Source organism: Halorubrum sp. Hd13, from assembly GCF_002252755.1.
GTDB lineage: Archaea > Halobacteriota > Halobacteria > Halobacteriales > Haloferacaceae > Halorubrum.
In genome coordinates this window covers 1-82964 of sequence record NZ_NHOY01000025.1, presented here as the reverse complement: position 1 = coordinate 82964, position 82964 = coordinate 1, and the positions used below count along the sequence as shown (strand labels likewise).

Here is an 82964-nt window from a genome sequence, read left to right as displayed (position 1 = left end):
GCCTCCAGCAGCTCCCACGGTCGACCGACGTCCATCCACTCCGCTAACACCGCGTAGCCGAGCTCCTCGCGGGCCATCACCCGAGCCAGCACGTCGGTGAGCTCGCGTTCACCCCGTTCGCTCTCCGGCACGTCGAGCATGTCGACCGTCTCGGCCGGGAACGAGTACGCGCCCGCGTTGACGAGGTCCGTCGCCGGGTCGCTCGGCTTCTCCCGGNNGGGTGGGGTCGTCGACGCGGAACGCGCCGATCCGCGGCGGCGACTCGAACAGCCGGCGCAGGTCCGCGCCGCGGTACAGCGAGTCCCCGTTCAGCACGGCGAACTCGTCGTCCAAGTGGTCGGCGGCCGCCGCCAGCGCGTCCGCGGTGCCGCGCTGCGACTCCTGAACCGCGTACCGGACCGGGACCCCTCGATGGCTCTCACCGAAGTGCCGTCGGATCCGGTCGGCGCCGTAGCCGACGGTCACCACGAGCTCGTCGGCGCCGGCCTCGACGGCGGCGTCGGCGACGTGTTCGACGAGCGGCGCGTCGGCCACCGGCAGCATCGGCTTCGGCGTCGACTCCGTCAGCGGACCCATCCGCGTCCCCCGTCCCGCGGCGAGGATGACTGCGTGCATGGGTCGTCGATACCGCGGACGGAGAGTTTAGTATGCGGCTGCTACCTCGAGGCGATCGCCGCGTGGAGCGTCGGTACGGCCCTCGTCCCGCGAGAAACCGCCGGCCGGAGGTCTCCGCTCGTCGACGGGCGTGCGCCGACAGAGCCGCTATTATAAAGAAACCGGGGCGGGGGCCGTACCGCAACTGACGCGGGTGTCCGGGGTCATGGGACAGTCGACTTCAGCCGCGGTACGTACGGTACGTGTTCAGTGCGGCTATTTACTATACATGCCATATTCGGAGTACGCTCTAATTACCGAAGACGACCGTGACATACAACTGGAGTGCGCCGGCTTTTAGAACGATCCAAACGCCACCCGTGTCCGGTCGCGACATCGGACTCGCGCCTCGGCTCCGACGGCGGACTCGGAGACGAGCGGCACCGCCGGTAGCTGATCGGTCCCGCGGATTCGCCGCGCTCAGGGCCATCGACGCGGAATCGATACTGTTTATAGACACGACGGCATCCTGTAACTAAGGGCCCAATGCACACGATGTCCCACGCCAATAACGACCGTGCGTCCGCCGGAAATGACACGACGATCGTCGAGCGTGTCGCGACCGCGGCCGACACGTCGACGACGGTGACGATCGTCCGGGCGGTAGCCGAGGCTGAGTCGGTTACTCCGGGTGAGCTACCGGTACTGGCCGACGTAATCGACCCCGAGTCGCTCGAAGGTCTCTTCGACTCGGACCCCGCCGTCGGACGCTCCGGCGTACGGCTCTCCTTCGAATACTGCGGCTACGTAGTGGAAGTCACCGACGAACTCGTCACGCTCCGGAAGTAGCGTTAGGGAAGACGCTTCCGAGGCCGAGAGAGGCTTCGCCTCGGAAGCCGGTGCCGGCGTCCGCGACGCGCCTCGGTTCGGTGTCACCGCGCCCTTGTCTTTACGTTCCGGCGAGCCGGGACGCCCTGATCGGCGGTACCGACCGCCGGTTCCGAGACGGAGCGAACCGTTCCCGTTCGGACCGCGTTCGGCCGGGATTCCCGGCGGCACGCGTCCGATCGGAACGGGCGTCGTCGGTAGGTTGCCCATTACTTACCACGTTTCGCGTGAATGGCCGGCAGTGAGTCACACTGCCACGGCCGCCGTCGAGACGTCCGACGGCCCTCGACCGGCCATCCAGCTCCACACGGTCAGATCGATCGATGCGCCGCTGCCCGAACTGATCCGATACGTGGCGGACGCCGGCTACCAGGGCGTCGAGTTCGCGGGAGCGTTCCTCGATGCGGACCCCCGGGCCGTCGAGCGCGCTCTCACCGAGACCGACGTGGTCCCGGTCGCCGCCCACGTGGACCTGTCCCGCCTCGAAGACGACCTCGAACCGATCGTGGACCGGTGTCGGATCGTCGGCTGTGACCGCGTGATCGTTCCGCATCTGGGGTCGCACCTGTTTCGGACGACGGCCACCGTCGACGCCCTCGCGTCGAGGCTCGACGGCTTCGCCGAGCGGCTCGACTCTCACGGCATCGAGCTCGGCTACCACACCTCGCGGGAGCCGTTCCTCCCGCCGCTGGACCGGTTCGGGCTCGGAACGGTCTCGTCGATACCCCTCCCCGCGTTCGTCTGGAAGTCCGTCGCCGACGCCGCCGATCGGTGGCTCTTGAGGGGGAATCGGCAGCTCGATCGGACCGCGTTCAGCCAGCTCGCCTATCAGACCGATACGGTGACGTTCGAGATCGACGTCGGCTGGGTCGCCGCGGGGGGGTACGACCCCGTCGAAGCGATCGAGAGCCTCGGCGACCGGCTGTCGCTGGTGCACCTCGCCGACGTTCGACGGACTCGGGGATTTCCGTCCGCGTTCCGGTCGGTCCCGCCGGGAGAGGGGCTCATCGACCCCGACGAGATATTGGCCGCGGTCGACCGTTCGAACGCCGACTGGGTTATCTTCGAAGACGACGACCCCGACGACCCCGAGGCGGCGATCTGGAAGGGGATCGCGACGCTGTGCGGTCGGCCGGTTTGAACGCGACGGCGCCGCCCTCCGCGGGCTTTCTCACCGGTGAACCGCCGTCCGCCCGCCGATCCGTACCCATCTGATGAGGAGCCGGGGACCGGGGAAGCCGTCGTGCGTCCACAGGACCAGCCCGAAGATCAGCGACCCGATCTGGATGGCGATAACCGGCGTCAGCTCGAGCGTCGCGAGCACGCTGACGTACTCAGTGAGGAGGGTGTACACCCCGTCGAAGAAAGAGATCGTCATCCGATCGGCCGGTCGGGGGTTCCCCGCGAGCGGCCACAGCGCCGGCGTGGGATCGAACGCGCCGTGTGCGAGCGACACGGGAAGCACGTCGCCGGCGATATGGAACAAGTGGCCGACGCCGTACGCGGCGCCGACGGAACCGTGACCGCGGCGGTCCGCGAACAGGTAGATGGCCGCCGCCAGGGGAACCGCGACGAACGCGGAGTGCGCCAGCGCGTACCCGCTATCGAAGACCCCGAACTGCCACGCCAGCGGCTTGTCGATGAGGTCAGGGATCACGGAACCGACCGCGAGCGCGACCGTCGGCCCGTCGAGCGGCCCCTTCTGCCAGCGGAGGTGGACGTAGATCGAATAGAAGACGTACGCGAACAGCACGTGTTCCCAAGGCCACATACTCAGCGTACGTTCTCCGTCGGGAGTAACTGTCGGATCGGTCGGCGGCCGAACGCCGGTCCCGTCGCGGCCTGTGCCGGGATCATTCGGCGAGTCCACCGAGCTGGCCCGCTTCGTACATCGCTTCGAGCGGGTTGTCGTCGATCTCCAAGGGGAGGTGCGCCCGCCCGCGCCGGCGCGCGGACTCCCAGCTCGCGAATGTCAGTTCGGTCCCGCGGAGGACCCGCCGACCCGAGATGATCGGCTCCTCGCCGCTGTCGAGGCTGGTGACGAGGTGTTCGATCGCGCGCTCGTAGTGCGTCTGGGGGGCCGGCGGCCAGTCGGGGCCCGGGAGGTATCCGGTCGCTTTCCGCAGCGCCGCGCGCGGGAGACTCGGACTCGGCCCGTAGACGGTTTCGTCCGTGTCGATCGCCGTCCATCCGCCGTCGGTCCGAACCCGGAGGGGCGTCCCGTCCTCGCTTTGGATCTCGATGACGCCGTCCGCACCGACGATCCGAAGGTACGGCCCGACGACGGTGTCGCCGTCCTCGGCGGTCGAGGCGAATCCGATCGTCCCGTCCGCGTATCGCCAGCGGGCGATCGCGCGCGTCTCGTTGAGCGCTCCGAACCACCGGTTCTCGTGGGAGCAGTCGACGGCGGCGAGGACCCATTCCGCACGGGCGCCGTCGACGAAGTGGTCGCAGAGATCGAAGAGGTGCGTCCCCGCGTCGAAGAGGTTCACCTCCGACCATTCGAGTCGTTTCAGCTCCCCGATCCGTCCCGAGTCGAGCATCGACTTCGCTCTGCGGACGGGCTCGGAGAGCCGTCGCTGGTGGTCGATCGTGAGCTGAACCCCCTCGCGTTCACACACCGACGCCATGCGCTTGCAGTCGCCCCACGTCGTCGCCATCGGTTTCTCGCAGTGGACCGCCTGCACCGACGGCGCCTCCGCGCTGTCGACGACCAAGTCGGCGTGGATCGCGGGCGGGACGCAGACGCTGACGATGTCGGGCTCCGCCTCCTCGAGCATCGCCTCGTGGTCCTCGTACACGCCGTCGACGTCGTTGTGAGCGGCGAACGCCTCGGCGTTCTCCCGAACGATGTCGGCACAGGCGACGATCGTGCAGTCGTCGAGTCCCCGGTAGCCCGAGGCGTGACGGTACGCCATCGCGTATCCCTCCCGATCGCGCGTCTCCGGATCCGCCCCGGTTCCGATTACTGCAACTTGGTAGCTCACTGTCGAGAGTACCGATTGACCGCTCAAGAGTATACGTCTGCTAACTGGCGGAGAAGGGCGTATGAAGCGCGTCTCCGTCTACGCGGCCGGCGGTCCCCCGGCGACGAGACCGGCAGCGGCGTCCGCAAAGGAACGCGGCTTCGACCGTGAAACGAACGCGAGCGCCGGTGAGGGAGTGCATAACAAAAGCTCTGTCAGACTCCTCTCACGGCATGTTCCACTGGCGAGTCCGCGGGCGGATCCGGACCGGGAAACGCGACACGGAGGGACAAGTATGAGACGCGGTAGATCCCGAACGGACCGATGTCGACGTTCTCACTGCGATCGAACTGAGCCCGGTCCGGACGGCGGAAGGGGGAAGTGATGGCGTTCGCGGCCCTCGGAGATCTCCTCCTACCGGTCGGCGCGCGGTTCGACGCCTCGGACGACGAGCCGCCGATCGACGACAGCCGCGATTTCGGTTCCGAGACGGACGCTTCCGACCGGACCGGCACCGTAGACCGAGAGGTCGGTACGGTCCGGAGCGACGTGATCGCAGCCGACCGCGCGGCGGTGGTCCGCCGATGACAGAAGTCGCGTTCGTTCTCGGAACCAGACCCGAGATCATCAAGCTCTCACCGGTGATTCGCAGTTGCGACCGGCACGGCGTGGACCACGCCGTGATCCACACGGGACAGCACTACTCGGAGCGGCTCGACAGCGTGTTTTTCGACCGTCTCGGCCTGGCGGAGCCCGAGGTCAACCTCGGTGTCGGTTCGGGCCCGCACGGCGAGCAGACCGGAGAGATGCTGCGCGGCGTCGAGCGAGTCGTCACGGACGTCGACCCCGACATCGTCGTCGTGCAGGGCGACACGAACAGCGCGCTCGCGGGCGCCCTCGCCGCCAGCAAAATGGATCCCGAGATCGCCCACGTCGAGGCCGGACTCAGGAGCTTCGACCGATCGATGCCGGAGGAGACGAACCGAGTGATAGTCGATCACGTCGCCGATCACCTGTTCGCACCGACGGAGAAGAGCGAGAAGTACCTCGTTCGCGAGGGCGTCCCGGAACACCGGATCACCGTGACCGGAAACACGGTCGTCGACGCCCTCGAACGGATCCGCGACGTCGCGCGACGGGAGGCCACGGTGCTCGACGACCTCGGGCTCGCGACGGGGGGGTACCTCCTCATGACCGCACACAGACAGGAGAACGTCGACGACCCCGACCGGTTCCGGTCGCTCCTCGACGGCGCCGCCGGCGCCGGGCGAGAGCACGGACTGGAGGTCGTGTACCCGATCCATCCCCGGGCTCGCGGCAAGATAGAGGAGTTCGGGATCGACGTTCCGGCCCCCGTTCGGACGGTCGACCCGCAGGATTACCTGGATTTCGTCCGACTGCTCTCCGCGTCGGCGGCCGTGCTCACCGACTCGGGGGGCGTCCAGGAGGAGGCGTGCGTCCTCGGGGTTCCGTGCGTGACGATGCGGGACAACACGGAGCGACCGGAGACGATACACGCCGGAGCGAACCGACTCAGTTCGTGCGATCCGGACCGCATCCGGCGCGCGGTGACCGAGGCGCTCGACACGGACGGCGCGTGGGAGAACCCGTACGGCGACGGAGGGGCTGCGGCGCGGATACTCCGCGCGCTTCCGGTGAGCACGGAGATCGACGAGGTGGTTCGATGAGCCGGGTCTGCGTTCACGGCTTGGGATACATCGGGCTGCCGACGGCCGCGGTGCTCGCGAACAGCGGCCACGAGGTGGCCGGCTACGACACCGATCGGGCGGTGCGTGACAGCGTCCGGAACGCGGACGTACAGATCGACGAACCGGGCCTCGACGAGCTCCTCAGACAGGCGGTCGAGTCGGGACGGTTGACCGCCGCGGACGAGATCACGGAGGCCCAGTACCACCTCATCTGCGTCCCGACGCCGTTCGACGAGGAGACGCGCCGCCCGGGACTCGAGTACGTCCACGCGGCCACGGACGCGGTCGCTGAGGTGCTCCGCGAGGGCGACACCGTGATCCTGGAGTCGACGGTTCCGCCGGGGACGACCGAGGAGCGAGTGCGGCCCGTCCTCGAGGAGTCGGGACTCGAGGCCGGGACCGATTTCGGACTCGCGCACTGTCCCGAGACGGTTCTCCCGGGGAACATCCTCGCGGAGCTCCGCGAGAACAACCGTATCGTCGGCGGTATCGGTCCGGAGTCGACCGAGCCCGCCGTCGAGCTGTACGACTCCTTCGTCGACGGAGCGATTCGGACGGCTGAGGACCCGACGACGGCGGAGTTCGTCAAGCTCATACAGAACACGTTCAGGGACGTGAACATCGCCTTCGCGAACGAGACGGCACGTATCGCGCACGACTACGACGTCGACACCCGAGAGGCGATCGACCTCGCGAACGGACATCCGCGGGTCGATCTGCTCAGTCCCGGCCCCGGCGTCGGTGGACACTGTCTCCCCATCGACCCGTGGTTCCTGGGAGTGGGATCCGACTCGCTGGATCTGGTCCCGACCGCCAGGAGAGTCAACGACGGTATGAGCGCCTTCGTCATCGAGCTTCTCCGAGAGCTCCTCGGCGACCTCGACGGGGCGAAGATCGCCGTGCTCGGGGCCGCGTACAAGGGGAACGTCGACGACACGCGAAAGAGCCCCGGACTGGCGCTCGCGAGAGAGTTACGCGAAGGCCCGAAGACCCCGCTAGCCGCGGCCGACGGCGAGCGCCCGGACGGTCCGCGCGTCGTCGTTCACGACCCGCACGTCGAGGACCCGTCGATCGAGCTGACGGACTTCGACACCGCCGTCTCGGGAGCGGACGCGCTCGTGATCACGGCCGATCACGACGAGTTCGAGACCCTCGATCCGCGTGCGCTCCGCGAGCGGATGTCGACGCCGAACGTGGTAGATACGAAACAGATACTGCGATTACGGCGGTGGCGCGACGCCGGGTTCTCCGCCCGTCGCATCTGAGCCACCGTCCGATCCCGGTCGCGAGTGTGTGTGGGCGCGTCTGCCGTACGGGTCGATCCCGGTCGCGAGCCGGTCCGACGCGCTCGCCCGTGCGGTCTGATCGCGGTGGCGATGCGTCCGTCCCCCCCGAGGGACAGAGCCCCTCACCGAGTCGGAACGGTGTGCCTGACCGACGAGGTGTGCCATCGACTCCGCATCGATCGCGTCGCGGAGCCGCTCGTCGATCCGTTCCTGTCGCCTACCCCGTCCGTCCGCGGCGGTCGTGACGGCGTGTCACAGCGGTCGTCGGCCGCGTCCGGTGACGTTTGCCCAAATAGAACAAACGGTCGAATGGGTATTGCGCTTCTGTCGACGTGTGTGGCATGTCAATCGAGTCGGTACTACTCACGTAGTACCACGCCGATGAGTACCACACCGGCGCCGCCTCGCGGCGGTCAGTCGTCGGAGTTCGTCGACGCCAGATACGGTGAACACACTCGTCGTGTCCCCGACTCGAAGCCGATCTGAGGTTCCCAGCCCGTGGCCTCGCGGATCTTCGAACAGTCCGCGCAGGTGTGGCTCACGTACACGTCCTCGGGAATCGGGTTTTCGACGTACACCGGCTCGACGTCCGTCCCCAACACGTCGTTTATCCGGTCGACGACCGTGTTGAAGGAGTACGCCTCCCCGGTCCCGAGGTTGTACACGCCGTCAAGCCCGTAGGTGCCGGCGTCGATCAGTCCGCGGACGATATCGTCGACGTGAGTGAAATCGCGCGTTTGCGTTCCGTCCCCGTACAGCTCCGGCGACCGACCGTGAGCGACGTCGTCGGCGAACTGGGCGATTACGTTGGCGTACTCCCCTTTGTGTTCCTCGGCACCGCGGTACCCCTGATAGACGGAGAAGAAGCGCATCCCGGCCATCGACATCCCGTAATGATTCGAGAAGTACTCCCCGTACCGCTCTCTGGACAGTTTCGAGGCCTCGTACGCGGTGTTGACGGTGACCGGCATATCCTCGGGACACGGCTCCGTCTGACTCCCGTAGATGGACGACGTCGACGCGTAGACCACCGTGTCACAGCCGCTCTGACGCGCCTGTTCGGCGACGTTCACGAAGCCGTCGACGTTGACCGCCGCCCCGCCCACTGCGTCGTCCTCGTGCATCGCGTACGAGGAGCGAGCGGCGAGGTGGAACACGACGTCGACGTCGGTCGGCAGGTCGTCGTCGAGTACGTCGCGTTCCTCGTAGCGGACGTCGCTGTCGAGATTCGCCGGCGTGCCGAGGTAGCCGTTGTCGAGGGCGATGACTTCGTTGTCCGTCGCCAGAGCGTTCGCCAGGTTCGATCCGATGAACCCGGCACCACCGGTGACAAGCACGCGCTCGTTTTGCATGGCAAATCGTACCCTCCCGTCTTCAAAATACTATATCGCGCATAACCGCGGGAGCGGTACGCAGATACGGATGCCGAGCGGGACGGTCCGGCATTCGGCCGTATTCGCCCCTCGGTCTCGTCGACGGAGCACCGCGGAACAGCCGCTGCGAGCGGTCGCCTTCGCACGGGTACCGGCTTCTCCGCACGGTCGTCGGACTCCCGTTAGATTGATAACCAGTGCGCGTTATCGATATAGTAGGGATACCGGTCGCGAGTGAATAACCAGTTTGTGTGCCAACAAATCAGTGTTATGCGCCCGGGTCCCTGTTTAAACGGTGAGACGCATCTCCGTCGCCCCGGCTCATACGTAAGCCAGCGGAGGCGCGAAGCTGACAGCTAGGCGACGGGAAGCGCGTTCGCGGGCGGCGCTCGCACGGAAGTCACGCCGACGTGAGCGGGAGAGCTCGACGCGCGCGCTCCGTCATCGACTCGTTCTCGTTGAGGTCGCGCAGGTCGGGGTGACCGTCGACCGACCCGTTCGGCTCGGGGTCCGTACCGTGGACGATAGCACGACGGGTCGCCATCCACTTCGCGTGTCGCACGAGGAACGTCACGGGGATCTCGTCGAGTTCTAGCGCGCGCGCAATGGAGTACCGGTGCTTCCCGCTTACGAGCAGGAGTTCACCGCCTCGCCCGATATCGACGACGATCTCGTTTTCCATAAAGCGGAGGAATCCCTCCTCACGCCGACTCGGCGGCATCAGTTCCCGGTAGCTGAGGCAGCCCCGACGCCGCATACTCCGGTAGATTTCCTCGACTCGACGGCATCGGGCGAAGACGTCTTCTCGTGAGGAACAGCCTTGCCAGACGTTCTCCCGACCGTATTCGAGGTATTCGATGACGCGCTGTACGAACCGCGTCTGCTCCCAGGGAACGTCGTCGACGAAGTGGGACTCGATCGCCCGATACAACAACCCCTCTTCGATTCGGTCCGCGTAGTACAGGTCCATCGGCGGGCCGCCGTGAGACGGCGTTTCGTCGTACGGCCGGCGGTCCCAGCATCCGCTCTCGACCCGTCCAAATGACGCCACGCGGTCGTGCCACGCGGGATACACTCGCGGTGTAAACCGACGAATTTGACGTGGGTCGACGCGTTCGATCTTGAACTGCTTGGGAGCGGCCGCCCGGTCGACGAAGTCCGTCGGCGAAAGGCGTTCGAAGATGGCCGGTGCGACGGCCCAGTAAAGCGGTCGAGTGAGACGCTCGCCTGCGGGCGGATCGAACACGGTCCGCTGCAGGAGGGTTTCGGCGGTGGTGCGAAGGAGGGCGGCCGAGTCGGAGAGTGAAGTCGGCGTCGAAGCCATTCGTCCCATGAGCGTTGAGAATCGGTTTGAATATGATTACATTAACTGATCAACAATTTTCAGTATAAATGATTATCCGACGAAGATATCGTCCCGACCGGACACGGGCGGGGGTATTCATCGGTCCCTACTCAAGTGGGTAGCCGGCGTGAGGGTCTCCGATGCGGCTGGCTCGTCGAGCGCTCAGGATCGTCCGCGAAGACGGCGTCGGGACGCTCCTCCGAAAGGGACGCGTCCACGGCCCGTCGATGATCGGGAGTACGCTGTCAGACGGGATACAGGCGCTGAATCGAGTCAAGTAAGAGGCGAAGGGCGGCGCGACCCGGATCACGGAGGCGGACTGGGACGACCTCATCATCCTCGACGCCTGTCGATACGACCAGTTCGAGCGGCTTCACTCGCTCCCCGGCGAACTCGAGCCGCGGATCTCCGTGGGGTCGGCGACGCCGGAGTTCCTCGAACGGACCTTCGCGGGCGAGCGCCGTTTCGACACGGTGTACGTCACTGCCAACCCGATGTATCGACACGTCGGTCTCGACGGGGTCTTCCACGCGGTGGTCGACGTCTGGGAGGACCGCTGGGACGAGGACCGACGCACCGTCTGGCCCGAAGCGGTGGTCGAGGCGACGCGTGCGGCGCGAGAGGCGTATCCGAACAAGCGCGTCCTCACCCACTTCATGCAGCCGCACTACCCGTTTCTCGGAGAGACCGGCGAAGCGATCGCCCACTCGGGGATCGAGTGGACGAAGCGGCTGGTCGAGGAGGGCGAGTCCTCCCGCGACGACCCGACGGTGTGGACTCTCGCCTCGGCGGGCGAACTCGACGAGGAGACCGTTCGAACCGCCTACGACGAGAACTTGGAGTTGGTCCTCCCCCACGTCGAGGAGCTCGTCGGCGGAACCGAGGGGCGGACCGTCGTCACCTCGGACCACGGGAACCTGATCGGCGAGCGGATCGCTCCCCTGGACGGGAAACGGTACGGCTATCCGTTACAGACGGACGTCGACGGCCTGCGGAGGGTGCCGTGGCTCGTCGTCGAGGGGAGCGCCCGCCGTCGGATCGAATCGGAGCCGCCCAGAGAGAACGAGGACATCGACGGGTCCGTCGTACGGAATCGGCTATCGGACCTCGGCTACGTGGACCTCTGAAGGGAGATCCGGGGACACTCCGGCGTAATCACGGCTGCGGACGCGACGTCGCTCGCGGCGGTCGTCTTATGCGCGGAGCGGGCGCCGAAGGAATCAGTCCCGCCGATACCAGACGTCGACGTGACAGTCGGGACTGTACGATTTCCCGACGATATCGAGCGAGCCGTCACCGGTGAGGTCGACCGCCTTCGCTTCGTGCGTCGCGACGCCGCGGTCGATCTCGACGCGCTCGAACCCCTCCGTCGTGTTCCGGTAGACGAACATCCGGGGGACTTCCCCGCCGTCCAGTCCCATCTCGGCGACGAGCAGGTCCGGTCGGCCGTCGCCGTCGAAGTCGGCGGCCTGGACCGTGTGCGGGTTGTACAGGTCGTCGTCGAGCGTCTGTACGGACCAATCCGGCGGATCGAACACCCCGAGTCGGCCCCGTCGGTCGCCCTGATACGGGAGGTCCCCCTCGGTCAAGGCGATCTCCAGCTCGTCGTCGTCGTCGAGGTCCGCGACGGCGACCCGGGTCCACTGCCAGTCGTCGCCGAGGCGGTCGCGGTCCCAGTCATCGACGGATCCGTTCCGCCGGAAGACGTTCGGTCCCGCGACGAGTTCGGTGACCCCGTCGCCGTCGAGATCGGTTACGGCGACGCCCTCGACGTGTAGGTTCTCGGCGATCACGTGTCGGTGGTCGTCGGGCCACGGGGAGACGCTCGGATCGTCCGGAACGTCGTAGTAACAGACCGTCTCGCTCTGCTGCGAGAGGACGACGACCTCGGGGTCGCCGTCGTCGTCGACGTCGGCGACGGCCGTGTCGTGGTACTTCCGGAAGTCGTCGGTGATCAGGTGACGGCGCCAGGTCCGACGCGGGTCCGACGGGATATCGAACCAGTAAAGATTGCTCCCGGCGTTCTCCCCGATCACCAGCTCCGGATCCCCGTCGCCGTCGATGTCGCCGATCGATCCGCCGATCGAGAGGTCGGGGACGCGAGCGATGTCGTGGCGCTCCCAGCCGGGATTCTCGTACCAGAACACGTTGGATTCCGAGCGTTTGATCGCCTCGCCGACGACCGGCAGGTACCGGGTTATGATCCGCTTGCCAAGCACGTTCACGGGCTTCTTGGCACCCATCCCACAGACGAGCACGTCGGGACGTCCGTTGCCCGTGAGATCGGGCGTGAGACAGCACCCGAGTCGGCCGCACGGAGGGGAATCATCGATTCGCTCGTGGCGGAACTCCATACGGAACGTTCGCCGGCGTTTGTTAAGAGTAGATACATGATAAACGAGGGGCGTCCCGCTCGACCCGTGTTCTCGGACACCGTCTGTCCCGCCGCCGACGCGTCGACGCTCCGCCTGACGCGAGTCGTAACGCCGAGTCGCGACCGGGATCGCGAACGCCGGCCGTTCAAAAGCCCATAACAATGTCAGTGGTCGGTCTCGTGGGGGTCATGACGTCACCGAAAACGACCGGGCGGTGTCGATGACCGCTCCCGACGACGCGATTACGGTGTTGATGTGTCCAGATTACAGGGAGTCGAACCCGTATCAGTCCGAACTGATCGCGGCGTTGGAGGACCGCGACGTCGACGTCGAGGCGACGAGCGTCGGCTGGCTGTTTCCGCTGCTCGCGGGCGTCCGTCGCCACGGGGTTCCGGACGTCGTTCACCTCCATTGGCTCCACCGATTCGTCATCACCAACCGTCGGTTCCCGTCCGTTCTCGTCGGGTTGCTCGGGTTACGGCTCGTTTTCGAACTCGTCGTACTGCGCGCGCTGGGAGTCCGACTCGTCTGGACTGTCCACAACCTCCTGGACCACGAACGGGCCGCTCCGCGCAGCGAACTCGCGGTCAGGCACGTAGTAGCGCGACTCGTCGACAGGATCGTCGTCCACTGCGGAGACGCGATCGAATCGGTCGCGGAGACCTACCGGCTCCCCGAACGGGTCTCGGATCGCGTCCGCGTCGTTCCCCACGGCAACTTCGCGGGCGTCTACGCGGACGAGGTCTCCGAGTCGGCGGCGCGCGAACGGCTCGACCTCCCCCCTGACGTTCCGGTTATCACTTTCTTCGGGCTGATACGGCCGTACAAGCGCGTGCCGGAGCTGATCGAGACGTTCAAACGGCTTTCCGGGGACGCGCGGCTCCTCGTCGTCGGAAACCCGTGGAACGAGGAGATCGAGGCCCGCGTGCGCGCGGCCGCCGGCGGCGACGAGCGGGTGCGCGTCGTGCTCGAATACGTGCCGGAAGACGAGATACAGGTGTACATGCGCGCCTCGGACGCGGTGACGCTCCCGTTCGACTCGGTGCTCACCTCCGGGAGTGCGGTCCTCGCGATGACGTTCGGTCGCGCCGTCGTGGTGCCGTCGATCGGGTGTCTCCCGGAGTTAGTCGGCCCCCAGGGCGGCCACCTCTACGACCCCGAGGACCCCGAGGGGCTCGAGGAGGCGCTTCGGAGCGCGATCGACGACCGCGAGCGGCTCCGGGAGATGGGGCGGCGGAACCGCGAGGTGTCTCGGCGGCTCGAATGGGACCGGATCGCCGAACGGACGCGGGAGATATACGCGCTCGGCCCGGAGCGAACGCCGTGACGCCGAGGAGGTCCCGACGGCGAACTCGTCCCGGGAGTCGCGGCCGAGCGAGTGAGCCGTCCCGAGAGAGTTCGGACGGAGAAACGGAGGAAGGGACCGCATAATGAAGTCCACGCTGCCTCACGTGGCGATCAGACGGAGTCGTGCGTCGACCGTACCCCACGCATCGAGGCCGGAGCCGGAACCGACGTCGCGTCGCGAACGGTCCGGTCGAGAAGCGGTCGTCGGTGCGGGGCGACGACGGAGACGGAGATAGCACATGAACGGAACACCATCCGGACGAGTCCTCTCGTGGGACGTCCTCGCGGTGCTCGGTTACGCCGCGGCGGTCGCCCCGCTCCAGTGGATCGGCCTGCCGCCGTCGGTCCGAATCGCGCTTCTGACACCGCTGTTGCTGTTTCTGCCCGGATACGCCCTGAGCACGGTGCTGTTTCCGAAGAGGCCGGCCGAAGGCGGTTCGAGGGTGAACAGCGGATTCGGTCGGCTCGGCGGACGGGGATCGACGGCGGACGACAGCGGTTCGCGGATCGATATGATCGAGCGGACCGCGCTCGGCGTCGGGTTGAGCCTCGGACTGCTCCCGCTGTTCGCGTTCGCGTTCGATCTGGTCCTCGGTCGGGTCGTCGGCCCGATTATCGTCGTCAGCGCCGTTTTTTCGGCATTGATGGCACTCATCGGGGGATTCCGTCGATCGCGGCTGCCCGAGAGCGACCGCTTCGAGGTCCCGATCTGGCGGTGGTACGACGACCTCACGGCGGCAGTGGTCGACGAGCAGCCGCGGGTCGCCGTGGTCAACGTCGCGCTCGCAGTGAGCGTCGTGCTCGCCCTCGGGGCCGTCGGCGTCGCCTTCGCCGTCCCACAGGAGGGAGCGACGTTCACCGAGTTCGCGGTCGGCAGCGAGGAGGGCGGCGAGTTCGTCACCGACGAGTACCCCGACGGACTCGCGGTCGGGGAGACCGCCGAGCCGGCCCTCCTCATTGAGAACCGCGAGCGGGAGGTGGTCGAGTACCACGTCGTCGCGCGCTTCGAGCGGGTCGAAGACGGCGCGGTGGTCGCCGCCGAGGAGGCGGGGGGATTCTCAGTGACGGTCGAGCCCGGTGAGACGGTAGTCGAGACGCACCGCGTGACCCCGCCGATGACGGGCGAGGACGTCCGACTCCGGTTCCTCTTGTACCGCGAGGAGCCGCAGACCAGCCTGGGGACCGAACCGGCGTACCGCTCGGTGCACGTCTGGATCGACGTCGAGTGACCGGCGTCGCGGTCCGGCTTTCGGGCCCTCACGGCTTCCGCGAGAGGGGCGGTCGGGCCCCCGACCGACGCCCGCGGCCCGCCGAGAAGGACCGACGAGACGACTCCGGCGGCACCGACCGGGAGTGAGGTCGTCCATAACGAAGTACGTCTCTCCGGTCGGGATACGCGTGGTCGCGGACTCGGGACGGCGGGACCGCGATCGAGACGAACAATGTATCGGAGCAACCCACGAGACGCGAGACGGCGACCCGAACCGGCATCCACTGGCGGCGAGGACACCGTCGTTGCGAGCGAACGAGACCGCGGCGCGCGGAGTCGACGATGACCGGAAGCACCGTGTGGCTCGACCTGATAAGTCCGTCACACCCGTTCCTCTTCGAGGGGCTCCTCGACGATCTGCCCGGCGTCGGCCTCCGGACGACCGTCCGGCGCAAGACGGAGACGGTCGACCTCGCCCGGGAGGCGGGGTTCGAGTTCGAGACGCTGGGAAGGGACTTCGAGAACGTCGCCCTGCGGACGGCGGCCGTCCCGCTCCGGACCCTCCAACTCGTCGCGCAAGCGCCGGCGGCGGACGTGTCGGTTTCGGCTCGAAACGCCATGTGCGTACTGGCGTCGCGAGCCCGAGGGATCCCGTCGATCCACTTCACCGACAACGACATGACGGCCTACATCGACGCGTCGCTCGCGGAGCGAGCGTTCTGTCGGTTCAGGTCGACCGCGACACATCACGTCGTGCCGTCGGCGTTCCGGACCTCGGAGCTGACGCGGTGGGGAGCCGATCCGCAGCGGATCCACTCGTACGACGGCTACAAGGAGGACATCTACGTCGCGGCCTTCGAGCCCGACGAGACGTTCACCGAGCGGCTGCCGTTCGAGACCTTCGTGGTGCTTCGGCCGGAGGCGCTGGGTGCGGCGTACGTCGACGAGGAGGAGTCGCTCGTGCCCCGGTTACTGGACGCGCTGGTGGGGGCGGGAACCGACGTCGTATACCTCCCGCGTCGGCCGGCAGACCGGCCGCACGCGGACCCGTATCCGGACGACCGCGTCTACGTCCCCGACGGCGCGCTCGACGGCCTCCAGCTCGCCTGGCACTCGGACGGGGTCCTGACCGGATCGGGAACGATGGCGCGGGAGGCGGCCTGCATGGGGAAACCCGCCGTCTCCTTCTTTCCGGGGCCGCTGCTCTCGGTCGACCGGTCGATGGTCGAGGAGGGACGTCTGCTTCACTCCCGGGACCCGGACGCGATCGTCTCGCAGCTGACCGCCGCCGGAACCGCCGACCGCGCACCCGATCGGGAACGGTGCTTCCGGGTCCGCGAGGAGGTGTCCTCGCTCGTGCGGACGCTCGTCGAGAACCCCGAGAACCCGACGTTCGATTCGCGGTCGGACCGGAACGAAACCCCCGGTTCGAGCCGATTCGGACAGTGATCCGATCCGGTCTAGCGCGGGAGATCCGCGGAAACGGCAGCATAACTTAGTGACGCCGATCCGAGACGAGCACAGGATGGGTCAGGACGCACGACGCACTGACGACGAAACCGGTGGGTCTCGAGCGCGGTCGGATCTGGAACCGGACGGAGCGCGTACGGCGCCGGAGTGGAGTCGATCGGCGTCGGCGGACGCGACCGGGCGAGGGCCCGATTTCCTCGCGGGGGACGCCGATCGAGGCGGAGCACCGGAGAGCGACGACGCCGGCGTTCCGAGCGCCCCGGTGGTCGCGGGCCACGACACCGGCGTCGTTTTCCGAGACGCCCTCGAATGGGCCCGGGATCGCGAATACGCCGGATACGACCCCTACGACGGGCTGAACAGCCCGATCCTCTCTGCGGTCTCTCGCCACTGGCTGCTCCGGCTGGTGGCGATTCACGGCGTTCAGCGGTCTCCGGTGAACCTCAGACCCTACCTCGGCGTCCCCGAAGAGCGGAATCCGAAGGGGATCGGGCTGTTCGCGAGCGCGTGCCTCAACGAGTACGAACGGACCGGAGCGGTCGGCGCTCTCACCGAGGCCGAACGGCTCCTCGACTGGCTCGCGGACAACAGGTCCCCGGCCTTCGACCGCTCGTCGTGGGGCTACAACTTCGACTGGCAGAACTCGACGAAGTTCTTCCTCCCGGCGGGACACCCGTGCGGAGTCGTGACCGTGTTCTGTTCGCGGCCGTTCCTCCGACACCACGAGCTGACCGGCGACGACCGTTCGCTCGAGGTGGCCCGCGACGCGGCGGAGTTCCTCTTGGAGGACATCGGCACGGAGCCCGCCAACGGATACGAGGCGCTCACGTACACGCCGTACGACTCGTACGTCGCGATCAACGCGAACGCGCTCGCGGCGGACCTCCTCTGGCGGGTGGGACGGGAGACCAGCGAGGAGCGACTCCTCGATCGCGCGCGGGATCTGTTCGCGTTCGTCGTCGACGCGCAGACCGACGTGGGGGGCTGGCACTACTCGGTCCCCGCGTCGGACTCGCACTTGGGGTACGATAACTTCCACACGGGATTCGTGCTCGAGAGCCTCAGTCGGTACGTCGGCGCACTCGACGCCGACCACCCGGCCCGTGAGGCGTACGATCGGGGGATGGAGTTTCATCGGGAGCACCACTTCGAGCCCGACGGCGCGCCGAAGTTCGAGGACGATCAGCCCAATCCGTACGACGCTCACGCCGCGGCACAGGCGCTCGTCACGTTCACTCGGCGCGACGACCCGGCGGACGCGGCGCTCGCTCGCCGTGTGCTCGAGTGGACGCTGAAGTGGCTGTACGATCCGGAGGGGTACTTCTACCGGCGCGTCGGTCGCGTGCTGACCGACAGGACCCCGTACATCCGCTGGAGCCAAGCGTGGATGTGTCTGGCGTTGAGCGAGTACCTCCAAATTTCCGAACGGAGTACGACCGAGGAAGACCCGTCGTGACTTCTTACTCCTCCTGAGAAGCGTTAAGAGGGCCGCCGCGATTGTAGCATGGTTCGTGAGAAGTTTCATTCTAGTCGCATCTGAGCTGCAACTGGTTCCCGACTCGGGCCCTATCACGCTCGGAGCATCAGGGGTTCGACCCCTGCCTTCACAAAAGTAGGGTGACAGACAAATGCGAAAAATACCTATCTTATATCAAGAGATTATCTGGAATATATATAATACGTGTCATGCCATTCGTTCTATTGATGATCGCTAATGTACTCCGTTAATCAACTACTAGAGGGCGTGAAACACCCACGAATGGGTTTGAATGAAATTCAGCGAATCTACTACGCACGACGCGATCGGAACGAAACAAATCTGGTCGACGTACCGAACGAGGACTGGGATTCAATGGCTATTCTCGACGCGTGCCGTTACGACGCCTTCGAACGACTCAGCGAACTTCCAGGTGCCCTCTCCAAGCGGCGATCGAAGGCGCCATCGACTGTCGAATACCTTCGGGCGAACTTCAGCAAAAAGGATATGACTGACACGGTGTACGTCACCGCTAATCCGCAGTTTTATCGGGTTGAAAACGGAATATATGACGTTGAATCGATCGGTTGTTGGTTCCATGAAGTTGTTAACGTCTGGAAAGATGGATGGGATGAGGACGCCCGCACGGTCCACCCCGAACGAGTCACCCAAGCGGCACTCAAGGCTGCTGAATCGTATCCGAATAAACGGCTTTTGATCCATTACATGCAGCCGCACGCACCGTATATCGGGCCTACAGGCCGGGCGGAGCTACCATCGGACCAGCTCAACTTCTGGGGGTCGTATAGACGAGGCCATCTTGATATCGAGCTTGATGTCGCTTGGAGAGCCTACGACGAGAATCTGGAGCTCGTGCTCGAGGAGGTTAGCAAACTATTCAAAAATTTAACAGGACGCATTGTAGTTACGTCTGACCACGGCGAGCTGCTAGGCGACAGGAGTGGTCCGCTTCCTTATAGGAAGTACGGCCATCCCAAAGGTATCCATGTGCCGGAGCTTGTGGAAATCCCGTGGCTGGTGTATTCGCATGGCTCACGCCCGCGGATCACAGCAGAGGGCACGTCGGAGTCGGTTAGAGATATCGACGAGGACATCGTCGTCGACCGACTGCGAAGTCTCGGATACGCCGAGTAAGAATTTCGACGCAGAACGGTGAACGAAACACAGGTATATTTCCGGGTGCGGTGACTGCGCCGCCAATTAAATGCATGCGTGACGCAGGTGGATCGCTGGCACGGGAACCGAGCGATATTACACTCCGATCGTCGGACGGTTCAGTTCGATATCCGCCGTTCGACCGTTTTTGCCCCGTTAGGACGCTGTTAACAATTCCGAGTCACTACCAACGACGGTCAATGAGCGTTAGTCGGGGGTCATTCGGCACGAGCGCGCCCGATGTGTGGCGCAAGCTGTTCCTCACGGTCGGCTTCGTCGCCGTCGCGGCCGGGACGGCCTTTGCGTGGCAGACGCCGGCGACGGCGTACGAGGTATCGATATACGCGGCTACGCCGCTTCCGTTTTGGATCGGCGTCTCGATCGGATTTCTCTCCGCGGCCGTCGTCACCCTGAGGTCGTGTCGCGACAGGGTCGCGGGGTTGGCCGTGGCGCTCGGCCTGGTGACGACCGTCGCGATCGGGGCGCTGCCGGTCGTCCGCAGCTACCGGTTCTACGGACGGGCCGACCCGATGACCCACCTCGGCTGGGCGACCGAGATGTTGGCGGGACGGATGGAGTTCGGAGAGGTGTTCTACCCCGGCGGACACAGCACGACGGCGTTGCTGACGGACGCGATGGGAGTCCCGATCGAACGGGGCATGCTCCTAGTCGCCGCGCTGTACTTCGCCATGTACGCCCTGTTTATTCCGCTGATCGCGAAGGCCCTCTCGGGGAACAGAGAGATGACCGTGATCGCCGCGTTCTCGGGGTTCATGATCCTGCCGATCAACCAGATCAGCAACGGGCTGTTCTTCCACACGTACTCGATGGCGATGTGGTTCTTTCCGGTGTTCCTGTACGCCCTGGTCAAACACATCAAAAGCGAACGAGAGGTCGACTCGATCACCGATCTGCTCTTGAGCGACCTGGCGGAGGGATCGGTCCTCGACACCGTCGGTGCGTGGAACGTCCTGCTCGCGGTGTTGGGAGTCACGCTCATCCTCATCCACCCGCAGGTGGCGTTGAACGTCATCATTCTCCTCGGGACCCTCGTGGTGTTGCACGCGGTGGTATGCAAGCGCCTCGACCTGTTCGTCTCGGACCTTCGACCCGTGTACGGAGCGTTCGTGTTTATACTGGTCTGCTGGCTCGTCTGGATCTTCCAGTTCGACCAGGTGTTTTCCGTCGGTGAACGGGTGATCATCTCGACGTACGAGGCGATTCTCGGGACCGCTGATGCCGGTGAGTCGGTAGAAGCTCGGTACCAATCGGCGCGATCGGTCGAGGCGACCCTGCCAGAACTGTTCGTGAAACTGTTCTTGGTGCCGACCGTGTACATCGCGCTGGGATTCTCGGTGGTCGCGTACACGCTCTGGCACTCGTTCGGGGACACCGATCGGCGGAACATCTCCACAGACGTGGACCCGCTCAGCCGGTCAGTCGTCACGTATTTCGGATACGCTGGGCTCGTCCTCGGTCCGTTTTTCATCGCACACTTCATGGGACCGATCTCGCACCTGTTCTTTAGACACTACGGGTTCGGGATGATGTTCGCCATCGTGCTCGGCGCGGTCGCGGTTCACCGCATCGGAGTGACGATACCGAGCGGGTGGTTGAAGATTGCCAAACCCCTCGCACTCGGGCTTCTCACCGTCGCGCTCGCGCTGTCGCTCCTGACCGTGTTCACCTCGCCGTATATCTACAACGCCACTCACCACGTGAGTGATCGGCATGTCAACGGCTACGAGACCGCGATCGAACACCGCGGCGAGGAGATTCAGTGGAGCGGAATCCGAAACGGTCCCGGAAGGGAGTTCGACGCGCTGTTGCCGGGAACGGGGCGGAACAGCCGACTGGAGGTGAGCGAAGGCAGTTCCACGTACAACGATGCGGAACTTCAGGCACTTCTCTCGGGGAGGAGAGACGCGGCCAGATATCTCCCGGTGTCGGAGATCGACGTGGAGCGCGAAGTGATCGCGTACCGCGAAGTCCGCTACTCACGGGAGTCGCTCAGACAGATCGGAACACGGCCCGGCGTCCACCACGTTCAGGACAACGGCGGCTTCGACCTCTACTACGTTACGCCGCGAGGCGGCGGGAGCGCGCCCGCGGAGACGGACGTCTGAATGTCGAATCTCAAACTCGGTGGCGTCGAGGACGGCGTCGTCCACGCGACCCGGGGGCTCTCGGTTGGAACGTGGAGTCGGGCCCACGGCTTCGAACCGAGCGGGTCTATTCCGGGATCCGGTACCGTCGCACGCCTCTCCGACAGCCCCGTCGTCGGCGGCTTGCTCGCGCGTCTTACGGGGTCCGTCACGACGACGAATCTGTGGCCGATCGGCGGCGATCGGCTGCTGGCGACCGTCGGAGACGAACTGTTCCTTTCGACCGATCGGGGGCGCTCGTGGCGTGTGGTCCGCCGACTACCGGAGTCGTCGGGGCCGATGGGCGTGCTGCCGTCCGCGGTCTGCCGACACGAGGGCCGCGTCTACCTCGCCGAGTATCCCCTCGGCGACGAGACGGCGAAAGTCGCCGTCAGCGAGGACGGAAGCCGGTGGTCGACGCACGTGAGCCGGTCTGACGTTCGTCACTTTCACGGCCTGTTTCACGACCCGTACACCGGTTCGCTGTGGGGGACGACCGGGGACACGGACGGCGAAAGCGCGATCGGTCGGTTCGTCGACGGCAAATTTCGTCCCGTCGGGAGAGGGAGTCAGACTTGGCGCGCCGTCGACTTGGCGTTCACTCCGGAGTCGGTGCTCTGGGGCATGGACTGTTCGTACGCCCCCCGAATCGAGATCCTCCGCCTCTCACGAGACGACATCCCGCCGCCGTCGACCGACCGGCACGTCGACCGACCCGCGCCGAAGGCGGTCGCGACCGTCGACGGCCCGGTGTTCTATGCGGAGACCGTTCGGTCGGACGAGACGACGTGGGTGGTGTTCTCGACCGCGTCGACGACCGGAACGGACAGCACCGGACCGAAGAACGGGGGCGCCGACTCGGGGGCGGTCAGAGTGATCGCCGCGTCCCGGCGGTCGGGATACGAACGGTGGCACCAGCTCGTCGTCCGTGAGCGAGCGCCCGCGCTGGGAGCGGCGGTGCCTCGGGTACCGACCGCGAACGCGTACGCGTTCCTCGCGTCGACCGCCAGCAGAGAGGTACTCATCAATCCGTTCAACACGAGTCGAAGCAACGGAGAGATACTCGTTCGTCGGCCCTCGTCGTTCGGGGACGCCCCGCGACTGCCGACGGAGGTCGACGCCTTGCGGTGACCGGTCGCCGGGCGCCGTGCCGCGGCGGGCCTTCCGCTGACTGCCACGTCCGTATGAGAGACCGGGATGCAGGCTCCCCTCGATGGACGGATGCCGTATCAGCGACCGCCCGACGATTCCGACCGCCCGACCCTCGAAATGATCGTGATCGGCGGATTCGGTCGCTGGACACATTATAAAACCCATAACAATATCTTGCTGCCCCGAACGCGAGCCCGTGCCGGGGTTATTCGGCGGAGATACGGAAGCACCGCCCCCGAAGGAGCTGCTGGAAGCGACGTACCGGCGATCGTTCCACGAAGAGAACGTGCTCTGTTCCGACCCGACGCTCGGCATCGTCCATCACGGTGAGCGAGACCCGGGTGGATACGACGCGGTTGACGGAGACGGCGTCGCGGGCGTGCTCTACGGAGCGCTGTTCGGTACTCCGGACGATTTCACGGAGAGCCTGGTCGAACGGATCCTCGACGACCCCGATGGCACCCTACCGACGCTGAACGGGTCGTTCGCGCTCGCGTGTCTGGATCGGGACGCGAATCGGTTCGTTCTCGCGACCGACAGGTTGGGAACCCGTTCGGCGTACTACACGCCCGACGGCCCGTTCGTGTTCGGGTCCGAGCTGAGCAGCGTCCTGACGGCGATTGAGGACCCGACCGTCGACGAGCAGTCCGTCTCGGACCTCCTGACGATGATACACATCTGGGGGGATCGGACGCTCGTCGAGGAGGTGAACGCCCTCAGACCGGCGAGCTATGTGCTGCGAGACGACGACGAGCAGAGCGTTCGTCGGTACTGGTCGTACTCGTTCGGTATCCGCTCCGAAGCCGGGCACGTCAGGGAGACCGCGGACGCCTACGCCGATTCCGTCGCCGCGTCGCTCGAAACCGTCTCGGGGACGCCGGGCGTCTGGTTGTCCGGCGGACTGGACAGCCGGATACTCGTTGCGGCGATGGAGCGAGGAGACACCGACTACCGGACGTACACGTACGACCGCGCGATGGACCCGAAGTTCGATCCGTTCCTCGACGACGTCGACATCGCGGGTTCGGTCGCCGACGAACTCGGCGTCGAACACGACGTCGTCGGCTTTTCGCCCGAGACCCTCGCCGAGCGGCTCCCGGAACTGATCGATATCACGGACGGCCAGCTCGCGTGGAACACGCTCATCCATCTCTCGCACGTCTTCGAGATCGACGCCGAAAACCCAACGGTGCTGTTCGAGGGCCCGACCCCGCTCATCACCGGTGAAAAGGTCGAATCGAATCATCTCGGACGCGCCGACCACCCGGCGGACGTCCTCAGCGAACTCCACACCAGAGTGGACGCGAAGTTAGTGAAATCGGCGTTGTCGGGCGACGTTGAACCGAAAGACACATTTATCGACGAAATCCGCGCCGTCGGTCACACCGACGGGGACGAGCAGATCAGGGCCGCGACCCATACGATGTACAACTCTCGAAAACACCTCAGCGGAACCAACAAGCTCGCTCGGGCTCGGGCCGGGACACGTGTTCCGATGAGCTCCGCGGCCCTCCTCGACCTCGTCGGCGTCTTTCCACGCTCGCTGCGTCGCGGACCGATCCCGCTCACGGGCGGGCGGATCCCGCACGTACCGTCCCGGATGAAGTTGGGACTGATCCGCGAATTAGACGGGACGCTGAACGAGATCCCGTACGGTGCGACGCAGCTCCCGCCGTCGTACCCGCACGCGGCTCACGGCGCGGGGTTCGTTGCGAAAAACGTCGTCCAACGGGCGTTATCGGGGAGCACCGTCGGAGACTGGTACCGCGAGAACGACCGCTTCCGCGAGGTCGTCGACGACCTCGTGTACGGGGCCGGCGACCGCGACCTCTTCAACGCCGAGCCGATCCTTGAGGCGAGGCGGGAACATCTCGAGGGAGAGGCCGATCACATCGTGTTCCTCTCGGCGGTGACGACCGTCGAACTGTTTCACAGACGGGTCCTCGACCGGTAGCTCCGTCGGAGTGCTCCGAGCGAGAGCTCGGGCCGACACCGACCTCACCGAAGCCCGCTGAGTCGTCGCTTCACCCACTGGGCGCTCCCGAAGGTCACCGGGCCGCCGCAGGCGAGTCCCAGGTAGAGATACGCCTCGGGGAGGAACGGGTCGTGCCGTAGCGCACGAAGCAGTAACCGGATCGCCGTGAGGTACCGGTCGGTGTCGAGGGCGGCAAAAGCGAGCGACTTCGAGAGGAGCGCGACGAACCGCCGTTCGGCACGCGGACCGCGCGCCGCTCGGATCCGTTCGCGGTGCCGATCCAGCAGGAACGGATACGCGATTTCCCGACGGTCGTCGAAGGAGTCCGTAATCTGCTCGTGGGTGCCGCGGGTCCGCACGACGACGGGGTCCGAGACCGCCTCGAAATCGCAGTGGAAGGCGAGTCGGAACTGCCACTCCCAGTCCTGCCAGCACGGGAGCCGCTCGTCGGGGGTGCCGGCGCTGTCGATAACCGTCGAGCGGACGGCGAACCGCGAGAACGATCCGACGCGCGTTCCGTCTAGGAGAGCGTCGAGCGCGCCGTCCCGGATCGTCGGTCGGGACTCTCCGATCTTCCGACCGTTTTCGTCGACCATTCGAACGCCGACCGTCACGACGCCTATCGACGGGCCGCCAGACTCGAAGGCGTCTACGTATGTCCGTACGACGGTCGGTTGCCAGCGATCGTCGTCGTCCAGGAACGCGATCACGTCGCCCCTCGCCGCCTCGATACCGGTGTTCCGCGCGGCGTTGGCCCCTCGGTTCCGCTGGTGGCGGATCACCTCGGTGCGTCGGATTCCCGTCGTGTCGCACTCGTCCACGACCGGTTCGATCGGATCGGGCGAACAGTCGTCGACGACGATCAGCTCTACCGGGGCGTACGTCTGGTTGGCGACGCTCCGGACGGCGTCGGGGAGGAAGTCCGGACGGCCGTATGTCGGGATGACGACGCTGACCAGCTCTACCATCTCCTCGACAACAGGACCGCGGTCGGTTTAGTTAATCATCGGTTTCCGGTCGGTGCGGTCCGTCCGCATCGACGGCGATCGCCTCGCTCTCCGGCACATGGGTCGTTCTCTGACGAGGCTCTGATTCGAGGGGTGTTGATCGGTGTCGTAGCGGTCCGCCCGGCGGCCGCGGCCGGCGACGAACGAACGACGGTCGGAAAGAGGATATTAACGATACGTCGGTTCAGAGAACGTGAGGGCATGGAGGTCGAAGGCTCGTACCGGATCGGGCGAGGCGCATGAGCGAATCCGACATCGATGTCCTCGTCGTAGGGACGTTTGGCGGCGGCGGGATCCACCACTACATCGATAATCTGATAGTTCATCTCCCGGACGAACTCTCGGCGGCGACGTACGATATGCGGTCCGACCCGAACGGCGACGGGGTCCGATGGCTGTTGACCTCGATAGTGGCCTCGATCGTCGCGGCCGTTCGGTTTCCGATTCGACGGCGGCCGGACCTCGTTCACGTCCATTCCTCGTACGCGTTTTCGTTTTACCGTGCGGCGTTCTACGTGTTCGTCGTCGATGCGCTCTGGCGTCGGCCGATCGTGTTTCACGTTCACGGGTCGTCCTTCGACACGTTCCTCGAGCGGGACTCGAGGCTCGTTCGATTTCTCCAGTCCGCGGTGTTCGAACGGTGTGACCGGATCGTCGTGCTCTCCGAGTACTGGCGGCGGGAACTCGAAACGCGGGCCCCGGATCGGAAGCTCGTCGTCGTTCCGAACGCGGTCGATCCGGACCGGTTCGATCCCGAATACGACCACGACCCCACTCGGCTGACGTTCGTTTCGTCGCTTATACCTCGGAAAGGCGTCCGAGAGTTGATCGACGCCGTGGACCGCCTGTCGTCCGAGGGACCGCCCGGTTTTGAGCTGGCGATCGCCGGGTCGGGACCGCTGAAAGATTCCGTCGAAGATCTCGCGGAGCGTCACGAGCACGTGACGTACCACGGGTTCGTCTCCGAGCGAGAGAAGTGCCGACTGCTCTCGACGGGTGACGTGTTCGTCCTCCCGTCCCACGCCGAGGGGTTGCCCATCGCGATGCTGGAGGCGATGGCCGGCGGCAACGCGATCGTCTCGACGACCGTCGGGAGCATCCCCGAGGTGATCGACGACGACGGAGGAGTGCTCGTCGAACCTGGCGACCCGACGGCGCTGGCAGACGCGATCGGTTCGCTCGCTCGTGACGACGCTCGGGTCGGACGGATGGCCCGAAAAAACCGGGATCTCGTTCGCGACCGGTACGCGTGGACGGCGATCGCCGGGCGGATCACGCGCGTCTATCGCGAAGTCACGCCTCGAACGGCGACGCGAACGGAGAGCGACCGGCCGTCAATCGATAGCGCACCGCGACGTCGACAGGAGTGACGCACGGGGAGAGACGTGCGAAACCCGAGTCGGTCCGCGACGCCGTCGTCTGCCACCGAGTCGGGGGACGGCTTGGACCGACGGTGATGCGGCTTCCGTGAACGGGATCGGCCCGTTTCAGAACGGGAGTTCCTCCGGTGCCTCCGAGGAGATCTGCTGTGTAACGATCTGCGACCCCGCGCCGGTGATCAGATACTGTGGGACGCTTATCCTCGTGTTTTCGATGGAGACGTTCTGGCAGTTGCGAACGCAGACGCCGTCGACGGAGCCTTCGGACGCGTATATCGTGCTTCCGCTGATGCGAGACCCGTCCCAGCCGTCTTCGATCGAAATGACCGCCCCCAGCGGTTGCGAGTCCCCGGACAGGTAGAATCCGACGTTGTCGAACGTGAACCCCTGCGGGGGTTCCGCCCCCGGCTTCCGGGGGTCAATCCGCACCGTCTGGAGATCGGTGTGATTGATCACCCGACAGTTCCTGAACGCGCCGCCACCGGGGTTGGACTGTCCGGTGTCGGTCCCTCGAATCAAACCCCACCCGCCATCGGAGAGAATTGACCGACAGATGATATCGCAGTTCTCGTAGGTCGGTTGCGAGTAACCTTGACCGGTGGAGTCGAGTAGGATTCCGTTGGCCCCGTGCTCCGACCAGTTTCCGGTGCCGATTGATTTGGCGTCCTCATGATCGATAACGACGGCCGCACCCGTTACGCTCGAGTCTTTCGAGGGATGATTCCCGTTGTGAATTCGGAGTGCAGAGAGACCGCAGTTCTTGAATAGGCCCCCTTTGACTGTCACAACACCGTCCGCCCGCGTATGGCGGACACCGTTAGAACCGATCTGGTGGATCTCGACATCCTCGAGAATGGTCTCTCCGACATGCGCTCCATAGAACCGAATTCCGGTCATAGAGCGGATACCGGTTGCACTGTAGTGTCCAGAGACGTGTGCGCCGTCGCGACCCATAATTACCCGTCTGACCGTGTTAGTGCCATCGACCGAGGGACAGCTCGGGTCGAGGAGCTGTCCCCGGTTAGTTACCTTCTCGGGGAGAAATCCGCGCCATTCGATGTCTTGTACTAACGATCCGTTGTTTGTACGACACCGAATTGTAACGTACTTCTCGTGGGTGTTAATCGTAAAGTTGTCTAGGAGGACATCTTCACCGCCATTCTGATGGACGAACCAATAGTCGTTCTCGGCGTTGGGGAACCGAAAGACGACGTCCGTGTGATCCTTGCTGGCGCCTTGAATCCCGAATCTCGATACGCTGCCCTCGATGACGCGCGACTTCGAGACCCGGTACTCACCTGGGGGGAACCGCACGAGCGTCCCCTCTCGATAGGCGCGAGCGAGCGCGTCGTCGACCGGATCTCCGCCGGTCGGGTCCATTCCGAGGTCGTCGACGGCGTTCACGATGCGGTCGAACTCGATTCCGTACGTGTTCACCTCGACCTCGTCAGGCGACGTTTCGTCGCCCTCTGGGTCAGAATCACGGTCGGGTGGCTCCTCGTCCGAATCGGAGCGGCCACCGCACCCGGCGAGCAGTCCGACACAGGCGGTCCCGGCCGCTGCGAGGTACTGTCGGCGGTCCATGCTACACTCTCCGGACGACTGCGGTGTTACTCAGTCGGAGCTCAGTCATTTGGCCGTGGGTTGACCGAATACACCTGAAGGGCACATTAATACTTGATAACTCGTACTCCTCTGTCATAATTATAGCTTGAGTAACGGGCAGTCGTTCGGGAGTTTTCACCGGGCGAGACGAACGACCTCCGACCCGGCGGCCCCGCAGTGCACTCGGCCCCCACCGACGTTCAAAAACGAGTGGGAGAGATGCCGTTCGGCGCTATCAGTTGCCGTTGAATCGGAGATCGGCGGATCCCTGAACGTTCATCGACAGGAGGCCACCGCTGAAGCGGTAGCCGTCGGTCTCGTCGTCGGTCACGCCCTCGACCGCCGTTCCGTCGATGACGTCATTCGCTTCGATCGGACCGAGGTCCGGGGACTTGCGCACGTGCCCGGAAGCGGTGAACGAGTACTCCGTCTCGTTCCCGTCGCCCTCCAGCAGGATCCAGTTCCGGAGCACTGGGTCTTCGTCGGTGTCGAGCAGCGTCGGTTCGACCTGCTGCCCGTTGAGATAGACGCCCGCTTCGCCTTCGAACTGGAAGTAGGCGATCTCGCCGTCGAATCGGAACCCCTTGACCCCGTCCGTCACGGTGCCCTCCACCGAGGATCCCGGGACGAGATCGCCGTCGTCCGAGACGTTCGGATCGCTCTTCAGCTCGCCGTCGACAGAGAACTCAAACGTCGACGACGTGCCCGTGCCGATTATCGTCAGGCGGTTCGGCAGTCCGTACTCGTCGGGGTCGACAGTCTCGCCGTCGACGAGAACGGTCCCCGGTCCTTCCAATCCGATAGAGACGATCGCGCCCGAGATCCGATAGGAGTCGCCGCCCCAGCGCTTGTCGTCGCCGGCGTACCCGGCGACGACGCCGGTGACGGTGTAGGTGCCGTCGCCGTTCTCGACGATGCTGTCGCCCGGAGAGACGTCGGGGTTCGAGGGGTAGTCCCCGTCGGTGGCGTGTCCGATCGGGCCGTCGACGGTGAAGTTGTACTCGAACGCGTCCGCGTCGTCGTCCGCAATGACCCGAAGCGTCCGGTCGGGTTCCACGGTGTACTCGTCGGGATCGATCGCGTCGCCGTTCAGGAGAACGTCGGCCGGTCCCTCCTTCGAAACCCCGAGTAGTTCTCCGGAGAACCGGTAGGAGTCGCCGCCCCAGCGCTTGTCGTCGCCGGCGTACCCGGCGACGACGCCGGTGACGGTGTAGGTGCCGTCGCCGTTCTCGACGATGCTGTCGCCCGGAGAGACGTCGGGGTTCGAGGGGTAGTCCCCGTCGGTGACGTGTTCGACCCGACCGTCGACGGTGAGGCTGTACTCGAACGCGTCCGCGTCGTCCGCCGCGATAACGCGGAGCATGTGTTCCGTGCCGTCGTCGCCGGTGCCGCTGTCACCGGTGCCGTCGTCGCCGGTACTGTCGTCTGTGGAAACGAGCTCGGCGGTGTCTACCGCTTGGCCGTCGATCGTTACAGCGGCCGGACCGTCGAGGCTGAAGGCGGCGAACTCCCTGGTGAACCGGTAGGAGTCGCCGCCCCAGCGCTTGTCGTCGCCGGCGTACCCGGCGACGACGCCGGTGACGGTGTAGGTGCCGTCGTCGTTCTCGACGATGCTGTCGCCAGAGGAGGCGTCGGGGTTCGAGGGATAGTCACCGTACGTGGCGTGTTCGACCCGGCCGTCGACGGTGAAGCTGTACTCGAACGCGTCCGCGTCGTCCGCCGCAACGATCTGTAATCGACTGGGGTCGTTCTCGAACCCGTCTCCGTCGTCGCCGACGGACCAATCGGTGTCTTCGGAGACGTCGTAACTGACGTTCGAGGTCGTGACGTCTGCGTTCTCGAGCACGGTGGCTCGGCCGGTCACGTCGATCGTGGTGTCCTCGATCGTGACGTCGCTGCAGTTCTCGATGAACACCCCGTCGAGATCTCCGTCGGGCGCGTGAATGATGCTGTTGCGGATCACCGACCCGTCCCAGTCGTCGCGGAGAACGAACGCCGCTTCCCTGTACTGGTCCGGGCTCGTCATCTCGATTTGGCAGCCATCAAATATCCAATAATGAGGTTCATCAGCATCTTCGCTGTCGAGTTCATCTATCCACACCGTCTGGAGGCCAGTGTCGTTATATATGTTACAATTTTGAAATTCACCGCCGGTCGGGTTAGATTGTCCGCTATTATTACAGCGAACTGCACCCCATCCGTCGCTATTTTTTACATTTCTAACATCTACCGTACAATTCTCGAAGATGGCAGAAGCGGACCCCGCCCCCGTCGAATCGAGCATTATACAGTTTGTACCTGCCTCGTGCCACTCTCCGTCACCAATCGGAAGCGCGTCATCGTGGTCGATGATCATCTCCGCGTTGGTGATCGTGGATTCTTTCGTGGGATGGTTACCCCGGTGCACACGAATGTGTGCAAGGTGACAGTTCTTCGTCCAACTGTTCTCGATTGTAACGACACCATTCCCCTTCGTGTGACGGATACCGTTAGCCCCGCACTGGTGAATCTCGATATCTCTTAAAATAGTCTCCCCGGAGTGATTCGGATAGAACCTGAACATACTCATCGGGACGCGACCGGTGGCCCACGGATGGCCGTGAACGAACGCGCCGTCACGTCCCATCACCGTTCTGACGACCCGGGTGACACCGTCCTGATCAAGCGTCCCGAAGTCGGCCATCTGTCCCGGATTCTCCTTCTGTTCGGGGTAAAATCCGGCCCACTCGACGTCCCGGATGAGCGAACCGTCGTTGGTCCGAACCCGGATGGCGACCAGCTTGTTGTCGCTGTCGACCGTGAAGTTGTCGAGGAGCACCTCTGAACCACCGTCCTGATGGACGAACCAGTACGCATTATCCGCGTTCGGGAAGTGGAACGTGACGTCTTCGTGGCTCTCACCAGTTCCCTGGATCCCCCATCGGCTCTTCGACCCGGAAAGCACGGACTCCGTCTCCACCCTGTAGTCGCCGGGTGGGAACTCGACGAGCGTCCCGGTTTCGTGAGCGGCGCTCAGCGCATCGTCGATCGGATCGCTACCGGTCGGATCCATCCCGAGGTCGTCGACCGCGTTCACCACTCGGTCGAACCGGATCCCGTCCCGTGTCACTGCGGCCGAACCCAGTCCCGAGGCGCCGAACACCGCACCCGCCGCCGCCGCACCGAGTTTTATGTAGTTGCGCCTACCCAGTCCGCCGACGCCTTCGGTTTCGCCGTCGTTTCCGCCCGATTCCTCGCGATCGATTGAGCTGTCGCTATCGACGTCCTCGCTTACCAGCTTGCGTGCCATTGCAAGCGTTAATATGATCCTATACGGGATAAATGTATTGTTAATTATATGTTTCGAGTTCCGTGATTTTCGAGTACATAAATCAGAAATTTCGTGATTTTCCGGATCAGCAATCTGTTTTTGGGGCGATCACGACAACATTACTGTGGCGTGTTTGTTACCAATTAACAGTTGTTATGTTAGTATTAACGTCGGTTAGAAGCCGTGATAGCCGGTTTCCCCGGTCTGTGGAAACCGTCGTAACCCGGAGTTAAGCACGCGGAAACCGGTTCCAGATCAGTCGGATTCGACGCGCGTTCGTCTCGGAGGCGTCGGCGAACCGCGAGCGCCGAGACGGTCGAGCGAACGAGTCGAGACCGCGAACGGCACACGCCTCCCCGCCACAGCGTGGAACCGGGACGCGGTCACGGAGCGGGCGGATCCGCGGATCGACTCTCGACTGGGGGCCAGCTCGCCGGCCGACGTCCGGGCGGAAGTGCGGTGCGTGTGGCCCACGTGCCGCGAGCGACTGCCCCGACTCGCGATCGAGTGGGCGGAGACCGCTGGATCGTTCCCTGGAACCCCGGCCGGCCGACGGGTCGCCGCGCGTCGAATTCAGTCTCCGGCAGTGCGGCGTCAACTACTCTATAACGAAGCCACTCCTCCGTTCAAAACGCGTATGAGCCAGCCCGACGTCTTGTTCGTCGTCCTCGATTCAGTCCGCCGGGACCGCGTCTCCGCGTACGGACACGACCGAGAGACGACTCCGAATCTGGACCGGTTCGCGGAGGAGGCGACGCTGTTCGAACACGCCTACACCCCGGCACCGTGGACGCTACCGTCGCACAGTTCGATGTTCACCGGACTGTCTCCGAGCGAACACGGCATCACCAACGGCTTCTCCGACCAGTCGCTGCGACTTCCCGACTCGATCGAGACGCTCACGGAGCGGCTCTCGGCGGACGGCTACCGGACCGCGGGGTTCTCGAACAACCCGTGGGTCGGCACGCTCTCGGGGATCGACAGGGGGTTCGACGAGTACGTTGAGTGGGACCTCGAGATCGGCGTCGACGGCGACGCCGACATCTCGACGACGCGGGACCGGCTGTACTCGGCGGCGCACAATCTGCTCGCACAGGGCGCTCGCCAGCCCGTCTTCCTGCTCAAACGACGGCTGTTCACGTCGAACCTCGTGGACCGCGCGAGTCGGTGGATGCGAGCGACCGCCGAGGACGAGTCTCCGACCTTCACGTTCCTGAACCTCATGGAGGCGCACAGCCCCTACTTCCCCCCGAGAGACGCCTTCGAGGCGCTCGACCTCTCGCCGCCGGGGCCGATCGAACCGCGCCTGTTGAACACGAAGCTCCTCGCGTACGTCCTCGGGCGAGCCGACCTCCCGCCGGAGCGACGGGAACGGGTCCTGGAGTTCTACGACGCTAGTCTCCGCTACCAGGACCGGAAGCTCGATCAGCTGCTGTCGACACTGAAAGAGACCGGACGGTACGACGACTCGCTCGTGATACTCGTCGCCGACCACGGGAAGAACCTCGGTGAGCACGACCGCGACGGCACGCCGCCGCACTCCACGCGGCCGGTCAACACGAAAGTCCCGCTCATCGTCAAACGGCCCGGTCAGGACGCGCCGAAACGCGTGTCACAGCCGGCGGAGCTGACCGGGATCTTCGACCTCGCTACCGAGCCCGAGCTGTCGCCGACGGCGACGCTGTGCGGGAACGAGGCCGCGCTCGTCGAGGACTACGTCCCCCACACCGGACGCACCAGCGAGCCGACCACCCGGTGGCGGGTTCTCGCCGACGGGACGCACCAGTACGTCAGGGCCGACGACGGCAGGGAGTACCTGTTCGGACCGGACGGGAATCAGGTGTCGGAGGACCGGGAAACGCTCCAGAATCGGTTCGCGACGGCGATGGAGAGTCGCGTGGCGCGGCTCTCGGAGTGGGGAGACGAAGAGAAGGCGGATTCGGAGGGGCTCTCCCGCGGCACGGAGTCGCAGCTCGAGGACCTCGGGTATCTGGAGTAAACGGGCAGCGGTCGCGTCCGGACGGTTCGCCGGTGACCCCACCGGATGAGCCGCCCTACAACGGGAGCGCGTCGCGAACGCGCTTCGGTACGTACTGGCCGACCTCGCTTCTGAATCGGGATATCGCGCCCCGATCCGTGTTCAGCCTGTACCACAGCGGCCCCTCGAGCTCGTGGACCCGTTCCATCTCGGCGTCCGTGAGTTCGAAGTCGAACACGTCGAGGTTCTCCCGGAGGCGGTCCGACCGAACCGTCTTCGGGATCGTGACCACGCCGTCCTGCTGGACGAGCCACCTGATGGCGACCTGTGCGGCCGACTTCCCGTACCGGTTCCCGATCGCTGAGAGAGCGTCGTCCTCGGCGACTCGCCCGGCAGCAAGCGGGCTGTACGCGGTCAACAACACGTCGTTGTCGCGACAGAACGAGAGCAGATCGTCTTGGTGATAGTACGGGTGGTACTGGACCTGATTGGTCGCTATCGGAGCGTCGGCGGCGTCCATCGCCCGCTCGAGCTGTTCGATCGAGAAGTTACTGACGCCGATGTGGTTGACCTTCCCGGCATCGACGAGCCGGGAGAGCGCACCGAACACGTCGTCCATGTCTCCGTCGGGGTGCCACCAATGGATCAAGACGAGGTCGATCCGGTCCATTCCGAGCCGCTGAAGCGACCCTTCGACCGCCTCGATCATCCGATCGCGGCTCAGAAACTCCGGGTATCCCTTTATTTTCGTCGTGACGAAGACGTCTTCTCGGTCGACCGACGAGACCTCGATCGCGCGGCCGACCGCGGCCTCGTTCTCGTACGCCATCGCCGTGTCCACGTGCCGGTAGCCGATCTCAAGCGCCTCGGAAACGGCGTTGAAACACTCGTATCCGCCGGTCCGGTAGGTCCCGACCCCGACGGGCGGTATCGCGGTCGCGAGGCGGTTCGATTCAACGTTCTGTTCTGGCTGCACCGGGGTCTTGGGATTCAGTTCCATCGTCGATCACTCCGACGCGGAGAGACCGCTCAGTTCAGAGGTGCCGCCGGAAGCGTTCGGTGCGGTTCCCGGCCTGTGTACAGACATTGTATACTACGGTATTCACCCTGCTAGCATTGTTATTCGACTAGTAAACCAGGAATCTGACTGGTTTACAAATCTTCGGGGAGTGAAACCTGCGAGGTCGGACGGCCCGGCGGGGTGAACGCGGCGATCGGTTCGGATCACTCGCGACGCCGAGAACGGTTGGTTCGATGCTCCCTCTAGCCGAAGCTCCCGGCGATCGAACGGATGTCGCCTTCGATCTGCCACGGAGAGTACCGCATCAGGAAGAGCGAGACGGCCGAGTAGACGACGATACCGGCGGGGATCAGAACCACGAGTTCGACGAGGAGGCTCGTCTCAACCATCCCGCGGGCCGTCCAGAGGCCGCCGAACATGACGCTCGCAGCGACCAGCGGGTAGAACCACTCCCGGAAGAACGCCGTCGCGTCCACCCCCGTGAGCCGCGAGACGAGGTATACGTCGAGCGGCAGCATCGGGAACGCGTACACGCCGACGACCGTGAGCGCGACGCCCTCGAGACCGAACCGCGTGGCCGCCGGCCAAATAACCACGGCGATGCAGGCGACCCGGATAGCGGATATCTTCGCCAGTATGTCCGGACGGTCGAGCGCTTTGAACACGGACCCGAAGTTCCGCGTGATCGAGTGGAACAGTCCGTACAGCGCCAACAGCTGCATCGGACGGATCATCCGGGTCCACTCGTCGCCGAGGACGATCGGGACGAAGCTCGGGGCGATGAGCGCGATGCCGAGTGCCATCGGAATCGTGACGAACCCCGTGACCCGCGTCGTCGCGAGTAGCGCTTGGCGGAGCTCCGCCGGGCTGTCCTGGAGCTTCGAGTACGCGGGGAAGCTGACGCTGGCGATGATCTCCGACACCTCCGAGGAGGGGGTGTCGGCGAGCCGATACGCGTACTGGTAAAACCCGAGCGCGGTCGCGGAGATGAACCACCCGACGAAGGCGTCGTCGCCCTGTTGATACAGGAAGTAGAGGATCGATGAGGCCGTGATCCACTTGCCGTAGTCGATCAGCTCCTTCGCGGCCGAGACGTCGAACGACGGCCACGGCCGGTAGTCGTGAACGAAATACGAGAGTCCGAACCGAAAGACGTCCGCCGAGATGTACGCGAACACGAGCGCCCAGACCGTCGGCGAGACCAGCGCGTACCCGACGCCGACGAGGAACTGGACGAACCCGCCGCTGACCTGATACACGAACTGCTTGTGGAACTCGAGGTCCTTCCGGAAGTAGATCACACCGGGGTTCCGGAGCCCGTACAGGAGCGGCCCGACCCCGATGACGCGGATCAGCGGCGTCGCGGACGGCTCGTCGAAGAGACCCGCGATGACGGGAGCGAGGAGGAAGAGCGCCCCGAATATCACAGCTCCGCGGGCCATTTCAAGACACCACGTCGTGTCGAGGTACGTGTCGACGTCCTCGGCCTCGTGCTGGATCAGCGCCGAGTTCAGGCCGATCTGCGAGAACCGTCGCGTCGCGCTCAGCGAGAGCAGCGCGATCCCGACCAGTCCGAACTGCCGAGGCGAGAGCAGGCGCGCGAGGACGATCAGCATCAGGATCTGCAGGAACCGGCTCGACACCTTGATCGCCCCCGACCACGCGCCGCTCCGGACGGTGCGTTGCAGGATCGATCCGCCCGGAACGACCGCCGCGAGAAGCTCGCGGAGGCGGCTCTTCACGGTCCGTTCCCCGTCTGACCGGACGGGGGTGCTGCGGGCGGTGTGGGTGGTGTTGGGATAGGACTCATAGTACCGTCTCACTCGGTTGACTCACCATTCGGCGAAACGGTCAAAGTTAACCTCTTAAAAACAGGGGTTAGGAGCTATCGAACTCCGGACGGAACCGTACGTGTCATCGATTTGCGGTCGCGGGCTGCCGGTGCGGAGAACCGCCGTCGTAACGGGACCGAGCGGTCGGAGATTCCTCCTCCGAGACCCCCGGAACCGGAGTTTCGACCGGCCGCGAGGGCGTGGTTCACTGGGCGGAGTAGAGTTCCGCGTACTGGCCCTCCTCCTCGATGAGCGACTCGTGTTCGCCCCGCTCGACGATCTTGCCGGCTTGGACCGTATAGATCCGGTCGGCGTCGCTGATCGTCGATAGCCGGTGGGCGATGGCGAGCGTCATGAAGTCGCGGTCCATCGACTCGATGCCCGCCTGCACCCTGGCCTCGATGTTCGTGTCGAGGTCGCTCGTCGCCTCGTCGAGAACCAGGACATCAGCGTCCTCCAGCAGCGCGCGGGCCAGCGCGACGCGCTGCCGCTGTCCGCCCGAGAGCCGAACCCCGTCGTCACCGAGTTCGGTCTCGTAGCCGTTCGGGAGGTCGTCGACGAACTCCGTGACCTGAGCGATCTCGCAGACGCGTTCCAGCTCCCGTCGGCTGGCGTGCGGGTTCGCGATACGGAGGTTCCCCTCAAGCGTCGTGTTGAAAATGAACGGGTTCTGCCGGACGTACGCCACTCGCGACCGCCACTCGTCGATGTCGTACGCGCTCACCGGTCGGCCGCCGGCCAGGATCTGTCCGGAGTCCGGCTCGTACAGCCTCACGAGCAGCGAGGCGATAGTGGACTTCCCCGCACCGGACTCGCCGACGAACGCGATGAACTCGCCGCTGTCTATCTGAAAGGAGACGTCCGAGAGAACGTCCTCGGTTCCCTCGTACGAGAAGGAGACGTCTCGGAATTCGACCGGGGAGGGATCGGCCGGCACGGGTTCGTCTCCGCCTTCGATCTCCGGATTCCGTCGCAGGTTCTGAATGAACTCCTCGGTGCGGACGAGGTGCGGAAGCATCCCTTCGAGCTGGTAGAACCGCTTGTTCGTGCCGCTCACCGCGGGCCCGAGTTTGAACATCACGAACAGGAACGCTCCGAGAACGCCGAACGACATGCTCGTGAACACGAACGCGGCGTAGATCAGCCCGAATATCAGCAGCGCTATCGAGAGGTTGTACGCGTTCCCGATCAGCGCTTCGTTCCGTTTCACTCGGATAGACGACCCGACGTACTGATTCATCGCCTCAGAGAAGTCACCTCGTAGCTCGGAGTCGTATCCGAGCGTCTTTACCTCTCGAATACCCTGCGTGCCGGCTTGGACGGCCTGCTGTATCTTCTCGTTGGCGTCGGCGACGCGGTCGCCGATGGTGTACGCCGACTCGATCGTGTTTCGCAGCCCGAACGTCAATAAACCGACAAACCCCGCCGAAAGGATCGTCAACAGCGGGGCGAGGTACAGCGCGATTGCGAGGTACATCAGGATAAGCATGCTTCGCTGGAACACTCGGACGAACGCCTCGATCGCCTCGCCGGCCTTCTGCGCCTGCGTGACGATCGCGTTGAGGATGTCGTCGGAGCCCTCGCGGTCGAAGTACGCGATCCGGGCGTCCAGCGTGTTCTCGAAGCCACGAGTCTGAAGGTCGGAGACGTAGTGGGTCCGCAGGTGCACGCGCGCCCACTCGGACAGGAACGTGAACAGGTACCGCACCGTGAGCACGATCCCGACACCGAGGACGATGGATCCGACCGTGAACGGAAGCCCGAGTAGCTGGTAGATGCGAGCGAACAGTCCCGCGATCCCGCCGTCGGGGGGAGCACCAGACGACTGGGCGACCTCGATCAGCGGGACGATCAGCGTCACGCCGACACCTTCGAGCAGGGCGGTCAACACGCCGAACCCGACGATAGCGGCGGTGAAACGCGGTCTGTATGACGCGATCAGATAGAGCCCGTGGAGTTTCTCGCGGAGAGGTATATCCGACATCGTGCTCACGTTTAGTCGATAGGGGTTGTTAGTAAGATGCCGCTAACTCACGGTGTGACGCCGCTCGTCGTGCGAGAAGGGAAGGCGAATGGACTCGGCGAGATGCCAACCCGGACGGCCGAACAGCGAGACCGCCGCCCCGGCGCCGTACTTGACCTTGTCCGCGGGCGCCTCCGAGCAGTAGGCGGCGCGAAGGAAGTGAGAGACCGGCTTGTGCGACCACGCCTTCTCTTCGAGCCAGTAGACGGCCTGCTTCTCATGCCAAGCGGCGAGGAGCTCTCTCCGGATCGACGGGTACCGATCGTACAGCTCTCGCTGGTGCTCCACGTTCTGTTTCACCTTTCTGAATCGGCGCGGACCGGTCCATCGGTCGTTCGTGTCCTGTCGGTAAAACGCCAGGATCTCGTCGACGTATTCGGTCTTCGTCCGTCGGGCCAGTTCGATCTTCAGGTCGGTATCGCCCAGTTCGATGTCGAGATCGTCGTCTTCGCCCATCCCCGCGAGCGGGAGGCAGTCGAGTAACACCTCGCGCTCTATCAGCATCGACCCCGTCCACATCGGGAACGTCTGGAAGGCCAGCGCCTCCTCTAGGAAGTCGCCGGACACGTTGGGCTTCGGGTAGCATCGCTCGTCGCCCCTGAGGACGCCACAGTACGAGACGCCGACCTCCGGGTTCTCCCGGAGCACCGCTGCCGTCTTCGTCAGTTTGCCCTCCAAGAGCCGGTCGTCGTCGTCGAGGAACTGAACGTACTCACCTGTCGACGACCTGATGCCGGTCGTCAACGCCGCCTTCCAGTTGCCGTTCTCCTCGCGGATCACCCCCCGAACTTCGTCGTACTGCTCTATGACCGGCTCTGCGGATCCTTCCCCCGAGTCGTCGACGACGATCACCTCGACCGGCTCGTACTCCTGGCTCAGTGCGCTTTCGATCGCTTCCGGAAGGGCATCGTTCCGGTAATAGGTGGGGATGATCACCGAAATTTTCGGAGCCATATTACGTATTCAGAAGTCGAGGTAATTTGTTAGCAACCGTAAACCTCAAATTAATATGTTCTTTTTCCGACTAACTCGAAGGTAACAGTGAGATAATTCGATTTCGTGAGCGAGCGGCCGTCCGCAACGGATTTCCGGCGGCTCTCGGATCGGCGGTGTACCGATCCGAACCCCGATTACGACGTTTACCGATCCGAACCCCGATTACGACGTTTACCGATCCGAACCCCGGATACTCAGTCCTGCGAACGCGCCTGACCGGTCGCGAACCGATCGCGCCGGATCGCACCGACCGACGGCCGGCGTTCGGTTCGCGGAGTTGCCGACGGCGGGCGGTCGATCGTCTCGACCGACGCCGACGACTTTCGCCTTCCGTGACGGTGACGCGGGGCCCGCCGACACTGCGGCCTCGTCGTACGAGGCGTACGCCGTCGACACCGCGTCGCCGTCGTCGCCGGGACCACGCGATGACGACCGTTCCGTCGCCGAGAGGGGTTCGAGACGGCGGCCGCGGTAGGACGGTCATAACGGTCAGTCGACGTTCCCGAGTCCCGTCGTCCCGCGCGTTCGGTCGCGAAAGGTTCCGCATTACAATGGTCGCCCGTGTGACAAGGGTGGGCATGGATAGAGACGTCCTCCACGGGGCGAAAGCGCAGTCAGACGTGTGCGTCAGCGGCGTTGTCCGTCGCGCCGGCGGCCCCGTTCGTCGGGCACCGGCACGCGCCGCAGGAGTGAAGCGATGAGTGCCCTCACCCAGGCGGTCGTCCTCGCGGCCGGGGAGGGGCGGCGCGTCAGGCCGCTCACTCGCTACCAGCCGAAGCCGATGCTCCGGGTCGCCGGGCGGCCGATACTGGAGTACCCGCTCGACGCCGTGGTCGACAGCGGCGTCGACCACGTCGTCATCGTGGTCGGCCACGGGCGGAACCGGATCCAGAACCGGTTCGAGAACTCCTACCGCGGGGTCGACCTCACCTACGTCACGCAGTCGACGCAGCTGGGGAGCGGGCACGCGCTGGAGGCCGCGGCCGACCGCGTCGACGGGGAGTTCCTCGTGGTGAACGGAGACAACGTCATCGACGAGACGATGGTGCGGGTCACCGCCGACCGGTACGCGGAGTCGGACGCCGCCGCCTGCCTCGCGGTCGTCACGTCCGACCGAACCGGCGAGTACGGCACGGTGGGCGTGAAAGACGGGGTCGTCGATCGGATCGACGAGCACGGCGACGGCGCGTCGGCGCGGATCAACGCCGGCGTGTACGCGTTCGACCAATCGGTGTTCGACGCGCTCGACCGGACGGAGTACGAGGACGGAGAACGTCCGCTGACCGGCGCGATCGCCGAGCTGGACGGTCCCGCGATCGCCGCGACCCCGAACGGCGTCTGGTTCGACCCCTCCTACCCGTGGGAGCTCCTCCGAACGAACGAGCGGATCCTCTACGCCCATCCGACGCTCGCCGGCGTCACCGAACAGGTGAAGGAGTCGGCGCGGGTCCACGAGTCGGCCGTCGTCGGCGAGAACGTGCTGATCGGACCGGACTGCAAGGTGTCGGCCGGCGCCGTCGTGAAGGGCGGCACCTGTCTCCTCTCCAGTACGATCGTCGGCGAGAACGCGGTGATCGAGGGGTCGATCGTCGGGCCCGACTCCCGCGTCGGCGCGAACGCGCTGCTCCGAGACACCATCGTCGGCGGCGGCGCGACTATCGGCGACGGGACGGTATCGCCGGGGCGCTCGGCCACGCTCGTCGTCGACGGGGTCGAGTACGTGGACCGTCGGCTCGGGGGCGTCGTCGCGGACCGCGCCACCGTCGGCGCCAACGTCACGATCACCCCGGGCTGTCGGATCGGGCCGCGCGGGACGGTCGCGCCGGGTATCGCGCTCCGTCGCGACGTCCCCGAGAACGCGGAGGTGGTGGCGTAATGTGCGGAATCACCGCCCGCGTCGGCGAGGGGCCCGCGATCGCGGAGCTCCTCACCGGGCTCCAGAACCTGGAGTACCGCGGCTACGACTCCGCGGGGGTCGCCACCGTGACGGCCGACGGGATCGACGTGGTGAAACACGAGGGCGAGATGGACGTCCTCTGCAACGCCGTCGACCGGTCGGCCGTCCGCGGAGCGACGGGGATCGGACACACCCGGTGGTCCACGCACGGGCCGCCGACCGACGCGAACGCGCACCCCCACACCGACTGCCTCGATCGGGTCGCGGTCGTCCACAACGGGATCATCGACAACTACGCCGAACTGAAGAAGGAGTTGTCCACCCACGAGTTCACGAGCGACACCGACACCGAGGTCGTCCCGCACCTCTTAGAGGAGTTCCGCTCGGCCGGCTACGGCCCGGAGGAGGCGTTCAGACGGACGATCGATCGCCTCTCGGGAAGCTACGCCATCGCCGCGGTGTTCGAGGGCTCGGACACCGTGTTCGGCACGCGAAGCGGGTCGCCGCTCGTGCTCGGCCGCGCGTCCGACGCGTACTACCTCGCGAGCGACGTGCCCGCGTTCCTCGAGTACACCAACGAGGTGGTCTACCTCCGCGACGGCGACGTGGTCGCGATACACCCGGACGGGCACGCGATCACCGACACGGACGGGGAGCCCGTGGAGCGCTCGTTCGAGACGGTCGACTGGGACCCCAACGACGCCGGGAAGGGCGGGTACGACCACTACATGCTGAAGGAGATCCACGAGCAGCCGGCCGCGCTGCGACAGACGATTCGGGGCCGCATGGACCCGCTCGAGGGGCACGTCGAGTTCGAAGAGCTCCCGGACGACGCGTTCGACGGGGTCGAGTCGGTGCACCTCGTCGCCATGGGCACCTCGTACCACGCGGCGGTGTACGCGACGACGCTGCTCGCGGACCGCGGGATGCCGGCGCAGGCGTTCCTGTCGGGGGAGTACGGCTCGAACCCGCCGCCGGTCGACGACAGCACGCTGGTCATCGCCGTCACGCAGAGCGGCGAGACCGCCGACACGCTCTCGGCGATACGGAGCATCCAGGGGACGGGCGCCCGCACGCTCGCCCTGACGAACGTGGTCGGGTCCACGATCACGCGCGAGTGCGAGCACACCGTGTACATCCGCGCGGGCCCGGAGATCGGCGTGGCCGCGACGAAGTCGTTCTCCTCGCAGGTGGCGACGCTGATCCTGCTCAGCGAGCGGCTGAGCTACGACACGAACGGCGCGAGCCCGCGCGAGTCGAGCGAGCTGCTCAGCTCGCTCGCGGCGCTGCCGGACGACGTCCAGCAGATCCTCGACGAGCCGGACGCGGAGTCCGTCGCCGCCGCGTACCGGGACGCCGAGTCGTACTTCTTCATCGGGAGGGGAGTCGCGCATCCGGTGGCGCTCGAGGGCGCGCTGAAGTTCAAGGAGATCACGTACGACCACGCGGAGGGGTTCTCGGCCGCCGAGCTCAAACACGGTCCCCTCGCGCTCGTCACCGAGAACACGCCGGTGTTCGCCGTCTTCACGGGACGGAACGACACCAAGACGCTGCACAACGCCAAGGAAGTGAGCGCGCGCGACGCGCCCATCATCGCCGTGAGCGCCGACAGCAACGCGAAGATCGACGACTACGCGGACCACGTGCTTCGGATCCCGGACACGCACCAGGACGTCGCCGGTATCCTCGCGAACGTCCAGCTCCAGTTGGTGTCGTACATGGCGGCCGAGGAGCTCTCGCGCGCCATCGACAAGCCGCGGAACCTCGCGAAGAGCGTCACGGTCGAGTGAGGCGGTGGCCGGGCGAGCGCGCGGTCCGTCCGCGAGGGCCGACGCGCGGTCCGTCCACGGGCCGAAACGCGCGGTCCGCACGCGGCGGACCCTCGGCCGGACCCGCGAGGGTCGGACGCGCGCTCACGAGCGACGGGGTTTGGTCCGCCAACCGGCGTATTAACGCGTTGTTAACGGGTTTAATCGGGGGAAACGTCAGTAGGACCCGGATTCGATCCGAGTCGCGGTCGACGTTCTCATATCGAGATAACGCCGACGAGTAAGGTCATCGAGAATTAATTTCCGTATATCTAAGATAGGTGTACGCGTAACGTTGGTCGATGTCAGCGGGAAAATCAGGGTCACTCGGCAGCCAACCGACGGGGGGAACAGAACGCGATTCGTCGGAGGCGGACGTCGCTAACCTCGACGACATCGGAAAGACGTCGCGCTCGGACGGCGCGGAGTTAACCAAGGGTGAAATATTCGACCTGTTGAAGAACCGGCGGCGACGGATGGTTATCCATTTCCTACGGGAGAACGACGGCGAGTCGGTGCTAAACGACCTCGCCGAGCACATCGCTGCGGAGGAGAACGACACCACCGTCCGGCAGCTCTCCTCGGACCAGCGGAAGCGCGTCTACATCGGGCTCTACCAGTGTCACCTCCCGAAGATGGACTCGCTCGGGGTGATCGACTACGACAAGAACCGCGGGACGATCGAGCTGCAGGCGTCCGTCGCGCAGCTGTTGGAGTACATGGACCTCGACGAGGACGACCGGGAGGACGCGGAGGAGACGGAGCGGACGTGGGCGGTCCCCGCCGTTGCGGGCTGCGTCACCGTCCTCGTCACGGCGGGCGCCGTCGGTCTCGGCCCGCTCGCCGCGGTGCCCGCCGCGACGTGGACGCTGCTCAGCGTCGTCGGCATCCTCGCGATCGTCGCCCTGCAGTACGCGGGCTGACCGCGAGCGCGGGCTCAGTCGCTGACGAGCTGCGCGAGGAAGTGGTACTCCCGCTGTTTGACTTCCGTTTCGTAGTACTGGAACGCCGCGAGCAACAGCAGCGCCGCGGCGAACGCGACGCTCGTCACCGGCGGGGCGATCCCTACCAACTGGACGACGGCGAGCGCGCTGCCGACGATCGCGAGCGCTCCGTAGTACACCGGCCATCGTCTGCCGGGCTCCGACTCGGTCTCCAGGATCGCTTCGACCTCTTCGATCCGGTCCGTCAGCGACACCGTCTTCGTGTCGCTGTCGTACCTGACCAGGCCGACCTCCTCGAGCTTCGGAACGTGCGTCTGGTACAGCGAGATGTAGAACCGCTTGACGATGTCGTCGTCGACCTCGTCCTCGCTCTCGGCCTCGGCCGTGTCGCTCGCGAGGTCCCGCAGCACCGCCTCGCCGCCGCGCCGGTGGAGATGGTACAGGATCAGCCGTCGCCGCGAACTACTCAACACCTCGAACACCTCGTCTTTCGTGATTTCCTCCATGGGTTCAAAACTCCGCTTCGCGCGCGGACGACGGACAGGGTTCCTGCGATTGGCTTGGCTGAATGGGTACCCGATCAACCCATACTTAGTTTGTTATCACCCCCATATCGGCGCTATTCTCTGCCTGATTGCCCGCTTCTATGCCGAGACGGCGACGAGCGAAGCGGGCCCCCGACTCCGAGCGGTCCCCCGGATCGACGCGAGCGGATGACTGAAGCGAGGCGATCAGAGCCGAGCGTCGGTCCCGAAACGATCGCGGATCGACACGTCACGCGCAGCGGGTGATCGTCCGGGAAACGGACGAAGACGACGGAAACGCGGCGAACGACGATCGGTCGACGGCGAGGGCCGCGGCGGGCGGCTCCGCACCGGAATCGTGGGAGAATTCGAGCGATACCGGTGGGTGAGGCAGTGTATAACAAAGCCCGTGTCAGCGTCTTGTCGTGGTATGCGCCGCCGGGAGGATCCGAGCGCGGACTCGACCCGGGGACCGATACGAAGCCTCCGATAATGACAACTAGCACGCTTCGAACGAAGCGGAACCGACGGACTCTGCCCCCCCGACACGGAGCGGACCGATACGCGGACCGCGTCGAGGGGCGAGAGTGACGATGTACGACGGCAACGCCGTCGGGGTCGTCGTCCCGGCGTACAACGAGGGCGGTCACGTCGGCGAGGTGATCGAGACGATCCCCCGCTACGTCGACCGGATCTACGCGATCGACGACGCGTCGACCGACGAGACGTGGGAGGAGATACGCGAACACGCAAGGCGCCGGAACGAACGGGCGGCGACTCAAAACGGGACGGGCGGAACCGGGGAGGAGACCCGGGTGGTGCCGATCAGACACGAGCGGAATCGCGGGGCCGGCGCGGCGGTGAAGACGGGCTACGCTCGCGCGCTCGACGACGGAATGGACGTGGTCGCCGTCATGGACGGCGACGGTCAGATGGACCCCGCACACCTCGAGCGGCTCATCGAGCCGGTCGCGGCCGGCGAGGTGACGTACGCGAAGGGGAACCGGCTCCGGTCCAGCCGCGATTTCGCCTCGATGTCGCGCTGGCGGCTGTTCGGGAACCTCCTGCTCACCATGCTGACGCGCGTTTCGAGCGGCTACTGGGAGCTGTCCGACCCGCAGAACGGGTTCACGGCGATCTCAAACGAGGGACTCCAGATCGTCCGCTTCGACCGACTGTACGACCGGTACGGCTTCCTCAACGACCTCCTGTTCGCGCTAAACGTGAACCGGCAGCCGATCGCCGACGTCTCTCACCCGGCGCGGTACGGCGACGAGCGGAGCACGATCCAATACTCGACGTTCGTCCCGCGCCTCTCGGCGCTGATCGCGCGGAACTTCCTCACCCGGATCGGCCGGTCGTACGTCCTCCGGCGGTTCCATCCGCTGGCGGCGTGCTACTCGCTGGGTGCGGTCGTGCTGCTCGCCGGCGTCACCGCCGGCGGCTACTCCGTGTGGAGCGCCGGCGTCGACACGTTCCTCGGCGGAATGGTGTCGTTCGTCGTCGCGACCCTCGGGCTCCTGTTGGTGTTATTCGGGACGTGGCTCGACGTCTCGGAAAACGAGGGACTGGTTCACGACATCGGCTCGGTCGGGATCGACGGGAGCGGTCGCTTCGGGGCCGCCAACGAGGACCGAGGACTGGACGTGGCTCACGACGGCGGAACGACCGGCGACGGCACGGAGGCCGACGGGCGATGACGGAGGTCGCGTTCGTGCTCGGCACCGAGTCCGAGGCGGTCAGGCTCGCGCCCGTGATCCGGGCGTGCGAACGACGCGGCGTTGACCACGCGGTGATACACACGGGAGAGCACGGAGCCGAGACGCTCGAACGGTCGGTGTTCGACGGGTTCGACGTCCCGAGCCCCGATATCGCGCTCGACGTCGGCTCGGGCCCGCACGGGAGACAGACCGGGACGATGCTGGCCGCGATCGAGCGGGCGCTCGCGGAGACCGACCCGGCGGTCGCGGTCGTGCACGGGGACACGAACAGCGCCCTGGCCGGCGCGGTCGCCGCGAGCAAGATGCGTCCGAAGGTCGCCCACGTCGAGGCCGGGCTCCGGAGCTTCGACCGGTCGGCGCCGGCGGAGACGAACAGAGTGATCGCGGATCACGTCGCCGATTACCTGTTCGCCACGACGGAGAAGGCCCGGTGGTATCTCGTCCGCGAGGGCGTCACGGAGCTGCGGATCACCGTCACCGGGAGCACGGCGGTCGACGCCCTCGAACGCGTCCGCGACCGCTCGCGCCCGGAGCGCGAGGTGCTCGACGAGTTCGGGCTCCGAGCGGGCGGGTTCCTTCTCGTCGACGTCCGCCGGCGGGGGAACGCCGACGATCCGGGGCGCTTCCGTGCGGTTCTCGACGGCGCCGCCCGTGCCGGGAGCGCCCACGGCTTGGAGGTCGTCCGTCCGGTTCGTCCGCGTGCTCGCGAGCGCTCAGGGGAGGTCGTCCCCGACGGACCCGCCCCGGTTCGGACCGTCGAGCCGCGGCGATACGCCGCGTTCGTGCGGCTCCTGTCGGCGTCCGCGGCCGTCGTCACGGACTCGAGTTGCGTGCAGGAGGAGGCGTGTATCCTCGGGACCCCGTGCGTGACCGTGCAGAACGCCACCGAGCGGTCGGAGACGACGGAGGTTGGCGCGAATCGGCTCGGTGCGCGCGATCCCGACGGCGTCTGCCGTTCGGTGACCGAGGCGCTCGAGTCGGACGGCGAGTGGGAGAACCCCTACGGGACCGGCGGGGCCGCGGAGCGCGTCCTCGGCGCGCTTCCCGTGGACGCGGAACGCGGGGAGATAGTCCGGTGAGAGCGGTCCGGCGTTCGGTTCCGGTCGCGGGTTAGCTCGGAGCGCTCGCCCGGACGGTTCGGTCCCCGGTCACGGTGACGAAGCAGCCGGCCATCCGGAAGGAGACGGAGAGGTCCATCGAGTCGCTGCGTTGGGCCTGCTCGACGAGGCGCGCGAGCGATTCGACGTCGAGGACGTCGTACAGTCGGTCGTCGATCCGTTCGGGTTCGATACCGCGTTCGTCCGCGACGGTCGTAACGATATTCCAGCAGAGGGTGTCGACGATGTCCGGTGTCATGTGCGTGGATGTATGCAACGGCTACGGGGGCATCTCCGTTGTGTCGACGTGTATGGCATGTCAATCGAGCGTGCACTACACACGTAGTATCACGTCAAGCAGTGGCGCAACGTCGGGACGGGCACGTCGGCCGCGTCGCCCCCGTCGCGGGCGCCGTCCATCTGGGGCGCCGCCCGTTCGGAGCGTCGCCCGTCCGGAGCACCGCTCTCGGTTCGCCCGACTAACCGTCTGCCCGCACTCCGTTCCGACCGCCCGGCCTACCGCCCGCCAGCCAGCCGGCTCGCGACGCCGTCCCGGTCCGAGCGTATCCGCTCCGCGAGCTCGGAGACCTGCGCCAACACGGGGTAGCGAGGCCCGTCCGTCGGCTCGTACAGGTACTCGTAGAAGGCGTGCTCCCCGTCGACATCGACCGCGGAGTCCGGCGTCATGGGCGGGTCCGTGAGCGCCTCCTGTCGCTCGGCGGCGATCCCGTCGCACTCGCGTTCGAGCTCTTCGAGCCGCCTCCAGACGTCGATCGCCGCGTCGGTGCCGGCCCCGGAGACCCCGTCGAGGTGTTCGAGGAGCCGGCGGCGGCGGCGGTCGACGCAGGAGAGGTCGTTCTCGAACGACCGCAACGCCTCGATCTCCTCGCCGATCGCCTCGGCGAGCGAGGAGCGCGCGTCGGCCGCGTGTCGGCTCCGACTGACGAGCGCCGACTGCGCCGCCTCGGACAGGGTGCCGTTCGACGCCAGCGCCGTCGCCGTGTCGGGACCCAGCTCCGCGGCGAGGCTCTCCGGGACCGTCTCGTCGTACTCTTCCCTGTAATGCGGCACCGACATCACCGTGTCGCGGTACGCCGCCAGCACGCGCCTGAGTTTGACGTCACCGTCGGCGCGGTCGACCGTGCGAACCGCCGCCATCTGTCCGTCGAATCCCGACGGCGTCGATCCGGTCGGCGCCGGATCGAGCGCGGAGACGCGGTCAGCGAACTCCTCGAACGCGTCGCGCTCCGCGAGGACGCGCCGCTGCTCGTGCTGGCCGGCGTCGGCCGCCTCGCGGACGTACGCGAACGCGAGGAACGCCGCGAGCCCGACGACGACCGCCCCGACGACGACGGTCGGCTCGGTCGCCGCCGCGCCGATTTCACACGAGAGGGTCGTGCACTCCCCCGTCGCCGCCGGGTCCGCGCTGGGGATCCGGAAGGCGTTGGCGGAGCCCGAATACACGCTCATTGGATCCGTTAACACGGTGCACACACAAAGCACTTACGTCCGATTCACGGCGGAAAGAAGACGATCCCTCGCGCCGCTGCTGATCGGGCTCACCTGACGAGGGGGAAGGCGCGTCGGAAGCGGTCCCGAGAAGCGGACGGTCCGGCTACTCGACGACGCCGTCGTCGGTGATCACGGTGTCGATCATCCCGATCGGGGTGGCGTCGTAGCTCGGGTTCTCGATCTCGACGTCCTCGACGGGTTCGCGCATCACCTCGACGGCGTCGCGGAACTCGTTCTCGAACCGGAACTCCTCGATCGTCTTCGCGCCCGAGCCGACCGCGGTCACCGGCACCTCGAGCTCGCGCGCGGTGACGACCACGGGGAACGTTCCGATCCGGTTGTAGTAGGTGCCGCCGGTGATGCAGGTGATCCCGAGGAGGACGCGGTCGCAGTCGCGCAGGGCGTACCCCATCGCGCTGTCGACGACCATGTGGACGTCGACGCGGGGCATCCCGGCGAGGACGCGCGCCGTCTTTCGGCCGAGCGTGCGCGGGCGCGCCTCCGTGACGTAGACGGTCAGGTGCGCGCCGTCGCGGGCGGCGTTCTCGATGGACTCCAGCACCGTCGTCGAGTAGTCGTGGACCAACAGCGTGTCGCCGTCCTCGATGCGTTCGGCCGCGTTGGCGGCGGCCTCCCCCTTCGCCGTCTCGATGTCGTCGGCGACGCGGTCGATGGTCTCCTGCAGCAGCTGTTTGGCGTCCTCGACGCTGGTCGGCTCGCCGATGATGGAGCGCTCGACGTCGCGCATCGCGTTGTGAAGCGCGGCGTGAGAGGGGTTCGACCGGCGAAGCACGCCCGCGTTGTGTTCGAGGTCGCGCTCGAACTCGTCGACCGTCACGTACTCGCGGTCGAGCAGTTCCGCGAGCGCGCGCGTCGCCTTCACGGCCACCGCCGACGTGCTGTGAGTCCGCATCGCCCGGATCTCGGCGACGGTCTCGTCGATCATACAGATACCGTCGTCGCGGCCGTTCAAAGGGGTTCCGGGGTTTCGTCGGTCGATCCGAGCGAGCGGATCCGACTGGCGACGAGATCGGCGTGTTCCATCACAGACAAGTGCGGTGGCGCGTGCCTGCGAGCGGGCCACCGGCCCGCGAGGAGCACGCGCGAGGGAGTCGGCCGGCGCTCGTAAGCGCCGGCCGACTAGGCTGGGGAGGTATGAGGCTGGGTGCGGTCGCGGTCGGGGAGGACTCAAAGGGGCAGTCGCCGGCGGCTCCGTCGCCGGCTGCCAGAGGCGCGAAGCGCCTCGCGGCTGGGACTTTGGAAGTGTTCACAGTTGGAACACAGACAACTGCTTATAAGCGAGCGGCTGGTGGTTTGAAGAAGTTCCGACGATCGAAGGGGGCCGAATCCGAAACGACGTGCTCCGCGCGTCTCAGGCGTACTTCGCGACGATGTTGAGCACGTCGTCGAGCTCGTCGCCGTCGAGCGAGTAGCGCTCCTGGGCGAACACCGAGCGCAGCTCGGTGCGGTCTTCGGGGAGGAGGTCGGCGATCTTCACGGCGGTGGGGACGTCGATCTGCTCCAGTTCCGTCAGCTCCTCGACGAGCTCGCGGGACTCCTCGGCGTCGAGCCGGGCGAACCGGTTGACGTGCTCGATCGCGCGAGCGAGCTCGTAGCGGAGGTCGCGTTCCTCGTCCTGGGCGCGCTCCGCCTCGATGTCCACGAGGACCTCCTTCGCCTCGGAGACGGTGACGTACTCCTCGTCGACCTTCTCTTTGAAGATCGTCATCTCAGTTCTGCTGGGCGCTCATGTGGGCGGCGCGGACGATGAGCGTCTTCGTCTTCCCGCCGTCCGAAATCTCGACTTTGAACGCGGCGCCCTGCTTGCCCACGACGGTGCCGGTCCGGCCGTCGAAGCGCGGGTGGAAGCGACCCTCCTGCACGCTGGGGTCGATCTTGAGGTGGACCTGCGAGCCCGACTCGAACTCCTGGATGGCTCGCTGCGGCGGCGACGTGCCGCGGTCGCGCGGTTTGTTCGAGAGCTTGTCGCGGGTCGCCTTCTGGGGCCCATTGGAACTCGGCATGGTCTTGGGCTACGTTCCGCTGCCGCAGGTATAAATGGTGCGTTACGGCCCTCGCCCGAGAGCGGCTACCACACTGCGAGCCGGGCCGCCCTCCGCGTCGGCGACGACCCCCCGAGAGGCTGACGGCGGCGCTCCGGGTCTCGTGAAATCGTTAGCCGCTGGGAGCTTGTTGAGGTGGTGCTGAATACAGCGCGCAGGCCGTTTAGACGCGGGGTAGAGGCGTTTCTCCCGGAAGGATGAGTGACTGAAGCGGGAAGAGTTTAGAAAGGTCGTTCTAAAGCCCACCTCAGAAACGTAGAACAAGCCGTCAGCCACTCACAGCCATGATCTCACACGTCTAAACAAGCCCGAGTTGGGGTTGTCGTCGGCGGGTTGTGATTCACAGATTCGCTCCCGGGAACACACACCGTCTGAACTGAGGAAGGCGTAGACCGTTTCGACCGAGTGAGTCGCCTGCTCACCGAGACATTGGATCTCGGTGAGCGGCTGACTACACCCTCTGAGTCGGTCACAGCGTTTCTGTCGGATCCAGCGAAGCTCTTGATGATATTGCTGCATACAGAGCGCATACGTTGCACGGGTCTGAGCGCGATTACGCGGTGGGCCGAATGCTCATTAAAGGGGACTCACGTACCCATTGCCTGTTGAATCACCTACGATTTATCAAGAATGCCGGCAAGATACAGCACTTGGCTGTTACAGGACGACGCAGGTTATTTTCGGGATTGATTTGGCTCTTGCCCCGAGTACGGTAGAGAACAAACGTCGGCGACGGTGGTTTAACTGATACACCTTTTCACCGGTCGCTAGTATCTTATTCATACAATTGAAGCAACGTTTACTGCGGCTGACGGTGAATATCCACTGGCAGCTGTTTTCTCAGAGATTCCCGTCGCCGAAATCGAGTTAAACTGGGTAGTTCTGACGGATGATTTCATTATCCCGTATTTCTGGGTTCGGGATATCGCAATCGAGAACATCTTGATGGAAAACATCACGCACCCAGGCACCCACTAATATGTCGGAGATGAATGGCATCGAGCAGGGTTTCATAAATGCGATCGTCGCTTACGGGTCCATCCCTGCCTAGATACCGACCGTGGGCGCATCACCATTGGTGGGTGATCCAACATTAATCAATCCTATACTACGCGAAATACATGTGGGACTCTGGTCGTCGGGATCAAAACTCTCCCTGAAATTCCTCGGTAGTCAGAATTTGTGGATGCGAAGGGTGCGCCCCGAGCATACCCGATTCGTTCACAACCTCTCGATATGCTGGATACACCCGATACTCGATTCCCTCGACAGTGACAGTCTCTACCCCGTGTTCGCCGCCGAAGATTGCCCAGTCTACATCAGGTTCGTCGTTATACCAGCATGCCATGCGAACGTTCTCCTCCAGAAAATACGCGTACACGTCGTAAATCCACTCTGCCTTTCGTTCGGGATCGAACCCGTCCTCAACCTGCGCTGAGGTGGAAAATTCGGTGAATGCGATGGGCCGATCCGTGATCGATCGGACAGTCTCGAGCACACCATCATAGTGCTCTGCCGGTGACATCCAACCCCCCCACCCGTCCCAATTGTAGCCATGAATGCCGACCCAATCGACGTAGTCACCTCCCGGGTAACATGCTGAGACGTCAACGCCGCGCGTAGACGTATCCATTGACCACACCCATTGGATGTGTTCGCTGTCAAGTTCGGTATCGCTGAATATATCGTGGATGCGCCGCCACATCTCCACAAAATCAGTCTCGTCAGTGTCGCCAACGGCTGGACTCCAGGGGCTCCAGTCGCCATTAAACTCAGGAGCTAAGTTGATGTATGCCCGCCTCGGGTACTCCTCAGCATAGATCCATGCCGCAAATTTGTCGGCCCAGCTTTCGAATAACTCGTCGTGTTCGCCATTAGCGATGTGACGGTTGATCTCCGAGGAGGTCTCGCCATCTTCCTCGATCGCGGGTTGGAACATCACCATCGGAACTCTCCGTCGCTCCCAGATCTGATCAAGCGTCTGCTCCAAGTAATAGGTAATTCCGCGGTGGGTCATCCCGACATCGACGAAGCTCACCTCAACGGCGTGATCCATGCCGAGCCATGTATCGAGAGCCTCGCGTCCGGGACGGTCGAGTACCCCTGGCGTGATGCCGGTCAATATGTCGCCCTCTCGTGATTCGTACGATTCCTCAGGTCCGAGGTCGTCGGTATCTGCTGATCCGTGATCTGACTGGTTTTGATCGGGCGACGTATTATCTGGTGATTCAGAGAGCGAAGCAACGGTTTGGTACCCGCCGATCGTTGCAGCTGCCGCTGCTCCAGTGAGGGCGATCACCCGACGGCGTTGCATAACTCACCGGTGGGACGAATCAGTATTCGTTACAATCTCTCTAATCGGACAGAATTAGTAGACTAACTTTCTGCGCTTCAAGATTTGTGAAATATGGAATATTAACAAGTCTTTTACTAATATCGATATGAATGAATTGCCACTATGACTCAACGGTTGGACAATATAGCGCGATACGATGATTCAGGAGGGATTGAGATATCGAGGCAGCTTTCTGGCCGATTGCTCTGGGTACTGCCTGACGGAAAAGTGTGGGAACTGACAGAATATATCAATCCAGGGATGCCGGGTACCTGTGAGGAGTGTGACGATTCCGTGGATGTGATGGCTGTCGTCCGTGAGCATCGGCCATGCGGGTACGTGACGGCCGACGGGTTCACCTCGACGATCGAACCGGGCGACCAATGCCCAAAATGTGACGAACAGACGACATCACTCAAGTCTATGCCACGAGTCGGATCGGTCCGCATTTGCGGTAGCTGTGGCAAACTGCCCGATCGGACGTGGACCGACTCAAATTAGACATGAGCGGTACACTGGACTTACGGACACTTGCTGCACTCACAACTCTCGTGGCTGGGTTCTGGGTTGGAACCCTACTACTACCTTGGCGTTTACTCGCACTCTGTACCTTGTTGAGTCTGATTGTGAGCGGTGTAATGTTGAGCATTCGTGCGTGGCCGCGTCGCCTGTTTCGTTTTCTCGCGTGGCGCGTGCCGGTGCCACGGTGGCTCGTGCTCGGGGGGATTCTGCTTCTGGGAAGTCTTGTACTCCTCGATCAGTCGGTCCTCTTTACGCGAGAGCTGATTCCGTGGATCGTTCTTTTTGCTTTGGGACTCGGTGGAGTGATCGGATACATTGAGAAAACAGGACGATTTCGGAAACATGACCGAATTCCGTGCTGGGGATTGATGATATTTGGGGTGGCTGTGGCCGGACCCATCGCAGCCCTCTTTGGCTGGGTGCCCGTTTTAACGGTCGTCTTCATCACTGCCTTGTTTCTGTTCGCGCTACAGACCTGGGTGATCATGCCGCTTGCCGTGTATCAGTATCACCAAGAGCCATCGGTCCCTCCGGCTTCTGAACCATTTCCCTATGTGAGCGTGCTCATCCCGGCCTACAACGAGGAGGATTCGATTGGGCAGTGCATTGATGCCGTACTGGCGTCGACGTATCCGGAGGATTGTCTTGAGGTGATCGTAATTGATGATGGGAGCGAGGACCGGACCTACGAGCGAGCTACCACCCACGGTAACGAGCGCGTGCATGTAATTCAGCGAGAGAATGGTGGGAAGCACGCCGCACTGAATATGGGACTTTGCTTTGCCACGGGCGAGATCATCGTCTCGATAGACGCCGATAGTCTGGTCACCCCCGACGCCATCGACACATTAGTCGGACAGTTTCAAACCGATCCCAACATCGGCGGTCTGGCCGGATCGGTGTACGTTGAGAATGACGATTCCCACCTGGCGAAAATGCAAGCACTCGAGTACGCATTCAGTATCCAGGCATTTCGCCGGGTGTACTCCCTCTTCGACGTGGTGCCGGTGTTGCCAGGGTGTCTTGCAGCGTTTCGCCGCGAGGCGATCGATGGGGTCTGGGGATTCGATCCGGACACCCAGACGGAGGATTTCGACATTACCGTGAAGATTCTTCGGGATGGCTGGAAGACCCGCCACAGTCCCGCTAAGGTGAGCACATACGTACCGACTGACTGGAGGTCCTTCTGGCGGCAGCGTCGTCGATGGTTCGGTGGCAACGTGGAGACGCTCCTCAAGCACCGTGATGTCTGTTCGAAGCCCGCGTATGGATTTCTCCACGGATTCGTGATCCCTGTGAGATTGCTCTCAACGGTCTTGATCCCGCTCGTGAGTATTATCGTTATCGCGGCGGTCTTTTGGATGCTCGTGTTTGGGCCCACCGGCTACGTGCTCGCGACCGCCCTATTCTTCCTGTTCTTGACGGTATTGCTGCTGTGGGTTCCGGTCGCGATGGATGATCTCGATATCAGGTTACTCGGGTACGCTCCACTGTTCTTCGTGGGCTATAAGAATGTGCTCGACACAAACCTCGCCATTTCGGTGTGGAAGGTCCTTCGCGGTCGGGAGGAAGAATGGTGATAACACGACGTGCACTCCTGGCTTCGGCGGTGGCTGCGAGTTCGTGTGGCTGCCTAGGATTATCGGATGGAAGCGACGAGGATACACCCTCCGCTGAACCGTATCGTCTCGAGCCGGGGACGTACGACCTAATCGTCATTATGCGCAACGACGATCCGGCTCCGGGATACGCGATGGACGCGCTCAAGGCTGTAAACGAGATTTTCATCGGTGAGCAGGTGCCAGTGACGCATGGTGTGATCCCGTCGAGGGGGACGCCATTAGACGAAGCCGATGCGTTTTGTGAGTACGTTCGCAATACGTCGACCGCGCATCCAGGCCTCTTCGATGTTAGCCTGCACGGCTATGCTCACGAGGCGGAAACTGACTTCCGCGGCCAAAGTGAGTTCGGCGGTCTACCAGCTGACGAGCAGGGCCAACGCATTCGGGATGGTATCGCAATACTCGAGGACTGTGTAGACGAGCCGATCGATACCTTCATTCCTCCGTTCAACACGTACGACCAGACCACGGTTGTTGAACTGGTTGATGCTGAGATCCCAATCGTATCGGGCGGGGATTGGTTTACCCGGGACTACTTTGACATAGCGGACATTCCATTTACCGCAGGGGGTGCCCTCCATATTCCCCAAACTCACGCGTTTGTATCGGATTGGGAGACGGCCGCGTTTTATTCGCTTGAGGATATGATTGCAGCATTCGACCGTGTGTACGCGGAAGGTGACTTGTACATCCAGATGATGCACTACCAGCACTTCACGACGAATGAACGATTAGATCAGTTGCGTTCGTTGCTCCGCCACATAAATAGGGATGGTGTCGGATTCATGACGCTAACTGCGTTCGGGAATGCCTATCTGGATGGAACAATCGAACGTGTCGAAGAAGGGTGGGAGTACGATCCATCGATAGCATAGTGGTGGTGGTACAATTGTATCTCGCATCCGAGCCGCCATATGAACACACAAATGAGCGCGTTTTTGCACGTCCTTGCATCCTCTCAGATATGGACGGGCTTGTCACCGATGGCGCCAGGTTCAATCCAGCGACGGATTGAGCGGAGCAGTACCGTTGTGTCGGAGGAGATAAAACGTGGATTTGGATCGACAATATTACCGTGTCGATGTACAAAGGTGCTGTGCACTTCGCATGTGTAGTGAGCGGATGGTTCACTCCTTTCGGTGAGAAACAAACAGAATCGTCATGCTGCACTCATCCTCTGTATTCAGCGACCGGCAACTGTCATTCTCTGCGGAGTTCAACGGAGCCCGGCGCTCAGCTTCCCGCCGGCCGATGGTCGAGAGACCCCTCGCGACGGGCGCGAAAAGTACCCTATGGAAGACCCCCTATCGAAAGTGCTAATCCCGGGAGTTCCCTAACGTGTTTATAATGAGTCACCAGTTGCCGGACGTGCAGGCGTCGGCACCCGACGTCACCGTCGGGCTCTCGCAGGTCGGCGTCACCGGCGTGGAGAAGCTCGTCAAGCTCGCCCGCGGGGACAAACGCCCCATCGTTCTCATGGCGGAGTTCGAAGTGTTCGTCGACCTCCCGAGCGGACGCAAGGGGATCGACATGTCTCGGAACCTCGCGACGGTCGACGAGATCCTCGAAGAGATCACCCGCGAGGAGGCGTACCGCGTCGAGGACGTCTGCGGGGACGCCGCCGAGCGACTCCTTGAGAAGCACGACTACACCAGCACGGCCGAGGTGTCGATGACCGCGGAGCTCGTCACCCGCGAGGACACGCCGGCGTCCGGGATCGAGACGCAGAGCACGTCGACGATCGTCGCCAGCGCGACGGCGACCGAGGCGGGCACCCGCGAGGAGATCGGCGCGGAGGTCACCGGGATGACCGTCTGCCCCTGCTCGCAGGGGATGAGCGAGTCGCGCGCCCGCGAGAAGCTCGCCGACCTCGGCGTCGACGAGGAGACGACCGAGGAGTTCCTCGACGCCGTCCCGCAGCCGGGCCACTCTCAGCGCGGCCACGCGACGCTCACCGTCACCACCGACGGCCACCCCGACCTCGACCTCCGCGACCTGATCGACGTCGCCCGCGACTCGATGAGCGCGCGGATCTACAACATGGCGAAGCGCCCCGACGAGGACCACATGACCTACGAGGCCCACGCCGACGCGAAGTTCGTCGAGGACTGCGTCCGCGCGCTCGCCGAGGGGACGGTCGAGGAGTTCGACCACCTCCCGGACGACGCCGTGATCCGCATGAAGCAGTCGAACGACGAGTCGATCCACCAGCACAACGCCCACGCCGAGCGCGAGGTCACGATGGGCAACCTGCGGGCCGAGCTAAACGCGCGGTAGGCGCAGACTGGCCCTCGCTCGCGGAACGGTCATGGGGTCCCGGCTCTGCTGCGCTCCCCTTCTTCGGACGCGTTTCGTCCGAAACAGTTGATCACTGAAAAGTACGAGGTAAATCGAGAGCCGTGGTACCGTGACGTTCGGAAGCGTTATGCCCCAAAGGACTGTACGTTTGATTGCAATGGCAAACGGAAAAGTTGATTTCTTCAACGATACTGGCGGCTACGGTTTCATTTCGACTGACGACGGCGATCTCGACGACGACGAGGACGTGTTCTTCCACATGGAGGATGTTGGCGGTCCGGACCTCGAAGAGGGTCAGGAGATCGAGTTCGACATCGAATCGTCTCCCAAGGGACCTCGCGCGACGAACCTCGTCCGCAACTAACGACTACTTCTGCCCTCGTTTGCAGCGATGGCCGGAAGTCTGTTTTTCCAGACGCTCACACGCCTAGTCAGCGGTCGCTGTCCGTGTTGTATTGACCGGAGCTAGATCAGAGTGCGTCGGTGAGTCGTGAGTAGAGCCGACTCACCCGAACGACAGCGGATCCGACTCCGCCCACCGCGGCTCGAACTCCTCGCTCACGCTCGTCGCGAACTCCGCGTCCTTCACGTCGATCATCGCGAACGGCTCGTCCCCCGAGAGCGGGTGCGGCACTTCGATGCACACCTCGATCCCGTCGAACACGTTGAACGTGCCGTCGACGCCCGCGGTCGTTCGGACCTCGAACCCCTCCATGTTGGAGAGCTCCGCGGTGTACCGCCGACCGACGCTCCGCGGCAGCGCATCGACCGTCTCCGGCGACAGCAACACCCGTATCTCGACGCCACGCTCCAGTGCCGACTCCAACTCGGCGGCCACCTGTTCGCCGATCGTGCCGAGGTCGAAGCCGGTCGCGGGCGCCCCGACGACGACGACCATCCGGCGCTCGGCGGCCGCGATCCGCTCTAAGAGGAGGTCCGTCGCCTCCTCCGCGCCGACGGCCGCGGTCCAGAACTGGCCGTCCACCGGCTCCCCCGCGTCGAGCTCCGTCGAGAGGTCCGCGACCACCTCCTCGTACTGCTCCACCTGCGTCTCCAGCTCGCGTTTCTTCTCGTCGAGCAGGCGGTCGAGCGCGGCGTCGGGCTCGACCGCCGCGTACTTCTTCGGCCGACTGGCGGCCTGGCTCCGGACGAGGTTGTGCTGCTCCAAGCTGTTGAGCACGTCGTACACGCGTCCCATGGGGACCTCGCTGGCCCGCGAGAGGTCCTTCGCGGTCGTCGGCCCGGTGCGCAGCAGCGCGCGGTAGGCGCGCGCCTCGTACTCGGAGAGCCCCAGATCCCGGAGAGATGCCATACCATCCGATCACGCGGCATTGACATAAACACGTCGCCCGTTTACACGCGGGTGCGGTGGTGAGCGGCGCTCCGCGGCTACCGGACGATCGATCGAATCGACGCAGACGACCGAAGGCGGACGACAACGACGGATACCGCGTCCTACTCCGCGGTCTCGGCGACTCGCCGCATCAACTCGTCCGGCGTTTCCGCCGGCTCGGAGACCGCGTCGCCGGCGACGACAAGCGCCGACCCCGCGGGGACCGACCGCGGCGCCGGCGACCCCTCCGCGTGGGCGTTCGGGGCGACGACCTTCTCGTGGTCCGCGACTCGCCAGGCCGCGCGGTGGAGGTCGCTCCCCGGCTCGTCGCCGACCGCCATAAGGGTGGTGCCGCGGAGCAGGCGCCCGACGAGGCTCCCATAACCGGCGACCTGCATGCCAAGCCGCTCCGTGGCCCCGGCGAACGACGCCGCGGTCTCGCGGGCGACCTCGCGGTAGCGGTCCTCGCCGGTCAGCGCGGCCAAGTCGAGTAGCGCGGTCGCCATCTCGACGTTGCCGTCGAGGGGACGGAAGGGGCGGTCGAGCAGGCCCGGCCCCGACCGCGGTCCGTCGACGAAGGAGCCGTCCACGTGAAGTCGATCGATCGCTCGGTCCGCGACCGCGCGGGCGACGTCGGCTCCATCACCGAGAACGCCGACCGCCCGCACGTACGCGCTCACGACGCGAGCGACGTCGTCGAGCAAGTCCGACTCGCCGACCTCGTCGCTGCCGCGGTAGCGGGTCACCTCGCCGGTGTCGGCGTCGATCAGGTCGCGTTCGAGACCGTCGAGGATCCGGTCGGCGTACTCGCGGGCACGCTCGTCGTCGGTGTACGCGGCGACCGCGAGCAACGCGTCGGCCGCGAGCGCGTTCCCGCCCGCGAAGACGGTGAGGTCGCGGCGGGGCGGGTCGAGATCCGCGCGGTCGTCGGCGGGCGCGGCGTAGTAGGCGCGACCGAGCCCGGGCCCGAGGCTCCCGCCGACGCCGTAGCCGGTCCAGAGGTCGTCGGTGAGGAAGTCGACCGCGTCGGTCGCGGGCCCCAGGTACGCCTCGTCGCCGGTGTAGAGGTAGGCGTTCGCGAACGCGCGCGTGACCGCCGCGTTCGTGTCGATCGGCTTTTCGTAGGCGACGTCGCCCCAGTCGCGGGTCCCGGCGAACCGGAAGAAGCCGCCGGCGACGTCGTCGGCGAGGTGGTCGCGAACCGCGTCGAGCGTCCGGAGGGCGCGATCGCGGTCGCGCTTCAGCGCGAACTCGACGGTGCGGGGAAGCGGGAACTTCGCGTCCGTCCCCCAGCCGGCGTGCTCCTCGTCGTACTTCACCTCCACCTGCCCGGCGAGGTGGCTCTCGATCGCGTCGGTCAGCTCCCCGCGGGGCGGGAGGTCGGCGTCGAGCGCGCGCGGCACTCTCCCCCCCGAGCGCCCCTTATCGGCCCACATCTGGCGGACGGACTCCAGCACCTGCCGCATCCCGTCGACGTCGAGGTAGCCCGCGCCGGTGAGCAGTTCGCCGTCGGGCGTGAGGAACGCCGTGGTCGGAAACCCGCCCATGTTGTACCGCTCTCGCACGCGCGGGAGACGGTCGACGTCGACGCGGACCGGGACGAACCCCTCGTTGACGTTGGCGGCGATCCGGGGCTCGGCGTACGTGACGGCGTCCATCTCGTGACAGCCCTCACACCAGGTGGCGGACAGCGAGAGGAGCACCGGACAGTCCCGCTCGTCGGCTTCGGCGAACGCCTCGGGCCCCCAGTCGCGCCACTCGACGTGCGTCTCGTCGGTCATACGGGAGGTCGGGTCGGCCCGTGGGTAAGCGCTTCGAGACCGGACGGGAGGCCGACGGCGGCGAACGCGATGACGGCAGTCAAATGACGGCGCGGGAGGGAGGGCGTGGTCGGACGGTTCGGTGCGTCTGGAGGGCGACGCCTCGGCGCTGCCGGTCCGCGGTCAGCGCTTGTAGTCGTGGCCGAGCGCGAGCGCCAGCGCGTTCGCGAACAGCAGGGCGACGAACAGCCGTCCGGTGCCGCCGTCGAGCCCCGAGTACAGCAGGGCGGGGTACGTGGCAGGGATGGCGATCGCGGCCCAGAAGGCGGCGGCTTTCAGGGTGCCGGTCATCAGCCCGGCGACCTGTCGGCCGGAGGCGAGGCGCGTGGGGGCGGGGATAGACATTGACAGTTTCGTGTATGTCTGGGGACCCCATATATCCAGCAGAGGGTTCGGGGAATTTCACCACGTTTCTCGACGGGTTACGAACGTTTTAACACGGGCACAAAATCATTTTAACCGTTTATACGTCTCTCTAATCCTTTTCTCTCGTGATCGCGAGAGCCGAGCGGACGACCGCCGGTCGCCCCCGATCGGCACCGGGTCCGGCGCGGCTGCCGCGGGACCAACCGCTTTGGTCCTCCGGGAGAACGGGGAGGTATGACGGACACGGAGCCGACGGCGGAACGCGGAGCGCGGAACGGGGGACGGACCGCGGCCGACGGCGGGGCGAAACCGCGAGTGGCCGTCGTCGCCTGCGGCGGCACCATCGCGTCCGAGCCGGACGACGGCGGCGCGGCGCCGGCGAAGACCGGCGACGACCTCGTCGCGGCGGTCCCGGGCGTCGAGCGGTACGCGACCGTGAGCGCCCGCGAGGTCTGCTCGCAGCCGGGGTTCGACGTGCGGTGGCGCGACGTGCTCGCGACCGCGGACGCGGCGCGCGAGGCGGTCGCGGGGGGCGCCGACGGCGTCGTCGTCACCCACGGCACCGACACGCTCGCGGACACCGCCTTCGCGCTCGACCTCCTCACCGACCTCGACGCGCCGGTGGTCGTCACGGGCGCCCAGCGCCGGCTCGACGAGGTCTCCAGCGACGCGCCCGCGAACCTGACGCTCGCGGTCCGGGCCGCCGCGGACGCGCGGTTCGCGCCGGGCGTCCACGTCGCGTTCGACGACGAGCTCCACGCCGCCCGCGACGTCGTCAAGGCCCACAGCAACGCGCTCTCGACGATGACCTCGCCGGGGGCCGGACCGGTCGCGACGTTCACCCGCGCCGGGTCGCGGCTCGTCCGCGAGCCGCGGCGCGGGGTCGGCGTCGACCCGCTCGCGGACGCGATCGAAAGCGCCGAGGACGTCCCCGAGGTCCCCGTGGTCCACTCCGGAACGGGAGTCGGCGCCGGCGCGGTCGAGCGCGCCGTCGACGCCGGCGTCGGGGGGCTCGTGATCGAGGGGACCGGCCTCGGCAACGCGACCGCCGCGATCGGCGACGCGGTGGCCGACGCCCTCCCGGAGACGCCCGTCGTCGTCGCCGGCCGCCCGCCGGCGGGACCGACCGACCCGGTGTACGGGACGCCCGGGGGCGCGGTCACGCTGGCGGAGCGCGGCGTGACGTTCGCCGGCCCGCTCCCGGCGTCGAAGGCGCGGGTCGCGCTCGGGCTCGGGCTCGCGGCCGGCCTCGACCGCGGCGAGCGGGACGCCGAGGGCGTCGCCCTCGGCGACCTGTTCCGAACGCCGGGGAGCGTCTGAGCGCCGGAGATAGCACAGAGAAGCGTTTGTGCCTACGGGAAGCCCTTATGCGCGTCCCGCGTAGCGACGGCCATGATCCGACGCACGCGGCGGACGGTCCTGTGCGGTCTCGGCGCCGGAGGCGTCGCCGCGCTCGCCGGCTGTACGAGCGGAGGCGATCCGGGGGCCGGCGACGGCGCAGACGGGAGCGACGGTACCGACGGAGGAGACGGGGGTGACGGCGGTGACGGCGACGACGACAGCGATCCGGACCCCGAGACCGAGGTGCATCAGGTCGGCGGCGCCCTCTCGGGCCCGGCGTGGAGCCGCGAGGAGCGCCGCGGCTTCGCCGCGCTGATCACCGATGAGAGCGACGCCGCGTGGGTGCTCCGGGAGGCGCCTGAAGAGACGGTCGCGTTCGTCGAGGCGACCGACTTCGACGAGTCGGCGCTCGCGTACGTCGAGTCGGTCGGGCCGACGACCTGTCACGCCAGGATCTCGTTCGCCGACGTCGCGGTCGAGGACGGGACGCTCGTCGCGAGCGCGAGCGTCGAGGGGCCCGAGAGTTACGAGATCGCCTGCGGGGAGGCGATCACCTTCTCCGGAGCCTTCCTCCGGGTCGCGACCGACGCCCGCCCCGACGCGATCCGGGTATCGGTCACGGACGGGTGGGGCGAGACGGGCGAGGTGAGCGGCGAGGACGGCGTGCTCGACCCGGAGCGACTCGACGGGTACGTCCGCCCGGACGGCGACCCCGAGACCGTGCCCGCCGGGCTCGACTGCGAGACGGACGACTTCCAGCGCCACCCCGCCGTATACGAGGACGGCGTGTCGTGGGGCACCGGCGGCGGCGCCGGGGGGGACGGCGACGGCCTCGAACTCCGCGTCGTTGACCCGAACGGCGACGGCGGGGCCGCGGCCGCCGCGTTCGAGCGCGGCGACGAGCTCCGGATCGAACTGACCAACGCCTCGGGACACGAGGCCTACGTCGGCAACCGAGGGAAGTACAACCTCGAACTGCGGACCGAGTCGGGATGGAGGGAGATCCGCGGCGCCGAGGCGGGGACGACGTTCGACTACACCGACGAGGCGATCGGCGTCCGGCCGGGCGAGACGCTCGCCTGGGAGTTCGAGCTGACCGAGGCGGGGCTGATCGAGGGCGGTCCGCACGCCGACGACCTCCGGGTCTGTCCCGACCTCGTCCCGGGCCGTTACCGGTTCGTCTTCTGGGGCGCCGACGACCTCGCGGTCGCGTTCGACTACGCGGGGTAGTTCGGCGGCTCCAGTCCCGTCGCCTACGCCCGAACTTCGATCAGGAGGTCCGACTCGGGCGACTCGCCCATCACCTCGCGGATCCGGTCCCACGAGAGGCTCGCGCGGGCGGTCACCGTCTCGGCCGCGGCCGCGCCGCAGGCGTTGCCGACGAGCAGGGGCACCTGGTAGTCGCGCGGGTCGTGCGAGAATCCGCCGTCGACGATGTCGGGCTCACGGAGGGCCGCGCCGAGGAATCCGGCCGCGAAGGCGTCGCCGGCGCCGGCCGTGTCGACCGGGTCGACGTCGAAGCCGGGATGCGAGACGTCGCCGTGCGGCGTCCGGACCGTCGCGCCCTCGTCCCCGAGCTTGATCGCGACCACGCGGTCCGTCGGCTCCCACGGGTCGATGTCGGTCGAGTCGGCCAGCGCGTCCGCCTCCCGAGCGTTCAGAAACAGGGCGTCGGCCGCGTGGAGCGCGGCCTCGAACTCCCGGTCCCCGACGCGCCGCCCGGGGTCGAAGCTGCGGGTCGCGCCCGCCTCGCCCGCCGCGGTCGCCAGCGCGGCCGCCGTCTCCGGCTGCTGTCCCGTCAGGTGGAGGTGGTCGGCCGCCGTCAGGGTGTCGCGGTCGAGCCCGGCCGCGGTGAACGACTCGTTGGCGCCGTCGTTCGCCAGCATCAGCAGCTCGCCGCCGCCGTCGACGATCACGTACTTCACCGAGGTGGGCTCGTCGGCGTCGACGAGCACCTGGCCGGGGTCGACGCCGGCGCTCGCGAGCTCGCGGAGCGCGAGCGCGCCCGACTCGTCGCCGCCGACGCTCCCGTAGACGACGGACTGCCCGCCGAGGTCGACGAGCCCGACCGCGACGTTCGCGGCGCTGCCGCCCCCGGACTGTTCGAGCCGCTCGATCCGGGTCTCGCCGTCCGGCTCCGGCAGTCGGTCGACGTGGACCGTCACGTCCCAGTTGATGTGACCCGCGGCGATCACCTTCGGCACGCGGCTCGACTCCTCCGGCGAGAGGTCGGGGTCCGTACCGACGGGTCCGGATCCGCCCGGCGCTCCCGCGCCGTCACCCGGTTCGGCGTCGTCTGACTCCCACTCGGAGACCTCCTCGTCCCACTCCGCGACCTCCTCCTCCCAGTCGTCGCGCCCGGTCTCGCTCCCGTCTCCGTTCCCGCTCCTCTCTCCGTTCCCGCTCCTCTCTCCGTTCCCGCTCATGGCTCCGCCCACGGCTCCGCGGCCCCCTCGCCGAACAGCTCCCGCATGAGCGTCACGATGCTCTCCGGCGGGAACTGCCCGTGCTCGGTGACGATCGCGTCCATGTACCGCGGCGGCGTCACGTCGAAGGCGGGGTTCTCGACCGCGATCTCGCCGATCGCCTCGCGGTCCTCGGTCCCGATCACCTCGCTCTCGTCGCGCATTTCGATCTCGACGGTGTGACCCGTCAGCGTCTCCGGGTGGAGCTTGATCGTCTGGGCCGCGGTCATGATCGGAACGCCGCGCTCGCGGGCGTTGACCGCGAGCCCCGAGGTGCCGATCTTGTTGATCACGCCCCCGTCGGCGGCGATCGAGTCGGCCCCCACGACGACGTGGTCGACCTCGTCGAGGTAGCGCCGGGCCGCGGAGTCGACGATGAGCGTGACCGGGACCCCGGCGTCGCGGAGCTGTTCCGCGGTGATGTGGCCCTGCTGTCGCGGACGCGTCTCCTTGACGACCGCCGAGATCGACTTCCCCTGCTCGACGGCCGCCTCGATGCACGCGAGCGCGTCGGTCGAGTGACAGTGCGTCATCACCGTGTCGCCGTCGGCGAGGCGGTTGGCGCCCACCCGCCCGAGGTCCTCCTGCGCGCGGTCGAGCTGGCGGACGAACGCCTCGCTCGCGTCGACCACGCTCCGGCGGAGCCGATCGACGTCGTCGCCCTCCATCCGCTGGAGGACGTACCGGAGGGCGTTCGGCAGCGAGACGGCCGTGGGGCGGGTCTCGCGGAGGTCGCGGGCCGCGGAGCGCATCGACGCGCGGAACGCCGTCGGGTCGCTCGCGGTCCGCCCGCTCTTCGCGGCCGCGCGCGCCTGCTCGGCGAGCGCCTCGGCGGCGGCGGAGGCGATGGTCGCCGCCCCGCGGATCTCCATCGTCGCGATCTCCTCGGCGGTCTCGCGCACCGCGGCCGCCGGCTCGTGCTCGGTCATATCGATCCGGTAACCGGCCGGGTATTTATATAACCGGGCGACTGGCCGAGAGTCCGGCCTCACTCCGCGTCCCGCCCTACTCCGAGTCCGGCTGCTGGCCGTAGCTCTCGAACCGCTCCTCGACGGTCGCCAGCTGGTCGTCGGTGAGGACGGTGGGCTCGCCGACCGCCGACGCCCGGAGGTAGAGTCGGCAGAGGTCCTCGACGTGGCGCGTGTTCTCGACCGCGGTCTCCAGGTCCGGCCCGGTCACCACCAGCCCGTGGTTCGCGAGGATCGCCGCGTCGGAGTCGGCCTCGGCCATCGCGGCGACGACGTTCGCGGCCAGTTCCTCGGTCCCGTACGGCGCGTAATCCGCGAGCGGCACCTCCCGGCCCACCGAGACGATCATGTAGTGGACCGGCGGGAGCCGCCGGCCGAGCGTCGCCATCGTCGTCGCCCACGGGGAGTGGGTGTGGACGATCGCGCCCGGCCGGTCGTGCTTGTAAATCCCCGTGTGCATCGGCACCTCGCTTGACGGTGCCATCCGGCCCGCCAGGCGCTCGCCGTCGAGGCCGACGACCGGCACGTCGTCGGCGTCGAAGGAGTCGTACGGCACGCCCGTCGGCGTCACCGCGACCGCGTCGCCGTCGCGGACGCTGAGGTTCCCGGTCCGGCCGGGCGTCAGGCCGGCGAGCGCCGGCGCGTACTCGACGACGGACTCGCGAGCGTCGCGGAGCAGGTCGGGGTCGGGATCCGTCGGGTCCCAGCTCACGGCGCCACCTCCGTCAGGTCGGCGAAGGCGTCCGGGCGGTAGTCCGGTCGCCGCCGCTCCGGGAGCTCGTCGTCGGCCGGCGCGTCGCCGCCGGCGTCGAACAGGGCGGTGTCCATCCCGACCGCGTTCGCGCCCGCGACGTCGGCGTCGACGTTGTCGCCGACCATCAGCGCCTCGCTCGGCCGGCAGTCGAACGCCGCGAGGGCGGTCGTGAATGGCAGCGCGCTCGGCTTCTCGCGGCCCACCTCCTCGGAGGTGACGAGCCGGTCGATCCGGTCGTCGATCTCCAGTCGAGCGAGCTTCTGCAGCTGGACTCGGGTCGTGAGGTTGGTCACGACCGCGACATCGACCCCCGCCGCCGCGAGCGCGTCGAAGACCGACTCCACGCCGTCACAGAGCCGCATCTCGGACGCGTACCCCTCCCAGTAGGCGTCGCCGAGCGCGAGCGCGGCCGCGGCGTCCCGCTCGCCCGCGTGGCGCCGGAGCGCGCGCTTGAAGTAGATGTGCCGGTCGTGAGAGGCTGCGGTGCCGGCCGTCTCGCGCTTCGCCTCCAGTCGCGCGGTCGCGTACAGCTCGTCGAACGCCTCGCGGTCCATCTCGTACCCGCGCTCGCGGAACGCCGCGAGCGCCGCCCGCTTGCCGGCCTCGTTGCAGGGCGGATACGGGTACAGGGTGTTGTCGAGGTCGAAACAGACGGCCTCGTAGCTCATGCCCCCACTCGGCCGGGCGGCGACTTAAGCGTGGTTCGACGCGGTCGCTCCGTCGATTTATAAGCGATACCGCGGCCAGCGCGCCCGTGAGCTGAGCCGTCGTCCGCGGCGGCCGAGGCGGGAGCCCGGCGCACCGCCGCGGAGAGGGACCGCGCCGGCTGTTCGCTCGGGTCCGTCAGCGATCGGTCCGACCGCTCACTGCTCGTTCATCGCCTCGCTGGCGATGTTCCGACCGCGGGAGTTGAGCGCCACCTCGCGGCGCACCCGCACCTCCTCGACCACGTCGAGCTCGACGAGCCGCTCGAACGTCTCCTCGACCGCGTCGACGTCCATCCCGAGGAACGACGGGATCTCGAACGGCGAGACGCCGGAGTACAGCGCCATCAACACCTCCCGGTCGCGGCTGGAGAGGTCGACGTTCGTCGAACTGCGCTCCTCGCCCTTCCGGAGCCACGCCTCGACGAACCGCATCCGGTTGGGATCGCCGGCGACGTGCGTCTCGATGCTGGTGCCCTCGTCGTCGGTGTGAGACACCTCGATGACGGGCTTCTTCTCGCCGTTGACGGTGCGTTTGGCCGCGTCGAGGCCGCTGATATCGTCGAGGTCGAACTTCACGAACGCGCCGCTCTCCAAGGCGGCGTTGAGCCCGTTCTCGTCGATCTTCACGCGGGCCTGCTCCCACTCGGTCTCCTGGACGACGCCGCCCTCGATCGCGGGGTGTTTGGCGGTCACCGTCCGCTGGTCGAGCAGCGCCCGGTAGACGTCGCGCTCGAACGCCTCGTGGTCCGACGCCGCGACCAACAGCACCTGGTTTCCGAGGTCGAAGCTCACGTAGTTCGAGACGCGCGCGACCGACTGGTTGGCGTCGTGGCGCCCGCCCAGCCCCCGGAGCTCCGAGAGTGGGATCGTTCGCTTCCCGTCGTTGCCGGCGAGGATGAGCCGCCGGTTCGAGAGGAGCACCCGCCCCGGCGTCCACGAGACGTCGCTCACCTTCCGACCCTCTCGGACGGCGACCGCGAAGCGACCCTGCGTGTCCGTCACCTTGTACTCGCCGCCGCCGTCGGACATCTACGGTCCCCCCGCCCGGAGCTTGGACACCGCAGAGAACACCCGCTGCCGGACCGCGGAGCTCTCGTCGTCGGTGAGGTCTTCGAGCCGGTTCAGCGTCTCCTGCCCGCCGATCTGCCCGAGGACGAACACCGCCTTCGCCCGCGCGTCCTCCGGGTGTTCGGTGCCGAGCCGGTCGAGCAGCCGGTCCTCGACGATCGGGCCTCCGAGGCTCTTGAGGCTCGTGGCCGCGAACTGAGCTGTCTGCGCGTCCTCGTCGGCGAGCGCGTCCGCGAGCGCCTCGACCGCGAGCGCCGACTCCGGCTCCGCGACGCGACCGAGGATCCACGCCGCGTTCCGCCGCTGGCGGCTCTGCTGGCCGTCCGTGAGGATCTCGACGAGCGGCTCGACGACCGTGGCGTCGTCCGCCGACTTCAGCTCGGAGACGACGCGGTCGCGGACCGCGTGGCTCTGCTCGGTCGGCACGTTCGACAGCAGCTCGATGACCGAGTACACCGCGGCGTTCCGGACGACCGCGCTCTCGTCGCCGAGCGCGCGCGCCAGCGGCTCAACCGGCTCGGGGTTGTTCGCCTTCCCGAGCGCGCCGGCGGCGATCCGCCGGAGCGACTCGTCGCCGTCGTCGAGGAGGTCGAGCAGCGGCGACAGCGCCTGGTCCGTCCCCACGTTCCCGAGGGCGTTCGCCGCGGCGCGCTTGACCCGCGGATCGCCGTCGTCGAGCCGCTCCGTCAGCGCCGGCACCGACCGCGGGTCCGCGAACGTCCCGCAGGCCTGACAGGCTCGCAGCCTGACCCGTGGGTCCTCGTCGTCGAGCGCCTCGACGAGGTGCTGGAGCCCGCTGGCGTCGTCGAGCCCGCCGAGCGCGTTCGCGGCGGCCATCCGGAGCTCCGGGCGGTCGGCCTTGAGCGCGCGGGCGAACTTGCGGGCGGTGACCCACTCCGCCTCGGAGCCGCTGGTGCCGGTGAGCTCCTCGAGCAGTTGTTCGAGCGCCGCCTGTCCGAGTTCGTCGAGCGCGTCGACCGCGGCGCCGCGGACCTCCGCGTCGTCGTCTCTCGTCGCCGCCCGGAGGAGCCCCTCGACCGTCGCCTGGTCGTCGACGTCGCCGACCTCCCCCAGAAACTCGGCCGCTCGGCGCCGGACCGCGGCGCTGTCGCTGCTCAGCGCGTCCCTGAGCCGTTCCGCGTTCCCGTCCCGGGCGTACTGGTACAGGGACATCAGACCCTCCCGAACACCCGTCGGCGCTTGTCGATCGGCTCGTACCTGTCGGACCGCTCCGGCGGGACGCTCTCCGTCATCCCGAGCACGAGCACGCCGTCGTCGGCGAGCGACGCCTCGAGCGTGTCGAACAGCGCGCCCTTGTGGTCGACGTCGATGTAGATCAGGAGGTTGCGACACAGCACGACGTCGAACGGGTCGCGCGCGCCGTCGCGGATCAGGTCGTGCGTCTCGAAGTCGACGAGCCGCTGGACCGCCCGCCGAACCCGAAACGTGTCGCCGTCGCGCTCGACGTAGCGGTCGGGGTCCGAGAGCGGCTCCAGCTCCTCCGCGATGTCCGTCGTCCGAGTCGTGTGATAGACGCCGTCGCGGGCGTTGTCGAGCGCCTCTTCGCTGATGTCGGAGCCGAGCACCTCGATCCGCGACTCGTCGATCTCGGGGTCGTCGCAGGCGAGCATCGCGACCGAGTACGGCTCTCGACCGTCCGCCGAGGGGGCCGACCAGACGCGGACCCGCCGCTGCTCGCTCGTCCGCTCGCGGAGCACGTCGCGGAGGACGTCCCACATCTCGGCGTTGCGGAAGAACTCCGTCACGTTGATCGTGAGCGCGTCCATCAGCGCACGCCGCTCCTCGTCGTCCTCCCGAAGCAGGCGCTCGTACTCCGCGTGCGACTCGGTGTCGCGGCGGCGCATCCGCGCCGTGATCCGGCGGTCGAGGTACGACTCGTTGTAGTAGCCGGGCTCGAACGGAACGGTGTCGTCGATCTGACGGAGGACGCCCTCGAAGGCGGTCTCGCCGCTCATAGGCTCACCACGTCGAGCACGGCCACGACGTCGCCGTCGCCGAGGACCGCCGTGCCGCTCAGTCCCGGCGTCCCGGACAACGGCCCGTCGAGGGGTTTCACCACCACTTCTTCCTGGTCGAGCACCGCGTCGCAGTGGAGCGCGACCTGCCGGGTCTCCTCGCGGATCCGCACCAGCATCCCCTCGTCGGTGACGCCGCCGTCGGTCGATGCGGCCTCGGCGTCGCTCACCGCGGCCTCGGCGTTCGCCGGCGGTCCGTCCTCCGCTCCGGCGTCGCTCTCTCCGGATCCGTCGCCGATTCCCGAGCCGACCGCCGCGGCGCCGCTCTCCGCGAGGCGCTCGTTCAGTCGGATCACGGGGTAGAGGTCGTCCTCGTGGCGGACGATCTCGTCGCCGTGGACCTCCTCCACGTCGTCGGCGCGGGCGACCTCGGCGATCGACTTGATCGGGATGCCGTACTCCGTGCCGCCGACGTCGACGAACATCACCTTCACGATGGCGACGGTGACCGGGAGGCGGAACCGGACCGTCGTTCCCTCGCCGGGCTCGCTCTCGACCGCGACGGAGCCGTCGAGGTCCCGGGCGGTCGTCCGGACGACGTCCATCCCGACCCCGCGCCCGGAGACGTCGGTGACCTCCTCCGCGGTGGAGAAGCCGGGGTGGAAGACGAGGTCGTACACCTCGTCGTCCTCCATCGCCTCGACCGCCTCGCGGCTCTTGACGTCCTCCTCGACCGCCTTCTCGCGGAGCTGGTCCGGGTCGAGTCCGCCGCCGTCGTCGGCGACCTCGATTATCACGTGGTCGCGCTCGCGCTCGGCCGTGAGCCTGACGTGTCCGGTCGGATCCTTGCCGGCGGCCTCGCGCTCCTCGGCGGACTCGATCCCGTGGTCCACCGCGTTCCGCAGGACGTGCACGAGCGGGTCGCGCATCTCCGTGAGGATCGTGCGGTCGAGCTCCACGTCGTCGCCCTCGATCTCGAAGTCGATCCGCTTGTCGAGGTCCCGCGAGATGTCGCGGACGAGCCGCGGGAACGAGTCCGACACCTGCGAGAACGGGATGAGCCGCATGTCCATCGCCGTGTCCTGGAGGCTGGACGCGAGCTTGTCGAGCTCGTCCAGCGTGTCCGACTCGGCGTCCGCCGCCTCCAGCTCGCGCCGGAGCTTGATCCGGCTCGTCACCAGCTGCTCGACGAGCCCGTACAGCTCGTCGACCTGGTCGACGTCGACTCGGATCGACTTGATCTCGTCGCGGTCGGTCGTCTCGGACTCCGCCGGCTCGCCGTCGGGCGCACCCTCGGCCGTCTCTCCCTCGCCGGGGCCGGTCTCTTCGGTCGGCGCCGGCGCCGCCTTTTCGGCCTGCGCGCTCGACTCGTCGCCGTCGGCGGCGGCGTCGCCGGTCTCCGCGTCGGCGGCGTCACCGGTCTCCGCGTCGGCGGCGTCACCGGTCTCCGCGGCGGCGAGCGCGGTCGCGACCGACTCGACCTGCGTGAGCGCGCCGAGCCCCTCCGCGACCACGTCGGGGTCGGCGCCGGCGACGAACGCGTCGAACCCCTCGTCGTACTCGCCCTCCTCCAGCGCGTCCGGGTCCGGATCCGTGACGTGGCCGTCGAACTGGCCGTCGAGCGCCTGCAGGACGAGCGCGGCGTCGACGCCCGCCATCGACGTCTCGCCGATCGTCACGTCGGCGTACACCACGGGGGCGTCGAGCCCCGCGGCGGCCGCCGGGAGATCGGGGACGGAGACGTCGTCGCCGTCGGCCGCGTCGTCGTCGCCATTTTCGGCAACCGTGTCGTCGCCGTCGGTCGCGTCGTCGCCGTCGGCGTCGGCGGTGTCAGCGGTGTCGTCGCCGTCGCCGTCGGCGGTGTCGTCGCCGTCGCCGTCGGTCGCGTCGTCGCCGACGGTCCCGTGTTCCTCCATCTCCCGGAGGCGGCCCTCCAGATCCGAGGGGTCGGTCGCGACCTCGCCGGCGTCGGCGATCTCAGCGACCATCGCCTCGACGGTGTCGACCCCCTCGAACAGGAGGTCCATCAGCTCGGGCGTCACCTCGCGGTCGCCCTGTCGGACCGCGTCGAGCAGGTCCTCGAGGGCGTGCCCGAAGTCGGAGACGTCGTCGTACCCCATCGCCGCGGCGTTCCCCTTCAGCGTGTGGGCGACGCGGAACACGTCGTCCATCGCCTCGGCGTCCTCGGGGTCGGCCTCCAGCGCGAGCAGGGCGTTGTTGAGGTCCGTGATGCCGTCCTCCGCCTCGGCGACGAACGCGGCGCGGTGGGAGTCCATCAGGCCTCACCCCCCACGATCGCGCCGGCGACGTCGTCGAGGTCGCGCACCTCGTCGACGCCGCCCGTCTCGACCGCGCGCTTCGGCATGCCGTAGATGACGCAGGTGTCCTCGCTCTGTGCTATCGTCCGGGCGCCGGCGTCGGCCATCGCCCGGATCCCCTCGGCGGCGTCCGAGCCCATCCCCGTCAGCACGACGCCGACCAGCGGGTCGTCGACGACCTCGGCGGCCGAGCGCATCGTCACGTCGGCGGCCGGCGTCACCGACTGCGAGTCGTCCTCGTCGAGCTTCACGCGGAGCCGCCCGGCGCGGTAGCTGTCGATTCGCGTGTGGCTCCCGCCGCGGGCGACGACGGCCTCGCCGGGGCCGATCCGCGCCCCGTCGCTCGCCTCGCGCACGTCGTACGCCGAGGCGGCGTCGAGCCGGTCGGCGAACCGAGCGGTGAACGCCTCCGGCATGTGCTGGACGATGACGATCCGACAGTCCGCCTTCGGCAGCGCCGACATCACGCGCTCGACCGCGTTCGGCCCGCCCGTCGACGAACCGATCACGACCGTCAGCGGGCCGTCGACGTCCACGGCCGCGGTCCCGGGCGAACCGCTCGCGCCGGCCGAGGCGGTCGCGCCCGGCGACGGATCGCTCGCGGCGCCGTCGGCGTCGCTCTCTCGTCGGTCCCGGGTCGCCGCGTCGAGGTCGGCGTCGGCGACCGACTTGACCGCCTCGACCAGCCGGTCGGACTCGCGCGAGACGCCGGTGGATACCTCGCCGCCCGGCTTCGAGAAGAAGTCCACCGCGCCGCGTTCGAGCGCCTCGAACGTCACTTCCGCGCCCTCGGCCGTGTGCGCTGACAGCATCAGGACGGGCGTCGGCGTCTCGTCCATCAGGCGCTCGACCGCCTCCAGCCCCCCCATACCCGGCATTTCGACGTCCATCGTCACCACGTCGGGACGCGTCTCGGCGACCACCGACAGCGCCTCCGCGCCGTCGCCGGCCTCGCCGACCACCGCCACTCCGGCATCCGTCAGGAGATCGGCGATCAGGCCCCGCATGAACGGCGAGTCGTCGACGACAACCACTCGTAAGGAGTCGTCGCGACCGCCCCGCCGATCCGTCGTCCTACTCATGTGCGATAGCGGGCCCAGAATCAGCATAAATCCACGGACCCAGTAATCACCCCTGATAATTCAGGGGACACGGTTATTGGCCCCTTCGCCGCAGGTCAGGCCATGGCAGCCACCGAGACGGAGGCCGAGCCCACGAAGGTGTTGGAGTTCGGACTAGGCGACGGGACGTACTGTCTGGACATCGGCGTCATCGACGAGATCGTCGACGCCGGCGAGCTGACGCGCATCCCCAACTCGCCGGACCACGTCGAGGGCGTGATGGACCTGCGCGGGCGGACGACGACGATCGTCGACCCGAAGACGCTGTTCGACATCGCGGCGGAGGGCCCGCGCGAGCGCATCGTCGTGTTCGACGACGCCGAGATCGACGAGGGCGGTACCGTCGGCTGGATGGTCGACGAGGTGTTCCAGGTCCGCGACGTCGCCCCCGAGGACGTCGATCGGGGCACGACCGTCGACGACGAGGGGATCCGCGGGATCGTCAAGTCCGACGACCGCTTCGTCGTCTGGGTCTCCCCCGACGTCGAGGACGTCGGCGACATCGACGCCGCCGACGTGGTCCCCGAGGACGCCGAGGCGTAGCTCGCGGGGCCGGGACGAGCGTCGCGACGACGGCGGCGGCGCGACAGTTCTCACCAGTGAGAAACGCGAGCCAACCCTTATGCGCCGACCGGCGAGTGGCTTCGTATGCGCGTCACAAGCGGCGTTCCCGGGTTCGACGGTCTCGTGGACGGCGGCTTCCCGGAGAGTCGTTTATACGTTGTAAGCGGCCCTCCCGGCAGCGGGAAAACGACGTTCTGCTCGCAGTTCGCCGCGCAGGGCGCCCGTAACGGCGAGGACGTCCTGTATATCAGCATGCACGAGACCAAGGAGGGGATCCGGCGCGACATGAGCGGGTACGACTTCGGGTTCGACCGCGCGCTCGACACGGACCGAGTCACGTTCCTCGACTCCTTCTCCTCCGACGGCCGCCGGTTCTTCGGCCTCCCGGGCGAGCGTCGGGACCATTCCGGGGTGACGAACCGGCTCACCGGCTTCATCAACTCCCGCGACATCGACCGCGTCGTCTTCGACTCCACCATGCTGTTGCGGTTCCTCCTCGACGACGACGAGGACACGATGATCCAGCTGCTCTCCTCGCTGAAGCGGACCGACGCGACGACGCTCCTCATCTCCGAGATGACCGACCCGAGCGCGTACTCGGAGGAGCACTACCTCGCGCACGGCGTCGTCTTCATGCACAACTACCTCGAGGACGACGGAATGCAGCGCGGGGTCCAGGTGCTGAAGATGCGCGGGACCGACGTTGACACCGACATACAGGACGTTCAGTTCACGGACGGCGGGCTCCGCGTCGGCGCCGCCACGACGGTGACCCACTGATGTACGACCGGACCTTCGGCACGGAGTGGAACGAGCTCACTCGCGAAGAGGCGGTTCGACGGGCGTTCGCCCTCGGCGTCGCCGCGGGCGTCGGGAACGGGCGCTCGGCCGAGCTCGACCGCGTGATGGAGGCGTTCCCGAGCGCGTACGACAGGAGCCTCGTCGAACTGGCGTACGACGAGGGGCGGACCAAGGCGCTCGACGCCGCCGACGACGCGGACGACCCGGAGGAGGTCTGGGAGACGCTCGTCGACGCCGCGGGGACGCCCCGCGAGTCGCCCGTCGGAGCCGCGCTGCCCGGAGCGATAACGGATCTGACACTAACGCGACCGCCACGAGAGGGTCCCCCATCGTCACTCGACCTCCCGTCGATGCTGCGGAAGTGATCCCTCGGAAGGGTTTTACGCGATACCCCCTCAACCCAGACACATGACCGTGCTTCCCGACGCTGTCCGCGACGCCGACAGCGTGCTCGTCAGCGGCCCCCCGATGAGCGGGAAGTACGACCTGTTCAACCGGATGCTCGCCGAGTGGACGGACGAACCGGTCGTCATCTCGACCGGCCGCACCGCGGAGAAGGTCCGCGGCGACTACGAGTCGATCACGGGACGGGACGGCGACGACGTGACCGTCATCGACTGCGTCACCCACGAGCAGGGCGACAAGCGCGACGACACGCCGACGACCAAGTACGTCGGCAGCGCCGGGAACCTCACCGACATCGGGATCAAGTTCACCGACGTCGTCGAGTCCTCGACCGGCCGCGACCGCGCGGTCGGCCTCTACTCGCTCTCCCAGCTGTTGATGTACTGGGACCCCGAGCGCATCTACCGATTCACCCGCGTCATGACCTCGCAGACGTCGGGGGAGGGGTGGCCCTTCGTCGGCGTCGTCGGGTCGACGGCGCACGACGAGCAGGTGGTCCACACCCTTCACGAGCCGTTCGAGGTCGTGGTCGAGACGCGCGTGGAGGGCGACGACCGCGAGTTCCGCGTCCGCGGGCGGGTGGGCGGCCCCTCCGACTGGACGCAGTTCTGATCGGAAGCGGCGACCGCGCCGGTCGAACCGGAACCGGAACCGGATCCGGCGGCCGCGACGCTCACCCGATCAGCTCGAACTGCGCCCCCAGCGGCGGCGCGTCGACGATACCCCAGTAGACGAACCGGTACGTCCCGGGACCGAGCGGCGGACAGACGGTCAGGTCGAGGTCGGGGACGGCCGAGGCGATCGCTTCTTCGTCGAGGTCGATCGACCAGCTGTACGCCCCGGTCGGGCCGAACGCCTCCTCGGTACGGGGGAGCTCGACGGCCTCTCCGGTCGTCGAGCCGCGGACGTCGAGCCAGCCCGCCGCGGTCTCCCGCTGGACCGAGTAGGCGTGTCGCCCGAGGGCGGTCGCGGGCTCGTCGCCGGTGTTCCGCAACACCAACCGGAGCGACTGGCCGTACGTCTCCGAGTTGCCCTCGGCGGACAGTTCGACGGTCGTCTCGGCCGTCTCGACGAGCGTCCCCGCAACCTCCTTCTCGAACGGCTGCGAGAGCCGGACGAACTCGTCGTCCCCGCAGGACAGCGTCTCCGGGGTCCCCTCGGGCCCCTGCGGACCGTCGCCGGCGGCGAAGTCGAGGCAGCCGGCGGCGCCGACCGCTCCCGTCGCGGCCAGCGTCGCCCCGGTCCGCGCCAACAGGTCGCGTCGCGTGCGCTCCATGCGAACCGTAGGGGCGGGACCGGTTTCAAGGGCACGCGTTCGGGCGACCGACGCCCCCTCGGACGGGCCGCACCGCCTCGGCGCGCTCGGGGTTCGGAACCGCTTTCCCGTCGGCCGGCCCATGACCGGCCATGGAGCTGTTCGGATCCAGCGGCATTCGCGGGGTCGCGCTACGGTACCTCACGCCGGAGCTCGTCCTCGACATCGCGAAGGCGGCCGGATCGGTGTGGGACGCCGACCGGGTCGCCGTCGCCCGCGACACCCGCACCACCGGCGAGCTGTTCGTCAACGCCGCCGCGAGCGGGCTCGCCGCCGTGGGTTGCGACGTCGACCGACTCGGCGTCGTGCCGACGCCCGCAGTCGGGAACTACTGCGAGTCGACGGGGGTCCCGGCCGTGCTCGTCACCGCCTCGCACAACCCGCCGGAGTTCAACGGGATCAAGCTCGTCGGCGACGACGGCGTCGAGCTCTCGGTCGACGTGCTCGAACGCGTCGAGCGCCGCGTCCTCGACGACGAGTACGACCTCGCCGACTGGCGGACCGCCGGCGCGACGACGGCCGTCGAAGGTGCCGTCGACGACTACGTCGACCAGCTGCTCGACGCGGTCGACCGCGAGGCGATCGCCGACGCCGGGCTGACGGTCGCGGTCGACCCCGGTCACGGCGCGGCGTCGGTGGCGTCGCCGCGGATCTACCGCGAGCTCGGCTGTGACGTGCTGACGGTGAACGCGACGCCGGACGGCCACTTCCCCGGTCGCGACTCCGAGCCGATCGCGGAGAACCTCGAAGCGCTCTCCCGGCTCGTCGCGACCTCCGAGGCCGACGTGGGGATCGCCCACGACGGCGACGCGGACCGCGCCGTCTTCGTCGACGAGGACGGCGGGTTCGTCGACGGCGACACCTCGTTCGCGGCGATGGCCGACGCCTGCGTGGAGCCCGGCGACAGCGTCGTCAGCGCCGTCAACGTCTCCCAGCGGCTCGTCGACGTCTGCGACGCGAACGACGCCGACCTTGAGCTGACCCCCATCGGCGCGACGAACATCATCACCCGGACGCGCGAGCTCCACGAGGCGGGAGTCAACGTACCCGTCGCCGGCGAGGGGAACGGCGGGCTGTTCTTCCCGCCGTACCGGCTCTCGCGGGACGGCGCGTACATCGGCGCTCGCTTCCTCGAACTGCTCGCGGACGCCGGCGAGCCGGTCAGCGACGTGGTCGCGCCCTACGCCGACTACCACTTCGTGCGCCGGAACGTGGAGTACGCCGACGCCGCCGAGCGCGACGAGATGCTCTCCGCGGCGCGGGCGTACGTCGAGACCGCCGACGCGAAGCCGAACACCACCGACGGCTACCGCCTCGACTACGGCGACGCGTGGGTGCTCGTGCGTCCCTCCGGCACGGAGCCGAAGGTCCGGATCTACGCCGAGTCCGCCGACCCGGACCGCGCCGAGCAGCTCGCGACGGACATGCTGGTGGCCGTCGAGAGCGGGCGGTAGTCGGCGACCGAAGCTTGAGACGGAGACGCCGGGAGCGACGCGTCTCGCTCGAGGCGGCGCCGTTCGCCGGCCCGCGAGCTCCGTGCGGACGCGCCGCGTCGTCGGTCGAACGCGGGGGGCGAGACCGCGTCGACGACACGTGACAGAACCCCGTCAGTTACCGGTAGTAATATATTAACTCATGTTGTAGTAAGAATAGACATGGCCGCGAAGAAGCCCGGCGTCGCATCGCGCATCGACCGAGACGGTTCGACCGCACCGATCGATCTGGTGCGGACGATGGAGAGCAAAACGGAGACGATCACCGGCGCCGTCGCGTCGGGAGCGGTAACGCTGGAGGAGCTGGACCGCTTCGTCCGGCGCGTCGAGCGCGGCGAGGTGGACTGCTGCGACGGGACCGACGCCGTCGTCCGGATCGTCCGGTCGCTGTTGAGCGACCGCCGTCCCAGCTGGGAGGAGATGGAGCCGGCCGGGCGGGCGACGGGCGCCTGACGGCGCGCGTTCGAAAGGATCGGGTATCCGCGGCTTCGGACCGCTCGTTCGCGTTCTCTCTCTGTTCTGAGGCGCCGCGTCCGCTCGCGTCGCTCCCTACCGGTCGAGCGCCGAGAGCGCCTCGGCCGCCTCGCGGGCCGCCCGTAGGTGGTCGCGCGCCCGCCGCGGGTCGTCCGTCTCCTCGGCCGCGACGGCGAACCGATGGAGCGTCCGCGTCAGCGACGCCCGGGCGTCGGCGACACTCTCGGAGCCGGCAGTCGTCGTCGGGGGGCTCTCGGACGCGCCCGCGGTCGGGTCGGGGACCCCGGTCGACGGCTCCGGGGTCGTCCCAGTCGACGGCTCCGAGGGCGTCCCAGTCGACGGCTCCGAGGGCGTCCCAGTTGACTCCCGGTCGGGGCGCCGCGGCTCGGCCGAACCGTTCGCGCCGGTCGCCGGGGACGGCGCTCCGTCAGTCGGGGGCGTCGGCGAGCGGTCGACCGCGTCCGCGCCGACGTCTCCGGACGCGGCCGAAGTCGAGGTGCCCGCGGTCGGGTCGGCGCTCCCCTCGTCCGCGGCGTCGACCGTGTGGCAGGTCGGGCAGAACTCCTGCCCGTCCTTCCGGAAGATGGGGTCGCCGCAGTCGTCGCAGTGGCGGTTCGTCATCGTCGCCCCCTGCAAGAGGAGCTCCGACATCCGCTGCGTGTGCTCGCGCTTCTCCTCGTCGTCCGCGAGCTTCTCGCGGAGCTTCTCGCGCTCGGCCTCCTTGTCGAACCCGTCGCTCATGGGCGGACGAACGTGGTTGACGAGCAAAAGTCCGGTGGGCTCGGGACGACCGGGGCGCGGCGGCGACCGCCGCTCCGCCGTCGGCTACTCCTCGGTGATCGTGCGGTCGTCCGGGTCGAGCTCGCCGCGGTGGATCTTCGAGCCGTCCTGCGCGACCTGCCGGCCGAGGACCGCGCACTTCACCCGCATCGGTGAGATGTCGACGCCGAGCATCTCCGTGACGTCGTCGGTGTCCATCCCGTGGAGCTCCTCGACCGCCATCCCGTGGAGCCGCTCCGAGAGCATGCTCGCGGAGGCCATCGAGATGGCGCAGCCGTCGCCCGTAAACCGGACCGCTTCGATCGTCTCGCCCGCCTCGTCGAGGTCGACGTCCATCCGGATCGTGTCGCCGCAGGAAGGGTTTTCGCCGACGTGCGTGAAGTCCGGCTCCTCGAGCTCACCGTAGTTGCGCGGGTTCTTGTAGTGGTCGAGGATCTGCTGCCGGTACATGTCCGAGCCCAGTCCCATATCGGGTTCAAGTAGGCCAGTGCGGGACAAAAGGGTTCCGTCGATTGTGACGACCGGGCGCGGGGACCGCGAGCCGACGAGCGGCGGACACCGACTACTCCTCGGATCCGGCGGTCTCTGCGCCCGGCCTCGGCCCGGACGGAGGCGCCGCCGTCTCGGCGGTTCGGGGGCCGTTGCCGGCGACGAGCTCGCGGAGCCGTTCGAGGAGGCGCTCGTACTGCCCGCGTTCCGAGCGCTTCGTGAAGTACCCGTCAGCGCCGGCTTCGAGCGCCAACGCCTCGGTCTCGCCCTCGCGACAGGTGGTGTGGAACAGCACCGGCACGTCGCTCCCGTCGCGGCGGAGTCGACGGACCAACTCGACGCCGGAGCCCTCCGGCAGCCGCTGTTCGGTCACGACACAGTCGACCGCGTCGGCCGCGTCGAACGCCGCGGCGACCCCGTCGACCGACCGGACCGTGACCCCGTCGACCGACCGGTCCGTGAACGCCGCGAACAGCTCCGCCGCGCGCGAGTCGGGTTCGACGTGAAGCACCGCGACGGAGTCGGGTTCCGGCGTCGAGTCGCGGTCGGCGGCGTGCATCTCTGTCTGGGCATCGGGCGCGGCGGCGGACGGTGAAGTGTCGGTCATGAACGGGTGATATCTTCGCAACGCCGCTACGGCCGATTGCAACGGACGTCGCTCTCGTTTTACTATTTTTACTCGGATAGTAATAATAATTGTGCGACCACCGTTGTCACGCCTCTCGGGTTGCCAGCGGCCCGATCGCTTGTGATGACGATCGACGGGCAGACGGTGGAAACGATGCGAGCCGGGAGCGTCGAACAGCGGAACCGAACGACGGTTCGGGGGCGGCCGGAGAAGCGATTACTTAGTGGTCTTCGACTTGCCGCTCCGGTCCGGCGGTTTCGGCACACTCAGGCCTCGCGTATCGCGGCGGATCCGAGCGAACGGCCGCCCGCGTCGACGCGCGGGGGCCTCAGGCGAACAGGTCGCGCGCCTCGCCGACGGCCTCGACGAGAGCGTCGACCTCCTCGACGGTGTTGTAGAGGTAGAAGGAGGCGCGCGCGGAGGCGGAGACGCCCATCTCGTCGTGGAGGGGTTGGGTGCAGTGGTCGCCCGCGCGGATCGCGATCCCGTAGTCGTTGAGGATGCTGGAGAGGTCGTGCGCGTGGACGCCCTCGACGTTGAACGCGACGAGGCCGCCGCGGTCGTCGCCGGGCGGCCCGTAGATCTCCACGCCGCCGAGCGCCGACAGCTCGTCGTAGGCGTACTCGGCGAGGAGGTCCTCGTGGGCCTCGACGCGGTCCATCCCGATCTCCTCTAAGTACTCGATCGCCGCAGCGAAGCCGATCCCCTGCGCGATCGAGGGCGTCCCGGCCTCGAACTTCCACGGGAGGTCCTCCCACGTGGAGTCCTCGAAGGAGACCCGCCGGATCATGTCGCCGCCGTAGAGGTACGGCTGCATCGACTCCAACAGCTCCTCGCGGCCGTACAGCGCGCCGATCCCGGTCGGGCCGCACATCTTGTGCGCGGAGAACGCGAAGAAGTCGACCCCGAGCTCATCGACGTCGACCGCGCGGTTCGGCACCGACTGCGCGCCGTCGGCGAAGATGTACGCGCCGTGGTCGTGCGCGAGGTCGGCCAGCTCGGCGATCGGGTTGATCGTGCCGAGCGTGTTCGAGATGTGGACGACCGACACCATCTGCGTGTCGTCGTCGATGAGGTCCGCCGCGTCGTCCATGTCGAGCCGCCCCTCGTCGGTCACGTCGATAAAGCGCACGTCGGCGCCGGTCCGCTTGCCGATCTGTTGCCAGGTGACGAGCGAGGCGTGGTGCTCCATCTCGGTGAGGACGACGTTGTCACCGGGACCGAGCTCCTCGAGGCCCCACGCGTAGGCGACGAGGTTCATCGCCTCGGTCGTGTTCTTCGTGAAGACGATCTCCTCGCGGCCCGCGGCGCCGACGAAGTCGGCGACCGCGTCGTGGGCCTCCTCGTAGGCGACGGAGGCCTCCTGGCTCAGCTGGTGGATGCCGCGGTGAACGTTGGCGTTGTAGCTCCGGTAGTAGTCCGAGATCTCGTCCACGACCGGGTCGGGGGTGTGCGAGGTCGCCGCGTTGTCGAGGTAGACGAGCGGCGTGTCGTCGCCCGGTCCCTGTCCCGGCGACTCCGGATCCCCGCCGACCTTCCGGTCGAGGACGGGGAAGTCTGCCCGGAGCGCTTCCACGTTGAACGGGTACTGCTCCTGAACTCCCATTACGCTGATTTGGGCCCCGAGCACTAACACATCTTCGGTCCGGCAGGTGTTGCTCGCGACTCGGACGCGGATCGTTCTTAAAAGAAAGGGACGATCTCAGTCACCGCCAACGCTCCGGCCGCTCGATTATAAATGGCTGCTCGGAAGTCAGCCCTGAAGACCTCCGAAACCCCAGCCGCGACGGCTCGCGC

General features: G+C 66.6%; 68 protein-coding genes and 2 pseudogenes. 33 read left to right on the top strand and 37 right to left on the bottom strand.

The features are described 5' to 3' along the window. Positions 1-615: pseudogene (locus DJ81_RS03715) on the bottom strand (sugar phosphate nucleotidyltransferase); the annotation flags it as partial. A gap of 582 nt (positions 616-1197) precedes the next feature. Between DJ81_RS03715 and DJ81_RS03710 the strand changes: the two are divergent. Together DJ81_RS03710 and DJ81_RS03705 are read left to right on the top strand one after the other, a co-directional pair. Then, the gene (locus DJ81_RS03710) at positions 1198-1443 is read left to right on the top strand and encodes a HalOD1 output domain-containing protein (protein ID WP_094524657.1); all 246 of its coding nucleotides are present in this window, start codon (positions 1198-1200) and stop codon (positions 1441-1443) included. A gap of 280 nt (positions 1444-1723) precedes the next feature. Beyond that, entirely contained in the window at positions 1724-2623 is a 900-nt protein-coding gene (locus DJ81_RS03705; RefSeq protein WP_094588528.1) for a sugar phosphate isomerase/epimerase, read from the top strand. A 30-nt stretch (positions 2624-2653) separates the two neighbouring features. Here DJ81_RS03705 and DJ81_RS03700 read toward each other — a convergent pair whose 3' ends face one another. Together DJ81_RS03700 and DJ81_RS03695 are read right to left on the bottom strand one after the other, a co-directional pair. Next, on the bottom strand, positions 2654-3253 hold the full coding sequence (locus DJ81_RS03700) for a metal-dependent hydrolase (RefSeq protein ID WP_094588526.1): 600 nt from the start codon (positions 3251-3253) through the stop codon (positions 2654-2656). Positions 3254-3335: 82 nt separating this feature from the next. Next, positions 3336-4469, bottom strand: coding sequence for a Gfo/Idh/MocA family protein (locus tag DJ81_RS03695; protein ID WP_094588524.1), 1134 nt, complete (start codon positions 4467-4469; stop codon positions 3336-3338). Between the two features lie 363 nt (positions 4470-4832). On the opposite strand from DJ81_RS03695, the gene DJ81_RS03690 reads away from it, so the two are divergent. The 3 genes from DJ81_RS03690 to DJ81_RS03680 are packed head-to-tail and all read left to right on the top strand — an operon-like array spanning position 4833 to position 7422. Then, entirely contained in the window at positions 4833-5036 is a 204-nt protein-coding gene (locus DJ81_RS03690) for a hypothetical protein (RefSeq protein ID WP_141212524.1), read from the top strand. Then, positions 5033-6136, top strand: a complete 1104-nt coding sequence (wecB, locus tag DJ81_RS03685; RefSeq protein ID WP_094588520.1) for a non-hydrolyzing UDP-N-acetylglucosamine 2-epimerase — start codon at positions 5033-5035, stop codon at positions 6134-6136. The genes DJ81_RS03690 and wecB (DJ81_RS03685) overlap by 4 nt, the downstream gene beginning before the upstream one ends. Then, positions 6133-7422, top strand: coding sequence for a nucleotide sugar dehydrogenase (locus DJ81_RS03680; protein ID WP_094588518.1), 1290 nt, complete (start codon positions 6133-6135; stop codon positions 7420-7422). The genes wecB (DJ81_RS03685) and DJ81_RS03680 overlap by 4 nt, the downstream gene beginning before the upstream one ends. 434 nt (positions 7423-7856) lie before the next feature. Here the strand turns inward: DJ81_RS03680 and DJ81_RS03675 are convergent, their stop codons facing one another. Beyond that, positions 7857-8795, bottom strand: a complete 939-nt coding sequence (locus DJ81_RS03675) for an NAD-dependent epimerase/dehydratase family protein (protein WP_094588516.1) — start codon at positions 8793-8795, stop codon at positions 7857-7859. Positions 8796-9216: 421 nt separating this feature from the next. Then, positions 9217-9786 carry a hypothetical protein gene (locus DJ81_RS19570; protein ID WP_249269062.1) on the bottom strand — a complete coding sequence of 190 codons (570 nt, stop codon included), beginning with the start codon at positions 9784-9786 and terminating at the stop codon, positions 9217-9219. A 785-nt stretch (positions 9787-10571) separates the two neighbouring features. Between DJ81_RS19570 and DJ81_RS03665 the strand changes: the two genes are divergently transcribed. After that, on the top strand, positions 10572-11288 hold the full coding sequence (locus tag DJ81_RS03665) for a hypothetical protein (RefSeq protein ID WP_094588512.1): 717 nt from the start codon (positions 10572-10574) through the stop codon (positions 11286-11288). A 93-nt stretch (positions 11289-11381) separates the two neighbouring features. Here the strand turns inward: DJ81_RS03665 and DJ81_RS03660 are convergent, their stop codons facing one another. Next, entirely contained in the window at positions 11382-12515 is a 1134-nt protein-coding gene (locus DJ81_RS03660) for a VCBS repeat-containing protein (RefSeq protein WP_094588510.1), read from the bottom strand. Positions 12516-12756: 241 nt separating this feature from the next. Between DJ81_RS03660 and DJ81_RS03655 the strand changes: the two genes are divergently transcribed. The 8 genes from DJ81_RS03655 to DJ81_RS03625 all read left to right on the top strand — a co-directional run bounded on the left by DJ81_RS03655 (position 12757) and on the right by DJ81_RS03625 (position 24466). After that, positions 12757-13863 carry a glycosyltransferase gene (locus DJ81_RS03655; RefSeq protein ID WP_094588536.1) on the top strand — a complete coding sequence of 369 codons (1107 nt, stop codon included), beginning with the start codon at positions 12757-12759 and terminating at the stop codon, positions 13861-13863. 259 nt (positions 13864-14122) lie between these two features. After that, on the top strand, positions 14123-15112 hold the full coding sequence (locus DJ81_RS03650; protein WP_094588508.1) for a DUF1616 domain-containing protein: 990 nt from the start codon (positions 14123-14125) through the stop codon (positions 15110-15112). Positions 15113-15435: 323 nt separating this feature from the next. Next, positions 15436-16542, top strand: coding sequence for a DUF354 domain-containing protein (locus DJ81_RS03645; RefSeq protein WP_094588506.1), 1107 nt, complete (start codon positions 15436-15438; stop codon positions 16540-16542). Positions 16543-16618: 76 nt separating this feature from the next. Further along, positions 16619-18019 carry a hypothetical protein gene (locus DJ81_RS03640; protein WP_212589823.1) on the top strand — a complete coding sequence of 467 codons (1401 nt, stop codon included), beginning with the start codon at positions 16619-16621 and terminating at the stop codon, positions 18017-18019. Between the two features lie 396 nt (positions 18020-18415). Then, a complete protein-coding gene (locus DJ81_RS18655) occupies positions 18416-19195 on the top strand; it encodes a hypothetical protein (RefSeq protein ID WP_141212521.1) in 780 nt (259 codons plus the stop codon). 221 nt (positions 19196-19416) lie between these two features. Next, positions 19417-21342, top strand: coding sequence for a hypothetical protein (locus DJ81_RS03635; RefSeq protein WP_141212520.1), 1926 nt, complete (start codon positions 19417-19419; stop codon positions 21340-21342). Then, the gene (locus DJ81_RS03630) at positions 21343-22491 is read left to right on the top strand and encodes a glycosyl hydrolase (protein WP_094588501.1); all 1149 of its coding nucleotides are present in this window, start codon (positions 21343-21345) and stop codon (positions 22489-22491) included. A gap of 217 nt (positions 22492-22708) precedes the next feature. Next, the gene (locus tag DJ81_RS03625; protein WP_094588499.1) at positions 22709-24466 is read left to right on the top strand and encodes an asparagine synthase-related protein; all 1758 of its coding nucleotides are present in this window, start codon (positions 22709-22711) and stop codon (positions 24464-24466) included. Between the two features lie 44 nt (positions 24467-24510). Here the strand turns inward: DJ81_RS03625 and DJ81_RS03620 are convergent, their stop codons facing one another. Continuing rightward, positions 24511-25455, bottom strand: a complete 945-nt coding sequence (locus tag DJ81_RS03620; RefSeq protein WP_094588497.1) for a glycosyltransferase family 2 protein — start codon at positions 25453-25455, stop codon at positions 24511-24513. A 275-nt stretch (positions 25456-25730) separates the two neighbouring features. Between DJ81_RS03620 and DJ81_RS03615 the strand changes: the two are divergent. After that, positions 25731-26864: pseudogene (locus DJ81_RS03615) on the top strand (glycosyltransferase family 4 protein); the annotation flags it as partial. Between the two features lie 117 nt (positions 26865-26981). On the opposite strand, the gene DJ81_RS03610 reads toward DJ81_RS03615, so the two are convergent. Next, a complete protein-coding gene (locus tag DJ81_RS03610) occupies positions 26982-28457 on the bottom strand; it encodes a hypothetical protein (protein WP_094588493.1) in 1476 nt (491 codons plus the stop codon). A gap of 256 nt (positions 28458-28713) precedes the next feature. Beyond that, on the bottom strand, positions 28714-31767 hold the full coding sequence (locus DJ81_RS18650) for a hypothetical protein (protein ID WP_141212519.1): 3054 nt from the start codon (positions 31765-31767) through the stop codon (positions 28714-28716). Positions 31768-32425: 658 nt separating this feature from the next. Here DJ81_RS18650 and DJ81_RS03595 point away from each other — a divergent pair. Further along, the gene (locus DJ81_RS03595; protein ID WP_094588489.1) at positions 32426-33787 is read left to right on the top strand and encodes a sulfatase; all 1362 of its coding nucleotides are present in this window, start codon (positions 32426-32428) and stop codon (positions 33785-33787) included. A 55-nt stretch (positions 33788-33842) separates the two neighbouring features. On the opposite strand, the gene DJ81_RS03590 is transcribed toward DJ81_RS03595, so the two are convergent. The 4 genes from DJ81_RS03590 to DJ81_RS03575 all read right to left on the bottom strand — a co-directional run bounded on the left by DJ81_RS03590 (position 33843) and on the right by DJ81_RS03575 (position 39596). Then, complete coding sequence (locus DJ81_RS03590; RefSeq protein ID WP_094588487.1) at positions 33843-34766, bottom strand: aldo/keto reductase; 924 nt, start codon at positions 34764-34766, stop codon at positions 33843-33845. A 263-nt stretch (positions 34767-35029) separates the two neighbouring features. After that, a complete protein-coding gene (locus DJ81_RS03585; RefSeq protein WP_170938234.1) occupies positions 35030-36529 on the bottom strand; it encodes a lipopolysaccharide biosynthesis protein in 1500 nt (499 codons plus the stop codon). Between the two features lie 295 nt (positions 36530-36824). Next, positions 36825-38603 (bottom strand): ABC transporter ATP-binding protein, encoded by a 1779-nt coding sequence (locus tag DJ81_RS03580; RefSeq protein WP_094588485.1) that lies wholly within the window; start codon positions 38601-38603, stop codon positions 36825-36827. 42 nt (positions 38604-38645) lie between these two features. Beyond that, the gene (locus DJ81_RS03575; RefSeq protein ID WP_094588483.1) at positions 38646-39596 is read right to left on the bottom strand and encodes a glycosyltransferase family 2 protein; all 951 of its coding nucleotides are present in this window, start codon (positions 39594-39596) and stop codon (positions 38646-38648) included. A 739-nt stretch (positions 39597-40335) separates the two neighbouring features. On the opposite strand from DJ81_RS03575, the gene DJ81_RS03565 reads away from it, so the two are divergent. From DJ81_RS03565 to DJ81_RS03555, 3 genes are all read left to right on the top strand, one after another. Next, positions 40336-41514: a sugar phosphate nucleotidyltransferase gene (locus DJ81_RS03565; RefSeq protein WP_094588479.1), complete on the top strand. Its 1179-nt coding sequence runs from the start codon at positions 40336-40338 to the stop codon at positions 41512-41514. Then, entirely contained in the window at positions 41514-43325 is a 1812-nt protein-coding gene (gene glmS, locus DJ81_RS03560; protein ID WP_094588477.1) for a glutamine--fructose-6-phosphate transaminase (isomerizing), read from the top strand. Before DJ81_RS03565 ends, glmS begins: the two co-directional genes overlap by 1 nt. Before the next feature lie 494 nt (positions 43326-43819). Continuing rightward, on the top strand, positions 43820-44266 hold the full coding sequence (locus tag DJ81_RS03555; protein WP_249269061.1) for a hypothetical protein: 447 nt from the start codon (positions 43820-43822) through the stop codon (positions 44264-44266). 14 nt (positions 44267-44280) lie between these two features. Here the strand turns inward: DJ81_RS03555 and DJ81_RS03550 are convergent, their stop codons facing one another. Next, positions 44281-44793, bottom strand: a complete 513-nt coding sequence (locus DJ81_RS03550) for a hypothetical protein (RefSeq protein ID WP_094558392.1) — start codon at positions 44791-44793, stop codon at positions 44281-44283. A 611-nt stretch (positions 44794-45404) separates the two neighbouring features. Between DJ81_RS03550 and DJ81_RS03545 the strand changes: the two genes are divergently transcribed. Then, positions 45405-46511 (top strand): glycosyltransferase family 2 protein, encoded by a 1107-nt coding sequence (locus DJ81_RS03545; protein WP_094522232.1) that lies wholly within the window; start codon positions 45405-45407, stop codon positions 46509-46511. Further along, positions 46508-47611 (top strand): non-hydrolyzing UDP-N-acetylglucosamine 2-epimerase, encoded by a 1104-nt coding sequence (gene wecB, locus DJ81_RS03540; protein WP_094558393.1) that lies wholly within the window; start codon positions 46508-46510, stop codon positions 47609-47611. Before DJ81_RS03545 ends, wecB (DJ81_RS03540) begins: the two co-directional genes overlap by 4 nt. A 31-nt stretch (positions 47612-47642) precedes the next feature. Here wecB (DJ81_RS03540) and DJ81_RS03535 read toward each other — a convergent pair whose 3' ends face one another. The 6 genes from DJ81_RS03535 to DJ81_RS03510 all read right to left on the bottom strand — a co-directional run bounded on the left by DJ81_RS03535 (position 47643) and on the right by DJ81_RS03510 (position 53503). Beyond that, entirely contained in the window at positions 47643-47888 is a 246-nt protein-coding gene (locus DJ81_RS03535) for a HalOD1 output domain-containing protein (protein WP_094522201.1), read from the bottom strand. Between the two features lie 257 nt (positions 47889-48145). Continuing rightward, positions 48146-49099 (bottom strand): hypothetical protein, encoded by a 954-nt coding sequence (locus tag DJ81_RS03530; protein ID WP_094588475.1) that lies wholly within the window; start codon positions 49097-49099, stop codon positions 48146-48148. Positions 49100-49244: 145 nt separating this feature from the next. Next, entirely contained in the window at positions 49245-50087 is an 843-nt protein-coding gene (locus DJ81_RS03525; RefSeq protein ID WP_094527228.1) for a translation initiation factor eIF-2B, read from the bottom strand. A gap of 426 nt (positions 50088-50513) precedes the next feature. After that, a complete protein-coding gene (locus tag DJ81_RS03520; protein ID WP_094522204.1) occupies positions 50514-50870 on the bottom strand; it encodes an RNA polymerase Rpb4 family protein in 357 nt (118 codons plus the stop codon). A 1-nt stretch (position 50871) separates the two neighbouring features. Continuing rightward, the gene (locus DJ81_RS03515; protein WP_094522205.1) at positions 50872-51165 is read right to left on the bottom strand and encodes a 50S ribosomal protein L21e; all 294 of its coding nucleotides are present in this window, start codon (positions 51163-51165) and stop codon (positions 50872-50874) included. Between the two features lie 1183 nt (positions 51166-52348). Next, entirely contained in the window at positions 52349-53503 is a 1155-nt protein-coding gene (locus DJ81_RS03510; RefSeq protein ID WP_170938233.1) for a glycoside hydrolase family 26 protein, read from the bottom strand. Between the two features lie 734 nt (positions 53504-54237). Between DJ81_RS03510 and DJ81_RS03505 the strand changes: the two genes are divergently transcribed. The 4 genes from DJ81_RS03505 to DJ81_RS03490 all read left to right on the top strand — a co-directional run bounded on the left by DJ81_RS03505 (position 54238) and on the right by DJ81_RS03490 (position 58345). Then, complete coding sequence (locus tag DJ81_RS03505) at positions 54238-55641, top strand: glycosyltransferase family 2 protein (RefSeq protein ID WP_170938232.1); 1404 nt, start codon at positions 54238-54240, stop codon at positions 55639-55641. Beyond that, positions 55635-56558 carry a DUF2334 domain-containing protein gene (locus DJ81_RS03500; protein WP_094588469.1) on the top strand — a complete coding sequence of 308 codons (924 nt, stop codon included), beginning with the start codon at positions 55635-55637 and terminating at the stop codon, positions 56556-56558. Before DJ81_RS03505 ends, DJ81_RS03500 begins: the two co-directional genes overlap by 7 nt. A 472-nt stretch (positions 56559-57030) precedes the next feature. Continuing rightward, entirely contained in the window at positions 57031-57960 is a 930-nt protein-coding gene (gene mptA, locus DJ81_RS03495; protein ID WP_094588467.1) for a GTP cyclohydrolase MptA, read from the top strand. 178 nt (positions 57961-58138) lie between these two features. Then, positions 58139-58345, top strand: a complete 207-nt coding sequence (locus tag DJ81_RS03490) for a cold-shock protein (RefSeq protein ID WP_094522207.1) — start codon at positions 58139-58141, stop codon at positions 58343-58345. A gap of 141 nt (positions 58346-58486) precedes the next feature. On the opposite strand, the gene DJ81_RS03485 is transcribed toward DJ81_RS03490, so the two are convergent. The 3 genes from DJ81_RS03485 to DJ81_RS03475 form a co-directional block, all read right to left on the bottom strand. Continuing rightward, on the bottom strand, positions 58487-59293 hold the full coding sequence (locus tag DJ81_RS03485) for a TrmB family transcriptional regulator (RefSeq protein WP_094527227.1): 807 nt from the start codon (positions 59291-59293) through the stop codon (positions 58487-58489). A gap of 143 nt (positions 59294-59436) precedes the next feature. Beyond that, a complete protein-coding gene (locus tag DJ81_RS03480; protein WP_094588465.1) occupies positions 59437-61095 on the bottom strand; it encodes a DUF255 domain-containing protein in 1659 nt (552 codons plus the stop codon). Positions 61096-61257: 162 nt separating this feature from the next. Continuing rightward, positions 61258-61479 (bottom strand): hypothetical protein, encoded by a 222-nt coding sequence (locus tag DJ81_RS03475; protein ID WP_094522210.1) that lies wholly within the window; start codon positions 61477-61479, stop codon positions 61258-61260. 255 nt (positions 61480-61734) lie between these two features. Here DJ81_RS03475 and DJ81_RS03470 point away from each other — a divergent pair, with 255 nt between their 5' ends. Together DJ81_RS03470 and DJ81_RS03465 are read left to right on the top strand one after the other, a co-directional pair. Next, a complete protein-coding gene (locus tag DJ81_RS03470; protein WP_094588463.1) occupies positions 61735-62820 on the top strand; it encodes an asparaginase in 1086 nt (361 codons plus the stop codon). Between the two features lie 72 nt (positions 62821-62892). Next, positions 62893-64071 carry a hypothetical protein gene (locus tag DJ81_RS03465; protein WP_094522212.1) on the top strand — a complete coding sequence of 393 codons (1179 nt, stop codon included), beginning with the start codon at positions 62893-62895 and terminating at the stop codon, positions 64069-64071. A 23-nt stretch (positions 64072-64094) separates the two neighbouring features. Here the strand turns inward: DJ81_RS03465 and DJ81_RS03460 are convergent, their stop codons facing one another. From DJ81_RS03460 to cheB, 9 genes are all read right to left on the bottom strand, one after another. Beyond that, positions 64095-65267, bottom strand: a complete 1173-nt coding sequence (locus DJ81_RS03460; RefSeq protein ID WP_094588530.1) for a carbohydrate kinase family protein — start codon at positions 65265-65267, stop codon at positions 64095-64097. Then, the gene (locus tag DJ81_RS03455; RefSeq protein WP_094588461.1) at positions 65264-66235 is read right to left on the bottom strand and encodes a ribose 1,5-bisphosphate isomerase; all 972 of its coding nucleotides are present in this window, start codon (positions 66233-66235) and stop codon (positions 65264-65266) included. Before DJ81_RS03455 ends, DJ81_RS03460 begins: the two co-directional genes overlap by 4 nt. Before the next feature lie 76 nt (positions 66236-66311). Continuing rightward, a complete protein-coding gene (locus tag DJ81_RS03450; protein WP_094522214.1) occupies positions 66312-66986 on the bottom strand; it encodes a class II aldolase/adducin family protein in 675 nt (224 codons plus the stop codon). Further along, on the bottom strand, positions 66983-67696 hold the full coding sequence (locus DJ81_RS03445; protein ID WP_094588459.1) for an HAD family hydrolase: 714 nt from the start codon (positions 67694-67696) through the stop codon (positions 66983-66985). The genes DJ81_RS03450 and DJ81_RS03445 overlap by 4 nt, the downstream gene beginning before the upstream one ends. A 195-nt stretch (positions 67697-67891) precedes the next feature. Then, the gene (locus DJ81_RS03440) at positions 67892-68764 is read right to left on the bottom strand and encodes a CheF family chemotaxis protein (protein WP_094522216.1); all 873 of its coding nucleotides are present in this window, start codon (positions 68762-68764) and stop codon (positions 67892-67894) included. Next, complete coding sequence (locus DJ81_RS03435; protein ID WP_094522217.1) at positions 68765-69976, bottom strand: HEAT repeat domain-containing protein; 1212 nt, start codon at positions 69974-69976, stop codon at positions 68765-68767. Next, positions 69976-70779 (bottom strand): protein-glutamate O-methyltransferase CheR, encoded by an 804-nt coding sequence (locus DJ81_RS03430; RefSeq protein ID WP_094588457.1) that lies wholly within the window; start codon positions 70777-70779, stop codon positions 69976-69978. Before DJ81_RS03430 ends, DJ81_RS03435 begins: the two co-directional genes overlap by 1 nt. Then, the gene (locus DJ81_RS03425) at positions 70776-73055 is read right to left on the bottom strand and encodes a chemotaxis protein CheA (RefSeq protein ID WP_094588455.1); all 2280 of its coding nucleotides are present in this window, start codon (positions 73053-73055) and stop codon (positions 70776-70778) included. Before DJ81_RS03425 ends, DJ81_RS03430 begins: the two co-directional genes overlap by 4 nt. Further along, positions 73055-74179, bottom strand: coding sequence for a chemotaxis-specific protein-glutamate methyltransferase CheB (gene cheB, locus DJ81_RS03420; protein ID WP_170938230.1), 1125 nt, complete (start codon positions 74177-74179; stop codon positions 73055-73057). Before cheB ends, DJ81_RS03425 begins: the two co-directional genes overlap by 1 nt. 102 nt (positions 74180-74281) lie before the next feature. Here cheB and DJ81_RS03415 point away from each other — a divergent pair, with 102 nt between their 5' ends. From DJ81_RS03415 to DJ81_RS03400, 4 genes are all read left to right on the top strand, one after another. Beyond that, positions 74282-74761, top strand: coding sequence for a chemotaxis protein CheW (locus DJ81_RS03415; protein ID WP_094526308.1), 480 nt, complete (start codon positions 74282-74284; stop codon positions 74759-74761). A gap of 105 nt (positions 74762-74866) precedes the next feature. Next, positions 74867-75562: an ATPase domain-containing protein gene (locus tag DJ81_RS03410; protein ID WP_094558402.1), complete on the top strand. Its 696-nt coding sequence runs from the start codon at positions 74867-74869 to the stop codon at positions 75560-75562. Continuing rightward, the gene (locus DJ81_RS03405; RefSeq protein ID WP_094588453.1) at positions 75562-75948 is read left to right on the top strand and encodes a hypothetical protein; all 387 of its coding nucleotides are present in this window, start codon (positions 75562-75564) and stop codon (positions 75946-75948) included. Before DJ81_RS03410 ends, DJ81_RS03405 begins: the two co-directional genes overlap by 1 nt. A 43-nt stretch (positions 75949-75991) precedes the next feature. Then, positions 75992-76600 carry a hypothetical protein gene (locus DJ81_RS03400; protein ID WP_094588451.1) on the top strand — a complete coding sequence of 203 codons (609 nt, stop codon included), beginning with the start codon at positions 75992-75994 and terminating at the stop codon, positions 76598-76600. A gap of 61 nt (positions 76601-76661) precedes the next feature. Here the strand turns inward: DJ81_RS03400 and DJ81_RS03395 are convergent, their stop codons facing one another. After that, positions 76662-77264, bottom strand: a complete 603-nt coding sequence (locus tag DJ81_RS03395; RefSeq protein ID WP_094522225.1) for a hypothetical protein — start codon at positions 77262-77264, stop codon at positions 76662-76664. 131 nt (positions 77265-77395) lie between these two features. On the opposite strand from DJ81_RS03395, the gene glmM reads away from it, so the two are divergent. Both glmM and DJ81_RS03385 read left to right on the top strand, forming a co-directional pair. Further along, entirely contained in the window at positions 77396-78757 is a 1362-nt protein-coding gene (gene glmM, locus DJ81_RS03390; protein WP_094588449.1) for a phosphoglucosamine mutase, read from the top strand. Between the two features lie 201 nt (positions 78758-78958). Beyond that, positions 78959-79249, top strand: coding sequence for a hypothetical protein (locus DJ81_RS03385; RefSeq protein WP_094522227.1), 291 nt, complete (start codon positions 78959-78961; stop codon positions 79247-79249). Positions 79250-79345: 96 nt separating this feature from the next. On the opposite strand, the gene DJ81_RS03380 is transcribed toward DJ81_RS03385, so the two are convergent. The 4 genes from DJ81_RS03380 to DJ81_RS03365 form a co-directional block, all read right to left on the bottom strand. After that, positions 79346-80011 carry an Sjogren's syndrome/scleroderma autoantigen 1 family protein gene (locus DJ81_RS03380; protein WP_094522228.1) on the bottom strand — a complete coding sequence of 222 codons (666 nt, stop codon included), beginning with the start codon at positions 80009-80011 and terminating at the stop codon, positions 79346-79348. Positions 80012-80095: 84 nt separating this feature from the next. Beyond that, entirely contained in the window at positions 80096-80518 is a 423-nt protein-coding gene (gene sufU / locus DJ81_RS03375; RefSeq protein WP_094522229.1) for a Fe-S cluster assembly sulfur transfer protein SufU, read from the bottom strand. Positions 80519-80612: 94 nt separating this feature from the next. After that, complete coding sequence (locus tag DJ81_RS03370) at positions 80613-81146, bottom strand: response regulator (RefSeq protein ID WP_094522230.1); 534 nt, start codon at positions 81144-81146, stop codon at positions 80613-80615. Positions 81147-81495: 349 nt separating this feature from the next. Further along, complete coding sequence (locus tag DJ81_RS03365; RefSeq protein ID WP_094522231.1) at positions 81496-82773, bottom strand: aminotransferase class V-fold PLP-dependent enzyme; 1278 nt, start codon at positions 82771-82773, stop codon at positions 81496-81498. Between the last annotated feature and the right edge of the window lie 191 nt (positions 82774-82964).

What these genes read in the sequence shown, in the direction of transcription:
- DJ81_RS03700 (WP_094588526.1), bottom strand. Translation starts at nt 3,253, where the DNA reads ATGTGGCCTTGGGAACACGTGCTGTTCGCGTACGTCTTCTATTCGATC.
- DJ81_RS03690 (WP_141212524.1), top strand. Translation starts at nt 4,833, where the DNA reads ATGGCGTTCGCGGCCCTCGGAGATCTCCTCCTACCGGTCGGCGCGCGG.
- wecB (WP_094588520.1), top strand. Translation starts at nt 5,033, where the DNA reads ATGACAGAAGTCGCGTTCGTTCTCGGAACCAGACCCGAGATCATCAAG.
- DJ81_RS03680 (WP_094588518.1), top strand. Translation starts at nt 6,133, where the DNA reads ATGAGCCGGGTCTGCGTTCACGGCTTGGGATACATCGGGCTGCCGACG.
- DJ81_RS03675 (WP_094588516.1), bottom strand. Translation starts at nt 8,795, where the DNA reads ATGCAAAACGAGCGCGTGCTTGTCACCGGTGGTGCCGGGTTCATCGGA.
- DJ81_RS19570 (WP_249269062.1), bottom strand. Translation starts at nt 9,786, where the DNA reads ATGGACCTGTACTACGCGGACCGAATCGAAGAGGGGTTGTTGTATCGG.
- DJ81_RS03660 (WP_094588510.1), bottom strand. Translation starts at nt 12,515, where the DNA reads ATGGAGTTCCGCCACGAGCGAATCGATGATTCCCCTCCGTGCGGCCGA.
- DJ81_RS03655 (WP_094588536.1), top strand. Translation starts at nt 12,757, where the DNA reads ATGACCGCTCCCGACGACGCGATTACGGTGTTGATGTGTCCAGATTAC.
- DJ81_RS03650 (WP_094588508.1), top strand. Translation starts at nt 14,123, where the DNA reads ATGAACGGAACACCATCCGGACGAGTCCTCTCGTGGGACGTCCTCGCG.
- DJ81_RS03645 (WP_094588506.1), top strand. Translation starts at nt 15,436, where the DNA reads ATGACCGGAAGCACCGTGTGGCTCGACCTGATAAGTCCGTCACACCCG.
- DJ81_RS03640 (WP_212589823.1), top strand. Translation starts at nt 16,619, where the DNA reads ATGGGTCAGGACGCACGACGCACTGACGACGAAACCGGTGGGTCTCGA.
- DJ81_RS18655 (WP_141212521.1), top strand. Translation starts at nt 18,416, where the DNA reads ATGGCTATTCTCGACGCGTGCCGTTACGACGCCTTCGAACGACTCAGC.
- DJ81_RS03635 (WP_141212520.1), top strand. Translation starts at nt 19,417, where the DNA reads ATGAGCGTTAGTCGGGGGTCATTCGGCACGAGCGCGCCCGATGTGTGG.
- DJ81_RS03630 (WP_094588501.1), top strand. Translation starts at nt 21,343, where the DNA reads ATGTCGAATCTCAAACTCGGTGGCGTCGAGGACGGCGTCGTCCACGCG.
- DJ81_RS03620 (WP_094588497.1), bottom strand. Translation starts at nt 25,455, where the DNA reads ATGGTAGAGCTGGTCAGCGTCGTCATCCCGACATACGGCCGTCCGGAC.
- DJ81_RS03610 (WP_094588493.1), bottom strand. Translation starts at nt 28,457, where the DNA reads ATGGACCGCCGACAGTACCTCGCAGCGGCCGGGACCGCCTGTGTCGGA.
- DJ81_RS18650 (WP_141212519.1), bottom strand. Translation starts at nt 31,767, where the DNA reads ATGGCACGCAAGCTGGTAAGCGAGGACGTCGATAGCGACAGCTCAATC.
- DJ81_RS03595 (WP_094588489.1), top strand. Translation starts at nt 32,426, where the DNA reads ATGAGCCAGCCCGACGTCTTGTTCGTCGTCCTCGATTCAGTCCGCCGG.
- DJ81_RS03590 (WP_094588487.1), bottom strand. Translation starts at nt 34,766, where the DNA reads ATGGAACTGAATCCCAAGACCCCGGTGCAGCCAGAACAGAACGTTGAA.
- DJ81_RS03580 (WP_094588485.1), bottom strand. Translation starts at nt 38,603, where the DNA reads ATGTCGGATATACCTCTCCGCGAGAAACTCCACGGGCTCTATCTGATC.
- DJ81_RS03575 (WP_094588483.1), bottom strand. Translation starts at nt 39,596, where the DNA reads ATGGCTCCGAAAATTTCGGTGATCATCCCCACCTATTACCGGAACGAT.
- DJ81_RS03565 (WP_094588479.1), top strand. Translation starts at nt 40,336, where the DNA reads ATGAGTGCCCTCACCCAGGCGGTCGTCCTCGCGGCCGGGGAGGGGCGG.
- glmS (WP_094588477.1), top strand. Translation starts at nt 41,514, where the DNA reads ATGTGCGGAATCACCGCCCGCGTCGGCGAGGGGCCCGCGATCGCGGAG.
- DJ81_RS03555 (WP_249269061.1), top strand. Translation starts at nt 43,820, where the DNA reads ATGGTTATCCATTTCCTACGGGAGAACGACGGCGAGTCGGTGCTAAAC.
- DJ81_RS03550 (WP_094558392.1), bottom strand. Translation starts at nt 44,793, where the DNA reads ATGGAGGAAATCACGAAAGACGAGGTGTTCGAGGTGTTGAGTAGTTCG.
- DJ81_RS03545 (WP_094522232.1), top strand. Translation starts at nt 45,405, where the DNA reads ATGTACGACGGCAACGCCGTCGGGGTCGTCGTCCCGGCGTACAACGAG.
- wecB (WP_094558393.1), top strand. Translation starts at nt 46,508, where the DNA reads ATGACGGAGGTCGCGTTCGTGCTCGGCACCGAGTCCGAGGCGGTCAGG.
- DJ81_RS03535 (WP_094522201.1), bottom strand. Translation starts at nt 47,888, where the DNA reads ATGACACCGGACATCGTCGACACCCTCTGCTGGAATATCGTTACGACC.
- DJ81_RS03530 (WP_094588475.1), bottom strand. Translation starts at nt 49,099, where the DNA reads ATGAGCGTGTATTCGGGCTCCGCCAACGCCTTCCGGATCCCCAGCGCG.
- DJ81_RS03525 (WP_094527228.1), bottom strand. Translation starts at nt 50,087, where the DNA reads ATGATCGACGAGACCGTCGCCGAGATCCGGGCGATGCGGACTCACAGC.
- DJ81_RS03520 (WP_094522204.1), bottom strand. Translation starts at nt 50,870, where the DNA reads ATGACGATCTTCAAAGAGAAGGTCGACGAGGAGTACGTCACCGTCTCC.
- DJ81_RS03515 (WP_094522205.1), bottom strand. Translation starts at nt 51,165, where the DNA reads ATGCCGAGTTCCAATGGGCCCCAGAAGGCGACCCGCGACAAGCTCTCG.
- DJ81_RS03500 (WP_094588469.1), top strand. Translation starts at nt 55,635, where the DNA reads ATGGTGATAACACGACGTGCACTCCTGGCTTCGGCGGTGGCTGCGAGT.
- mptA (WP_094588467.1), top strand. Translation starts at nt 57,031, where the DNA reads ATGAGTCACCAGTTGCCGGACGTGCAGGCGTCGGCACCCGACGTCACC.
- DJ81_RS03490 (WP_094522207.1), top strand. Translation starts at nt 58,139, where the DNA reads ATGGCAAACGGAAAAGTTGATTTCTTCAACGATACTGGCGGCTACGGT.
- DJ81_RS03485 (WP_094527227.1), bottom strand. Translation starts at nt 59,293, where the DNA reads ATGGCATCTCTCCGGGATCTGGGGCTCTCCGAGTACGAGGCGCGCGCC.
- DJ81_RS03480 (WP_094588465.1), bottom strand. Translation starts at nt 61,095, where the DNA reads ATGACCGACGAGACGCACGTCGAGTGGCGCGACTGGGGGCCCGAGGCG.
- DJ81_RS03475 (WP_094522210.1), bottom strand. Translation starts at nt 61,479, where the DNA reads ATGTCTATCCCCGCCCCCACGCGCCTCGCCTCCGGCCGACAGGTCGCC.
- DJ81_RS03470 (WP_094588463.1), top strand. Translation starts at nt 61,735, where the DNA reads ATGACGGACACGGAGCCGACGGCGGAACGCGGAGCGCGGAACGGGGGA.
- DJ81_RS03465 (WP_094522212.1), top strand. Translation starts at nt 62,893, where the DNA reads ATGATCCGACGCACGCGGCGGACGGTCCTGTGCGGTCTCGGCGCCGGA.
- DJ81_RS03460 (WP_094588530.1), bottom strand. Translation starts at nt 65,267, where the DNA reads ATGAGCGGGAACGGAGAGAGGAGCGGGAACGGAGAGAGGAGCGGGAAC.
- DJ81_RS03455 (WP_094588461.1), bottom strand. Translation starts at nt 66,235, where the DNA reads ATGACCGAGCACGAGCCGGCGGCCGCGGTGCGCGAGACCGCCGAGGAG.
- DJ81_RS03445 (WP_094588459.1), bottom strand. Translation starts at nt 67,696, where the DNA reads ATGAGCTACGAGGCCGTCTGTTTCGACCTCGACAACACCCTGTACCCG.
- DJ81_RS03440 (WP_094522216.1), bottom strand. Translation starts at nt 68,764, where the DNA reads ATGTCCGACGGCGGCGGCGAGTACAAGGTGACGGACACGCAGGGTCGC.
- DJ81_RS03435 (WP_094522217.1), bottom strand. Translation starts at nt 69,976, where the DNA reads ATGTCCCTGTACCAGTACGCCCGGGACGGGAACGCGGAACGGCTCAGG.
- DJ81_RS03430 (WP_094588457.1), bottom strand. Translation starts at nt 70,779, where the DNA reads ATGAGCGGCGAGACCGCCTTCGAGGGCGTCCTCCGTCAGATCGACGAC.
- DJ81_RS03425 (WP_094588455.1), bottom strand. Translation starts at nt 73,055, where the DNA reads ATGGACTCCCACCGCGCCGCGTTCGTCGCCGAGGCGGAGGACGGCATC.
- cheB (WP_170938230.1), bottom strand. Translation starts at nt 74,179, where the DNA reads ATGAGTAGGACGACGGATCGGCGGGGCGGTCGCGACGACTCCTTACGA.
- DJ81_RS03415 (WP_094526308.1), top strand. Translation starts at nt 74,282, where the DNA reads ATGGCAGCCACCGAGACGGAGGCCGAGCCCACGAAGGTGTTGGAGTTC.
- DJ81_RS03410 (WP_094558402.1), top strand. Translation starts at nt 74,867, where the DNA reads ATGCGCGTCACAAGCGGCGTTCCCGGGTTCGACGGTCTCGTGGACGGC.
- DJ81_RS03405 (WP_094588453.1), top strand. Translation starts at nt 75,562, where the DNA reads ATGTACGACCGGACCTTCGGCACGGAGTGGAACGAGCTCACTCGCGAA.
- DJ81_RS03400 (WP_094588451.1), top strand. Translation starts at nt 75,992, where the DNA reads ATGACCGTGCTTCCCGACGCTGTCCGCGACGCCGACAGCGTGCTCGTC.
- DJ81_RS03395 (WP_094522225.1), bottom strand. Translation starts at nt 77,264, where the DNA reads ATGGAGCGCACGCGACGCGACCTGTTGGCGCGGACCGGGGCGACGCTG.
- glmM (WP_094588449.1), top strand. Translation starts at nt 77,396, where the DNA reads ATGGAGCTGTTCGGATCCAGCGGCATTCGCGGGGTCGCGCTACGGTAC.
- DJ81_RS03385 (WP_094522227.1), top strand. Translation starts at nt 78,959, where the DNA reads ATGGCCGCGAAGAAGCCCGGCGTCGCATCGCGCATCGACCGAGACGGT.
- DJ81_RS03380 (WP_094522228.1), bottom strand. Translation starts at nt 80,011, where the DNA reads ATGAGCGACGGGTTCGACAAGGAGGCCGAGCGCGAGAAGCTCCGCGAG.
- sufU (WP_094522229.1), bottom strand. Translation starts at nt 80,518, where the DNA reads ATGGGACTGGGCTCGGACATGTACCGGCAGCAGATCCTCGACCACTAC.
- DJ81_RS03370 (WP_094522230.1), bottom strand. Translation starts at nt 81,146, where the DNA reads ATGACCGACACTTCACCGTCCGCCGCCGCGCCCGATGCCCAGACAGAG.
- DJ81_RS03365 (WP_094522231.1), bottom strand. Translation starts at nt 82,773, where the DNA reads ATGGGAGTTCAGGAGCAGTACCCGTTCAACGTGGAAGCGCTCCGGGCA.